Here is a 114,132-nt window from a genome sequence, read left to right as displayed (position 1 = left end):
TGAGGGCGAGCGTGTGCAGCGGGACGAACAAGACCATCTTAGCGTTGTCGGGCACGGTGTCGGGGTGCGCGGTTCGGTTCGGTTGCGGTGGTGACAGCCTCGCCCTCGACGTCCTCGGAGAACCCGAGGGGAGCCCGACGCCGAACCGCTGATGAAAAGGCTCACTGATCACTGGACCGGAGACAGGGACGAGCGCTTGGTCGGCACCGGATCGTCGCCGCTTCCTCGTGAACCGCAATCAGGCGGGTAACGCCGATTCGCGTAGTCGCGACGCGATCCTCGGTCGAGGATCGACAGGTCGGGAACTTCGAAGTCGTGTGCCCTGGCGTGCGGTTCACGTGCCGCCGGAGCAATCCCGACGTGGAGTTGTGCGTAATGCGCCAAGGGGAAATCGCGGGTTGCTCGCGGAGGGGACGACCGTGGGGCTGTTGAGCGGATTCGGGGGACGGCGCCCCGATTGGTACCGAGGGACCGAGCAGACACGTGGGTTGCACTTCCAGGGCGCGGTCGAGCTGGTGCGGTTGCTCGACCGGCTGACCCGGCGCCCCCGCTGGCCCAGGCGCGACCTGCCGCTGCCGATCGTCCACCTGAAGCACCCGGCCGGTGTGGCGAGCCCGGTGGACGCACTCGCCAACCGGCCCGCCACCACGCGCGGCAGCCGCGTCGCGTTCGCACGGGTCGACGGCGGGGGGAACGACCCGCGCGGTCTGCGCCCGGTGCTCGACGACGCCGTGGCCCAGCTCGCGGGCAAGGTCCGGGGCGTGTCCCCGCTCCGATTCCCGCACTACGCGCTGGTGGTCTGGCTGCTGGAGCTGAGGGTTCCGGCCGAGGTCGGGGCCGACGACGAGGAGCGGGCCATCGCCCACGAGTTCCGCAACCACCTGCGACACCGCATTCGGCTCGGTTCCGGTCCGACCGGCCAGGAGGTCCGGGCAACCGGCTGGGACATCGCTCAGGACTTCCCGTGGTGGATCCGGCTGGTGATCGCCCTGACGCCCAGGATCGGCCTCGCGTTGACCGCGATGCTGTGGCGACCGGCGACGTGGGTCGGGCAACAGCCGGTCGCCGGTCGTTCCGGGCTCGGGCTCTACCGGCTGGCGCGCGCCTTCGTGAAGGAGGAACCGGCCGACGCGCACCCGGACGACGTCCGCCACCTCCTCGTCCAGGCGTTCCTGGAGGACCTGCGCCGCTCCCACCGCCGGTGGACGCCGTGGGGAACCGGCAGGCGGCGGACCGGGCACCCGTGGCTGCTCGTCGAGGGTGTCGGCGACGCGACAGCGGGCGAGGAGCTGGTCGAGGCGATCGGTCGCGCTCGCAACACCGCGGCCGAGACCGTGTCGGGCAGGCGGTGGTGGCGGGTGGACCACCTGAGCCGACTGGACCCGCTCCTGGTGGTCACGGCGGGGGAGTGGAGCGGGCCGGAGGACGTCCGAGGGGTGCACCCGGCCGACGCACCCGCCGGTTACCGCGACTGGCTGGCCCTGCTGGCGCGCTCGGGGAACTGGGTGCTGCGGTTCGACGTGGACCCCCGCGTCCCCGCCCCCGGCGTCGCGGGCGCGCTCTCCCAGGTCGAGCCGCTGCGGCTGCGGCGGGCGGTGACCGCGCCGCTGGTGCTCACCCTGTTCGCGGCGTCCCTGGCGGGTGTCCCGTTGCTCAACCACGCCCGCTGCGACGTGTGGTGGTCGCCGTCGATGCGGTCGCCGCTGGTGCGCGTCGGCGCGGATTGCGTCGGGGTGTCGGCCGACCCCCTGCGTGACTTCGTCCCGGACGGCCTGCCCGCCGAGATCCGCGCCGACCTCGGCGACGTCTACGGCAGGATCATGGCGACCAACGCGAAGGCGGCCGCGAAACCCGACGTCGTCACCGTCGTCTTCCTCAGCATCCTGACACCCAGCACCGCCAACAGCTACCAGGCGCTGGTCGAGGAGCTGCGCGGCGTGTGGGTCGCCCAGAACACCAGCTCCATCCCGATCAAGGTGCTGCTGGCCAACGGCGGCGAAGGCCCCGGCGGGCAGGGGTTGGAGTTCGGCGGCATCGCCGCCGACAAGATCATCGCCCTGGCGGCGGACGATCCCAGCGTGGTGGCGGTGACCGGCCTGACGATCAGCACCAACAGCGCCAAGACCGCGATCAGGCGGCTCGGGGGCAACGCCCTGCCGGTCGTCGGGATACTGACCTCCGCCGACGACATGGCCGAGGTCAACGAGTACTATTACCAGGTCGGACCGAACAACCGCCGGGAAGCGCGCGTCGCGGCCTTCTACGCCGATCGCCACCTCGGGATCGGCAAGGTGTCGATCTTCTACTCGGGAGACCCGTCCGACCGGTACAGCCAGAACCTGGCCGAGGACGCCAACACCGCTTTCGCCGAACGCGGCATCGAGGTCACCCGATACGAGAAGTACCGGGTCACCACCGAGGACGGGGTGCCACCTTTCACCCTGGGGCAGAGCGCCTGCTCCGACGAACCGGGGCACGCGGTCTTCTACGCCGGGCGCGCCCAGTACCTGCCGGACTTCCTCCACGGCATGAACAGCAAGTGCCAGAGCAGCACGCCTCCGGTCATCTCCGGTGACTCCGGCAGCCGCTTCGTCCTCGACGGCAGGATGGCCGAGTTCCCCAACGTGCGACTGGACTACATGTCCTTCGCCAACCCGAGCGCGTGGACCGACTGCGCCAAGGTCCCGTTCTACAAGTACTACCTCGACGTGTTCGGTGGAACCTGCGCGACGATGCGCGATGGCCGCTCGGCCGCGGGCCACGACGCGGTGCAGGTCATCGCCGAAGGCGTGCGGCAGGTCCGGCGAACCGATCCGGAAGCGCCGGTGCGCCCCGGACTCCTGGCGGAGATCAGCAACATCCGCGCGGAGAACGCCATCCAGGGCGCGACGGGCGTCATCGGCTTCGGCACCAACTCCCGCGTTCCGGTCGACAAGGCCATCCTGGTGCTGCGTGGCAACGCGGACAGGAGTTCGACGCCGCTGCTGCTGTGCGGGGAACTGCCGTTCAGGACCGAGCTGATCGCAAGTCTCGTCCAGCCCTCCGACTGCCCGGAGGATCGCTGACGAATCCGGACAGCCGAAGCGCTGAGGTCCCCGGACCCCGCCCGCGAATCCGGCGACATCGGCGGCCACCCGCCGCCAGGATGGCCGGTGTGGAAGAGGTCGAAGTGGTCGTCGCCCACAGCCGGCGGGCGACGCTGCGCGTCGGTGACGTGTTCCTGAAGGTCGACGGCGACCCGGCGCACGCCGACGTCGAGGTGCGGGCGATGGCCATGGCGCCGGTGCCGACCCCGCCGATCCTCTGGCACGAACCGCCCGTGCTCGCGATCGCCGCCGTGCCCGGTGAGGCGCTCGGCGTACTCGGCGAGCCGTCGACCGCGTCGTGGGCGGCGTGGGCCGCGGCGGGTGCCGCCACGCGCAGGCTGCACGAGGCACCGTTGCCGCCGTGGCCGGGGCCCCGGCTGGAGGACGTGGCGGCGGAGCTCGACAGAGAGTGCGCGTGGCTGCTCGCCAACGACGTTCTGCCCGCTGAGGTGATCCGGCGCAACCGCGAGATCGCGCAGGCCGCGCTCCGGCCGTGGGAACCGGTGTTCATCCACGGCGGCCTGCAGATCACCCACGTGTTCGTCGACGGCGACGAGGTCACCGGCGTCATCGACTGGTCCGAGGCCGCTCCCGGCGACGCCATGTACGACCTCGCCGTCCTGACGCTCGGGCACGAGGAACGCCTGGACGACCTGCTCGCGGGCTACGGCGCGGGCGCGGACAGGGATGTGATCCGCGCCTGGTGGTCGTTGCGCGGCCTGGTGGCGTCGCGCTGGCTGATCGAGCACGGTTTCGACCCGGACGCGCCGGGGTGCGAGTTCGACGTGCTCAGGTCCCGGATGCGGGAGCCCTAGCCGGGACGGTGGGCGGCGGGCCCGCGGCACTTCGGTGGGCATCCGCTGTTAGCGCTAACGGGAGTTGGGTACTCACCCGGCAAGTCTTGTCGGTGGCGGAATACGTGCGCTACGGTGCCTGGGAGCGCTCCCAGTCGTGCTGACCCGGCACCTGGTGGCGCGCACCGGCACCCTGCTCGCAAGGAGGCGGAGCATGGCTTCACGTGCGCAGAAGCGGTCCGGGTCGCCATTCTTCCGGGCAAGACGCCACTCGGCCGCCGCGACGGCCGCCGACCTGCGCGTCTAGGAGCACCTCCGCTCGACTACTTCGGCGCACGTCGAACGCCATCGACGGGGCGCGATGCCGCATGGCTGTTGTTAGCGATAACAGGCGATTTCGCACCGCATCCCCCGTGAGAGGAACCCCATGCGAGAGCCCTTCGCGGCCAGGAAGAGCGCTTTCACCCGCTTACGGCGCCGAGCCGTCTGGGTGGTGCTGTTCTTGGGTCTTGGCACCGCGCTTCCGGCGCCTGCCGCGTCCACGGCCACCGTGGACGCCAACACCTCCCGCGTCATGGTCGAGCACGGCAGCGACGCCGACACCACGCCACCGACCGCGCCGTCGGACCCCCGCACCTCCAACCTGACGTGCACCGGGGTGACGCTGTCGTGGTCGGCGTCGACCGACAACGTCGCGGTGACCTCCTACGACGTCTACCACGACGGCCAGCACATGACCTCGGTGCCGGGCACGGCGCTGTCGGCCGACCTCACCGTCGTGCCGGGCGCCACCTGGGGCCTGTACGTCAACGCCCGCGACGCCGCGGGCAACGTCTCCCAGGCCAGCCCCACGGTGACCATCACCGTGCCGCAGTGCCAGGACGACACCGAGCCGCCCTCCACGCCCACCGATGTCACGGCGACCGCGTCGGGCACCACCGTCGCCCTGCGCTGGGCGCAGGCCACCGACAACATCGGCGTCGCGGGCTACGAGGTCCTGCGCGACGGCGTCCAGGTCGGCTCGACCAGCGGCGCCGCCGCGACCTCGTTCACCGACAGCGGCCTGGCCGCGAACACCCGTTACGAGTACCAGGTGCGGGCGCTTGACGCGCAGGCCAACCGCTCGGCCCCCAGCGAGGCGGTCGCGGTCACCACCGGCGACTCCTGCGCCACGGCGCTGTGCTCGGTCAGCACGGTCGCCACCGAGACCGACCTGCCGTGGGGCCTGGCCACCCTGCCCGACGGGCAGGTGCTCTACGGCCGCCGCGACACCTTCGAGATCGTCCGCCTCGACCCCGCGACCGGCACGCAGACCGTCATCGGGTCGGTGCCCGACGCGGCGGGCACCGACGGCGAGGGCGGGGTCCTGGGCATCGCCGTGGCCGAGGACTTCACCGCCGACCCCTGGCTGTACGTCATGCACACCACCGAGACCGACAACCGGGTGGTGCGCATCCACTACACCAATGACGCGCTCAGGGGCACCCCGGAGGTGCTGCTCACCGGCATCCCGCGCAACAAGTACCACAACGGCGGCCGACTGCGCTTCGGGCCCGACGGCAAGCTCTACATCGCCACCGGCGACGGCCAGAACGGCGACTACGCCCAGGACCTGGACAACCTGGCGGGCAAGGTCCTGCGCATCGACCGCGACGGCGCCATCCCCCCGGACAACCCCTTCGGCAACCCGGTGTGGAGCTACGGCCACCGCAACCCGCAGGGCCTGGCCTTCGACTCCCAGGGGCGGCTGTGGGAGCAGGAGTTCGGCAACTACCGCGTGGACGAGACCAACCTGATCGTCCGCGGCGGCAACTACGGCTGGCCCCTCTGCGAGGGCACCACCGGCAGCTGCGACGAACCCGGCTTCATCGCGCCCAAGCGCACCTACCCCGTCGCCGAGGGCTCGTGCAGCGGCATCGCCGTGGTGCGCGACGCCCTCTACATCGCCTGCCTGCGCGGGGCGCGGCTGTACCGGGTCGAGATCTCCGGTGACGAGCTGGGCGACGCCGAGCAGTACCTCAACGGCACCTACGGGCGGCTGCGCACCGTGGAGCCCTCCGCCGACGGTGGCCTGTGGTTGACCACCAGCACCCGCGGCGACAAGGACAGCATCGCGAACAACAGCAGGGAACGCATCCTCAAGGTCGAACTCGGACCGTGAACCGGTCGCGGGGCGGGCGACCGCCCCGCGACCTCCCCGACCACGGGAGGGAGCCGTCATGGCTGACCGCAGGACACGGCGTCGCCGCCGCGCGCGGGCGTTGACGGCGGTGGCGATCGTCATCGCGGGCGCCGCGCCCCCGGCGCCCGGCGCGCTCGCCGCCGCCGCGACGGCTTCGCCGTGCGCACCCGGAGCGGTCTACGGCCCGCCGCTGCCGACGCCGACGGTGGCTGCCGAGCTCGTCCGAGGCGGGTTCACCTTCCTCGAAGGCCCCGCGTGGGACCGGCGAACGGGCACCCTGCTGCTGTCCGACATGCAGAAACCCGCGGGCCCCCAAGGCGTTCAACCGTCGGCGGTGCTCCGGTACACCCCACCGGACACCTTCGAGACGCTCATCGCCCAGTCCGGCAGCAACGGCCTGGCGGTCACCGACGACGGCGCGCGCCTGCTCGCCGCCACCCACGACAACCGCACCGTCTCCTCCTACAGCCTGACCGACCGCACGCGCACGACCGTCGCGGCCGACCACCTCGGGCGCGCGTTCAACTCCCCGAACGACCTGACCATCGGCCCCGACGGCACCACCTACTTCACCGACCCGTCCTTCCAGCGCGGCAACCGCGCCGACGAGCAGGGCGGGCGGACCGGCGTGTTCCGCGTCCGCGACGGCTCGGTCGACCTCGTCGACGACACCCTGCGGCAGCCCAACGGCATCGTCCTGTCGCCCGACGGCACGACGCTCTACGTGGGGGCCTTCGGCAGCAACGCGATCGTGAAGTACACCGTCTCCCCGGACGGAACCCCCGGCAACCGCACGGCGTTCGCGAGCATCCGCACACCCGACGGCGCCACCACCGACTGCGCGGGCAACGTGTACTGGGCCTCCCACGACGAGGGACTGATCCACGTCTTCGCCCCGTCGGGGGAGCGGCTGGGCACCATCTCCGCGGGCCGCAACACCACCAACGCGGCCTTCGGCGGCCCTGACGGGCGGACCCTGTACATCACCTCCAGCGTCCCCGGTGGCGGGTTCGGCCTCTACCAGACGCGCCTCAACGTGCCGGGGAACCCCCACTGACGCAGCGACCACCGAGGCGATCCGAGGGCGGGTCGCCCGTGAGTCGAGCGTCGACCACGCGGGCATGAGGGCAACGCGCTGCCCCCGGTGCTGCCCGTCGGTCCCTGGTTCCTGCGACCGGGCACCGGTAGGCACTGGGGAGCTACCCGAGTGCGGCTCCAGGGAGGCCCCATGCACGCGCACGAGACCGAACGCGGCCGTCCCGAGCGTCCGGCCGCCGGACTGACCGCGAACGCGCGCTCCGGCCCGGAAGCCCGCCAGGACCAGGGCTCGTCCCAGCCGTCCGACCTGCTCGCCCTCCAGCGCCTGGTCGGCAACGCCGCCGTGGCCAGGATGATGACCGGGCACACCGAGCACCCGGTCCAGCGGTCGGCGGTGCACGACGTGGTGGGGTCCGGCGGCAGGCCGCTGGACGCGCCGGTGCGGGCCGAGATGGAGGCCAGGCTGGGCGCCGACTTCTCCGACGTCCGCGTGCACACCGACGCCGCCGCCCGGCGCTCCGCCTCCGAGCTGGGCGCGCACGCCTACACCTCGGGCAACCACGTGGTCATCGGCTCCGGCGGTGGCGACCGGCACACCCTGGCCCACGAGCTGACCCACGTCATCCAGCAGCGCAGCGGCCCGGTCCCGGCCACCCCGCAGAGCAGCGGCATCGCGGTGTCCGATCCCGGCGACCCGTTCGAGCGCGCCGCCGAGGCCAACGCCCGCCGCGTCATGGCGGGTGCCCCGCCCGAGGTGCGCCAGGCCGAGGAGTCGCACGTCGGGCACGGCCACCCGACCGTCCAGCGGCTGGCGATGACCGAGTTCGACGGGTTGCTGACCCAGCACGACCTGGCGGACGACCCGGACTTCATCGCGTTCTTCGAACTGCAACGCGGCCGGGCGAACCCCGACGCCGTCGTCAACTCCTTCGACCCCGCCGCGACGCCCCGGTTGCGGCAACTCGTGGAGGACCCCGCGGTCACGCGGGAGATGGTGGAGAGCTACATCCAGGACTACGCGAACCTCCCGGCCGGTCAACGGCAGCAGCCCGCGACCCTCGACAACGCCAACCTCACCGGCCTGGAGATGGAGATGGGCAACACGGTGCTGAGGGTGGAGTCCTGGATGGCCAACGGCGTCGAGATCGCCCGTTCCGTGCGCGACACCGCTGTCGGTCTGCCGGTGTTCAAGCTGGAGATCGAGGGCATGGACCGCGATCCCGACCGGCCGTCGCTCGAACTGATCTACGGCCCGCTGCCGACCGCCGACTACCGGAGCCCGGCGCTCATCGCCGCCAGGAACAAACTCCGGACCGCGTTGAGCAGGTCGGGCACGGTCAAGGAGATGATCGACCGCTACAACCAGTCGCTGGCCGGCCTCGCGGAACGGCGGTACCGGCTGAACGACAACCCGCCGCACTCCACGGCGCGGAAAGGGGTCACATCGCCCGCCAACTTCGTCACCCAGACCAACGTCTCGACCCCCTACGCCAAGGTGGGGCGCGAACCCGCGGCCAACCAGACTCCGCAGCAACAGCAGCGGGACTTCGTCAACTTCTTCGAGAACCCCGCCAACAACAACGACGCGCGGATGTACCGCCAAGCCAGGACCAGGGCGGCGGCGCTGGTCAACGACATCAACGACAACTGGCGGACCGCGCACCAGGCCGCCGGGCAGCTGCGGGCCGGGCCGAACCTGAACTCGATGCTCACCCACGTGCTGTTCCAGGAGGCCAAGTACCTCGTGCACGAGGTCAGCCGGACCGCGGTGGACCCGGCGAAGAAGCACCACTTCCACGTGATGCTGAAGTTGAGCCCCCAGGACGCGGCGATGACGATCATCTCCGACGACGACGCGAAACTGCTGCTGGCCTGGCTGGTCGCCACGCGGGCGACCCCCCTGGGGACCGCCGTGGAGACCACGTTCGCGGCGTCCAGGAGCCAGCAGCAGCCGACGGTGGACGCCCAGCCGATCTACGACTACCTGGTCGACGTGCTGGTGGCCCGGCTCGTGGCGGGGCGGCAGCTGCTGGACGACAGCCCGGACGCCACCATGGCCTCCCCGGTCTACGGCGCCAACCGGAAGCTGGGCGACGTGCGCCACGTCCACCCGCGGCCCAGCAACCGGGTGAAGGCCACGATGATCACGGTCAACGCCACCACGGGCACCCGCCGGTACTACTTCGTCGTCGAGCAGCGCTCGATGGCGCACCCCATCAACTCGAACGCGGCCACCAACCCCACCACGGCGGTGAGCCAGATCACCGACCTCCAAGCGATCTGACGGTCCCGTTCTCCGGACCACGGGGTTCTGCCCGAGCGGGCCGACCCCGTGGTCGCGGGGGCGTCAGTCGTCCGGGTAGCGCGCCGTCCACGCCTCGGTGGTCGGCGGGGTGGGGCCGAACTCGGCCGCCGCGTCGTCGGCCAGCCGCTCCACCACGTCGCGCAGTTCGAGCTGCGCCAACCACGTCGGGTCGATCGCCGCCTCCCCGTAGAGGGCGCCGACGATGTTGCCGCACACCGCGCCCGTGGAGTCGCTGTCGCCGTCGTGGTTCACCGACGCCAGCAGGGCCGCGCTCAGCGTGTCGGTCGTCAGCGCCGAGTACACCGCGATGGCCAGCGCCGACTCGCCCACCGCCCCGTCGCCCAGCGACGCGACGCGCTCCGGCGTGGGCGGACCCGCCAGCGCCTCCGCCGCGTCCAGCGCCGCGGAGGTCTCCTCGTGGTGCTCCCAGCGGACGAGCTGGGCCCGGCCGTCCGCCAGCGCCGAGCGGAGGTCCGCCCCGTGCAGGAGGCTGCGCACCATCACCGCCAGCACACCCGCCGGCAGGTAGCCGCTCGGGTGGCCGTGGGTGATGGCGGCCGACGCGGCGGCCACCGCGAAGACCTCGGCCGGGTCGTCGGACCACAGCGCGACTGGGGCCGCGCGCATCACGCCGCCGCAGCCCTTGGAGTTGTTCACCGGGTTCGCGACGGTCCCCGTCCGCCCCGTCGTGCCGTAGTCCTGGAGGGCGAAGAAGCACGTGGCGCCCGGTGCGCGACGCTTGAACAGCCCGCGCACGCCGATCAGCCAGCCGGTGGGGGAGTCGGTGGTGTCCCGAGGGCCGCGGGCCTTGGCCCACGGCGTGCCCTGGGTGTGCAGCCACCGCTGGTAGGCCATCTGCAGCGCGTGGACCACATCGCCCTTGCCGCCGCGCCGGGTCCGGGCGTGCGCCCGGATCAGCCCTTCCATCGTGAACAGGGTCATCTGGGTGTCGTCGGTGATCCGCCCGACGCCGTCCGACGCCGGGATCATGCCGGTGATCCCGGCGGGCCCCGCCAGCTCGCGGACCTGGTCCATCGGCTTGGACTCGATCGGCGCGCCCAGCGCGTCCGCGACCGCGCCCGCCAGCAGGCAACCGCGCCACCGGTTCCGGTCCAGCCACCGGTTCCCACCCTCGTGGCCCCCGGTCACCCGTTCCCGGCCGGGACCGGCCAGCAGCGCTTCCGGGGCGGCGGACGCGGGCGAGCGGGTGAGGAACTTCCGCCCCGCCGCGTCCACCCCGATGTGCAGCTCCACGCGCAGGGTGCGCACCGGGGGTGTTCCGGTCTCCCGCGCGTCGGCGGCGCGCTGGCGGCGCAGCAGCGCGGCCAGCGCCGCCAGGTCGGTGTCGTCGAGGAACTCGGTCACGACGTGGGGTACCTCTCCGTCCAGTAGCCCATGTTCAGCGGTGAAGACCGGTTGAAGTGCCGGTACGCGTCGGTCGCCACGTTCTCCACCAGGTACCGCAGCTCCAGCCGCTCCACCCACGGCAGGCCGGGGATGCCGTTGCGCGAGCCGATCAGCGCGCCGGCCAGCGCCCCGGTGAGCGCGGTGCGCCCGGAGTGGCCGACCGCGCGCCGCAGGGCGACCTCCGGCTGGTTCTCGTACCCGGCGATCGCGCTGAACGCGTGGCGCAGCACGGTCAGCGAGTCGTGCCCGGAGCCGAAGTCCTTGGGGTCGAGCACCTCCGGCAGGCCGAAGCGGGCGTAGTCGGGCAGCGCGTCCCGCACGCCGAGGTCCTTCAGGCCCGGCTCGGTCCCCGCCACCCACACCGTGGGCGGCAGGCGGAGCTTGGTCAGCATCCGGTCGAACACCTCGGCCAGGTACTCGGCCGCGTCGAGGTCCACGCCCGGCTGGTGGGTGACTCCGGCGATCAGCCGCGCGGTGGCCCCGGCGTTGTGCTCCACCGCGGGCACGCCCGTGGTCACCGCGGCGGGCAGGGCGGCCAGCAGCGCGGCCGAACCGGACCCGGTGCCCGGCCTGCCCATCGCCAGCTCGCGGATCGCGGCCAGCTCGTCGGGGTCGGGCAGGCTGTCGGCGTAGAGGTCGGGGACCTTCACCAGCCACCCGTCGACCTCCCCCGGCACGGTGTCGCCCTGCGTGTGCAGCCAGCGCAGCAGACCTCCGGTCGCGCCGGCCGCCAGGTCGGACCGGCCGCGGATCACGCCCTCGGTGAGGAACAGCAGCCGCTGGGTCAGCGGACCGATCCGCAGCGGCCCGTCGCCGCCGCCGCTGATGGCAAGCGCTTCCCCCAGCGCGAACCCCACGTACGCGCCGCTGATCCGCCGGAAGCCGTGGCGGTAGCCCTTCGGCGCGTCCGAGCAGTACTTGCCGCACCCGTCGACGATCGGCTCGATCCGGCCGTCGTCGCCGTACGCCGGTTGCAGGCCGTTCGAGGCGAGGTCGGTCGGCCAGCGGCTCGGGTCGCCGGTCTCGAACACCAACTTCTCCCACGACTGGCCGATGACGAGTCGCCGGATCTCGTCGTCGGTCAGCTCGAAACCGTTGATCCGCGCGTACAGAGCCGCGTGCGTGGGCGGCTCGGCGGGAGAACGCAGGCCCAGCTCCGCGGCGGTCTCCTCCACCAGCCGGGCAACCTCGGGACTGATCTCGAAGCGGGACTCCAGGACGTCCACGGGCGGCCGGACGCGGGGGAACTTCCGCAGCGCCGCCACCACGTCGGACACCAGGAACGGGTAGTGCTGCCCCGGTCCGTAGAAGCGCAGCGTCAGCTGCTGGGGCAGCTCGGCGACCAGCGTCGCGAGGTCGACCCGGCGCCACGCCGTGGTCATCGGGTCGAGCCAGCCCGTGGACGAGTACACCTCCAGCGACGGCGTGTCCGGTCCGACCCGCTGCCCGTGGTGCGGCACCAGCACCTCGACCTGCGTCAACCCGGTGAGCAGCCGCTCGCGGTCGAACCAGTCGACGTCGGCGAACAGCAGCATCCACTCCAGCTCGTTGACCGGCCTGCCGTAGCCGATGCGCAGCGGACCGCTGCGGTACCGCGGGTTCTCCCGCTCCGCGCCGCGGGTGCCGTCCGGCCCGACCCACCGCCACCCGCCGATCGCCAGCTCCGGCACGCCGAGGTGGCCCAGGCCGGACGCGGTGAACTCCGGGTCGATGAGCTCCTCCCAGTAGCCCTGGCCGGGCGTGCGGGCCGGGATGCTCACCCCGCCGGGACGGGGGCTCGGCTCGCGCAGCGCGCCGTCCGGCTCGCGCACCACCAGCCGGGGCGGGGGGAAGATCTGCTTGCCCGCGTCGCCGCCGTCCAGGAACGCCACCGAGTTGTACGGCACCGACCAGCCCTCGGGGACGCGGCGCACCTTCTCCCGCTCCACCCGCAGACGCGGCTCCCGCGCCCCCTGCACCGCGCTCAGCCACTGCTCGACCTTGGCGACCGCCTCCGCGGCTTCCACCCGGCTCAACCCTTCCCCGTCATGACCGCGCCACGGTGAACGACGGCGGTTCGCCCGCCGCCCGACGCGCCGCTTCGTCTTCCCACATCTTGAAGGTCCGCCTTCGGATCGACCGGACCAGTGCCAGCTCATCGTCGTCGATCGAGCGGCGGCCCTCGGCGCGCGCCCGCGCGTAGATCGCGTCGACCGTCTCGTACAGGGCGAAGACGGCGCCCTCACCGCGCAGCCTGCCGCGCTCCCGCTCGGTCTGCCAGATGAACTCCTCGCGGTCGAGCGGGGAGATCTCACCGGACGACGTGGCGAGCAGGACCTCGGCGACGGGCCGGTTGTCTGGCTCGAACTCGCCGGTCTCGGTGTTCAACCGGAAGCCGACCCAGTTGCCCGCCGGATCGGTGTCGAGGAGGAAGGGCGACCCGTAGTACTCGTAGTAGGCCGGGGTCCGCGCCATCACCGATCACCGCCCCCGGCGGTTCCTCGCGCCCGTGCGAAGGCTTCGCCGAACAGCCGCCTCTCGCGTGCCAGGATCGATCCGATCAAAGCCCGTTCCTCCCCGGTCATCGTACGACCGCGATCGTCGGCCAACGCCTGGAAGTCCCGGCGCACCTCGTACAGCGCGTGCTCGAAGTCCGCCACCTCGTCCATCGCGACGACGTGCAGGCGCAGCTCGGCGACGTGGGACGTGCCGTCGTCCAGCTCCAGCCGCACGCTGAGCTGCAGGTCGCGGTAGCCGCTGTCCTGGGGGTTGAGGAACCGGTCCCGGAACTTCACCACGCTCACGCCGGAGCCCTCCCGCGCGATCCGGTCGAGCAGCGCACCGAGGCCCGCGTAGGCGTCGGCGACCGTCTCGTACTGGATCTTCGAGCCCACCAGGTCGGTCAGCTTGGCGGCGTCACCCCGGTACTCGGCGATCTTGTCCGCCGCGCGCACCCGGCTCTTCTCGGTCTGCCGGGAGAAGGCGACGCCGCCACTGGCCTCCGCGACGGCGTGCGCGAGCGCGTGCAGCCTGTCCTGCTTGGTCCGCCAGTCCCGGTACAGCTCGTCCAAGTACTCCCGCTGGTACTCCGGGTCGTCCTTCCGCGCCGCGTCGAAGCCGTCCTGCACCAGCTCGGCCGGGTCGACCCGCCGAGCGAGGTCGCGGGCGCGATCGGACAGGGCCCGCTGCTCGGGTGTGAGCAGCGCCTGCTCGGGGGCGGGCTCGCCGTCGGACTCGTCGGCGGGCGCCCCCTGGTCGTTCTCCGGGGCTTCCCCGTGGTCGCGGACCTCGTCGACGCAGTCCAGCAGGACGTCGATCGCCTCCGGGTGCCGCAGCAGGTTCGCCAGCGTCTGCGGCCTGGCGAGCAGCGAGTCCTCCAGGAACGGCGTGTCCCGCAGGAGCCGGGCCAGCTCCGGGTGGCGCGGCAGCAGCGCGGCGATGGCCTCGCCGAGGTGCGCCTCCTCGCCGTCCACCGCGATCCTGGCGTCCGGGTCGCGGTGGCTGATGGCGTCGGCCACCCGCATCGCTTCTTGGACCCTCGGCTCGTGGAGGTAGCGGTTGACGTCCTCGCGGGTCGGGAGCGGTCGCTCGTCCGGTGCCGCCGTGCCGTAGCCGCTGTCGCCGGTGACACCGCCGGTGCTCTCGGTCCTCGCGTGCCGTTCGGCGACCTCGTCCAGGTCGTAGGGCAGCAGGTCGAGTTGGAGCGGCGGATGCGGAAGCCGCATCAGCGAACCGGTCTGCGGGTCGACGAACGCCACGCCCTCACCGGTGTGCACGACCTCCGCGACGTGGCCGTACTCCGCGCCGTCCGGCCCCCGGTACTTCACCGCGATCACGGCGCGGGAGTCCAGCGGCCGCTCGCGCATCGCGCGGATCACCTCGTCGTACCCGGCGTGGGACTGCCACTCGCCGCCCAGCCGGTCCCGCACGTAGTCCAGCGTGCCCATCTCGGCCATGTCCTCGGGACGCAGCGGCCCCGCCTCGACGTCCACCCCGGCCCGCCGCAGGGCGCTGGCGACGACACCGCGCGTGCAGTTGGTCTGGTAGCCCCGCTCGAACGCGTCCGCGTCGTGGAAGCGCGGGTTCACGCCCGCCAGGTGCGGGTGCCGCTCGGCGACGTACCCGGCTGCCTGGTTGGCGTTGGCCGTGTCGGCGTGGATCGCGGCTTCGGCGGGCGGGTTGGTGGCCCGTGCCAGCGGCGACCAGTCGTGGCCGCCGGTGGGCGCGGTGTGGGGGAGCGGACCGCCGGAGGCGTCCGCGCCCGCGTAGCCCTTGCCGCTGAGCCGGTCGGTGATGGCGCTGCTCTGGGACTGCGCTTCGCTGTCCTGTTGCTCGGTTCTGTCCGGCTGCGCGGTCTTGTCGGGTGCATCCGGCGTTTCCGGCGCCACCGGTCCGCCCAGGCGTTCGCGCAGCGACTTCTCGTAGGCCGCGTCGAACAGCGGCTTGGTGGCCCGGTTGGCGGCCCGCCGGTCGGCCATCTCGCGCTCGGCGGCGTCCCGGTCGAGGTAGCGGGGATCGCCGGGCAGGACCTCTTCGACGCGGATGACCACCTTCTGCCGGAGCGTCCCGCCGTGTTCGACCCGGACGACCTCCTTCTCGTGGGTGTACCACTGGGTGGCGGGCTTGGAGACCGCCTCGCGCTCGCCGTCGTTCTGGGACAGCTCGTGGATGTCGCGGGCGGTCTTGGCCTGGATGTGGATCTCGACGTCCTCGCCGAACCTCGACACGAAGTCCGGCGACTCCTTGATCGAAGCGCTGACCACGGTCGGCTCGACGGTCGTGCGGCCGGGCACGTACTGGTCGGCGATGAGCTTCGCGAGCGCGGGGTTCCCACCCACGTTGATGCCCCGCACCAGGTCGAGTTCGGCGGGCGGGAGCTCGTTGATCGCCGACACGATCGCCCGGATCTGGAGCTGGGCGGCGGCGAAGTTCCCGTCCTTGGCCTCCGGTCCGAGGCGGTGCGCGGTGTTCGCGGCGTCGAAGATGTCGTGCCCGGTGTAGGTGTACAGCGCGATCGCGCCCTCGTCGGAGAGTCCGCTGAGGGAGTCCGAGGCGTCGCGGTTGGCCAGCGCGTTGGACTGGATCTGCCTGCGTCGCTCGTCGCTCTTGATGGCCGCGAGCAGGGCGGCGTTGTCGGCGGCGGTGGCGCGGTGGTCCGGGTCGAACAGGTAGTCCTCGTCGGGCCCGGCCGTCCCGCTCTCAACCGGGTCCGGCTGCGGTCCGTCAGGCCCGGTGTCCTGCGGTGTCCGGTCGGCCTCGGGGTCGGGCACGGGGTCGGGCACGGGGTCGGGCAGGGCTTCCGGGGTGGCCTGCTCGGCCGCGTCCACCGGGCGCTGCTCGGCGTCCTGCGGGCGCTGCTCGGCGTCCTGCGGGCGCTGGTCGGCGTCCTGCGGGCGCGAGTTGGTGGCCTGCGCGTCATCCGTGGTCGGGCCACCGGCGGGCGCCGGGGGCTCCGTCGCGGGGCGGTCGGGGTGCGGTGGGTTGGTCGCGTGCGCCACCGTGTCGCCCGGCGCCACCCTCGCGGTCGGCGACCGGTCCGTGCGGGGCGGGCCATCGGTGGGTGCCGGTGACCGGCCCGCCACCGGCTGGTCGGTGCGCGGCGCACCACTGGCGGGCGCGACGGGGCGAGCCGTCGGTGGCCGATCCGCCGCGTTGCCCGCAGGGGGTGGGGCGACGCGCTGCGGGGGTTCCAGCGGCCCCCGCGTGCCGGGGACGGGGCGCTGCGGCTGCGGACCTCGCGGCGGCGGCGTCACCGGGCCGACCGGTCGGGCCGGGGGCTGCTGAGGTGCGTGGTGTCGCGGCGGCATTCCCTGCGGTCGGCCGGGTGGCGGCGCGGTGGGGAAGGCCGCGGGGGCGTTGGGCGGCGGGCCTTGCTGGGGGCGGGCCTGCGGAGTGCCGTGCGGTGGCGCCGCTTGGGGTGCGTGGTGTGGCGGCGGAGCGGTGAAGGGCCTTGGCGGCGCGTTGTGGAAGCCGCCGGGGTATGGGCGCTGCTGGGGCATGCCTTGCGGCGGAAGTGGTGGTGCGCCGGGGAAGTTGCCCTGGGCAGGCGGAGCGTGGAAGGGCGCGTTGTGCGCACCCTGCGGACGCGGGACGGCCTCGAAACCGCCGGGACGGGGTGCCTGCGGCGGCGCGGACTGGGGATTGGTGTGCTGGGGACCGCCGTGCTGTGGACCGCCGTGCTGTGGACCGCCGTACTGGGAGCCGCCGTACTGGGAGCCGCCGTGCTGAGGTGGCGTGCTCTGGAGTGGCGTGTTCTGGGGCGGCGTGTTCTGGGGCGGCGGCAGGTACGCCTGTGGTGGCGCGCCCATCGGGCCGCTCATCGGGCCACGCGGCGGAGGGGCCTGGTCGAAGCGCGGCGGCGGCCCGCCCGCCTGGTTCGAGGGCAGGCCGCCGTGCTGCGCGGGCGGACCGTCCTGGCGTGGCGGTGGCGCGGACTGCTCGAAGCGCGGCGGCGCGTACTGGCCCGACGTGCCCGCTGCCGAGAGGTTGCCCGCGCGTCCGGCGTCGGAGTGGTGGCCCTGCGGGCCGAAGCCGCCGTGCTGCGCGGGTGCGGGGGCCATCCCGTAACCCCCACCCTGGGGTGCCGCGGGCGCGCGTCCGTAACCACCGGACGAACCCGTTCCCGAGGACGCCGGGGCCGAACCGCCGGACGGAGCCGATGCGCCCGGCCCGGAGAACGCGGCCTGCGCGGTGGACGACGGGCTGGGGGAAGCCGGTGCTGCGGTCGCCTGCGCGGTGGAGGCCGGTGTGGTCGAAGTGGTGGACGCGGGTGCGTCCTGGTCGGCGGGCCGGTCCAGCGCGGGGGCGAGCGCCGAAGCCTGCGTCGTGGAGTCCGAAGTGGACCGGGACGCGGGTCGGTCCGGCACTTCCGGTGCGCTCGGCGCGTCCGCGTCGCCTGCCCCGCTCACGTCGTCCGAGGACGGTGTGCTGATGCGGTTCGGCGGGTCCGTCGTGCCACCCGTCGCACGATCGACCGCACCGCTGGACGCGCCCATCAGCACGTCCTTCGCGGACAGCTGGTCGAGGTTCCCGGTCGCGGCCGCCTCGCCGACAGTGGTGACCGCGCCCTCCACCGCGCCACGGGTGGCGGCGCGCACGGCGCTGTCGACGGCCTCCCCGCCCACGCTGCCGGACAGCCCGCGGGTCGCGCCCCCCGGCACGGCGTTGGACGCCGCGCCGACCACCCCTTCGACGGCGCCGCCCACGGCGGCGTCCTTGGTCTTGTCCCAGTCCCACGACTTGCGGTCGCCGCTGGCCACCTGCAGGGCCTGGATGCCCGCGTCCAGCGCGACACCGGCCGCGACGTTGGTCGCCACCTCGCGCAGCACCCGCTGGAGGACCTGCTGCGCGACCTTCTTGAAGCCCTGCTGCGCGAGCTTCTGCAGCAGCTGCCGGAAGATCATCTGCACGGTCATCCGGGTCGCGATCTGCGCCGGGACGATGCCCGCGGTCGACGCGCCGAACGTCACCGCCGCGGACGCGATCATCGCCGCGATCGAGATCGCCAGCATGATCAGCGACGCGATGATCAGGTACTTGGTGTACTCGACGTCGAGCGCGGTCGCGTCGCAGGCGTCACCCAGCGCCCGGCACGCCTCGGTGAGCGAGGTGAAGTACGCCTCGTCGCCGTCGACGTACCCGCGCCACGCCCGCTCGAACGCCGCCGCGCTCTCGCCGGTCCACACGCCGATGACGGACGACGCGCCCTGGTCCGCCGTCGAGCTGACGTCCGGGATCGCCTCCGCCGCGCGGTGCCAGGCGTCCCGCAGGTCGCGCAGCAGGTCCTCGTCGCCTTCCGGCCAGCTCTCGCCGACGACGATGGGCAGCAGCCACTTGACCTCGTCGGGTATCTCCATCCCCACGGGCTCAGACCTCGCGGGTGAAGCTGTCGGCGTTGGCGTCCTCGACGGCCTGGTAGGTCGTCATCGCGTCCACGACGCTGCCGCGCATCCCGCGCAGGCCTTCGACCAGGGAGCCGAACGCCTCCACCGCGCCGTCCGCGCCGGGCACGTAGTCCTTGGCGAACTCCTGGCCGGACTCGTCACCGCCCCAGCACGCGCCGCAGGCGGCGAGCGCGTCGACCAGCGCCCGGCGGGCCGCTTCGAGCTGGTCGGCCGCCGAGCCGAGCCGCGCGGCGGAGTCCTCGGCGACGTCCGGCTCGATGCTGAAGCCGGTCATCAGTAGCCGCCCTTGAGCCAGGACTGCGGTGCCTCGTCGTCATCTGCTGGAGCGGCGGTGCCGCGGGGCGGAGGCGGGGGCGGGGGCGTCGCCTCCCGGGGCAGGCTGAGCACGCTCCGGTCCTCGAAGGACCCGTCGTCGGCCGGGGACGGGGGCGCGGGCGGCGCCTCGAACTTCGGGATCAGCGCCGACAGCGACGGCGCGCCCTCGACCAGGTCCGCCAGGTCGGGCAGGTCCTCGGTCAGCGGCGACATCAGCTCCGCGACCTGCTGCCTGACCTGCGCCGCGCCTTCGCGGGCGAGCCGCACCACGGTCCGCGCGAGCGCCTCCGGTGTCGACCGGTCGAACGCGGACGGGGTGATCTCCAGGTTCGTGAGCACACCGCCGGAGTCCACGGTGGCCCGCACCAGTCCGTCCTCGGACGTCAACGAGGCGGTCGTCAGCGCGGCCGCCGCCTGGGCGTCGCGCAGCATCTCCGTCTGCCTGGTGAAGGTGTCCAGCAGGCTGTGCACCTGCTCCTTCATGGCGGCGTTGCGCGCCTCGAGGCGCGCGCGGTCATCGCCCGACATGGCCAGGTCCCCCCTGAGTGCGCGTCGGTGTGAGCATGGACCTTATCGGCACCGCCGGGACGACGTGCGCGAGCCCACGGATCAGCGGGCGGACTTCGCGGAACTCACCACGCCGCTGTCGAACGGCCCGTCACCGACAGGGAGGTTTCTCGACCGGCGCGTGGACCAGGCGCGCTCGTCCGGCGCTCGGTCGGCCGGCTGTCGAGCAGCCGCACCGCCCAGCGGTTGCGCGCCACGTTCGACGAGCGCCTACCCGTGATCCAGCCCGTCACGTGCCCGACGACTTCACTCGGTCGGGGGAATCGCGCCACACCTCCGTGAAGACCCGCGTGCGAGCGCACTGGCCGGGTGATTCCATCCAAGGGGAATCGGGAGGTCAGTCCGCGCGGTCGAGTTCCGGCGTGCCGCACGACTTCTCCAGCACCTGCGTGAACGCGCGGGACCACAGGGGCAGGTCGGGCCAGCCCCGGCAGGACACCATCACGCCGTCCACGACGTCGGGCCCGTCCACGAAGGTGGCGCCCGCCTGCTCCACGTCGAACTTCAGAGGCGGGTAGGCGGCCGTGGTGCGGCCGCGCAGGAGTCCCAGCGCGGCGGGCACCTGAGGGCCGTGGCAGATCGTGCCGACCGGGAGCCCGCGGTCGAAGAAGTGCCCGACGACGCGGGCCACGTCCGGGTCCGTCCGGATGTACTCCGGCGCCCGGCCGCCGGGGATCACCAGTGCGTCGTAGTCCTCGGGGGCCACCTCGGCGAACGCCAGGTCCACCGGCAGCAGGTGTCCCGGTTTCTCGGTGTAGGCGTCCCAGCCCGGCTCGAAGTCGTGGACCACGAGCTTCACCGGGCGCGTCGTCGGCGCGGCCACGATCGCCTCGTGTCCCCCCTCGCGCAGGCGGAACACCGGGTACATCGTGTCGAGTTCCTCGGCGGCGTCGGCGGTCAGGACCAGCACTCGCGCCATGGTCACCCCCTTCTTCCGCTCGACGCCCCACCGGGCACCGGGACGGGCCGGACGGTCAGTCCACATGGGACGGTCGGCGGTGTGCGGTTCCACTGGCAATCCGCCCCAGCCTGGCACGGGGACGTTCGCACCCACAAGAGCGGTAACCCATCGGCTGTACCGCACCGCCGAACGGCTCCGCCCCCTGGGCCGCGCGGTGGACAGGGGGGACGCCCAGCCGTGGGCGACGGGTCGTCCGAGCGCCCGGCGCGAAGCGGAACGCAAGGTAAGCGTCAGGTTCCGCGCCGCCCTCCGGTGGCACGATCGGAGGTGGCCGCGCAACGGCGCGCGGCCGCCAAGTCTCGCGGAGGAGGAAGGGCTCGGATGTCCTGGACAACGCGCCGGGCGGGGCCCCGTAGCGACACCGCGGCCCAGCCCGCGCCCATCACGCCCGCGATCGCGCGCGGCGCGGCCGTGGCGAGCTTCCTGGCGGGCCTGTGGCTGGTCATGGCCCCCTTCGCGCTGCGCTACCAGAGCGCTGAGGACGGCTTCGACCGGCACTGGACCTCCGTGCTCGCGGGCTCCGTGGTCCTGGTGTGCTCGCTGGTCCACGCCATGGCGCCTCGGGAGACGCCGTGGCTGCTCCCGGTGCTGTTCGCGGTCGGGGCCTGGCTGGTGGTCGCTCCGCTGGTGACCCGCTACCCGGTAGCGGGTCATGCCGCCGCCAACGACTCCGTCACCGGTGCTGTCGTGGTGCTCGCGACGCTGAGCTCGGCGGCCGCGGCGCTGCGGCGCGGGCCACGCCTCCGGTTGCGCGATCGGCCCTGAGCGGGCGGCCGGGTCTCACCTCAGGTGGCGGGCGAAGAACCGGTTCGCGTCGTCCCCCTCGAAGGGCGGGACGCCGGTGTGCCCGCCCGTGTTGGCGTGCAGCGTCTTCTCCTCGGAGCCGAAGGCGTCGAACAGGTCCAGCGCCTGCTGCCGGTCGTTCCCCTCGTCGTCCCACTGCAGCAGGACCAGCAGCGGGATGGTGACCTGCCGGGCCTGCTCGATCAGGGCGCGGGGCACGAAACTGCCCGCGAACAGCAGGGCGGCCGAGATGCGCGGCTCGACCACCGCCAGCCGGACGCCGATGCCGATCACCCCTCCCGAGTACCCGACCGGACCGCCGATCTCCGGCAGCGGGAGCAGGGCGTCCAGGGCCGCCCGCCACTCCGGGACCGCCTGGTCGACCAGGGGCAGGACCAGCCGGTCGATGATCCCGTCGTCGACCGGCCCGCCCGCGTCCAGCGCCCGGCGCAGGTCGGCGCGAGCCCGTTCGGCGGTCGCGGAACGGGGCCGCTCACCGCCGCCGGGCAGTTCGATGGTGGCCGCGGCGAAGCCCTCCGCCGCGCAGTGCCGGGCCCTGGCCGCGAGCCGGGGGTACATCCCGCGCAGTCCGCCGGGGTGGCCGAGCAGGATCAGCGGGGCCGGGGCGGAGGCGGGCGTCCACAGGAGGCCGGGGATCTCGCCGAGGGTGAAGTCGCGTTCGAGGACACCGTCATCGAGACGGCGTTGGGAACCGAAGCGCATGGTCGTGCCTTTCGGGAGTGCTCGTGAACGGCGCTCCCGGACGACCTATCGTCCGACCGTGACCCCGGAGGGGAGCACCCGCGTCGGTACAGCGTTCACGGGTACCACCTCCCTCGTTCCTCGCACGGCCTCCGCGAGGCTAGCGGTGGTCACCCTGCGTCCACCAACGGGTTTCCGCCGAGCTCAGCGCAGGCTGTCGAGCACCGCGTCCACCGCCGCGGCGGAACGGGCCGGGTCGTCGGTCGCGCGCGAGATGACCTGGAGTCCTTGTTGGACCGCCATCAGCATCCGCGCTTGCGTCGCGGCGTCGCGCGGGGGCAGCTCGCCGGACCGGTGCGCCCGCTCCAGCGCCAGCCGCAGTGCCCGTTCCAGCGCTGCGAAGTTGTCGCGGACGGCGGCGTGGATGTCCTCGTCCTGGCCCGAGACCTCGACCGTGGTATTGCCGAGCAGGCAGCCGTTGAGGGCGCGCGACGGGTCCAGCGGGAAGGTCAGGAAGTGGCGCAGGGCGGGCAGCACCGGTGCTTCCCGCTGCAGGCGCTCCAGCACTTCCGTCACCTGAGCGCGGTACTGCGCCAGCGCGACCAGCAGCAGCGCCTTCTTGTTGCCGAAGACGCCGTAGAGGCTGTTGCGCTGCACCCCGGTGGCGTCGACGAGGTCCTGGATCGACGTCGTGTGGTAGCCCTTCTCCCAGAACACGCGGGTCAGCTCGCGTGCGGCCACGCTCTCGTCGAACTCCCGTGGGCGACCGGTCCGGGCCATGCGCCCATCCTACCGACTTCTTGACCTCCGGTTCTCGAAGTGGCTAGCCTGAATTCAGGAACACTGGTTCCCAAAATTACTCCAGGCCACAACCGGTGATCGCGCTGCAGAGACCTCCCGGCAGTGCTCGAACCACCCAGATGACGACTCCCTGAAGGGCGGCGCGATGCAATCCCTCACGGCGATCCGCACCCGCGTCGAGGACCGCGTGCTGTTCGCGACCCTCGACCACCCGCCGTTGAACCTGATCGGCCCTGAGCTGGCCCGCGACCTGGTGAGCATCGTGCGCCACCTGGAGTCCGCCCCGGACGAGATCCGCGTGGTGGTCTTCGACAGCGCGGTGCCCCGCTACTTCTCCGCCCACTTGGACGTGACCCGGATCAAGGAGTTGAACGCGGAGCTCGCCCGGCTCGCACCGGGCACCACGACGGCGGACCTGTACAGCCGCATCAGCGGCCTGAGCCAGGTCTCGATCGCCGTCATCGCCGGGCACGTCGGAGGGGCGGGCAGCGAGTTCGCCCTGGCGTGCGACATGCGCTTCGCCTCCAGGGAGAGGGCGGTCTTCACCCAGATGGAGGTCGGCGTCGGCCTCCTCGCGGGCGCGGGCGCGATCCAGCACCTGACCCGGCTCATGGGGCGCTCCCGCGCCCTGGAAGTCCTGCTCAGCGCTGACGACCACACCGCCGACCTGGCCGAGCGGTACGGCTGGGTCAACCGCGCGCTGCCCGACGCCGACCTCTGGCCGTTCGTGGACGCGCTGGCCCGCCGCATCGCCAAGTTCCCGCTCGAAGGCATCACCCAGACGCGACGCCGGGTGAACCGGATAGCTCTCCCGGAAGCCTCCGCCGTCAACGAGGACCTGCGCATCTTCGCCCGGCTGCTGAAGCTGCCCGAGACGCGCGCCCGGATCGCGGCGCTGCTCGCCGCGGGGATGCAAACGGACTCCGCGCTCGAAGCGGCGTTCGGGGCCGCGGTCGGTCAGCTGGAAAGCGCGCACGCGGGCGACGCCCCGAGCCCGGCGGCGACCCCGTGACCCGCCGTCCCGACTCCGCCCCGCCGGACCCCACGAGCATGAGCGGGCTGGAGCTGCTGCGGTCCTACTCGACCATGGAACAGCCGCCGCCCTCGATCGTGCGGTTGCTCGGGATGGAGCTCACGCGCGTGGCGTTCGGTGAAGCGGACTTCGAGCTGACGACCCGACCGCTGTTCGCCAATCCGCTCGGAGCGGTGCACGGCGGCATCGCGGCCACCCTGCTCGACTCGGCGATGGGCTGCGCCGTGCACTCCACCCTGGAAGCCGGGGCCTGGTACACGACGCTGGAGCTCAACGTCAACTACGTGCGGACGGTGCGGACCGACGGGCAGAAGCTCATCGCTGAGGGCCGCACCGTGCACGTCGGCAGGTCCACCGCGACCGCCGAAGCGCGAATCCACGACAGGTTCGGCCATCTCGTGGCGCACGGCACGACGACGTGCTTGATCAGGCGCGCGAACGACCGTCCCGCCCGGAGCGCGGCACCCGAGGAGGAGAGCTGATCTTCTCACCCCCGGAGAACAGCCGGGGGTAAGCGGGGTTGACCTTCAGGTTGCTCGAAGGCCGATGATGGGCCGGTGTCGAACTCCGAGCTGCTCACCATCGGCGCCTTCGCCCGCGCCAGCGGGTTGACGGCCAGCGCGCTGCGGTTCTACGCCGACGTGGGCCTGCTGCGACCGGCCACTGTGGACGATTCCTCCGGCTACCGCTACTACGCGCCCGAGCAGGTCGATCGCGCCGTGCTGGTCCGCAGGCTGCGCGAGATCGACATGCCGCTGGAGTCCATCGCCGAAGTGCTCGACGGCCGCGACGCCGCCCGGATCATCGACGACCACGTGGTGCGGCTGGCGCACCGGGTGCGGCAAGCGCGGGAAACCGCGGTGCTGGTCAAGGCCGCGCTGGGGATCGGGACCTCATCGCTGTCCGTGCGCGTCAACGGGGTGGTGTTCACAGCCGCGGTCGAGCAGATCCTCACCGCGACAACGCACGAGCCGGACCTGCCCGTGCTCAACGGGGTGCACGTCGAGGTGTCCGCCGACAGCGTTGTGCTCACGGCGACCGACCGGTACCGGCTGTCCACCCGCACCCTGGTGCCGACCGCGCCCAGCGAGGCGGAGTGGTCGCGGACCGTGGACGCGGACGACCTGCGGCTGGTGCTGCCGTGGACGCGCCGCCAGCACGAGCTGCGGGTGAGCGCCCGAGCCGGGCGGGTCGGTTTCCAGGGCGACGGCGCGGATGCTCGTGACTGCCGGAGCCTGGCGGAGCCCTTCCCCGACCACCGGTTGCTGCTGGCCTCCCTGCCCGACGTGCGCACCCGCGTGGTGGTCTCCCGCAACGCGCTGGTGCGGGCCGTGGAGGAGCAGCGGGACCACCGGGTCCGGCTCGACGTCCTCGGCGCCGCGGTGGCCGTTTCCGCGCGGGGGACGCCCGGTGCCCCGATCCCCGCCGCGGTCACCGGCCCGGCGGTCGGGGTCGAGTTCGCCCTCACCACCCTGCACCCCGCGCTCAGCACCGCGGTCGGCCCGGACGTGGTGCTCGATCTCGCGGGGCCGCGCGAACCGGTCGTCGTCCGCTCGGCCGACAACGGCGACCTCACCACCCTGATCATGCCCGTCCACCCGGAACCGCCCGCCCAGTGAGGAATTGCGGATGACCGCGCAGACCCCCGACCCCACCATGGCCGAGATCACCGAGGCCGTCGCCCTCGGTCACGAGGGCGACACCACCACCGCGCGCACGCGATTGCGGCGCCTGTGGGACCGCATCGGTCCGGCGGGTGATCCCTTCCACCGCTGCGTTCTCGCGCACTACATGGCCGACCTGCACGACCACCCGGCGCAGGCCCTGGTCTGGGACGTGCGCGCGCTCGACGCCGCGCAGACCCTCACCGACGAGCGCGTCCAGCACCACCACGACAGCCTGCGCATCGCGGGGTTCTACCCGTCCTTGCACCTCAACCTCGCCGACAACTTCCGCAGGCTGGGGTCGTTCGACGCCGCGAGCGAGCACATCCGCGCGGCGCGTCGCCACGAGGACGCCCTCGGCGAGGACGGGTACGGCACGATGATCCGCCGAGCGATCAGCGAAGTCGCCGAGGCCGTCGAGCGGCGCCGCACCGACAAGCGGGCGAGCGCGCCCGCTCCCTGACCGCCGGAACGGGTGCGTCGTGGCCCGTCGTGCTCGCGTCCCGCCTGTTCCGCCGGGAACCGCGCCGATGAACGCCGGGACTCCCGCCCCTGCCCGGTCGGCGGCACCGGACGACGCCCTCCCCGGCGGGTCCGTCACGAGCTCGGCGGTGTCCGCGCGGCGGCGTGCTGGGGGCCGATCACGGAGAGCAGCCGCAGCTTCTCGTGGGTCTCGCTGCCGGGGGCGGCGGTGTAGACGAGGAGGATGTGCGACTGGTCGGGGTCGAGGAGCGTCTGGCAGGTCAGCTCCAGCACGCCGACTTCCGGGTGCACGTAGCGCTTGACGTCGTTGTAGTGCACGCCGATCTCGTGCTCGCCCCAGACGGCGCGGAACTCCTCGCTGTTGGCGAGCAGGAGCTCCAGGAGGTGGGCGGCCCGTGAGCCGGGGCCGCGCAGCGTGACCAGCTTGCGCAGCCCGGAGGCGAAGACGCGGGAGTGCAGCGGGTGGTCGTCGGGGTGGTAGAGGGCGCGGGTGGCCGGGTCGGTGAACCACCGGTAGCCGATGCTGCGCGCCGGGCCGGTGTACCGGGTGGTGTCACCGGTGATCGCGACGCCGAGCGGGGTCTGCCGGAGCGTCTCGCCGAGCTCGGTGACGATCTCGGCGGGGGTGTCGGCGAGCCGGTCGAGGATGCGCAGCAGGCCGGGGCTGACGTGCTCGCTCATCGCGCCCCTGGCGGGCGGGTGGTGCCCGGCGAGGCGGAACAGGTGGTCGCGCTCGTCGAGGGACAGGTGCAGGCCCTGCGCGATCGAGGCGATCATGCTCTCGGACGGGTGCGGTCCGCGTTCCCGCTCCAGCCTGCTGTAGTAGTCGGCGGAGATGTGGCAGAGCGCGGCGACCTCCTCGCGGCGCAGACCGGCGGTCCTGCGCCGCTGCCCGCGGGGCAGGCCGACGTCCTCGGGTTGCAGCGACTCCCGACGGCGGCGCAGGAACTCGGCGAGCCCGGCTCGATCGATCACGGCTGTTCCCTCCCCGGTTCCGGTGCTGCTCCAGTCTGCCCGTGTCGAGCGAGGGGTTGCCCGGGATCGTCGGTCCCCCCATGACGAGCGCGTGGGGGGACCGGTCCGCCTGGGATCGGGAGTCCGTGGATGTGCCCTTGGCGCGGGCGCAACCTGGGACCAGGACACCCACCGCCCACGAGGAGCAGCACATGGCACGCACCCGACCGGACATCACCGTTGCCGACCTGTCCGGGAAGCTCGCCGTCGTCACCGGCGCCAGCGACGGCGTCGGACTGGGCCTGGCGGCCCGCCTGGCCGCCGCGGGCGCCGAGGTCGTCATGCCCGTCCGCAACCCCCGCAAGGGCGAGGCGGCGATCGCGCGGATCAAGCGGCGGCACCCGGAGGCCACCCTGTCCTTGCGGGATCTCGACCTGTCGTCGCTGGACTCGGTCGCCGCGCTGGGCGCCGCGCTGCGCGGCGAGGGCCGCCCGGTGCACATCCTGATCAACAACGCGGGCGTGATGACCCCGCCGGAGCGGCAGAGCACCGCCGACGGGTTCGAGCTGCAGTTCGGCAGCAACCACCTGGGGCACTTCGCCCTGGTCGCCCACCTGCTGCCGCTGCTGCGCGCGGGCCAGGCGCGGGTGACCTCGCAGATCAGCATCGCCGCGAACCAGAACGCCATCAACTGGGAGGACCTGAACTGGGAGCGGTCCTACCACGGCGGCCGCGCGTACAGCCAGTCCAAGATCGCGCTCGGCTTGTTCGGGCTCGAACTGGACCGGCGCAGCCGGGCCGGGGGCTGGGGGATCACCAGCAACCTCGCCCACCCCGGTGTCGCCCCCACCAGCCTGCTGGCCGCGCGCCCCGAGGTCGGCCGGGCGCGGGACACCGCCGCCGTGCGCGTCATCCGCGCCCTCTCCCGCCGCGGCCTGCTCGTCGGCACGGTCGAGACCGCGCTGCTCCCGGCGCTGCTGGCCGCCACCTCGCCGGACGCCCGCGGCGCCCGCCTGTACGGCCCAGGCGGCTTCGGGCACCTGGCGGGCGCGCCCGCCGAGCAGGCCCTCTACTCCCGGCTGCGCGGCGAGGACGACGCCGAGCGCGTCTGGCGGATCTCCGAGGAGCTCACCGGCACCTCCTTCCCGGCAGGCGAGGACGCCCGGCCCAACACGCCGGTCAACGACCTCGGCCATCGCCTGGGTGGATTGCCGGCTTCGGCGCGGGTGCGGTGACCATGGGTTGTGCGCGCCCGCGCGGGTCGTCGGCTCGCGCGGGCGGCATCTGTCCTTTGTGGAGCGTCCTCGCCGCTTGCGCGATCGGGCGAGCGGATCGGCGGTGCGGTGATGAGGGGGTGGTGGCAGGGGAGAAGGCGCGGTGCGCGGATTACCCGTGCCTCTGATGGGGGACAGGACGAGTGCGAGCGGTCGAGCCGGGTACTACCGGGCCATGACCGTCAATCCGATCCAAGTCCAGAAGTTCCTCTCCGGTGTCGACTACCCCGCGACCAAGGACGACATCGTCGACACCGCCCAGGCCCAGGGGGCCGACGACGACCTGCTGGAGGCCCTGCGCAACCTGCCCATGGACCAGTTCGACTCGCCCAACGACGTCAGCGAGGCCATCGGCAAGCTGAACGACCAGTAGACCGGAGGTGACGATGTCCGCGTACACCACTCGCGAACGGTTGAGGGCGAGCCTGAACGAGGTCGACTTCCCGGCGGGCAAGGACGAACTGGTCCGCGCGGCGCAGGAGCGCGGGGACGAGGACACGGCTCGGGCGCTGCGCGCGATCCCACCGGTCGACTACGCCAACCTGGCCGAGGTGGAGGCGTCCGTCCGGTTCGACGACGACACCACGCGCGCCGATCCGAGCGGCCGTTGACACCCCGCCTCGCGGGAGACACCCCGGAAGGGGGGACCGTCGCGCTCGGGCAGCCGAGTCGGCCACTGTGGTCCGTCGTCGGTCATCCCATCGGGTGGGCTGGGCGCGTCGCGCGCCTGGTCGGTCCGCGACCGCCGTGCGCGGCCCGGCGCGACGGCACAGAATCCCCCCATGGGCGAGCAGGAGTTCGACAAGGGCGACGAGGTCACCTGGTCCAGCCACGGCAAGACGGTGCACGGCGAGGTGGTCGAGGAGATCACCGAGGACACCGAGGCCGCCGGGCGGACGGTCCGCGCGTCGGAGGACGACCCGCAGTACCGCGTGCGCAGCGACAAGAGCGGCAAGGACGCGGTGCACAAGCCGTCCGCGCTGGAGGAGGACTCGTGAGCGGCGAGTTCGACCAGGCCGTGAACATGACGGCGGCCGAGCTGGAGAAGTGGTTGGGCACCGACGAGTCGAAGTCGGTGGGCCAGTCCGAAGGCGGTGAGTCGGTCGGGCACGAGTCCGGCAGGCGGATCGTGGAACTGCTGCGCAAGAAGAAGGGCGAGCTGACCGACGACGACCAGGCGCACATGCGCAAGGTGGTCGGATACGTGCACCGCCACCTCGCCCAGCGCCCGGACGGGGACGTGGAGCACACCAAGTGGCGCTACTCGCTGATGAATTGGGGGCACGACCCCCTCAAGGACTGACGCCGCGACGCGAGCCTCGGAGCCGCCCCGGACGTTCCACCACCGCCGTGCTCGACGATCCGCAGGCATCACCGACCTCCTCAGCCACCACGCGCACACGCGCCGCAACCACGGCGTCGACCGCGCCGAACACCTGATCGGTCCGCAACCGGAATTCGCGGACCAGGGGCTTCACGCGCCGTCCGCCGGTGAGACACTGCTTCGCCGGATGCGCGGCCGGTCCTGCCGCTCCGAGCGCCGGGACGAGGGACGTGGCAAGGCGGGAGAAGGCAGTGGCAGGCGTGGGCGTCGACCTGATCGGACTGGTCGGCAGGGACGGCGAGCTCGCCGAGCTGGCGGCGTTCCTGGACGCGATCGGCACCGGCGGGGCGGCCCTGCTGCTCACCGGCGATCCGGGCGTGGGCAAGACGGCGCTGCTGGACGCGGCCGCCGAGCTGGCGGTCGCGAAGGGGATCAGGGTCATCCGCGGCAGCGGTGTCGAGTACGAGACCGACATCGGCTTCGCGGGGCTGCACCAGCTCGCCGCCCCGCTCTCGCGCGAGCTGGAGCGCCTGCCGCCTGCCCAGCGAGAGGCCATCGAGGTCGCGCTCGGCCTCGGCGCGGGGCCCCCGCCGAGCCGGATCGCCGTGCTGAACGCGGCGCTGTCGCTGTTCGCCATGGCCGCCGAGGAACAGCCGCTGCTGCTGGTGGTCGACGACTTCCACGTCGTCGACGAAGCCAGCCGATCCGCGATGGGGTTCGTCGCCAGGCGACTGGCCGGTCACCGGATCGGGCTGCTCGGCGCGCGGCGGGGGGAGTTCGGCGGGGCGTTCCAGCCCGCGGGCATGGCGGAGTTCGAGGTCGCGCCGCTCAACGAGGCGAGCGCGCTGCGCCTGCTGTCCCGGCGCTTCGCCCACCTCCCGCGCCGCGTGCTGCGGACGGTGGCGCGTGACGCGCAGGGGAACCCGCTGGCCCTGCTCGAGTTCGCCGGGGCCACCGCCGCCCACGACGATCGGCGCGGCAGCGGCACGGGGTGGGGAAGCGGCCCAGGGCGGGACGTCCGCGCGCTGTACGCCGCCCGCGTCGAACGACTCCCGCAGGCGACCCGCGACCTGCTGCTGCTCGCGGCCCTGGAGGGCTTCGGCGACATCGCCGTCATCGAGGCGGCGGGCGGACCGGGCGTGCTCGACGGGCTCGCTCCAGCGGAGCGCGATCACCTGGTCATGGTCGCGCAGGACGGCCACACCGTGCGCTTCCGGCACCCGCTGGTCAGGTCCGCGGTGGTCGACGGCTCCACCGGCGAGCAGCGGCGCGGCGCCCACCGCCGGTTGGCCGACGCGCTGGTCGACCAGCCGGAACGTCGCGGCGACCACCTGGCCAGAGCCACCACGGCGCCTGACGAGGAGGTCGCCGCCCTCGTCGAGTTGGCGGCCAGGAGCAGCCTGCGGCGCGGCGACGCGGCCGGTGCGATCACCAGGCTGCGCCGCGCGGCCGGGCTGAGCCCCGATCACGCGGTCCGCCGTCGCCGCCTGTCCCTGGCCGCCTACGTCGCCGCGTGGGTGGCGGGCCACCTGGAGATCTCGCACGAGATCATGCGCGAGGTGCGGGACGGCGAGCCCGCGGACCTCTCGCCCGCGGCGGCAGCGGCCGCCGGGTTCCTCGTGCTCGTGACGGAGGGCGACGCCGACACGGCGCACGCGCTCGTGATGAAGGCGATCGAGCGGGACCCCACCGCCTCCGGCCCGCCACCCGCCGAGACGGAGGTCGCGCTGTTCACCCTCACCCTCGCGGGCCAGTACTCGGGCAGGCCGGAGCACTGGCGGCCCCTGGTCGACCTGCTCGCGCGGTTCCCCGACGCCTCGCCCGCCGGGGCGGTGTCGCTGGGGCGGGTCCACCACGCCCCCGGCGCCACCACCGACGACGCGCTGCGCGCCCTGGACGAGGAGATCGCGCGGCTGAAGGACCAGGCCGAGGCCGACGTGGTCGTCCGCACCGCACTGGTCGCCTCCTACCTCGACCGGCTCCCCGGCTGCCGCGAGGCCGTGTCCCGCGTGATCCGCGACGGCCGGGACGGCGGCGCGGTGGGTTCGAGCATGCCCGCCCTGATCTTCGTCGCCCTGGACCACCTGCACGCCGGTCGGTGGCAGTCGTCGGCGCAGGCCGCGGCCGAGCTCATCGCGCTGTGCGAGGAGACGGGGTACCACCTGTTCGCCCAGGTGGGGCACTACGTCGCCGCCATGGTCGCGGCTCAGCGCGGCGACCTCGACCAGTGCCGCGCCCACTGCGAGCGGATCTGGGACTGGTCGAGGCCGAGGGGCCTGCGGCGGATGGAGAACTGCGCTCACCAGGCGGCGGCTCGGGCGGCGCTCGGCGCGGCCGACTTCGAGACGGCGTTCCGGCACGCCACGGCCATCTGCGCCCCCGGTGAGCTGCCACCCTTCAACCCCGAGGCGCTGTGGTCCGCGCCGGACCTGGTCGAGGCGGCCGTGCGCTCCGGGCGCCCGGACCAGGCGCGGCGGCACGCGGAGGCGGTGCGCGCCGCCGGGGTCGAGCGCCTCTCGTCGCGGTTCGCGCTGAGCTCGGCCACGATCACGGCGATGACGGCGCGGCCCGAGGACGCGGTCGCCCGCTTCGAGGCGGCGCTCGCGGTGCCGGACACCGAGCAGTGGCCCTTCGAGGTCGCCCGAGCCCACCTGGCCTTTGGCGAAACGCTGCGCCGCCAGGGGCTCAACCGGGACGCCCGCGTGCGCCTGGCCGCCGCCCGCGACCGCTTCGAGCGGCTCGGGGCGGCCTCGTGGCAGGCCCGCGCCGAGGCCGAGCTGCGGGCCACCGGGATGACGCGCACCGCCCGCGGCACCTCCGGCACGCCGCTGACCCCCCAGGAGCTGGAGGTCGCCCGGCTCGCGGCGGCGGGCCTGTCGAACCCGGAGATCGCGGTGCGCCTGTTCCTGTCGCCCCGAACCGTCTCCTCGCACCTGTACCGGGTGTTCCCGAAGCTGGGGATCACCTCGCGCGCGGCGCTGCGCGACGCCCTCGACGCGCTCGCGCCCGAACCGCCATCCGCCCGGCCGTGAGGCGGTGTCAGCACCGCGCCGCGCGGATGTCAGTCAGCTGACTGAGGCTGTGTGACAGTCGGCTCGGGCACGCTCTTCCAGGTCAGCCGAGATCGCCCCGCCGGGGCGGCGCCAGGGAGAGGAGCCCGCCATGCCCACCGCCACCACCGGCGACGGAGTGGAGATCTTCTACAAGGACTGGGGCTCGGGCAGGCCGGTCATGTTCCACCACGGCTGGCCGTTGAGCTCCGACGACTGGGACGCCCAGCTGCTGTTCTTCGCGCGGCGGGGGTACCGGGTCATCGCCCACGACCGCCGGGGGCACGGCCGCTCCGCCCAGGTCGGCGACGGGCACGACGTGGACCACTACGCCGCCGACGTCGCGGCCGTCGTCGAGCACCTCGGCCTGCGCGACGTCGTCCACGTCGGCCACTGCGCGGGCGGCGGCGAGGTGGTCCGCTACGTCGCCCGGCACGGCGCGGGCCGCGTCGCCAAGGCGGTGCTCATCGGCGCGGTCCCGCCCCTGCTGCTCAAGACGCGGACCAACCCGGCCGGTCTGCCGATGGAGGTCTTCGACGGCTTCCGCGAGGGCGTGGCGGGCGACCGCTCCGAGTTCTACCTCAACGTAGCCGCCGGACCGTTCTACGGGTTCAACCGACCCGGCGCCGAGGCGTCCCAGGGCGTCATCTGGAACTGGTGGCGCCAGGGGATGGCAGGCAGCGCCAGGGCGCACCACGAGGGCATCAAGGCGTTCTCGGAGACCGACTTCACCGCCGACCTGCGGGCGATCGACGTGCCCACCCTCGTCATGCACGGCGGCGACGACCAGGTCGTCCCCGCCGCTGCCTCGGCCGAGCTGTCGGTCGGGCTGCTCGGCGACGGCACGCTGAAGGTCTACCCCGGCCTGTCGCACGGCATGTGCACCGTGAACGCCGAAACCGTCAACGCCGACCTCCTCGCCTTCATCGAGGGCTGACGCCCGCGAACCCAGCCGTGCCACGACCAGCGGGCACGGCACCGACAACCGAGCACCGCGAGAGGATCACCATGACCGCCACGCCGAACGGCTACGTCACCGTCATCTGGGACGCGAAGGCCAAGCAGGGCAGGGAAGCCGACCTCAAGGCGTTCATCACCGCCGCCATCACCCCTTCCCGCGACGACCCCGGCAACATCGACTACGAGGCCCACGAGGTGGAGGGGCAGCCCGGCTCGTTCGTCATCTACGAGCGCTGGGAGAGCAGGGAACTGCTGGACGCCCACCTCAACGCGCCCCGCATGGCACGGCTCGTCCCGCAGATGCTGGAGCTGATCGAGGGCTCCATCGAGGACGGCATCCGCCTGCTGCGCCCGTTCCGCCCCGCCAACTAGATCCGCGGGCACCCGCCCCACCGCACATCGGAGGAGAACACCATGACCACCACCCTGATCACGGGCGCGAACCGGGGACTCGGCTACGAGGTGGCGCGCCGACTGGTCCAAGAAGGACAGACGGTCTGGATCGGCGCGCGGGACGCGGAGCGCGGTCAAGCGGCCGCCTCCCGGATCGGCGCGGAGTTCGTCCAGCTCGACGTGACCGACGACGCCTCTGTGGACGCCGCGGCGAAGACCCTGCGCGAGCGGGTGGGTCACCTGGACATCCTCGTCAACAACGCGGGGATCCTCGGCGAGATCCCCCCGGCCGAGGACATGACGGCCGATCAGATCCGCCACGTCTACGAGACCAACGTCTTCGGGATCGTGCGGGTGACGCACGCCTTCCTGCCGCTCCTGCGGGCCGCGAGCGCCCCGTCGGTCATCAACGTGACCAGCGGTCTCGGGTCGTTCACGCTGGTCAACGACCCGGATCGGGTCGAGTCGCGGTACCCGCTGCTCGCGTACTGCTCGTCCAAGAGCGCGGTGACCATGCTGACCGTGCAGTACGCCAAGTCGATCCCCGACGTCCGCTTCAACGCGGTCGACCCCGGCCAGACCGCTACCGCGTTCACCGGCGAGGTGGGGCACAGCGTCGAGGAGGGCGCCGAGGCCGCGGTGCGCGTGGCCACCCTGGGGGACCGGACGCCCACCGGCACGGTGACCGATCGCGTCGGTGTCCTCCCGTGGTGACGCCGACCACAGCACCTCGCGACCGGCGCGACGGGTGCCTAACGCACCTTGAAGTGCCTACTTCCCACCGGGGAGCCGCCGCGTCAGGGTGAAGTGGCAACCGGCCGGGCGGTGCGCGCGCGAGCGGCGCCGCCCGGCCCACCACGAGAACAGAGGTAGGAGCATGTCGTCTCTCCCCCTGCCCGGCGGAACCTGGAAGCTGGGCGACCTGACCGTCACCCGGTTCGGGTACGGCGCCATGCAGCTCGCGGGCCCCTGGGTCATGGGGCCGCCCGCCGACCGGGAGGGCGCCCTGGCCGTCCTGCGCGAGGCGGTCGAACTCGGCATCACCCACATCGACACCGCCGACGCCTACGGCCCGCGCGTCACCAACGAGCTGATCAGGGAAGCGCTGCACCCGTACCCCGAGACGCTGCACATCGCCACCAAGGTCGGCGCGCTGCGCGACGAGCAGGGCGGCTGGCCGCCCGCGCGCCGCCCCGACCAGCTCCGCCGCGCCGTGACCGACAACCTGGAAGCGCTCGGGCTGGACACGCTGGACCTGGTCAACCTGCGCCTGGGCAACGCCGAGGGGCCGCAGCCCGAGTCGGTCGCCGAAGCGTTCGAAACGCTGGTCGACCTCCAGCGGCAGGGCCTCATCCGGCACCTCGGCGTCAGCAACGCGACCGCCGAGCAGGTCGCCGAGGCGCAGTCCATCGCGCCGATCGTGTGCGTGCAGAACATGTACAACCTCGCCCACCGCCACGACGACGAGCTCATCGACCGGCTCGCGGACGAGGGCGTCGCGTACGTGCCCTTCTTCCCGCTGGGCGGTTTCACCCCGCTGCAGTCCGACGCGCTCTCCTCCGTCGCGGCTCGACTGGGCAGCACCCCGATGTCCGTGGCACTGGCCTGGCTGCTGCGGCGCTCGCCGAACATCCTGCTGATCGCGGGCACCTCCTCGGTGGCCCACCTGCGCGAGAACATCGCGGGAGCCGCTGTCCAGCTCTCCGACGAGGACATCGCCGAGCTGGATCGGATCGGGCGATGACCGGCCTCGTCCTCAGGCTGGCCTCCGCCGCGACGGCCATCGCCCTCGCGGCGGCCTTCGCCCCCACACCCGCCGCGGCGCACGCGCGGCCGTGGCACCACAGCACGATGGACGTGCGGGTGGCGGTGGGCGTCGACGGGGTGTCGACCGCAGGCATCCACGCCGAGCGGTACACGCCTCACCGGCGTCCCCGCGGTGTGCAGGTGTTCATCCCCGGAGCCACCTACGACCACCACTACTTCGACCTCGAAACCGAAGCGGGGGTCGTCTCCCAGGCCCGCCAGGCCGCCCGCGACGGGTGGGTGGCCATCGTCCTGGACCGCGTCGGGACCGGCCGGTCGTCCAAGCCCGCGGCCGAATCCGTCACCACCGCTGTGCACGTCGCGTCGATCGACCACTTCATCGACGCCATCAGCGACCGGTACGCGCGGCTCCCGATCGTCGTCGTGGGCCACTCGTACGGCAGTGTCGTCGCCGAGGGGGTCGCGGCGCGGTCGGACGAGGTCGACGCGCTCGTGGTCACCGGGTTCCTGTACCGCGCGACGCTGCCGTCGTTCGAGGGCTTCCCGGAGCTGACGCCCGCCGCCGCCGATCCGGTGCTCGGACGCAGGAATCTCCCCGCGAACTACTTGACGACACCACCGGGTTCGCGTGACTTCTTCTACCACCTGCCGGGAACCCACCCGGCGACGCGGGCGGCGGACGAAGCCACCAAGGCCACGACGACCGCCGCCGAGGTCCCCGGCTTCGCCGCCGAACTGACCACGGGAACCTTCGCGGCCTCGGTTCGCGTTCCCGTCATTGTCGTCGTCGGCGAGCACGACTACCTGTACGCGGGCAACGACCCGAAAGCGTTCGCACCCGATCAGGAGCGGGCTTTCGGCGCGGCTCCCCGCGTCGACGCCGTTGTCGTCGAGGACGCGGCGCACAACCTGGCGCTGCACCGCAACGCCACGCGGACCAACGACCTGATCAACAGGTGGGCCGCGGCCCACTCCTGACCGACCCCAGGGACGAGCGGCGCACCGGTCACGGGCGCCGCTCGTCCTCGGGCGGGTGATCGCCAGGGTGCGGAACTCCTCGGACAGGACCACCCTGGTTGGCCTCCGGTCCGCCGAACAGGATCGGTCCCATGACCGACAACCTCTCGCGCAACGCCACCGCCCCCGTCGTGCCCGCAGGGCTGCTCACCGGTCGGGTCGCGGTGGTCACCGGGGCCAGCGCCGGAATCGGCGCCGCGACCGCGCGGCGCTTCGCCGCCGCCGGAGCGGCGGTCGCCCTGCTCGGCAGGCGATCCGGGCTGCTGGACGACCTCGCCACCACCCTGCGGGCGGAAGGCGCCACCGATGTCCTGCCGCTCGCCGTCGACATCGCCGACCCCGCCGCGCTGACCGCCGCCGCGGCGGAGATCCGCGGCTGCCTGGGCAGGCCCGACCTGGTCGTCGCCAACGCGGGGGTGATGCTGGGCGCCCCCTTCGAGGAGGCGGACACCGCCGAGTGGGACCAGATGATCGACGTGAACCTGCGGGGCCTGCTGGCGACCGGTCGGGCCTTCGTCGAGGACCTGCTCGACGCGGCGGCGGCCGGACGGGCCGCGGACCTGGTGCACCTGGGCTCGATCGCGGCGGAAGTCGTCTTCGCCGACTACCCGGTCTACGGGGCGACCAAGGCTGCGGTCACCCAGCTGACCCGCAACCTGCGCGCCTCGCTCGGTCCCCGTGGCGTCCGCGTGCGCTCCGTTGACCCCGGCTTCGCCGTCACCGAACTCGGCACGGGGATGGCGCACGAGGCCACCAGGGCCGGACTGGAGCAGATGCGGTCGGCCATCGCGACCATCACCGCGGAGGACGTGGCCGACGCCATCACCTACTCGGTGGCGGCCCCGGCCAGGGTCAACATCGCCGAGCTGACGGTCATCCCCACCGAGCTCGGCTGAGGACGCGGGTGCCCCCTGGCGACGGAAGCCGACCGTCTCACTGACGGGATCGGCGTGGGAGGGCCCGGTGAGCACCGGGCCCTCCCACGGTGGATCAGGCGACCCGGCAGGAGATGCTGGGCCAGTTCCAGTTGCCGCCGTGCTGGATGGTGAAGCCGAACGTGTTGCCGTTGCCGTTGGGGCGGGCGGTCATCACGTTGGCCGTTTCCCACGTCGGGCTGGTGTTCCAGGTGGCGATGATCCGCTGCGGCGAGCCGACGGTGACGGTGACGACCCAGTTGTCCGTGCCCGAGACGGTGACCTGGCCGTTGAAGCGGTCACTCCACTTCTCGCCCTCGGAGTACGTCGCGGTGCAGCTCTCCGGGTTCTGCGGGTCCGTGGTCGGGTCCGTCGGAGTGGTCGGAACCGTCGTCGTGCCGCCCGCGTTCAGAGCGTCGAGGACGGCGTTGTAGGCGGCCTTCTTGTTGCCGTTGCGGTCGAACAGCAGCGGGGTGCCCGAGGCGCGCCAGGAGTCGCTGTCGCGGATGCCCCACACGGTGATGCCGGTGCAGCGCGCCACGGCCAGGCAGGCCTGGGTGACGCCCTTGAACTGCTCGGCCTGGCTGGACCCCGAGCCCTCGATGTCCAGCTCGGTGATCTGCACGTCCACACCGAGGTTGGCGAAGTTCTGCAGCGTGGTGTGGTAGTTGCTCGGCACCGGGTTGCCGCTGTTGAAGTGCGCCTGGAAGCCCACGCAGTCGATCGGCACACCGCGGGACTTGAAGTCCTGCACCATCCGGTACACGCCCTGGGTCTTGGCGTGCGACCAGTTGTCGGTGTTGTAGTCGTTGTAGCACAGCTTGGCGCCCGGATCGGCGGCCCGCGCGGCGCGGAAGGCGGCCTCGATCCAGTCGTTGCCCGTGCGCTGCAGGTTGGAGTCCCGGCGCCCGCCGCTGCTGCCGTCGGCGAAGGCCTCGTTGACCACGTCCCAGGCGTAGATCTTGCCCCGGTAGTAGGAGGCGACCTGGGTGACGTGGTTGAGCATCGCCTGCCGCAGCGCCGAACCCTCCATGCGCTGCATCCACCCCGGCTGCTGGGAGTGCCAGGCCAGCGCGTGCCCGCGCACCCGCTTGCCCTGACTCCGCGCCTGGTTGACGATCCGGTCGGCGTTGCCGTAGCTGAACTGGCCCTGGTTGGGCTCGGTCGCGTCCATCTTCATCTCGTTCTCGGCCGTGACCATGTCGAACTCACGGTTGAGAATGCCGACGTAGGTGGAGTCCGAGAGCTTGTTCGCCGCGACGGCGGTCCCGAAGTAGCGGCCGCTCTGCTGGGCTGCCGCGGCGAGCGTTGAGGCGGCACCACTGGCGGGTGAGGCGACCAGGACCGCCGCGCCCGCCGCGGCGGCGACCAGGGTCGACACGAGTGCGACTCGTGCGACTGACTTCGTTGTCAACGTCATGTTCGGCGCTTTCTGAGAAGTACCCGCGGGGGTGCGGGTGGGGACGGGTTGAATTGGGTTGGAGCGGTCGGTGCTCCGCTCGGTGCGGGTGACGGAACCCCCCTCGTCACGCGCTGTTCGGCTCGAAACATTAAGCAGTATTAACCGAAACAGTTCGGCCGATCAAGACCCCTCTGGAGCCACTCTCGCGCCACGGGTTTACATCCATGAACAACGTGAACCGTTTAAGAGTGATCTTGAAGTTGTGGCAAAACCGCAGCTCAAGCCCTCTTTCCTGGCAGGTTGGGTGCCCTGTGTCCGGAGGGTGTGGCAGTGGGTGCGCCAGTGCATTATTGCGCAATAATTCGAAACTACTTTCGAGGGTTTCGGGGTCGACAAGGCTGAGGGCAGCCCGAAGGGGCGGCGGTCCCGGTGATTTCGTGATACCGGGGCCGTCGCCTCAGATGTCATTCGCGCGGTCAGGCGGTGTTCAAGTCGAATTCGCGCACGGTCACGGAGCCGCCCCTACCGAGTACCGACTGGTGTCGGGGCCGTGGTTCCACTCCCAGTGCGGGCCGGGGGTAGCCCGCCCCGTGTGGAACGCCGTGGTTGTCCATTCGGAATGGATATGGCTGCTCCTCACCCGCCGCGCCGGCGGCGTCGCGGAACCGGAGCCCCGCGCTGGATGCGGGGGCTCCGGCGGGTCAACAGGCGGAGTTGGTCTGGGTCGGCAGACCCATGCGGTAGGGCAGTTGGCTGTAGTCACCGCCCGCGTCCGGGTCCGGCCCCTGGTAGAGGAACTGCAGCAGGCACGGGTTGATGGGCAGCGTCTGGTCGTTGCCGGAGCGGACCAACTCGCCGTGGCTGATGTCCCTGGTCCACCGCCCGGCGGGGAAGGTGGAGTTGCTGATGCCCGCGAACGGGGTGGACTCACCGGTCAGGTGCGGGCTCCAGGGTCCTGCGATCCGGTTGGAGGTGAAGGACTTGTAGTAGCGGCCGTTGGCGCCGATGGCCTCCTGGAGCAGCAGGTACTGGCTGCCGGTGCCGACCTTGTAGACCGCGGTGCCCTCGAACAGGGCGTTGCGGTTGGAGTCCTGCAACGCGATCACGGTGTTGTCGAAGCCGTTGGGGAAGTTGGCCACGCTGGTCTGGGCGCGGTAGACGTAACCGTTGTCGTCGCTGGAGAACAGGTGGCAGTTGGCCGTGTCGCAGATGCCCCAGAAGTCGAGCCGGTTGCCGTTGCCGATGTTCCCGCGCTCGATGTCGGGCATGGCGGACCGGAAGTCGCGCGGGGCGGACCAGGAGCGGGGGCCGCTGGGATCGCTGCTGGTGGAGTACGGCGGCAGCCCAGTCCGGTGGACCAGGTACCACAGGTTCGTGGCGTAGACCTGCCACTGGTTGTTGTGCCGCACCACCGTGTAGTCCTTGATGGACACGATGTCGTGGCTCGCGTCCGACTTCGGCCCGGCCAGGACCGCGCTGGAGCTCCACCGCAGCGACGAGGGCAGGCTCGCGCCCGGCTGCTGCGGGGTCGTGGTGGTGGGGTCGGCCCCGCCGACGCGGACGAGTTGCCACTGCTGGTTGGTCCCGCCCCGGTCGCTGTACTGGACGATGTTGCCGCCGTCGGAGTCGGCCAGGCGGAACTGCTGGTTGCCGCCGTTGCGGGTCCACTGGGTGATCCGCGCGCCGTCGCTGGTGGCCAGGTTGTAGACGTCCAGCGCCTTGCCGCTGTTGCGGTTGACCAGCGTGTACCACGCGCTGGTGTCCACGGTCGCCGCCGACGCGGTGGCCGCGCTGAGCGTGGTCACCAGGCCACTGAGCAGCACGGTGACGGTCGCGGCGGCGATACCGGCCAGACGACGGCTTCGGCGGACTCGCGCGGCTGTGGCGGGGGGAGGTTGGCCTGACCCGGCCATAGGCGTGCTCCTCGTCTTCGGAACGGGGATGGGTGGGCGGGCGCCCGACGCGGGGCGGGTGTGGAACCGGATCAGCCGACGCGCGGGAGCCGCTGCTGGATGACGTCGCTCCAGTCGCCGTGTTCGGCGACTCCGTCGGGAGTGCTGACCGGCACCTGCTGTTCGACCGAAGGTCCGACGCGAGTGTTAGCGCTAACAACTTGGCGGCTGCTGTGCTCCTGTCGAATTGGATCGCGGTGGGGGCGGCAATCGTCACGGTGGGTGCTTGTCGTGCCTCAGACTGTGAACGATGTCCCACGACGGGTCAAGATGTTACGCAAATGTTTCGCACAGGCGGGAGGTGGAATCAGGTCGAACGACGTCCGACAACGCACTTCCGCGCGACAGGAGTTAACGTAAACATTTTAGCTCGCCCGAGGTGTTGACCGGCGTCGTCCTGGCGGCTATCGCGCCGAGTGGTGGAACGACCCGCCCGAGCCGATCAGGCGGTCGGAGGCGGCCCAGCACCTCGGACTCCCAGCCGAATCCGCCGTGGACACTGCCCCTCTGGTCGAACCCGGTTCTGGTCACCGCGCCGCGCGGCGAGGCTGTCGCTAGAGCGCTGGACTTCGTGCAAGAGGCCGATCGGGGTAACGCCTACTGCTGCGTTGTCCAACTGCGCTAATAGCGGCAGCTTCGGCTGCCACCCCACAACACCACTAAAGTTAGCGCTCACAGTTTTAGCCCTGTCCCGCTTGAGGGTCCCGACGGCCTGTTGGAGATTTCCAGGATGTAACCCCGTGGCGGCTGCCGAGGGGACGGTGCGGAACGAGGAGTTCGAGGACGTCCGGATCTGGCGGCGCCGCCTTGGTTTCCGTCGTGCACAACAGGTTTCCCCGGGCCACCCGGCGAGGTGCGGACGGTGGCCAGCTCGGCTCGCGGCAGCCGCCTCGGTCGGCTCAGCCTCGGCCTCGCGGCCGAGTGCGGGGAACCCCCGCTTCGGGGAACCCCCGCTTCGGGGACGCCTGGCGGCACGTCCCAGGCGCAACCGCGAGAGGCGCGCCTTCGGCCGGAAGGTCTCCCGAGCGATGCGAACAGCTTCGACTGAGGATGCGGATCGAGCACTGGTTCCTCGGCCTCCGAGGTGGGGATCGACGACCAGGCGGTGGGGGGAGTGGGTACCGATGCGAGCCGAAGTACGACTCACGTCTGCGCAACCGCCTCCCGTCACGGTTCGGCGGGTGTGGTCGTGGCAGGTGCTGTGAACCACCCCGCACCGCTGCCCTGATCATCATGACGTGTCGGTCGTCACGGTGGCGTTCAGGGCTGCGCCGAGGCTGGGTTGAGCTCCGATCTCGTCCGGTCCGCACCTTCGTGATCTGTGCCACGCGCAGGACATGGTTGACGGTGGCACCGTCCGGAGGCTCGTCAGCCCAAGCGGCTGGACCATCGGAGGCAGCATGTGCGAGACATCTACTCAGATGTGATTCAGATCATGACGAGTTCAATGCGCCTGGCGCTGCGCCGGCGGCAGTCGCGGACCTCACCATCGGGGAGTGGTGATCACGCACAGTGTCACTGATCACATCATGATCCGATGCTCTCGACTGCTCCCGTAGACGCAGAACGACCCGCTGGTGGTGATCACCAGCGGGCCGTCTGACCTGCGTGTATTCCTTGTGGACGATACTGGGATTGAACCAGTGACCCCTACCGTGTCAAGGTAGTGCTCTCCCGCTGAGCTAATCGTCCGAGGCGGAGACGGGAATCGAACCCGTGTACAGGGCTTTGCAGGCCCTTGCCTAAGCCACTCGGCCACTCCGCCAAGGTTCCTGAAGGCTAGCACCAGGAACCTGGCCTGAGCCCAAGGGGCCCTCTGCCGAGCGGATGACGAGACTCGAACTCGCGACCCTCACCTTGGCAAGGTGATGCGCTACCAACTGCGCTACATCCGCACGCCCCGTGGAATTCTTCGAAGTTCGCCCTTTTGGGGCTGGTGTTCGTGTCTTCCGCGGTGCAGGAGGAACTTTATTACATGCCTGCCGCTGGGATCAAATCGGGGGTCCCTCAGCGCTCCTACCTGGGCTTTCAGGTCAGGTCGTTGGAGATCAGGTAGGTCAGGGCCTCGTCCACGTCGACCCACAGGTGCTCGTTGCCCGGCACCACGACGTCGTACGTGCGGTCGAGGAAGTCCGCCAGCTCCTGGGCCGAGGCCTCGAACATGGCGTGGCCCGACGGGCTGCTCAGCTCGATCACCACGACTTCGGGGTCGTCCGCGGCGGGGCGGATGCGGACGTCGCCGTCCCCGGCGTCCGCGATCAGGCCGTCGGCGAGCAGGTCGCGGGCGAACACCCACTCCACCCACCCGGCGCGGCCGGTTCGGAACGCGGCCACCACCGCGTACGGGTCTTTCGTGTCATAACGGAGCTCCACCTGCACCGGGACCGCAGGGGTCCTGGGTGCCAGCAAGTCGAAGACTGCTGTCGAGCGGAGCGTGACATGGTCATTGCGCATCGTCGCTACCCTCTTCTCCCTTCCCGGCCAAGGAAACGACCGAGTTCTCTAGTTGTGACGTGTCTGTGGCGAGGAACGCTCGACATGGCGGCCGATATCACCCGTCTGGGTCAGTGGAACTCCACTGGGCGACCATGTCGGTGCTCTCCGTGTCCAGAGCCGTCCGCTGTTCCATCTTGCTGGGTTTAACCTGAACCCGGTACCCGCCGTTGCGCGAATGTTGGACGTGAGGACCCCTCTGGTGGCTGATCCACCCGCTTCCCCGCGCCGCGAACCAGCGCCCGAGCCCCGCCCGTCGGACGTCGAACTGGTCGACCGGATCGGGTCCGGCGACCAGAACGCCTTCAGCGCGCTCTACGACCGCTACGGGCGACCCGCGTACTCCCTGGCCCGGCGCATCTGCGTGGACCCCGGCCTCGCCGAGGACGTGGTCCAGGAGTCCTTCCTCAGCCTGTGGCGCAACCCCGCCGGCTACGACCCGAGCCGGGGCGGTTTCGGCACCTGGCTGATGACCGTGGTCCACCACCGCGCCGTCGACGCGGTCCGCAAGGAGAACACCCAGCGGCGTCGGAACGCGCCGCTCACCGACGAGGCGTCCGAACGCGCCTCCTCCGCCCACGGCGCCGACCACGACGCTCTGACCGCGGTGCTCGGCGCGCAGGTGCGCCAAGCGCTGCAACGGCTGCCGGCCGACCAGCGGCAGGTGCTCGCCCTGGCCTACCTCGGCGGTTACACCCAGGTCGAGGTCGCGACGCTGACCGGCATCCCGCTGGGGACTGTGAAGTCCCGCACCTTCACCGCGATCCGCAGGTTGCGCACCGCACTGCAATCGGTGTGGGCTGGTGAAACCGGCGACACGCCGGGCACGACGACGGGAGCGCAGCGGTGACCGGGGAGCGGAGGGACCACCGGTGCCCTCAGGAAGAGCTCGCGGTCGGCTGGGCGCTGCACGCCCTGGAACCGGACGAGCAGGCGCGGCTGGCGGCCCACCTGCCCGGCTGCGCCCACTGCGCGCAGGTCGTGCGGTCCACCCAGGAGGCGACCGCGGTGCTCGCAGGCGCCCTGCCGCAGCACGAGCCGCCGCCTCGGCTCAAGACGCGGCTGATGGCGGCGGTGGCGGAGACACCGCAAGTGCGGCAGGCGGACCCGGCCGCGGCGACCGGACCTGTTCGACTGGACGAGCGCAGGCGACGCGCGGGCAGGACGCCCAAACTGCTGGCCGCCGCGGCGGCGCTCGTCGTGATCGCGGGTGCCACCGCGGCAGGAGTGCGGCTAGTCCAACTCGGCGACCAGATCACCGCCCAGCAGGCACGAGCCGACCGCCTGGAAACCGCGCTGGCGCTGGCAGCGGACCCCGCGGCCAAGCGAGTGGTGCTGCGCTCCCCGTCGAGGGAGCCGGTAGCGGTCCTGCTCTCCGCTGACGACACCGCGGCGGTCATGCCGGTCGACCTCGAGCCCAACGACGCGAACTCCCAGACCTACGTCCTCTGGGGAATCACCGGAACGGCTCCGGTGGCGTTGGCCACGTTCGACGTCGGAACGGGCGATTCGCCGACGGAAGTGCTGCACTGGTCCCAGGAGGCGTACCGGCACGACGGCTACGCCATCTCCCTGGAACCGGGCCGCGAGATGCCGGACGAGCCCACGAATGTGCTGGGTTCGGGCCAAGCCGCGAGCGCATGAGTGATGATGGGCACATGACGACCGACCAGCACGAGAAGAGCGTCGAGGTGCACGAGCACGGACCCCGGCAGTGGTTCCGCCGCCACCCGGCGATGCGCCTGGCCTACCGCGTCGGTGTAGGCGTGGTCGGCGGCTTGGTCCTGGTCGCGGGCGTGCTGATGATCCCTTATCCCGGCCCTGGCTGGCTGGTGGTCTTCGCGGGCCTGGCGATCCTGGCCTCGGAGTTCGAGTGGGCCGGGCGGGTGCTGCGCTTCGCCAAGCGCTACTACGACGCCTGGGTGGAGTGGCTCAAGCGCCAAGCGCTGCCGGTGAGGCTCCTCGTGCTGGCCGCCACGGGGCTCGTCGTCATGGCGACCTGCTGGGCGCTCGGAGCGTTTTCCCTGGTCGGAGGCTGGTTCGGCGTCGAGCACCCGTGGTTGGAGAGCCCGATTTTTGGTTCTCGGGGTTGATGTTGTACGGTATGCACACACCGCGAGAGCGGGGCTAGGAAAACCGAATACGGGCGATTAGCTCAGCGGGAGAGCGCTTCGTTCACACCGAAGAGGTCACTGGTTCGATCCCAGTATCGCCCACAGTGTGTTTTTGCAGGTCAGCGGCTCGTAGACGATCTTCGTCTGCGGGCCGCTGATCGTTGCGGGGAGCAAACGGGGAGCAGATGATCTTGACCACCTCCGTATTTACGAAGGTGGTCACGGGGTCGTGCTCCCCGTTTGCTCCCAGCGGTGTTGGAGTCCGGCGAGCATGGCGTCGATCATGGGCTCGGTGACGTGGGAGTAGACGCCCATGACGCCGTGGAACTTGTGGCCGATGCGCTTGTGCTGGAGGACTTCGGGGACGCCGTCCTCGATGAGCCGGGTCTTGTGGGTGTGGCGCAGGTCGTGGAAGTGCATCTCGGCGTTGATGCGCGGTTGGCCGGTGTCGCCGCGCAGGGCTGTGGGGTTCCAGAACTTTGCACTTAGGCGCTGAGCTGCGGTGATCGCACAGAATCAGCCGTAGGAGCATGATCGTGGGGCGTGGCGCTACGACTGCTTTACCTGATCTTCGTCCGGGTCGTTGGCTGGTTGGTTCTGCTGGGTCGGTCGTCGGCGGCCAAGGACGTGGAGTTGCTGGTGTGGGGTTTCAGAAGTCTGCACTGAGGCGCTGAACTGCGGTGATCGCGCACCACGAGCGGTAGGAGCATGATCGTGAGGCGTGGCGCTACGACTGCTGTACCTGCTCTTCGTCCGGGTCGTCGACTGCTTGGTTCTGCTCGGCCGGTCGTCGGCGGCCAAGGACGTCGAGTTGCTGGTACTGCGGCACGAAGTCGCCGTGCTGCGCCGGACCAACCCCCGCCCGCGACTGGATTGGGCCGATCGTGCGGTGCTCGCCGCGTTGGTGCGACGCCTACCCGACTGGTTACGACACCACCGGCTGGTGACGCCGGGCACCGTCCTGCGATGGCACCGGCGCCTGGTCGCGAAGAAGTGGACCTACCCGAACCGGAGCGGGCGACCTCCGATGGACGATGCCGTGGTGGCGTTGATCGAGCGGATGGCCCGAGAGAACGCCGGGTGGGGCTACCGCCGGATCCAGGGCGAGCTGCACAAGCTCGGCCACCGGGTAGCCGCCTCAACCGTGCGCCGTGTGCTCAAGCACCTACTGATACCGCCGGCGCCCCAGCGCGACAGCGACACCTCCTGGCGACGGTTCCTGCATGCCCAGGCCGCGAGCCTGCTGGCCTGCGACTTCTTCCACGTCGACTGCGCCGTCACCCTCAAGCGGGTCTACGTGTTCTTCGTGATGGAGGTCGCCACCCGCTACGTCCACATCCTCGGCGCCACCACCAACCCCGACGGGGCATGGACCACCCAACATGCCCGCAACCTGCTGATGGACATCAGAGACCGGGCAGACCACCTCCGGTTCCTCATCCGCGACCGGGCCGGCCAATTCACCGCCTCGTTCGACGCGGTCCTCTCCGGCGCGGGCATCCAGGTCGTGAAGATCCCACCACGGTGCCCGCGAGCCAACGCCTACGCCGAGCGGTTCGTCGGCACCGTCCGACGCGAGGTCACCGACCGCCTGCTCATCATCAACGAACACCACCTGCGGACCGTGCTGGACCGTTACGCGACCCACTACAACCACCGACGACCCTGTGGGGTGCCAGAACTCTGAGCTGAGGCGTTGAGCTGCGGCTTCGCGCCCCACGTGCTGCAGGAGCATGATCGTGAGGCGTGGCGCTACGACTGCTATACCCGGTCGTCGTCCGGGTCGTCGGCTGGTTGGTTCTGCTCGGTCGGTCATCGGCGGCCAAGGACGTGGAGTTCGGTTTCCCGGTGTGGAGTCGGTATCCCGCAGTCGTCGCGCCTGGCGCGATCGACGTCGCTCAGTCGAGTGTGCTGCCTGGAGGGCGACTTGCTGTGTCCGACGGTCCGGCACTGCGGCTGGTGTGTTTGCCTGCGAGGACCTCGGCGTACGGCACCTGGGTTGCGGTGGTGTCCCGATGCCTGGTGGCGGCGGTTGGGGCTACTATCCGGTGTGTGAGTTCTCCGGCTGCCCGTTCGTCCGAGCCTGACCGGCCTGTTGGTCGGGCGGCGGACGTGGATGGTCTGGAGTCGGCGCCCGAGTGGGTGGGCGATGGCAGGGCGGCGGAGTTGTTCGGTTCGCCGGAGTTGATCCGTGCCGCGTTGCTGCCGGAGCATGCCGGCGAGTTCGATGCGGCTTTCGATGCCGCGTTGACCTCGGCTCGGCGGACTCTGCGTCTGGACCAGTTGCGGTCGACGCTGCAGGTGTGGCGGCGGGTCGCGCTGCTGACCCGCGAGGATCCGGAGGCGGCTCGTCGGCTGGTGGACACCACAGTCGAGGTTCGTCGTGCGGGTGTTTCCCGGCCGGGCAGTGTGTCGTGGGACGAGTTGCGGGCGGAGTTGGGTCTGTAGTCGCCGGTGGTTCGGGCGGCGGTCGACGACGATCATGGCGTACATCCTCGACATCGATCCTGACGCGCAGGAGCAGATCCGTGCGCTTCCGCCCGAGGCGCTTCTTGCGCTCGGTGAGGCGTTCGAGGTCCTGACCCTGGTGCCCGAGCGGGGCAGCCCGCTCAATCCGGACAATCCGGATGGCGGACTGTTCCAGCTTACGTTCGGTCAGGGGCTCGGATTGATTACCTACCTGCTCTTGACCTCCCAGGACCGGGTGGACGTGCTGCTGGTGACTTGGGTGTCCTTCGATCGCGACCACGGTTCCTGATCCGATTGGCGGTTCGGGGTCTTGAGGAGCATGTAGGAGCGGGCGATGGGAGCAAAACGGGAGCCGTCGGACGCGTTCAACAGCACTGAACCGCATTCAGCGGCTCCCGATAGTCGCATTTTTCCTGCAATAATTCTGTTTCCGCCGGTGGGGGCATTGTTCCGGCTTCATTCACACCGAAGAGGTCACTGGTTCGATCCCAGTATCGCCCACAGTGTGTTTTTGCAGGTCAACGGCTCGTAGACGATCTTCGTCTGCGGGCCGTTGATCGTTGCGGGGAGCAAACGGGGAGCAGATGATCTTGATCACCTCCGTATTTACGAAGGTGGTCACGGGGTCGTGCTCCCTGTTTGCTCCCAGCGGTGTTGGAGTCCGGCGAGCATGGCGTCGATCATGGGCTCGGTGACGTGGGAGTAGACGCCCATGACGCCATGGAACTTGTGGCCGATGCGCTTGTGTTGCAGGACTTCGGGGACGCCGTCCTCGATGAGCCAGGTCTTGTGGGTGTGGCGCAGGTCGTGGAAGTGCATCTCGGGGTTGATCCGCGGTCGGTCGGTGGCGGTGTCGCCGCGCAGGGCGGGTAGCCGGACACTGTTCACCGCCTCGCGCGGACCGCAGCCCTGTGACGGGGGAGAACACACCGTCCGCGGCAAGTCTTTTCTCGGTCAGACGGTGGCGAGCGGCTGTGCGTCGTGCAGTTGGAGGCTTCTGGCGGACGAGTAGCGCTGGCAATCGGCGATCAGGATCGACACGAGGGTGCCGACCACGAGTCACGCGGCCGGCTGGGCGATCCCGGTCGTGAGGCCGGTGCCGTTGGTGGTCGCATCCCGATCTCGGGCCGCCTTTGACACGTGCATTGAAGTCCTGGGCTGCTGACCTTTGCCCAGGTCGGGCCGCCGATGTCGTCGTGTGCCAGCCTTCCGGCGGCGATGTCCGTCGAGACGCCGATCCACATCGTCGTGCATGACAGCGGCCCGTCCGGCGATGAACTCGCGCCCGGCGGCCAACCGGCCTGAGCGTCGTTCTAACAGTCGTCTCAGGTTCGCTCGGTATGAAATGGGCATCGCCGAGCAACGCGGTCTCGGCCTCGGCAGCACGGCCGAACTCGCCGCGCTACGGGGCACGGTCAGCGCCGGCCCCGCAGGGGACGGCGGTGGAACCGTCCACGCGACCTGGAAGGCAGCCGTTCATGATCTCTGTGCTCGTGGTGGACCCCCAGCCGCTGCAGCGCTTCGGGTTCCGCATGCTGCTGGAGAGCTCTCCCGACACCGAGATCGTCGGCGAGGCCGAGAACGGCGCCGAGGCCGTTCGGTGGACCACCGAGTTGCATCCCGACGTGGTGCTGATGAACATCCGCATGCCGGGTGTCGACGGTATCGAGGCCACCCGGCGCATCGCCGCCGCCAGTGGGCGTTCGCGGATCCTTGTGCTGACGACGTTCGACGTGGACCGGTACGCGTTCGCCGTGCTGCGGGCCGGGGCGAGCGGTTGCCTGCTCAAGGACACCCGCCCGGAAGAACTGCTCGCAGGTATCCGGGCTGTCGCCGCCGGGGACGCGGTGATCGCGCCGGCGCTGACTCGGCGGCTGCTCGACATGGCCGCCGACCGGCTCGGCGATGACTTCTGCGGGGCCGTGAGGAGGGATTCCCGGCTGGACTCCCTGACCGGCCGCGAACGCGAGATCCTCGTCGCCATCGGCCACGGCCTCACCAACGGCGAGATCGCGCAACGGTTCACGCTGTCGGAGTCCACGGTGAAGACCCACGTCGGGCGGGTCCTCGCCAAGATCGGCGCACGGGACCGGATCCAGGCCGTCATCCTCGCCTACGACCTGAGACTCACCCGGCCGGTTTAGCGCTTCCTCTCGCGGGTTCGAGATTCTGCTGGACCTCGAAGACGTCATCACCGTTGTGGGCGAATCGATACCGACGACAACGTCTCCGAGGCCGAGCTGTTCCTCAGGCGAGCACGACCTGACCCTCGACGATTTTGACCGGGACTTTGACCAGCGGTTTGGGTGCCGGCCCTCCGGTCACCTCTCCGTTCCCGTCGTAGGTGGCGCCGTGGCAGGGGCACCGGAATCCAGGGCCGACGTAGGAGACCGGGCAGCCCTGATGGCTGCAGGTGGCGTTGAACGCCAGGAAGGTGTCGGGCGCCGGGCGCAGGAGATAGGCGGGCGTCCCGTTCGGCATCGTGAAGCTCTTCGACGAGCCGACGACGACGTCGTCGACCGCGGCGATCACCGGGCCGTGGCTCACCGGGTCCGCCGGCGAGCGGGCAGGGCGCCGGGCGAGCGCCAGCACGCTGCCAGCGGTGACTCCGGCAGCGGTCGCCGCCCCCGCGATCAGACCGCTCCGCAGCACGGTGCGCCGCTCGACGTCGTCCTGCACCGTCCGGTCTTCCTCCGGTGTGGGGTGCACCGGCAGGCCGAGCCGCTGCCGCACCCCCGCACGCAGCCGGGCGCTCAGTGACAACACCCCGGCGTCGCCCGCGATCAGCAACGGGGTCCAAGCGACGGCGAACACGATGTCGGCCCCGACGTAGTAAGGCCGAGTCGTCCAGCTCACCGTCAGGAAGAAGCTGAGCGAGAGGAGGACACCGCCGAGTGCGGCGAGCCGGGTGAACAGCCCGAGCAGGGTGGCGAGCCCGACCGCGATCTCCCCGAAAGCGATCGCCAGCCCGGCGATGGTCGCGTGGTCGGCGGCCAGCGAGACCAGCGGGCCGATCGGGGAGGTCTCGGCGGCGTTCACCATCTGCGCGCGGACACCGAGTGGCGAGGTGTCATCCAAGTAGTGCGTGTCGAGGAGCTTGGAGAGGCCGGCGTAGGAGAAGGTGCCACCGAGAAATGCACGTAGCGGCAGCAACACCCAGACCGGCGACCGCCTCGGGGAATCCAAACGTAACCGGGTCATGTCGCGGCCGAGCACACCGTCGTCGGCCGCGACACCTCGGTGAGTTCACGCATGTTCGACCCTCACGTCAGGACTTGCGGGGGGAGACCGTCATGATGCCCGTGCACATCTCGTCGCTGGTGCCGTCGCCCCACACCACGTAGCGCGGCGGCAGCTTGCTCAGCTGTGGCAGCTGTTTGCGCAGTTTCGCGTCGTGCGTGCACGTCACCCGCAGCGTGTCCCCCGGACCGATTTCCACCGGCGACGGCAGCTTCAGCAGCCGCTGGTTGTCGAAGTCGAACTGCGGCACGTCCAGCACGACCTTGGCGTTCGGCGTGCCCGGGTTGAGTTCGACCTTGAGGGCCCGCCCGAGCATGTGCATGTGGCCGAAACCGGCGAACAGCGTCATCGGCGCCTCCACCTTGTGGTCGCAGGTCTGGGTGTCGCCGGGCTTCGGCACGCCGCCCTGGTTGCACTCCTGCACCTGGCGGTCCGCCATCTCGCCGGTGTCCGCCCCGAACCGCTTCGTCACGTCCGCGACCGAGGCCGCCCGGTCACAGAGCGGACCCGACTCGCCGGCGGCGCAGGGCAGGTCGGTCGGCGCGGAGAGCGGCCACGTCTCGAGTTCCCTGGTCTGCGGCGTGCCGTCCGTCAGCCGCAGTCGCACCGCCGAGCGGTCCGACCCAGCCGGCTTGCCGTCGCTCTCGAGCAGGTTGTAGTGGATCTGCAGGACGATCAGGCTGCCCGGCTCCAGCCTGTAGCCAGCGTCCTGGTCGAGCAGCGTTTCCGTGGCGCCCGGCGCCCAGGTGTCCACCCACGCCGCGTCCCCGTCATCCTCCTCGGCACCGGCCACGCCGGTCCCGCCGAAACACTGCCAGCCGAGGCCGGAGGTCTTCGCGTCCTGCTCCCGCACCGCGGCAGCGCCGCCCGGCGGCACCGCGTACACGATGGCGTGGTGCGCGAGGGCGACGTTCTCCGGCGTGAACTGGGTCCCGGTCAGGAACTCCGTCTTGGTCAGGCCCGGATCGATCACCTGGCACCGGTAATCGTCCGTGTCGCCCTCCGGCGGCGTGGGCGTGTAGGCCTGGGCCATCGTCACGTCGAGGAACCGCTCGCCGGCGCGCAGCGGCAGCGGTGCGGCCGGTGACTTGCCCGTGTGCCCGTTGTGCTGGCCGGCCGAGGTGGGAGCCGCACCGTTGTTCGCGCTCGACCCGCAGGCGACGACGGTGAACGCCGTCGCCAGCGCCACCGTGGCGGCGCCCAGCCTCCACAGTGGACTATCAGTTTTCGTCATGACCTGAACGCTAGAACCGAATCCATGCCGTTTCGTCCTACCGCGGTCGTCATTCTCGGGAGGTAGGCGGTACGACGGTACTACTCCGCGGCGTCCTCGCAGGACTGCCGCCATCCCCTGCGTGCTGCACGCCCTGTCCCATCAACCGGTCTGAGCACCGCATTAACGGTCTTCTCAGATTCGGCCAGTAGGAAGTCGGCGCCAGACAGGTGAAGCAACACCTACGTAGGAGGCTCGTGAATGGCAGTCAACGCAGCACCATCCGGGGAAGCACCGCCCGGCCGGTCGGCAGGCCGGTGGGTGCCGTGGCTGGTGATCGGCTTGTGGCTGGTGCTGACGGTGGTCATGGTGCCGTTGAGCGGAAAGCTGAGTTCGGTCACCACCGACAAGGCCGCGGACACCCTGCCTGCCGGTGCCGAGTCCACCAAGGTCGCGGTGCTGGAGGACAGTTTCCCCGGCGGGGAGGACAACACGTTCGTCTTCGTGTACCACCGCGACAGCGGCATGACCGACACCGACCGCGCGACGGTCGAGCGCCACTACGACACCCTTGCCAAGCGGTACCCGCCCAAGGTGGCGGCCCCGGCCGGCGAGGACGACGAGGGCCCACAGATGAGCCCTTCCACCGACGGCAAGGCGATGATGTTCACCCTCGATGTGAGCACGACCTACGGTGAACCGGAGGCCATCGTCGGCCCATTGCGTGACGCCGCGAAGGACCGCCCCGCCGGCCTCGCACTCGAGGTGACCGGCCCGGCCGCGGTCGAGGGCGACATGGACGCCGTCTTCGACGGCATCGACCTGCAGGTCCTGCTCACCACCATCGTCGTCGTCACGCTGCTGCTCATCATCACCTACCGCAGCCCGGTGCTGTGGCTCATCCCGCTGGTGGCGGTCGGCGCGGCCGCAGTGACCTCGATGGCCACCGTCTACCTGCTCGTCAAGGGCTTCGGCATCGTGGTCAACGACCAGAACTCGGCGCTGCTGACGATCCTGGTGTTCGGCGTCGGCACGGACTACGCGCTGTTGCTCATCGCCCGGTACCGAGAAGCGTTGCACCACCACGAGAACGTCCGGGTCGCGATGGTCCACGCGCTGCGCGGCGCGGCGCCTGCCATCGTCGCGTCCGCGGCCACCGTGATCGCCGGCTTGCTCTGCCTGCTCGTCGCGGACCTGAACAGCACCAGCGGGCTGGGCCCGGTCGGCGCGGCAGGCATCCTGTGCGCGCTGGTGGCCATGCTGACGCTGTTCCCGGCGCTGCTGGTGGTGCTCGGCAGGCGGATCTTCTGGCCTGCCATCCCGCGGTTCAGCACGGCCGTGGAGGAGAAGCCGGGGCTGTGGGTGCGGCTCGGCGCCGCGATCAGCCGCCGCCGGTGGGTGGCGACGCTCGGCTCGCTCGCAGTCCTGGGTGTTCTCGCCCTCGGGCTGACGAGCAACACCGGCGCTCTGCGAGAGCAGGACCAGTTCGTGTCCGCGCCGGAGTCGGTCACCGGCTTCACCGTTCTGCGCCAGCACTTCCCGGAGCTCGGCGGCCAGCCGATGACGGTCTTCACGCGGCCGGCGCACCAAGAGCGGGTGCTCGACGTCGTCAAGGGCACTCGCGGTGTGGCAGCGGCCATCCCCGGTGAGACCAGCGGTGGCTGGACCGACATCTCGGTGTTCCCGACGGACGCGCCGGACACCGTCGCGGAGTACGACACGATCAAGCGGGTGCGCACCGCCGTGCACGCGGTGAGCGGGGCGGAGGCGATCGTCGGCGGGCCGAGTGCGGAACACCTCGACACCGAGGTGACCACCAGCCGCGACGAGAAGCTGGTGATCCCGCTGGTGCTCGTGGTCGTCCTGATCGTTCTCGCGCTGCTGCTCCGAGCGGTCGTGGCCCCGCTGTTGCTGATGGCCACCGTGGTCGTCTCGTTCGCGGCGGCCTTCGGCGGCAGCGTGTTCGTCTTCGACAAGATCCTCGGGTTCAAGGGCGTCGACTACTCGGTGCCGCTGCTGGCGTTCCTGTTCCTGGTGGCGCTCGGCGTCGACTACAACATCTTCCTGGCCAGCCGGGCACGGGAGGAGACAGCGCGTCTGGGCACCAGGGAGGGCATGCTCAAGGCCCTCTCCGCCACCGGTGGCGTGATCACCTCGGCGGGTCTCGTCCTGGCGGCCACGTTCGGTGTCCTCGTCTCGCTCCCGCTGGTGATGCTGATCGAGGTCGGGTTCCTGGTCGCCTTCGGCGTACTGCTCGACGCCCTGCTGGTGCGGTCGATCCTGGTGCCCGCTCTCACCCTGCTGATCGGCAGGCGGATGTGGTGGCCGAGCCGGCTGTCCCGGCCGGTGGAGCTGCCGCCCGGCCAACGGCCGCTCGCCGACGACGAGGAGTCCGCGCTGCAACGGTGAGCGCGGTGGCGCGGACGAGATCCGGGACGGGCACGCGAGCCCGTCCCGGATCAGCGCACCACGGTGTTCTCCCCGGCGGTGAGCGGCGTGATCGGGACGGCCGGGAGGTCGACCCGGAGCAGCGCGCCACCGCGTGTGGAGCGGGCGACGGTCGCCCGGCCGCCGTGGGCGTTGACGACCCGCTGCACGATCGACAGTCCCAGACCGGAACCCGGCAACGACCGGGCGCTGTCGGCGCGGTAGAACCGGTCGAACACCCGCGGGACGTCGGCGGCGTCGATACCCGGCCCGGCGTCGTCGACCTCGAGCACCGCCGACGCGCCCTGGGCGCGGAGCCGGACCTGGACGGGCTGGTCCGCGGGGGACCACTTGCCTGCGTTGTCGATGAGGTTGAGCACCGCCCGCCGGAGCGCGGCGGGACGCCCGCTCACCCGGACGGAGGCCACGTCGAGCGCGACCTCGACGTCGGGCATGCGAGAACACGCGTGTGCCGCGGCGGCCGCCACCACGTCGGCGAGGTCGAGCAGTTCGGCGCTCTCGTCGCTGACGTCACCGCGCGCCAAGTCGGTCAGCTCGGCGACAAGGGTGCTCAACTCGGCCACCTGGGCACCGAGATCGTTGAGCAGCCGGGTCCGGCTCTCCGAGGGCAGTGCGCTGTCCAGGGCGCCGCGCTGATCGAGCCGGATCAGCAGCTCGATGTTGAGGCGCAGACTGGTGAGCGGGGTCTTGAGCTCGTGGGCGGCGTCCTCGGCGAGCAGCCGCTGGGCCTGCCGGGAGTCCCGGAGCGCGGCGAGCATGTCGTTGATCGACTGGATCAGCTGGCGGATCTCCCCACCACCCTCATCCGGGATGTCGGCGTCGAGATCCCTGGTGTGCGCGACACGTACCGCGGCGGCGGTCAGCCGGTCGATCGGTGCCAGCCCGGTCCGCGCCACGGCCCGCCCGACGAGGGCGCCACAGGCCACGCAGAGCAACCCGATCAGCAGCATGCCGAACCCGAACTGGTTGATCGGGGTGTCGTCGGCGGCGCGGGCCACCTGGATCGCGCCATCGCCCGCCCGCAGCGTGTAGACGAAGTAGCCGTCGTCGTCGCTGTCGCCCGACTCCATCAGGTCGGCTGACGCACCCTGCGCCACGCGCCCGGCGTGCTCGCTGACCGGGGGCAGCGCGGGTTGGCCGACCGGCGTCCGGATCGAGCCGTCGGGCAGGATGACCCGCACCAGCCGACCGGATCCGGGATACGGCGGTAGCTGGACCTGCGCCAGGCCGTCGCGCTCCGCGTTCGCTGCCAGGACGCGGGAGTCGGCGCGCAGCTGATCCTCCGCGGTAGCCCGCAGCTCCCACTCCATCAGCTCGCTGGCCACCTGGAAGGACATGAACACGCTGGCCGCGATGGCCGCCGCCGCGATCACCGTCAGCCTGGTCCGCAGGGACCGCCTGCGCCACCAGCGGGTCAGCCGGCGCGAGCCCCGGCCGGTGGGCCTGCTCACGGGGGAGTCTCCCGCAAGGTGTACCCCAGGCCACGCCGCGTGTAGATCAGTCGCGGCTCACCCTCGGCCTCCATCTTGCGGCGCAGGTAGCTCACGTACACCTGGAGGTTGTTGGAGGTGGCGCTCATGTCGAAGCCCCAGATCGCCCCGAACAGCTCGCCTCGGGTCAGCACCCTGGTCGCGTTGCGCACGAGAACCTCCAGCAGGAAGAACTCGGTCCGGGTCAGGCGGAGCGGCCGCCCGCCCCGCCACGCCTCGAACCTGTCGGGATCGACCCGGACGTCGGCGAACGTCAGGACCTGCGACTCCTCGCCGCCCGGCGCGCGGCGGCGCAGCAGGGCTCGGACCCTGGCCAGCAACTCCTCGGTGGCGAACGGCTTGGGCAGGTAGTCGTCGGCGCCGGCGTCCAGCCCCGCGACCCGGTCGGAGACCTGATCACGGGCGGTCAGCATCAGCACCGGCAGATCCCGGCCCGCTGCCCGCAACCGCCTGCAGGTCTCCACCCCGCCGAGGCGGGGCATCATCACGTCGAGGATCAGCAGGTCCGGCTCGTCGCCATCGATCCCGTCGAGCACGGCGAGACCGTTGGCGACGGTGCTGGTGTCGTAACCCTCGACCTGGAGCACCCGCTCCAGCGACTCACGGATGGCCGCCTCGTCATCCGCGATCATGATCCGCACGCTGGCCCGCTCCCTCCAGTCGGTGCTTTGCCGCTCATCGTCTCCGATCAACCTGAGGCCAGGATTAGAGCGTCGCCGCCGTGGTGCCCGCGGGCCGTGCTCTCACGGATGCCCAAGTAATCAGTTCAGAATGACTTCGCGCGAAGGCAGATGATCGAGCAGGCGGGGTTGAGCATGGCCTGATGGGTAGGCGTCGCACCAACGCGGCGAGCACCGCACGATCGGCCCAGTCCCACTGCGGGCGGGGTTGGTCCGGCGCGGCACAGCGACCTCGTGCCGCAGCACCAGCGACTCCACGTCCTTGGCCGCCGACGACCGGCCGAGCAGAACCAACCACCCGACGAGCCTGAGGAAGATCAGGTACACCAGTCGTAACGCCATGCCTGGCGATCACGCCTCCACGGCTCGTGGTGCGCGATCGCCGCAGCTCGTCGCCCCAGCGCAGAGTTCTGGCACCTCACAGGGCCACTTCGGTGAACACCCCACTCCGCAGATCAACCGTCACGTACTTCACAGCGGAACCCGTGCGCCGAACGGAGACGAACGCGGCAGCACACCCGCCAAATCGGCTTTCGCCCACGGCGACTCCGGGATCAGCGCTTGATCAGGTGGACAGCCTCCTCAAGGTCGGCGTTGCGCATCAGGGATGCTCTGCCGTTCACACCGACCAACCGCTGCACCGTGCCGGCCAGCGGTGAGCGCGCCAGGCGCAGCATCGCCGATCGGAGTACCGTCTCCGGCCGGTTGGCCGGAGTGAAGACCAATCGACCGCGCGATGCGAAGCTCTGGAAGTACTCCATGTAGGGACGCGTCGTCTTCTCCCATTCGATCAGCGCCCTCTCTGGATCTTCCGGGTAGCGGGTGAGCATCGTCCCGAGGAGCTCCGCGCCGGCGATCCCGTTGGACACGCCCATGCCCGCGTAGAGGGTGACGCACCACGCCGAGTCGCCGACGAGCACGACGCGGCCGCGATGCCAGGAGTCGAGGTGTACTTGTTCGACCGAGTCGAACAAGTACTGGTCGGTGTCCTCCAAGAACCGCACGGCCTGTTCCAGTGTCGGCCCCAGGGGCTCTGGCCCGTAGACCTCGCGGATGCGTTGAGCCGCCGGGATCGCGAACTCCGCGTCGACGTTGGTGGTCCGGTAGGAGAAGAGCACGGCAGGCGGCTGGTCCGCGAACGGGAACAGCCAGAAGGAGCGGCCAGGCTCGGCCAAGATTGCCCCTTCACCCTGCGCGAGACCAGGAAGATCCCCTGGAAGCTGGTAGGCCGCGATCATGTAGTTCAGCCGGCGCAGGTAGTTCTCATCCGGCCCGAACACCAGCTTGCGCACGGTGGAGCGCAGGCCGTCCGCCCCGATCACGAGCTCGAAGCGCTCGGTGCGCTCCGTCCCGTCCACCGCGTTGCGCGTGGTGACCTCGACACCGCGGGCATGCTGGTGGATCGCGACGGGGACGGTCGAGTAGCGGACTTCGATGTCCGGATCCAGCGCGGCGAACGCCGCCTGCTCCACATCGCCTCGCAGCAGGAGCGCAGGGCCTCCCGGCTGGTCCGAGAACCCCGTGGTCGGCCGCTTGTTGCCCTTCCGGTCCAGCTGGTAGGTGATCAGGTTCGCCGGGGTGCGGTCTTCGAGCCCGTGCGAGATTCCCAACCGTTGCGCCGCGTTGCGCCCCACACCGAACAGGCCGATGCAGTAACCGCCCCGCCTCCGACCCGGCGCCTTCTCGATCACGACTGGAGTCCAGCCCGCCTTCCTCAGCGCGATGGCTGCGGAGATGCCGCTGATCCCGAGGCCGACGACGAGGGCCTTGCGGGTGCCGTGGGAGGAAGTCATGCCACGATCGTATGACCAACTGACCAAATTCGTCATCTGGTCAGTATGTGACGCGGATTACTTGCTGGATCTCGTGGCTGGTTCGTCGGGGTGTGCCTGCCCGCAGGGCGGGGACGCCCGCTCGGATCGCGGGACGAGGCGCCGCGCTGCGAGTGTGGTATGACGTGCCACGCCAGGGCGTCGCTTGCGTGGAGCGTCCAGCATGGGGTGGAATCGGAGTTGACGGCACATGGTGACGCGTACGGGACGAAGTGCGGACAAAGTCACGCGTATTCTCGCTTCCGCCGAGGAGCTCCTTTTGAAGCGCGGCTTCCGCGGAGTGACCATCGCCGATATCGCGGAACGCGCGCACGTGGGCAAGGGAACGGTTTACCTGTACTGGAGCACGAAGGAAGACGTCTTCCTCGAACTGCTCACCCGCGACGTCCTCACGCTCATCAACGGCTTCCGCGAGGCGGCGACGCGGAACCTCGAGCTCACCCTGCCGCACCGGCTCTGCCCGTACCTCGTCCGGTCCGCGCTCGAAAGGCCCCTGGTCCGGGCTCTTCAAGCAAACGACGCCGACGTGCTCGGCCTCGTCATCGACCATCCCCGCAGTCAGAACCTGATCAAGCAGCACGGGGCGCCTGCCCTGATCAAGGCTCTTCTGCCGATCTGGCGCAGGCACGGCTTGGTTCGCACGGACTGGGAGCTGGACGACCAGGCATACGCGTTGCAGAGCCTCACCCTCGGGCATTTGGAGATCCAGGTGCGCAAGCACGTCAGCCCGAGCACCACCATGCCGCCCGAGGACGTCCTCGCGGCCGCCGTGACGGCACTGCTGGGTGTCGAGAGCGAAGCCACGACGGACCTCAACGCTGTCGCGGCCGAGGTCCTTCAGGTGTTCACGACCTCCGCCGCAATCCTCGAAGCGGCCAACGCCTGAGCCGCGATGGAGACCATCAAGCTTGGATGATGAGGAGTTATGGCACCACCGAAGAAATAGCCTGACGAGCTGCGTGAGCGGGCGACACGGATGGTTCTGGATGTCAGGCGGGGGCGAGTTCAGGCGGTGGAAGCATCTGCTTCGAGGAGTTCGGTGAGTTCCTGCCCAAGGGCGTCGACATCCCGACCGACCCCCGCTACCTCGCCGCCATCGCCACCGAGATCAACGACCGACCCCGTAAGATCCACAACTGGAGGAAACCCAGCGAGGAACTCGCGGACGATGCGGTTGAGGTTGTCGTTGCTGCCGCGTTCCCGGGGCGGGTGCGGGTGGGCGAGGAAGACCGGCAGTCCGGTGGCGGTCACCTGCTGGTGCAGGGCCATCTCGGAGCCGCAGTCCCAGGTCGGGGAGCGTGTGATCGAGGCCGGAGGTCGCCGACGGCGGCGATGATCGCATCGGTGACGGTCAGCGAGTCGCGTCCGCGCAGCGGGACCGGGACCAGGAAGCGGCTGGTGCGCTTGAGCAGGGTGGCCACCGCGCTGCGACCGCCCTTGCCGATCACCAGATCCCCCTCCCGGTGGCCGGGCATGGCCCGGTCGGTCGGCCTCGGCGGGGCGCTCGTCGAGGTAGCGGGGTTCGCGGATGCGCGGCGCCGGTGCCGGGCGCGGTCCGTGGCGGGGCGTGCGGCCGGTGCGCAGCGCGAGCAGCTCCCGGTTCAGCGTGGCGACAGGTTGGGCGTGGACCCACTGGTAGACGGCCTCGTGGCTCACCCGCACAGCGTCCTCGCCGTCCTGGTCCCGTGCCAACCGGCCCGCGATCGACGCCGGCGACCAGCTCGCCCGCAACAGCCCGACGACACGTGCCCGCACCACGGGGTCCCGGTCCACCGCCAAGGATTTCGGTCGCGACCGGGCCGTCCCCGCCGCCCGGTCGGCCACCACGGCCCGATACCCGGCGCGACCGCCATGCCGGGCCACCTCACGCGAGACGACCGAGGGATCACGCCCTATCAGAACGGCGATTTCCTTGTACTCCAACGACTCGGCCAGCCCGCGGGAGATCTCCTCCCTCTCGGCCAAGGTCAACATTCGACGCACGGCGGCCAATCCTTCCCCACCGAACACCACGATCAGATGCTACGACCGCCTGAACCTGCCGGAATCAGGGTGTCGGCGGGGTAATTCTTCGAGCGGAGCCATGCGTGCCACCGCTCGCGGACCAGTTTCTCCACTTGATGGCAATTCCGGTCAACTTCGATGAACAGCCTGTAGTCGAGCACCTGTCCTCCTCTTCGGTCTGCTTCGACCGGTCGCGCAGCGTGCATCGACGGTCACGCCGAGAGTCGGGTCCGGTCGAGTTGGAGCGAACAGCCATCACCGTTGCGGTCCACGAGCTGCACGCGGCGATTGCCTTGGGCCCTTCATCGCTCTTCGGTGTGAGGTGTCAAAAGTCGGCCACGTGGCCTGACCTGCGGTTAGGCTGCTACGGGTTCGTACTCATTGATCAGGCCGCCGAGGACTGGTCGACGGCGTATTGAGGTGTAGTCCGCCTCTGCGATCGGCCAGTCCGGTCGTGGTGGTGCGAGCTGTAGGGCTTGATGGGGTCGGCGATGGTTGTAGTGGGTCGCGTAGCAGTCGAGTACCGACCGCAGGTGGTGTTCGTTGATGATGAGCAGGCGGTCGGTGGCTTCGCGTCTGGTGGTGCCGACGAACCGCTCGGCGTAGGCGTTGGCTCGCGGACACCGTGGCGGGATCTTCACGACCTGGATGCTTGCGTCGGAGAAGACTGCGTCGAACGAGGCGGTGAACTGGCCGGCCCGGTCGCGGATGAGGAGTCGGAAGTCGTCGGCCCGTCGGCTAGGTCCATCAGCAGGTTGCGGGCCTGCTGGGTAGTCCAAGGGCCGTCGGGGTTGGTGGTGGTGCCGAGGATGTGGACGTAGCGGGTGGCTACTTCGATCACGAAGAACACGTACACGCGTTTGAGGGTGACCGCGCAGTCGACGTGGAAGAAGTCGCAGGCCAACATGCTCGCGGCCTGCGCGCGGAGGAACTGTCGCCACGAGGTGTCGGTGTCACGCCGGGGTGCCGGCGGTATCCGCAGGCGCTTGAGCACGCGGCGGATGGTCGAGGCGGCGGCCCGGTGGCCGAGCTTGAGCAGCTCGCCTTGGATCCGGCGGTAGCCCCGGCTGGTGTTCTCCAGGGCCATGCGTTTGATCAACGCCACGACGGTGTCGTCGACCGGTGGGCGGCCGGTGCGGTAGGGGGAGGTCCACTTCTTCGCGACCAGGCGCCGGTGCCATCGAAGAAGGCTGCCCGGCGTCACTGCTCGGTGCTCGCGCAGCATCCGGGGGAGGCGGCGCACCAACGCGGCGGGCACAGCGCGATCGGCCCACTCCAGTCGTGGGCGGGGGTTGGTGCGGCGCAGTACGGCGACTTCGTGCCGCAGTACCAGCAGCTCTACGTCTTTGGCCGCCGATGACCGACCGAGCAGAACCAACCAGCCAACGAGCCGGACGAAGATCGGGTACAGCAGTCGTAGCGCCACGCCCCACGATCGTGCTCCTACAGCTACTTCTGCGCGATCACCGCAGCTCAGCGCCTCAGTGCAGAGTTCTGGAATTCCACAGGCAACAGGTCCGGGCAGCGCCTCCCAGCGCTTCAGCTCGACCACGCCGGAGTGAGTACGGTCGGCCGGGGTCAGGGTCATGCCGTCCATGCCGGTCCCGAGGTGAGTCGATGAAGATCTGCGTGGCCTCCTCTCGGCAGTCCACCCTGGCTCTCTGGGGCAGACTGCTTCCCGCCTCGGCGGCGATCTGGTTCGTCAATGGGGGCAGCCGGTCGGTCCAGGCCGATGTGCTCATGATGTCCGGTGTCTGGGCCTTCGACCGCTACGGTGGCCGCCCGGGCAGGGAGGCGGCGCAAATCCTGCCGAACACGCGGGGCGACGGTTTGCCGGAGTGGATCGTCGTCCCGCCGTTCCGCCCGGTCGTCGAACGGGACGGGGAGTTCGTCACCAGGGAGGACTTCGCAGAGGTCAGTCCTGCCCACTACGCGGTCCTCCGGTCTCTCCAGGCGGTGAGGGAGGAGTTCGGGGACTCGGTCACTGTGGTGCTCGACCTGTCGTTGCTCGGGATGGACGATCCGAACGACGAGTCGACCCCGGCTTCGGTGGCCCAGGCGATCCAGGAGTTCCTGGCCGGGTGAGGGCCGGCACCACGCCGGAACGCCCGCGTCCGTAGTTCGGCCGATGCTGTGCCGCTCGGAAAGTCGTCGCTGCTGGTCAAGCGGCGTGTCTGTACTCGTTGACAAGTCCGTCGAGGGGGCGGGTGCGGCGCGGTCTGTGAGGGTCGAGGTCGTGTACTGCAGCGGGGTGTTGGTGGTCCTCGGGTGGTAGTTGGTTGCGGACCTGGTGGGGCGGTGGCGGTTGTAGTGGTCTTGGTAGGCCCTGAGGACTTGGTGTGCGCGGCTCTCGCCCGTAATCAGGGTTCTCGTGCCGCGGCACGAGCAGTTTTCGACGTCCTTCGCCGCCTGGCTGCGCAGCAGCACCGACGGCACGGACAGCGGCTTCCGGCTCACCTCGTACAGCAGGGACACGATCTGCCGGACATGCTCTCAACATGGCGATCCCCTCGCCCTACCAGCGGTGTTGACTTTTCGAGCGGCCCAGAATCCACGGCGGCTCGCGCCGTGGATTTGCCGAACTTGCGCAGTCTCACCAACGGTTTCGTGGTCGATCGGTCCGCTGTGGACGCCGCCACGACCTTGCCCCATCACGACGGTCGCACCGAAGGGGGTAACGCCCGTACCAAACGGACCCTGCCCGTGGTCAGTTCTCGGCCGGTAGTGCTTTGTCCGGGTTGTCGAGGGGGAGGGTGATCGACAGACCGGATGTCGAGGTCGCGGTCAGGGTCGATGCCTCGACGGTGAGTTCACCGAACGGGTTGGACTCGGACAGGTAGCAGACCCAGATCAGCGAGCGGTCCTCGTCCAGCCGGGCGAAGAAGCCCTCCGAGCCGTGCGAGCCCTCACCTGCGCAGGCGTAGCCGCCGGGGACGCGGATCTCTCTGGTGATGTCGATCGAGGTCAGCCACTCGGGGTCTTCAGCCAGCAGTTCGCCCAGGTCGAAGGCTTCGATGAGGCGCAGGCCGCGCTCGTCGGCCTCGACCGCGTAGGAGCGGCCGTCGGCGAAGTAGAGGCCGTCCTCGATGGGCAGGCGGGCGGAGGACCAGAGGGTGGTGATGTCGCTCATCTGCGTCTCCTGCGCCGTCCTCCGCCGCAGCCCGGTGGCAGGGAGGTCGGTCGTTCGTTCAGGCCGGTGTTGGGAACCGGCTCGCCGTTGAGCCTGTTGCGCGGGTCGCGGAAGCGTTCCTGGAACTTCTCGGCCCACGTCTTGCCGGTGGTCGACTCGGGGTGCGGGGCGTTGGGATCGACTCGCTGGACACCTACCGGCACGCCTGCCTCCCGTGCGGCGTCGAGGCGGCGATTATCATAGCTGACGAGCTGACCGTCGATCTCTATGACGTGCACCGGCGAGCGGTTCCAGTCCCACTGGCCGTTGCGCATCGCCTCCGCGTAATCGTTCTGGGTGATGCTGCGCTGGGAGAAGTTGATGTCGTTGGGGTCGAGGAATTCGATGTCGCTGGTCTCGGTGAGGCCGAGCGCGTCGCTCCACCCGGTGGGGTTGTGCACGTACCCGTGCGGTGACGGTCCGCCGAACAGGCCCAGCGGGTCGGGGCTGGTGTAGCGGGCGGCGAGCGGGTCGTAGTAGCGCAGGTAGTTGTAGTGCAGCCCGGTTTCGGCGTCGTAGTACTGGCCGGGAAAGCGCAGCGGCGTGTCCGCGGCCCCGACGCGGGCGGCGGGCAGACCCCACAGCGTCGATTCCTGCCGCCAGGCGGGTATCCCGCGTTCGTCGACCAGTTCGGTGGGTGTGCCCACGATGTCGGTGATGATGGCGTAGAAGCGCTGGTCGACCCATGCCTGGCCGGTGCGCGCACGTTCGGTCTGGGTGAGGGGCCGGAAGCTGTCCGGGGCGAACTCCCAGGTTGTGGCACGTCCGGCCGAGTGGGTCTGCTCGGCCAGGACTGAGCCGTCCCACGTGAAGGCGACGCTTTCGGCCACTGTTCCGTCGAGGGCGAGGCGCAGCTTGGCGATACGACGGCCCAGCGGATCGTACTGGTAGGACCACCTCGTGCCGTCCGGTGTGGTGACCGCGACGAGGCGGTCGTCGGCGTCCCACTGGTAGTGCCAGGTGTCGGGTTTGCGGGACAGCCGCTTGCGTTGTCGCAGCACGACGCGGCCCTGCGCGTCGTGCTCGTAGCGCGTGTCACCCGACGTGCGCACCAGGGTGCCTGCATAGCTGGTGTCGGACGCGGTGACGTTGCCCGCCGCGTCGTAGGCGTACCGCTCGCGCCATCCGGGCCCGTCGACACCGGTGACCCGTCCAAGGGGGTCGACGCGGTAGTTCCGCGACGGACCGGACGAGTCGCGGACCGCGACGAGGTTGTCGTCGGCCTGGTAGTGGTATCGGCGGTGCGCCACTTCCCGTCCGCCTGCGAGCAGCGCCTGCCCGGTCGGCCGGTGGTTGGCGTCCCACGACTGGCTGAGCACCAGGTCGCCGGTCGAACGGCTGACTTCGTGGCCTGCCGCGTCGTAGTCGAAAGCCACGACGCGGCCGCCTGCGGTGAGCCGGATGGGCCGGGAGGTGGCGTCGTACTCCCAGGTGGTGGCGGCACCGGTCGGGGTGTGCCTGCGCACACGCCTGCCGAGCGCGTCGTACGCGGAAACGACGGTGCGCCCGTTGACCGTCTCGGCGAGCACGCGGCCCAGCGGGTCGCGGGTGTAGGACAGTTGCGCGTCGGCGTTGCGAGCGCGGGTGACCCGACCGAGTTCGTCATACTCGATGGTGGTCACGGCGTCGCCGCAACGCCGTTCGACGATGTTGCCCAAGGGGTCGCGGATGAACGTGGCGGTCTGGCCCGCGCCGTTGACTCGTTGGACGAGTCTGCCCATCGCGTCGTGCCGGTAGGTCAGCACGCGGCCGTTGAAGTCGGTCTCCCGGACCAGGTTGCCCGCCGGGTCGTACTCGTAGCGCCAGACCAGACCTTGGGCGTTGGTGACAGTGGTCAGCCGCAGGGTCCGGTCGTAGCCGAACTCGAACCGGCTTCCGTCGGGGCGGATCTCGGCCGCGGGCAGGTTGAAGTGCGTGGTGATGACCCTGTGCACCCGTCCCAGGAGATCGACGTGCTCGACTTCGTTGCCTTCGGCGTCGTAGCGCCACCGCTCGGTGGCCCCATCAGGTCGGGTGCGGGTCAGCGGTTTGCCCTCGACGGTCCAGGTGTACTCGGTGCGTTCACCGAGAGGGTCGACCACTGCGGCGGCACGGCCGAACGCGTCGCGGACGTACCGGGTCGTCGCGCCCGCCGCGTCGGTGACCGCGATCGGGATGCCCGCGCCGTTGGTCTCGATGCGCCGCACCGCGCCGAGGGCGTCGGTGACGGCGCGTCGGTGACCGCGGCCGTCGTAGGTGTAGCTGGTGACCGCCCCTGCCGGGTCGGTCTCGGCGAGCAGGTTGCCGCGCTCGTCGAAGAGCTGCCGCCACACCCCGCCGTCGGGGGCGATGAACGTGGTGACCATGCCGTGCTCGTCGTACTCGGCGATGGCCTGGGTGCCGTCGGGGCGGGTGGTGGTGACCAGGTTGCCCGCGTCGTCGTAGGTGAAGCGGGTGATGTGCCCGAGCTCGTCCGTGCGGGCGACCAACCGGTCGGACTCGTCCCACTCCTGGACGACGGTGTTGCCCAGCGGATCGGTCCTAGCCGTCAGGCGCCGTCGGGCGTCGAACCGGTACGTCGTGATGGCACCGAGTGCGTCGGTGAACCGGGTCGTGCCCTCGCCGTATTCGAACGTGCCGTCGAGGAATCCGCCTGAGCCCTCGTTGCCGACACATCGGCCGTGCGCGTCGTAGTGGTAGCGGTACCACTCGCCGTTGCGGTCGGTCCACTGCGTGATGCGGCCCGCGTGGTCGTAGTCGAACCGCATCGGTCTGCCGGAGGAGTTGACGACCTCGGTGAGCCGGGTGCTGTCGTAGCCGAACCGGACGACAGTGACGTCAGCGCCGCGCAGTCGCAGTTCGGTCACCAGCCCCTGGTCGCTGTGCACGTCGACGTGGTAGCCGCCGCTGTGCCGCAGGGCCGTGACCGTTCCCGCCGCGTCGCGGTCGAGGTCGATGCGGTTGCCGTTGCGATCGGTCACCGCCACGAGCGGGCCGTTGACGGCGAACCACAGCGTGCGGCCGGTTCCCCGCTGGGTGATCGCATAGCCTTCTCCGACCCGTGACAGCGGCCACCGCGGTCCCACCTCGGGCAGCACGGGGTGCTCGGCGGGCTCCGGGTAGACCAGCACCATGCCGTCGTCTGCGAGGAACAACGCGCCGCGCGCGTCGAACTCCAACCTCTGGTCCAATGTGGACGCCCAGGACGGTCCGAACGAGCGGCCCGCGCGGTAGGACGACACGTGCGTCCGGCCCAGCACCAGCGGCAGCACACCCGGCAGGTCGAGATCGGTGTGGGCAAGGATCACCTCGCCGCTGACGACGTCGATCGGGTCGTTCTCGCAGACGCGGTCGGGCTCCGGTGTCCTGGTGCCGTTCGGGTCGGCGGGTCGGTTGGGGCTGGTATCGGTCGAGGTTCCGCTCGAGGATGTCGTTCCGGAGGGTGATGTGGTGGTGCCCGATGGGGATGTGACGTCGGTGGAGGCGCTCGACGGCGTGGTGGGGGAGTCGACATCGCCGATCGTCGGGACGTCGGTCCTGGGGGTGTGCGGGGCACTGGACGGGCTGGTGGTGCCGGGACCGCCGTCGGCGCGTCGGCTGAGTGCGCCCAGCTTGTCCATGATTTCGCCGAGTTTGTCGAGGACTTTGCGGATGCGGGGGGGTGACGTTGCCGATGGTCTTGACGAGTTTGCGGACCAGGTCGGCGATGCGGTTGCAGACGCGGGCGATGGTGGAAGTGGCCTGGGCGATGATCACGGGGGTGGCCAGACCGAGGGTGGCCACGGCTTCCAGGGCCCAGGTGATGAGTTTGCCGACGACTTCGGCGACGAGGTCGCGGATGGTCTCGCGGACGGCGGCGACGACCTCGCCCATGATCATCACACCGGCTCCGACGCCCTCGGCCAGCGACCCCACGCCGGCGATGGCGTCGGCGGTCTGCGTGGCGTGCCCGCGGTAGGCGTCGGCGGCCTGCCCCTGCCACCCCGGTGCGTCCTGCGTGCCCAGTTCCTCGGCGATGCCACTGACCTCGGCGGCGACGTTGGACCAGGTTTCGCTGAAGGAGCGGATGACCGGCGGGTCGCCGGCGAACCAGTCCAGTGCTTCCTTGAGCGGCTGGACGTGTTCGATCAGCCACCCCACGCCGTAGGAGGCGACGGTGCCGATGGGGTCGATGACCATCGACAGCACTTCCAGGCCGACGCCGACGCCGCCGAGTCCGGCTTCCACCCAGCTGCCGCTTGAGAGACCCTGCGCCAGGTCGTTGGCCGATTCGGCGATGCCGATGCCGGTGACCGCGGTGGTGTCGCTCTGCGGCGTGGCGACGAGGGGGTTGTTCATGTGTTGATCCCGTGGAAGCGCGCCGATTCGCCGGTTTCCTGGGTGTCGTAGTCGCGGGAGGTCGCGCGCAGGTTCGCGGCGTTGTCCGACACCGTCTGCGCCGCCTTGGTCAGCGCTTGGACTCCCATGTCCTCGAACGGTTGCAGCAGCATCGCGAACGGTTGGCAGACCACGCCGTAGGCGGAGTCGTTCATCGCCACCGTCCGCGCCGCGTCGGCGGCCGTGCGCAGCCGCTCGGCCAGACCTTCGACCCGACCGGCCAACGCGCCGATCTCCCCGGTGAGGACCTCGTAGCCGGTCATCGCCTCACCTCAGGTAGCTCTCGTCGGTGAAGTCACCGTCATCGCCCTGCCGAGGGGGTTGCGCGGGAGGTGGCGCGTCCGGCTCGGGTTGGGGGAAGTTGTGCTCGGCCACGGCGACGATGTGCTGCCCGGAGGGGGTCTGGCCCACGGTCTCGCCGACGATGCGTGCCAGCTCGGCCGGGTAGGCGGCCTGGGCCTTGCGCATCGCCTCCATCACCGCCGCGGCGATCTGCTCCGGTCGCAACCGCGACACCGCCTCGGTCATGCTCACCGCGCTGGGAATGCCGTTGGGGCCGACGGTCACGCTCACCGCACCATTCGCGGCCGAGGCGGTGAGGGAGATCCGCTCGACCTCCTGCCGCATCGACTCGTACCGGGCGGCCTTCTCCTCCGCGTTGCGCTCCCAGTCGTCCACCAAGCGCCGCACGTTGGCCAACGGGTCGGTCATCGGCTCCCCCTCCGGTGACGAGATCGAGCCAAGCTACAGCGCCTGGGACGACGCACCGGACCGATTCGCTCCCAAGATGACCGGATCGGCCCAACCGCTTGCCCTAACCGGCGGCCTCGGCCCTTGATCAGTCGTTGGCGTGAGCAGACGTCAGTGAGATGCTTTTCGTCGTGACGTCGCAGGTCACGGCGCAGGCTGAGCAATGGGGGTGCTGTGGGCGAGGCTCCCGGTGAGACAGCAGTCGACCAAGATCCGATGCCCCAACCGGGAGCCTCGCCGTGCTGTCTTACCCTGCCGCGATTCCGCTGTCCAACCACACCCTCGTCCGCTTGGCCGATCTCATCCGCGCGGAGCGAGCACGACGCCGGTCCCGATGGCGGCGGCTCGATCCCGGCCGCCAAGCGCTGCTCGTGCTCGCCCACCTGAGCAGGCGGCGACACCCACACCCGTCTCGCCGCCGGGTTCGGCATCTCCTCCAGCACCACCTGGCGCTACGTCAGGGAAGCAGTCGATCTGCTCGCCGCCCTGGCCGACGACCTGAACGCCGCCGGCGAACGCGCCGCACGACTGGCCTACGCGATCCTCGGCGGCACCCTGGTCCCGATCGACCGCGTCGCCGACCCAGAAGCCCTACTACTCGGGCAAACACCATCGCCACGGCGTCAACGTCCAGATCCTCGCCGACCCCGCGGGCCGGGTGGTATGGGCCTCGGCGGCACTGCCCGGAGCCGTCCACGACCTCACCGCGGCCCGAACCCACGGCGTGATCGACATGCTGACCGCCCACGACGTCACCACCTTCGCCGACAAGGCCTACCAAGGCGCCGGCGGCACAGTGCGCACCCCGTTCATGCGCCACGCCACACGACCGCGGCTGTCATGCGGTCAGAAGGCGGTCAACCGGGCACACGCCCGCATCCGTGGCCTCGGCGAACGCGCCGTCTCGCTGCTCAAGGGCTGGAAAGTGCTGATCAAGCTGCGCTGCTGTCCGAGCAGGGCCACCGCGATCGTCGCGGCCATCCTCGTTCTGCACCACGTCGAGATCCGCCGTCAACCACGATGAAAAGCATCTCAATGCTTGGCGTCCGAGATCGAGCCTGCGCCACCTGCTGCCGATCCGGCGCCGGTGTGCGGTCAGTTCCCGCGCCAGGAACTGCAGGTGTGAACTGGACAGGTCGATCGCGGATGGGTAGACAAGCACACGAAGCTCCTGGCGATGGCCTTGCTCTTGGTCGAGAAGTCATCTACTAGGAGCTTCGCCACGTCTCCACCACGGCCACAGACCACTCCACCAAGTTGGAAAGGGCTCCTCGTCCCGGTCGCTCAGGGGCGGCAGGCGCAGCAACGCGAACGCGTTGGTCACGCCGAGGTAGGCCAGTCGGAGCGGCACAGCCGGTCATCATGCCGCGCTGGTCGATGCTGCGGCGGATGACAGCCGTGCCCGTGAGTGCTTCGACGTATCGGGCTTCATACGTTTACCTGTATGGATGAGGTTTCCGGCAGGCAGAGGTCCACTTCTTCGCGACCAGGCGCCGGTGCCGTCGAAGAAGGGTGCCCGGTGTCACTGCTCGGTGCTCGCGCAGCATCTGGGGTAGTTGGCGCACCAACGCGGCGGGCACAGCGCGATCGGCCCACTCCAGTCGTGGGCGGGGGTTGGTGCGGCGCAGTACGGCGACTTCGTGCCGCAGTACCAGCAGCTCTACGTCCTTGGCCGCCGATGACCGGCCGAGCAGAACCAACCAGCCGACGACCCGGACGAGAACCAGGTACAGCAGTCGTAGCGCCACGCCTCGCGATCATGCCCCTGCAGCCCACAGTGCGCGATCGCCGCAGGTCGGCGCCTCAGCGCAAAGTTCTGGCACCTCACAGGTGTCGGTGGCCGGGCGTCACTCGATGTCAGCCATCGACGGTTCTGCCCCTCCTGTAGATGGTGGTCACGGGCACACGGGTTGTCGGTCGATGTCCGGCAGGTGCTCCTGCCACTGGTCGTCGGGGAGGCGGAGGTCCGGGTCGCCGCAGATTCGTGCGGTGACCCGAACCATGTCCAGGTCGATGCGCCACAGTTCCTGTCCGTCGGACACGAGGTAGTCGTCGAACTGCGGTCGGTGGATCGCCGAGGTCGCGATGGGGAACGGGTTGCGCACCGATGCCAGCAGTTCGGGACGTGTCGGGTCCGCGAGGCCCCAGAAGTGCAGTTCGCGGTCGTTGTGCAGCAACAGGACGCGGGTGTCGTCCACGAACGAGAAGGACGACGAGTCGCTGTCGAAGACCACTTCGGCCCACGGGCGTGGCTGTTCCCGGTCTCTGATGTCCCATATCCGCGCCCGATGGTCCTCCCCGTCGATGGCGACGAGGAACCCGCCGTCCGTGCTGAACTCGACCCTGTGCTCGCCGGGTTCGTCCAAGGGGATGGTTGTCAGGGGTTGCGGTGTCGTCTCCGCGGTGATGTGCCACAGGTCGATCGACGAGGCGCGACCGCCTGTCGGGCACGTGGTGGCCAGCATCCGTCCGTCAGGGTGGATCTGTGTGGATTCGCCGCTGGTGCAGGGGAGGGCGATCCGCCGCGGTCGAGTCGGGTCGGACACGTCCCACAGGACCTTGACCGTGTTGGTCTCTCCGGAGGACAGCCTCGCGGCGTGATCGTAGCCGACGAGCATCCGGCCGTCGTCGGAAGCCGATTGCACCTGGAACCCTGGGGGAAGTGTGGTGAGCAGACGCGGTGCGTCCGGGGCGGCGATGTCCCAGACCTCGGTGCTGGACAAGTCGCCGAACGTGATGACAGAGCCATTAAGGAAGGACGGGTGGGGGTTGTCGAGGGTCGAACGAAACCGGCCGGAGGGGGTGGCGTGGTCGGCGTCGAGCCTCCATGAGCGGAGCTCGCCGTCCCAGTTCCTGCTGATCGCGGTGGTGCCGTTCTTCCCGATGTGGATGGATGGACCCGAGTGGGGCTGGTGGTCGCCGTAGGGGAGCCTCCTCAGTGCCGTGTAGGCGTTGAGGAGGGCGTCCCGCGTCGTCGGTGACGGCGCGACGCGGTAGGCGGCGTGGGCCAGTTCGACCGCCAGGTCCGGCTGAGGGCCGATCATGTATCCCGACCGGAGTGCGGCCTCCTGTGCCACGGACCGGGTGCGCGCGTGGACCGCACGTCGTTCCGCGAGCACCGCGTAGGTGGTCGTGGCCGCCAGTACCAGCACGAGGGCGGTCAAGGCCGCGACGAACTGCTTGAGGCGCCGGGTGCGCCGCCGGGCAGCTGCGTGCTGTTCGTGCTCCAGGTCCAGGCAGGCGTCGAGGAAGGCACGTTCCCGGTCGTTCAGGACCGCCTCGGCCCGGCCTTCGGCCACAAGCACGCGTGCCACCTGGAACCGGTTGCCCCGCCACAGCAGCGCAGGATCGCGGTCGTCGCGGTCCCACGCGAGTGCGGCTTCCTCCAGTTTCTGCCGCAGCAGGTTGCCCGCGCGGTCCTCCTCGATCCAGTCCCTCATGCGCGGCCAGGCCCGGATCAGGGTCTCGTGCGTGATCGTGACCGTGTCCCGTTCCTGGGTGAGCAGGCGGGCGTCGGTGAACGCGTCGAGCACGGCCGTGTCGCACGACAGGTCCGCGCGTAGCACGGTGCGGCGGGTGTCGTCGGCGCCCTCACCGATCTTCACCAGCCGCAGGAACAACGTGTGCGTGCTGTCGCGGCCGGCGTCGTCCAGGCCGCTGTAGACGCGTTCGGCCGTGGTGGTCACGGCGTTGCGGATGCCGCCTGCCACCCGGTAGCCGGCGACGGTCAGCACGTGGCCGTGTCGCTCGCGCCAGACCGCCCGGAGCGCGTGTGCGAGCAGCGGCAACCGGCCCACCTCGTAGGGGGCGTCATCCGCCGCCCCGAGATCGCGCAGCAGGAGGTCGACCAGCCCCGGTTCGACCTCCAGGCCGACTTCGCGGGCCGGGAGCACCACGGCCTGCCGCAGTTCCTCTACGGTCATCGGGCCGACGAGGACCTGGCCGTCCTGCAGCGCCCGCCGCAGCGGCGGGTGCTCGACGCAGTGCGCGTAGGCGTCGATGCGCAACCCGTAGACCACCAGGCCGCACGAACCTGTGGCCGCGACCCCGTCCAGCAGTCCGAGGAACACCCGGCGCACGCCCACATCCGGGCACAGTGTGAACAGCTCTTCGAGCTGGTCCACCACGACGACCACCCGTTGCCCGTGGAGACGGGTGCGCAGCGCGTCGACGAACGCGGCGGGTGAGGTGGTCCATTCGACCACCTCACCTGGGTTCAGACCGAAGACCGCGGCGATCCCGCGCGCGAGCGAGTCCACCGGCCGGTCGGTCGGTGTGATCACCACCTGCGGCCAGCGCGCCGACCCGGTCACCGGCAGCGCGCCCCGATCCCCGATCGCGGCAAGCAGCCCGGCTCTCAGCAGTGACGACTTGCCCGCCCCCGAGGGCGCGACCACGATCAGCGGGCCACCCTCGTCGAGCCGCTCAGCCGCCCGCTCCACCAGGTGCGCGGTCAACACCTCACGACCGAAGAACCACCGCGACTGCTCGGCATTGAACGCGGCCAGGCCGGGGTAGGGGCACTGCGCGTCCGGGTTCGGGGACGCCCGCCGCACAGCGCCGCCGTCATGGTGGACGTGGACGTCCCGTCCGGCGATGGCGGCCCGCGCGTGCCCGGACACGGTGGCACGCACCCACGCCCCGTCGCCGCTCACGACCCGGTGATGTGCACGTCCCGGCCGGCCATCGTGACGCGGCTGTGCCCGGACGCCTTGGCGCTCATCCTCACCGGCCCGATCACGGTGCGCTCGGCGCTCGGCTCCCGCGTCCAGGCGGCGAGCAGGCGGCGCAGTTGCACCTCAACGTCCGGATCCTTCGCAGCCAAACGCCGCAATCTGTCGCCCCACTCGGCGACGAGGCCGGCCACAGTGCCGTCGTCACCGGCCTCGCGCGCGGCCAGCACCGCGGCGCGGGTGTCGACTACCTCCGCCTCGACCGTGTCACCACGCTCCGGGTGGACCATGCGCCACAATCCTCCGATCGCGGCCAAGACACCCTGCCACGCCTCGGTGGTCAGTTTCTCCACGACGGCCGCCGCGACCCTCGTCATGAGGTCGGTTTCCACACCCCTCCCTCCGATCAGCCTCTTGCGATACTGGCAGAGCGGTGGAGTCCCTCGGCACCTCGCGGCACCGGAGTTCACCTCATTGCAGCAGGCAGAACTGCCCCGAGATCGAGATTGCCGGGACCGCGGACCGGCGGGCGACTACAACCGGTTACTGACACCCAGAAGACGCATGATCACTGACATTCCGGTGGTGCCCCGCACTTGACGACGGGACTCTCGACGACCGGCGCGGACAGGGTGAAAACGCCGGGCCCCCTTGGAGCAGGGCGCGGGCGCGTTTCCTCACCCTCGACGCTTACCCGCCGTCCTTCCGCGACGAGCAGGGCACCCTGGTGCAGCCCACGCCGTCAACGCGCCTTACCGCCATCAACCGGCAGGCAGGACTCATCGCGGTCAGCGACGGCCTGGCGGAGGCCGTGGCCATGCTGGCCGACATCGTGGACGTGGAATTCGCGGTCGACCAGGTGCGCGTCGACCCGCTGGCCGGCCCGGAGCAGGTCCTGGCGCCGCGCGGGATGGTGAACGGCGTGGACGCCGTGCTCCCCGTCCGCCCCCGGCGAACTGGTCCTGCGGACCTACCCCGTCCCGGAGCCGGAGACGACGACCGAGCCGACCGGCGAGCCGTCGCTGCAGTTCGACGTGCCAGTCGAGGCGCGTGAGGAGGACGGCTGGGTGCCCGCCGCAGCGATCGTCAGGCAGTTGGTCACCGCGCTCGCGCCGACGGCGCGTGGTCCTGCTGCTCGGAGGCGATCACGATCAGCGGTACGGTGGACGCATGAGCCCACGCGAGGACCACGAGTCGACCGGCGCGCAGCCGAGCGCGACCGTCGTGCCCGCCCAGTCGACGACCGATGATTGGATCGGCAGCGCCCAGGCACGTCGGGACGCCCGGATGGCGGCGGGGTTCACCGCGCTGGAGCAGCTCGGCCCGCGCCCGCCCGCCGACCTCATGCAGCAGGTCCGCGAGGATCTCCACGGCAGGTCCGCTCCACGGGTCGCCGGCTGAGCCTTGGTCACCGGTCTGAGCGGCTGGGTGCTCGACACCCCGGCCGTCACGCTCTTCGCCCAGGGCCACCCCTATGCCCGTGCCGTGGTCTGGGCCAGCATGGAGGACGGCAACTCGCTGGCCATCCCCGGCGCCGCGCTGGCGCAGGCCTACGCCGCGACGCCGAAGCACGACCTTGACGCGCTGCGGGTGCTCGTCGAGCCGCCGATCACCGTGGTCGACCCGCTCGACGCCGTGCGAGCGCGGGACGTCGGCGAACTCCTGGCGGCCGACCAACCCGACGAACTCGTCCACGAGCCGACCGCACTGGCCGCGGCGCACACCGTGCTGCTCTACCGCCTCCGGGACTGGCCGGTGGTCACCGACCGGACGATCCTGCTGCACGCCATCCATCCGCGCGTCGAGGTCCGGCTGATCCGCGACGCCTGACGCGCCATTTGGTTGATTTGCAAAATACCGCCACACGGGCTTGGCGGTTGTCGGAACCACCGCCCACTTGTGTGTAAGGTGGAATGCACGGAACTCACTTCGCCCACGACCTATCACTCCAACTCGACGGATGCCCGGCTCACCTACTTGCCGGAGACCCGTTCGGCCCATTCTCGGGCCCGCTCCGGCAGGAGTTGGAAGCAGGTCGTGAGTGAACCTTTTTCATCCTGCGGCGGCTTCGTAGTTCTGTAGCACGTGGATGGCCTTGGCCAGGCGACCGGCGCGGTAGGGGCAGCAGCGGAGCTTGCGCAGGACGCGCCAGGTCTTGAGTTGGGCGCCTGCGCGTTCGCCCGGTCCGCGCAGTCGGGCGTGGGCGCGGTTGGCGTCCTTCTGCGACTCGGGCTTGTTCCGCCCCTTGTACGGGGTGATCACGTGGTCGCCGGTCTGGTCGTAGCCGTGGTAGCCCTTGTCGCCCAGGGCGATCAGGCCTGCCTCGCGCAGCGCGGCGAGGATCTGCCAGATCCGGGCCGCGGCGGTGTCGTGGGTCTTGCCCGGCAACTGGCCGGACACCCACAGGATCGTGCCGTCCGGCGAGGCGATCACCTGCAGGTTCACCCCGTGCATCCGGTGCTTGCCCGAGTAGAGGGGCCGGTCGGCGGCGACGCGGTCGATCGGGATCAGCGTGCCGTCGACGATCACGTAGGCCAGGCCCCGCCCCTTCGCCGAGCGCAGCGCCTGGCGCAGCTTCGGGGCCCGCGCCGCCAGGAGTTCGACGGTCTCGTTGACATAGCGCCAGGCCGTCGCGGTGGAGACGCCGAACCCGGCGCCGACCTCGGCGAAGGTCTCGCCCTTGCGCGAGTACACCAGCACCAGCAGGGCCTGCTGCCCCGGATTGAGCCTGCGCCACACCGAACCGGACCGTCGGCGGTGGGCGCGGACCACGCCGGAGACGAAGGTCAGGGTCCGATGTGACAACGGCAGCGCGGCACGGTAGAACAGCACGTGAAGCCCCTGGATGCTGGACGATCTTGGTCGAGAGTTCCGCTACCAGGGGCTTCGCCATGCCCAGACGCCGACACGTCGACCATCGCCAGCTTGTGATCGACCTCCCTTGCGCGCCAACACATCCAGATCAGGATGAAAAACGCTCAATGTCCGACACCGGAGTCACGTGTTCGGCGGCGCGTTCGGGTCGACTGTCGATATGGTGCCGAGTGAGATGCCGGGAGCCCACGCGGCCCGGCAGTGCGGGGGCGTGCCACCGAACGGGGGTTGTCGTGGCTGACCAGCAGCGACGGCTGCAGGACATGATGAAGTCGTTCCAGGAGCAGGCGGCGAAGGCCGGTCAGCTGCAGGAGGCGATGAAGGACCTGAGGGGCGTCGGCCGCAGCCGGGACGGGGCGGTGGTCGTGACCGCGGCACCGTCCGGCGCCGTGCTGGGCCTGCGGCTCTCCCCGGCCGCGATGGGCCGCTCGCACGTGGCGTTGCAGCAGGAGATCCTGGACGCGATCCGGGCCGCCACCCAGGACGCCGCCCGCCAGCTCGACGCGGCCGTCGCCCCGATCCTCGGTGACCGGCTGGAGCAGTTCAAGCAGGGCATGGCGGCCTCCGGTGTCGAGCCGATCATGCCGTCCGCTCCGCCGCCGCCCGGCCCGGCTTTCACCCCGCCTCCGCCCGCGCCACCGCGAACCGGTCCGCCGCCCGCGTCCGCCGGTGGTCCGCCGTTCGCACCGCCGCCCGGCCAACCCCAGCGGAACCGTCCGGCCGCCGCGCCAGTCGAAGACGACGAACCACCGAGCACGTACCTGCGTTGAGGGGGAGCAGCGGATGACGTTCAGCATCGTGCCGGAGGCGTTGACCGCCTTCGCGGCAGGCAGCGAGAGCCTCGCAGGCAAGTTCGGGCAACTCGCCGACCTGCTGGAGCAGGCACGCGTGGACGACCAGTGCTTCGGCCCGATCGGCGACGCCGTCGGCCTGAGCAGCGGCTACTTCTCCAGCCTGGACGAGTGCAGGCAGCTGGCCAACGACGCCAAGGGCTTCCTGGAGCAGACCGCTGAGCAGCTGCGCGGCAGCTTCGAGGTCTACCGCGGCGTGGACGACGGCATCTCGCAGGCCCTGACGCAGATCGGCGACGGCCTGGGCGGCGGCCGGTGAACGCCGGGCCGGGCACCTTCGCCGACCTCAACGGCGGCGACCAGAAGAACTGGTTCGAGCAGGCCGCCGGGCGCGGCAGCTCGGGCATCGGGGCGCTGCAGGACCTCGCCGACGCCACCAGCCCGCCGCAGATGGCCGCCGCCGCGATCTCCGGGCGCATGGAACTGCTGCAGACGATGGCCAGCCCCGGTCAGGCGCTGCTGGACAACGGCCTGGGCTTCCTGGTCTCCATCGTGCTCAGCCCGCTGATCGAGCTCGCCGAGTGGGCGGTCGGCGACCCGGAGCAGATGCGCGCCACCGGCAACGGCTGGGAACAGGTCGCCGGGTGGCTGGACGAGGTCGCCGAGGCCGAGAAGAAGCGCGCCGAGGCCACCACCGGTGTCTGGGAGGGAGAGGCAGGCGACGCGTTCCGCGGTCAGATCACCGAGTTCGGCGACGGCGTTTCGGCCATGGCGGAGGACGTGCGAGGGCTCAAGCAGACCCTGGACATGATCGCCGACCTGTTCGACATGTTCGTCGAGTTCGTGATCCAGATCCTCACCGAGCTGATCATCGGTCTGATCGTGCAGTGGCTCGCCGCGCTGGCCGCGTCCTGGATCACCGCGGGCGGCTCGGTCGCCGCCGCCGGGGCGACCACCACGGTGCAGGTCGGCAGCACCGGCGTGCGGATCACCATGCGCGTCTCCAAGCTCCAGATGGAGCTGTTCAAGATCGTGAAGCGGCTGGAGGACCTGCTCACCCGGCTGCGCGGTCCGCTGCGCCAGGTCATCCAGCGCATGAACGGCCTGCGCGGCGGCAACATGGCACAGCAGTTCGCCGGCCGTCATCTCGGCTCGAACCCGCTGGTCAACGTCGTCACCCGCGCCGACGACGTGTCCCTGGCCTCCACCACGGGCAACCGGTTCATGCAGGGCGTCACCGGCGAGGGCGCGCTGGCGGGCAACATCGCCCAGACCGTGCTCACCGGCATGCTCGGCGGCCAGACCAGGGTGGGCGGCGCGGCCTTCAACGCCGGCGTGGACGCTGCCGTCGACGGCGCCATCAAGTTCGGCACCCAGGAAGCCTACGACCAAGCGCGCAACGCACCGTCCGAAGAGGAGCGCCGCGAGACCCAGGAACGCGGGTTCAACTGGTGAAGCTCGACGGCGTCCTGGCGATCAGGGAGCACTGGGCGGCGCCGGACGAGCCCGTGTTGTTGTGCGCGGGTGCTGCCGGCGCGTCCATGCGGTTCGACGTGCCCGGCTTGGACTGGTCCGGCAGTCCCGCGCCTGGGTTCGCGGGCAAGGCTCTGCGTGGTGTGGCGGGCTTCGCCGGAGGTGTCGTGTCGGCGGTCGGCGATGACGACCTCGGTGCCAGGGAGCTGCCGGGTGTTGTCGTGTTCGGCGGCGGACCCGAGGCACTCGCGCCCGGTGCGGCGCTGGCGTGCAGGCGAGCGGCCGTCGCCTGGCTGGTCCTCACGCCGCACCGGTTGGCCTGGGTGTCGGCTGTGCCCGATCCGGTCGAGCCAGAGGCGGAGAAGTCGCTGTTCGACCGGGTCGGTGACTTTGCCCGCGGTGCCAGGGAGGCGTTCGCAGGCAAGAACCCGTACCCGCCGCACCAACCCGTGCCGACCGTCGGGATCACCACGGTCGCCGAGCTGCCCCGGCCACGCATCACCGGTGCCGCGCTCGCCGAGCGCAAGCTGCCTCGTGGCTCTGTGCCGAGCTCCGCGACCGTGCTGCGCGTGTCCCTGGTCGACGGCTCCGGTGTCGACGTCCTGGCCAAGGGCCGACCCGAAGCCGCACAACGGCTGCTCGCCCTCGTCAACGCCTAGGACGGCAACGTGCCCAAGAACCGGACGAAGATCGGTGAGATCGCCCAGCGGCACTGGGTCGCAGCCGGCGAGCAGGTCGTGTGGCTGGCCAACCCGCAGGGGCACGTCGGCAGCACCGTCGCGGCCACGCGCACCGCGCCTCACCGCACCACCTCGCCCCTGTTGGCGACACCGGCCCCGGACTGGCCGCTGCCCACCGCCGCCGTGAGCCAGAGCCGCTTCCACCACGACGAGTGGGCGCACGACCCGGCCGTCTGGGGTTGGGCCCACGCCCAGCGGCCGGACCAGCTCGCGGTCCGCTTCGCCGACCTGTTCACCGCAGGCCGTGACGAGTGCTGGCTGCTCATCACCAACCGGCGCGTCGCCCTGATAGTCGAGGGTGAGGTCGCCACCCCCGAGGAACCGGCCTCCGGCGGCTTGTTGGGCCGCGTGCGCTCACTGGGCCAGTCCCGTGACGCACCACCGCTGGTCACCTGGTGGGAGGGGCCGGTCGCCACCGTCCGCGCGTTCGTCCCGGTGCCTTTGGGCAGACACGTCACCCCGGAGTGGTTCCTGCGCTTGGAATTCGGCGACGGCTCGGCGTTCGACCTGCGTGACGACCAGGCCGAGCAGACGGTGCGCACGGTGCACGCCAACCTGTGACGCGGGTCAGTCAGCGGCTGGGGGCACGCTGCCTGGGGTCATTTCGGCGAGCATGGGGCGGACGACGCCGTCGTCACCAGCGGAGTCGGCGAAGTGTTCCCAGTCCACGTTGGCCAGTGACAGGTTGGTTTCGATCTCCGGGATGGCCGACGGTGTCGCGCGGAAGGATCGGCCGCGGTTGTCGAGGTCGTCATCGTCGAGGTCGACGACCAGGACGTGGTGTTCGGCCGATTCCGTGGTCGCGTTGTCGGCGACCAGCAGGATCGCGTACTCCGCGTCAGCGGGGACCAGCGTGACGAGGTGTGCGGCGGTCAATCCCGCGTACGCGGCGTTGTCCGCGGGTTCCACGGTCGCGATGCGGATGTCGCCTTCGGAGAAGTGCCGCGGCAAGGCCACTTGGGCGCAGGTGGTGGCCCAGGCGTCGTCGGAGAAGTCGGTGCGCACCAACGGCACCGTCTCGTCGGCGTCCAGCATCTCCAGCTCGCCGGTGTCGCGGACCACGAGCTGCTTGGGGTGGGAACGGGAACCTGTCGGGTGCCAAAAGTCGGCTACGGGGTTTGACCTGCGGTTAGGCGAGTGCGGGTCCGTACTCGTTGATCAGGCCGCCGAGGACTGGTCGACGGCGTATTGAGATGTAGTCCGCCTCTGCGATCGGCCAGTCCGGCCGTGGTGGTGAGAGTTGTAGGGCTTGATGGGGTCGGCGATGGTTGTAGTGGGTCGCGTAGCGGTCGAGTACCGACCGCAGGTGGTGTTCGTTGATGATGAGCAGGCGGTCGGTGACCTCGCGTCGGACGGTGCCGACGAACCGCTCGGCGTAGGCGTTGGCTCGCGGACACCGTGGCGGGATCTTCACGACGTGGACGTCTACGCCGGAGAGGACCGCGTCGAACGAGACGGTGAACTGGCCGGCCCGGTCCCGGATGAGGAATCGGAAGTCGTCTGCCCAGTCGTCCACGTCCATGAGCAGGTTGCGGGCTTGTTGGTGGTCCATGCCCCGTCGGGGTTGGTGGTGATGCCGAGGATGTGGACGTAGCGGGTGGCTACTTCGATCACGAAGAACACGCACACGCGTTTGAGGGTGACCGCGCAGTCGGCGTGGAAGAAGTCGCAGGCCAACAGGCTTGTCGCCTGGGCACGCAGGAATCGCTGCCACGAGGTGTCGGTGTCGCGCTGGGGCGCGGGCGGGAGTCGCAGGCGCTGGAGCACGCGGCGAACCGTTGACGCGGCTACCCGGTGGCCGAGCTTGAGCGGCTCGCCCTGGATCCGGCGGTAGCCCCGGCTGGTGTTCTCCAGGGCCATGCGTTTGATCAACACCGTGATGGTGTCGTCGACCGGTGGGCGGTCGGTGCGGTAGGGGGAGGTCCACTTCTTCGCGACCAGGCGCCGGTGCCGTCGAAGAAGGGTGCCCGGTGTCACTGCTCGGTGCTCGCGCAGCATCTGGGGTAGTTGGCGCACCAACGCGGCGGGCACAGCGCGATCGGCCCACTCCAGTCGTGGGCGGGGGTTGGTGCGGCGCAGTACGGCGACTTCGTGCCGCAGTACCAGCAGCTCTACGTCCTTGGCCGCCGATGACCGGCCGAGCAGAACCAACCAGCCGACGACCCGGACGAAGATCAGGTACAGCAGTCGTAGCGCCACGCCTCGCGATCATGCCCCTGCAGCCCACAGTGCGCGATCGCCGCAGGCCGGCGCCTCAGCGCAAAGTTCTGGCACCCCACAGATGCAGGGCCTACAACATCAGCAACAACGTTCGGAGTGGTTACCTTGATCGCGGGTGACGCAGGTGACCCTTCTGTATCTGCGGCCGTCACTTCCCGGTGGTTGTCTGAGGTTCGTTCCCTATTCCGATCGTGGGCCGCATCAGAGGCCGTGGTGCACGTGGGAGGCCCATTGCGTCGGCAGGGCGGGATGACGGGCGCGGTGGGCGCGGACGGCGTGATGCAGGGCCGTCGCCGCGGCGGCGGGATCCAGGTGGGCGGTGTCCGGCCGGAGGAGGCACCGGTAGAAGTCCTCGGTGATCATCGCAGCGGCACGGTCGTTGACCGGCCACAGAGTGCCGACGACCGCCCGATATCCGGCGAGTTGGAAGGCGGCGGTCAGATGCGCCGTCTCATCGGTGTGGAACGCCGTGGTGTTGGTGACGCTGCACGCGGACAGGTACGCGAGTTCGCCGTGCTCGAGGTGCAGGTCGCTGATGGCGGTCACTGTCAACGGCCTTTCCAGATGGTCGTGTAACAGCAGGCGATTCTCTGTGGACGTGAGCAGGTCGGCGACTCCATGGCAGGCGAAGTGCGTGATCTCGTGGTGCGGCAGGGCCTCGATGACGGCGGCGTAGCCGGGTGAGCGCAGGATCGTCGTGGTCGGCAGCAACCTCTCCAGCATGCGGGCTTCGACGGCCGCACCGGGCAGCGACGGGGCGCCGGGAGCGTCGGGGACGGACACGACCAGGACAGACGCCGCCTGACGCGTGCCGGACCGGGCTCGGCGGGCGTGGGCGAGCGCGCGGATCGTAGGTGTGTAGGACGAGATCACCCGGTCCAGCACGGTGTCGTGCCCGCCGTCGGCATGGTGGCCCGCAGCGTGCAGCGGAAGCAGCGCACACAAGCCGACCGGGCACCACCAGATCCGCGGCCACGGCTGACCGTCGCCCAGAGAACCGGTGTGGCCGAGGGCGTCGAGGACGGGCGCCGCGGCGGCGTCCCAGAGCCACGCGAGGATCGCCAGAACGTCCTGCTGAGCCCGCCGCCGCCCGGCGACGGCGCCGGGCTCCGTCGCGACCTGCTGGGCCTGCCGCAGGGCCGTGACCCGCTGGTTGACCGCCTGCCGGGTGAACAGCGGCAGGTCCACGACGGCGGGCTCGCCGGAGTCGCTGGTGACGATCAGCGCGCTGCCGTGGTCGCGATGGGCGACGACACAGATGATCGGCCCTTGGCTCGCGTGTTGGCGGAGTTGCTCGATGGTCGCGGCGCGATCGCCTCGCAGATCGAGAATCTTGCCCATGGTGATGCCCCGCACCTGCTCCAGCAGTTCCACGGCCCGCCCCGGTGTGCCCGCGCGTATCGCGGCTTCCGCCACCGTGGAGGCCAGATCCACTACACCGATAGAACGGTTGACGCTGTCGTCGAAGCCCAGCTGCCGCTGCGTGATCTGGCGGAGTCGCTGCACCGCTGACTCCGCCATCGCGAAGGCGGCGTTGGCGTCACCCGCGCGCAGGTACATTTCGGCGGCCTTCTGCGCACTCCCCACTCCCGTGTGTCCCGACGTGGACGGGCTGTTCGCGGCCTCGGCGTAGGCGTCGCAGGAGGAACCCAACGCGGCAGGGTCGCCGTAATATTCGTAGCGCGTCTCCAGGGCTCGCCCCAGACGAAACAACGCCATCCCGCGCTGCGGATCGGACTTGGACAAGCGGGCGACAGCTTCCCGCCCCACTCGTATCGCCGCGGCCAAATCATCCGGCCGCCGGTGCACGGTGAACGACGTCACCAGGGCGCCACAGAGGTTCTCCAGGTGCCCGCCATGGTTCTCCAGGTGCTTGCCATGCGTAGCCGCCTCACGCAAAGCCTTCACGGCCTCATCGGCGAGGTCCGGCCGGTCGTCGTATTCGGCTGCCGCCCATAACGCCGTGCCGAGCACGCCGACGAACTGCACCCGCGCCGGGTCGTCGGGTGGGCGTGCGGCGACAACACCACGCGCCAGCTCGATGGCCTCGTCGAGCAGGGCGCTGTGCCGGGATCTCATGAACAACATGGTGAGGGCAGTGGCGAGGGCCGCCCGGAAATCGTCGATCTCGGGCGAATCGGGTCGAGCGGTGGCCACCGCTCGTCGGCTCAGCTGGACGGCTTCCTCCAGCGCCGCCAGCTCGCCGGTTGCGATGTAGTGAAGTATCAGCTCGGAGCTGTGGTTGGCGATGAGAACGGGCGCGACGGCCGGCGAGTCGAGGACCCGCCGCAGCAAAGATCTGAACCCGAACTTCGCGACGAGAACCATGAGTGGCAGCGTCATCCACCACGTCCACCAGATGGGGTAGATCAGCACGCCCGTCGCTGCGATGGCGAGAGCGCCGGGCAGCGCGACGATGGCCAGGCAGCCCAGCGGAAGCCACCACGGACCTCCGAAGGCACCGACGGCCACCGCACCGGCGATCGCCAGCGACGACAAGGCACATCCACCGGGGACCTGGAAGGTCATCTTGGGCTCTTCCACATCGAGTATTGTCACTCAGAGATATCGGGAGGTTACGTGTCGATGAGCAGAGTGGCAGCCCTGTGCGAGCAACTCGATCTCGATGCGCAGGTGCGGGAAGCGCTCGTGGAAGGCGGCCTGAGCGCCGCGCAGTGGGACGAGCTCATGGACGCTGTCCGAGCCGGTGCGGCTTCTGACGAGCTTCTGGACACCGTTGAGGAGGCGGCTCAGGCTGCCGGGCTGGACGGCATCACCACCGGAACGCGCCAGTTCGAGCCGCTGCCTGGTGGCACGGCGGGGTTCCGCGCGGTGCACGGGTGGCGCTGCCCCCATCCGCACCCCTGCGGCCGGGGGGTGGCACGTCGCGGGCAGGACGCACCCGCCTGTGCGCTGACCGGGGATCCGCTTTCACCTGTGCGGGTCGTCAGCGGGTGACCGGTTTCCTCGAGGCACTGGGCAAGAAGGCCGCCGAACGCTGGCTGACGCTACTCGTCCTCCCCGGCGTGCTGTGGCTGGCGACCGCGGTGGTGGCCACGCGTCTCGGCCACCACGACGCGCTGCATGCCCGCGCCGTCGCCGACTGGGTCACCCAGTGGAGCAGAGGTCCGCACACCTCCGGCCTGCTCCTGGCGATCCTCGCCGCCGCATTGCTCGGCAGCGCGGCGGCCGGGCTGCTGGCTGCCGGCGTCGGCTGGATGCTGCGGCGGTTCTGGCTGACCCGTGGCCGGCGCTTGCCTGCGCGCTGGCTGGTCCAGGAGCGCAGACGGCGGTGGCAGCGCGAGTCCCGACGGGTCGATGCCCTGGTGGCCGAGGCCATCGCCACGGCGGGCGACACGCCAGAGGTCGTGGCCGGGCCCGCGATCGCCGAGGCCCTGGCACGCCGCGACGCCATCGCCCTGGAGATCCCCGACCGCCCGACCTGGATCGGGGACCGATGGCGCGTCGGCATCGTGCGCGTCCACCGTGCGTACGGCCTCGACCTGACCGTCGTCTGGCCCCGTCTGTGGACCGTCCTGCCGGAACATCTACGCACCGACGTTTCCACCGCCCAACTCGCCTACACGTCCGCGTCCACGCTGACCGGCTGGGCCGTGCTCTACGGTGCCTTGGGCGCGTTGTGGTGGCCCGCTCTGCTCATGGGCGTCGTACTGGCCGGTGTCGGTGTGCTGCGGGCACGGACGGCCAGCGCAACCGTGTGTGATCTCGTCGAGACCGCGGCCGACCTCTACGGTCCAGTGCTCGCCGAGCAACTCCGCATCCCTGCGTCCGGCCCCCTGACCACCGCTCTCGGTCACGAGATCAGCGACCGGCTCCGCAAAGACCCTGCTTGAGTCAGGGCCGATGCCGCAGTGGCTGAGCAGGTCGTTGATCTTATCTCCTCCGCCTCCCCGGTTACGTGCTGATGGTGGGCTTCAGCCTCGTCTCGCTCAGCCTTGAGGCATCGCAAGGCGGCGTCAGGTCCTGGTGATCACCGGAATGCCCAGGGGCACTGGACTCAGCCGGGCATCGCGGTCGGCCAGGAGGTCGAGCGCGGCGAGCTTGCGGGCTGCCTCGTCGAGGCTGGTCCGGAGCCCTCGGCCTTCGCCGAGCCAGCCGTTGAGCCGGGCCTCCTGGATGCGGTCGCGCAGGTTGACGACGATTTGGACAAGTCGCGGTCGGGCGCGGGGGTTCAGGCGCAGGCTCGGGCAGCGGATGCAGGCTTCTCCGAACTAGTTGTGGAACGCAGGAGTGGCCGGTTCAGACGGCCTCGGGCAGCAGTTGGAGCACCGAGTTACATGCAAAGCTACTCGTGGCGTTACGTCGCGTCCCGAGCCATGATCATAAGGACTTTCAGCATTTGGTCATGGTCTTCAACTTCATCCGCATTCCCAACCTTTGAAAGGCGTGAGCACTTCGTGCCAATGTCCTTAAGTGAACCCCGCAGTGCCACCACGTCCCATCGACAAGGATCCAACGATCGTGGATGCCCTTAACTTTCAGCACCTGTACGCCGATGTTGAGAGATTTAAGTTAAGCAACCTCGCCGAAGGTGTCTGGATAGGACTTAATCCCGATGAAAGTCAGGCTGACATCCGGTTGAATCCAGACGGTCAAGAGAACTGTTTGCAAGTCAATAGAGGGGCAATCGCCACGATTTCACTATTCGCGGGCGTGGATATCTCCGTAAGTGCGGACAGTGTCCCAGTTGCCGTCCCTGGCGTGACAAGACCGCCGATCGGAAGATTCAGAACGTTGTGCTTGTCGAAAATGTCGTCCGTGCAGGTCAGGCGGTGTGGTGGTATTCGTTGAGGATGCCGCCCAGTCGTTGTTGTCGGCGGATGTCGAGTCGGGTGGCGGCTGCTTGGTGGGTGGCTGACGGTGGCAGCGGTTGTAGCGGTCTGGCGTTGGCGATGCCTTGATGCGGTCTGTGGGTGTTGTAGAAGTGCTTGTACTCGCGCAGGGCGTGGAGCAGGTGCCGTTGGTTCCAGATCAGCATGCGGTCGAGCAGTTCGCGACGGCAGGTCCGGATCCAGCGCTCCATGATGGCGTTCATCCGCGAGATGTGGACTCCGCTGAGGACGACCTGGATGCCAGCGTCGGCGAGGACGGTGTCCGACAGGGTGGGGAACTTGCCGTCGCGGTCCCGGATTAGGAATCGCGCGTGTCGGCCTGTGAGGGGAGGAAGGCCGCCCCAGGTCGTCGTGGTGCGCTGGGTGCCGGGTCGATTCCGGCGTCCTTGAGGATCTGCCAGACGGTGGAGGCTGCGACCTTGATGCCGAGCACGAGGAGTTCGCCGTGGACGCGGCGGTAGCCCAGGCGGGGTTCTCTCGTGCCAGGCGCAGCACCGCAGGACTGTCTCCGGGTGTACCAGTAGTTGGAGTCTACGAAGCGTGGCGGCCGGAAGTCGGTGCAGCAGTGCCGCGAGGAATGCCCGGTCGTTGGGGAGGACCGCGGGCGGCTCTTGCCCGGTTCGCGTTCCGGGATCGTGATTTGGTGGCGCAGCGCCAGGATCTCCGTGTCCTTGTCCCGGTCGCTCATGGGCAGCAGGCGCAGCAGCGCGACGGCGTTGGTCACGCCGAGGTAGGCCAGTCGGAGCAGCACAGTCGGTCATCATGCGACGGCACTGCGGATGGCAGCCGTCCCCGTGAGCGCTTGACGTCTCTTGGGCTTATACGTCCTCTGCCTGCGTGGATGAGGTTCTCGGCAGGCACAGCGTCAGGCCGGTGGAGGTCACGCCGAGATCGGCGGCGATGACCTCGAACGCACCAACCGCCAGTGACCCTCCCCGAACCGGGGGCAGCACGGCTGTCCCCGGTTCGGGGAGGTGGTGGCATGGGTCAGCCAGCCTCAGGCAGAAGATGGTGCGCGTCTTCGTCGACCTGCGCGCGTTTCTCCCCTGGGTGGACGACCACCTCGCAGTAGCCGGATGCCCAGAACAGCCCGACCTCGCTCGGTTGACCGCAGACGACCTCGCCGATACCGCCGCAGGCTGGCTGGGCCTGCCCATCGCTGGTGCGCGCAACCACACGCGCCGTACGGTCCGCCTGCTTGGCGGTGCCGATCTGGCCTGACCGGTCCGCTGGATGTACCCGAATCAAGTGGAGAGCCGGCCGAGCCGGAAGCGCCTCAGGGAGAACGCAACCGACCGCATCCCCGAACTGTCCTGGAACTGCTGCTGGGCTGGGCGCTGTGGTTTCGTCGACGAGTTCGCGCCCTATGTCCTCGACGCCCACGAGCGCATGGCGGACTACCAGTCCCACTTCCTTGCCATGATTGGCGACTGGACTTGCTAGGCGGCCGCAGCGGAGTCGTGCGCGATGTCGAAGTCCCTGGCTCGGAAGCTTTTGCTGTTGGCCCGCAGGGACCGCAACGCACCGCCGAGCAGGGGAAGGCGGAGGCTGCGGGCGACGATCGGCCGGAGGGCGATTCGCCGTTGGCTGTCGGGCGTGAAGAAGAACCGCTCGTTCACGCCGATCTGCTGATAGTTGGTGAGATGAGGACGTAGCTGAGCTTCCCAGGACCTGAGTGCGACGGGGATGTCACCGGGATGGCGCTGCAGCATGGTGCCGAGCAGGTCGGCTCCGGCGAGTCCGGCGGAGACGCCCATGCCGGCGTAGAGGCTGACGCACCAGGCCGAGTCGCCGACGAGGACCACCCGGCCGCAGGACCAGGAGCCCATCCGCGTCTGTTCCACGGTGTCGTACAGGAAGCTGTCGGTGTTGTCGAGTGCGTCCAGTGCTGGTCCGAGAAGGGGGCCGGCCGGTTCCGGGCCGAACGCGGCGCGGACTCGGTCGGCGGGACGTCCGGTGAATTGGTTGTCGACATCGTCGGTGCGATAGGAGAAGAGCAGGCTCTGCGGCCGGTCGTCGAAGGCGAAGAGCCACATCGAGCGGCCCGGTTCGAAGAGGCAGATCCCGTCGCGCGGGGAGATCCCGTCGAGCGGGGCCGGCAGGGCGAAGGCGGCGATCATGTAGCCGAGCCGGTGGAGGTGCTTCTCGTGGGGGCCGAAGACGAGCTGCCGGACGGTGGAGCGCAGGCCGTCGGCGCCCACGACGAGGTCGAACCGTTCCGTGGTGAGCGTGCCGTTGTGGTCGAGGATGACGTCCACACCGGACTCGTCCTGAACGATTCTGGTGGGCTGCGTGGAGAAACGGATCTCGACGTCACGGGGAAGTGCCTCGAACGCGGCGGCCTCGACGTCGCCGCGCAGCATCAGGCGCCGCTCGCCTGGGAGGTCTCCGAATCCCATACCGGGCTTGCGGTCGCCGGTTCGGTTGGCGATGTAGGTCCTTCCGTTGGGCACGGACCGGTCGGGGACGGCGTGGTCGAAGCCGAGTCGTCGCGCGGCTGCGCGGCCGGCGCCGAAGAAGATGACGAAGTAGCCGCCCGATCGGCGGTCCGGTGCTTTTTCCACGATCACCGGTTCCCAGCCGATCTGGTGCAGGCGGATCGCGGTGGCGAGACCGCTGATGCCGAGGCCGACGACTAGACAACGCTTGCGGGTGTTGGCGGACATGGGCTCTCTCCTGGATGTGTGGGGAGTAGTGGGCCGGTTCCTCACGGGAGGTGGACGATGCGCTCGTCCGTCCCTCGCTCCACGTGTCGGTGACCTGGGTGAGGTGCACCGGGCGTGCACACACGTCGATCTCCGGTGTGCACCCCCACGGCGAGTTCTGGCAGCGCGAACCAGCCGCGAGAACGTCCTCGGTCCATCTCGCGTTGACTGTCAGAGGAGTCTGGATGCCGGCACGACGGACCGCAGAGCTGATCTGCCCGAGGGGATGACGGGCCATGGGTAGCTGCTCGCGGCACGGAATCGGCTTCTCTGGCCGCGCGAGCGGCTGGGTTGGGTCAGCCGCGTGAAGTGACGGCCGGTCGTGTGGGGATCGTGTCGAGTGCGGCGAGGGTCTCGTCGTCGAGGGTTACCTCGCCTGCTTCCAGGTTCGCCTCGAGATGGCTGATGGTGGCGGTACCTGGAATGAGGAGTGTCTGGGAGTTGTGGTGCAGCAGCCAGGCCAGGCCGATCTGGGCTGGTGTACACCCCAGGCGCTCAGCGGCGGCGAGGACAGCCGGTTCGTCGGTCACCTTCGCCATTCCGGGGATCGCACCGCCGAGGGGAAAGTAGGGCACCCAAGCGATCTGCTCGCTGGCGCAGAACTCGAGCAGATTCTGGTCGTCGCGGGCCACTAGGCTGTAAGCGTTTTGCACGCAGGCGATGCCCGCTGGCAGGGCATGGCGCACCACGTCGATGGAGACACTGCTCAGTCCGATGGCGCCGATTTTGCCCGCGTCGCGGAGTGCGGTCAGTTCCGCGAGCTGGTCGTCGAGGTCGACCTTCTGGTCGTCCGGGAAGGGAATCGTCATCCCGGCGTCCATACGGCGGAGGTTGACCACCGGGATCTGCTCCACCCCCAACGAGATGAGTTCGTTTTCGATGCTGGCCCTCAGTTCTTCGGGACGCTGAGCCACGCGCATCGGGAACGGACCGCCCGGGTCGGAGACGGCGCCGACCTTTGTGACGATCAGTACGTCGTCCTGTGGGCGCAGTGCGTCGCGGATGAGCCCGTTGACGAAACCGTTGCCGTAGAAGTGTGCGGTGTCCACGTGATCAACGCCGAGGTCGAACGCGTGACGCAGCAGTGCGATGGCTTCGGAGCGGTGGTCGTGCAGGCGTTCCAGTTGCATAGCGCCATACCCGATGCGGGACACCGTCCGGCCAGCCAGGTTGCCGATGCCTCCAGGACGCCGAGCGGAGGTGGGTGTGGTGGTTTCGGTCATCATGACTTCCTGTTCTCGTGGGAAACTGAACATGAGCGGAGGGTGTGGGTTGTTTCACAACCGTTGGAACCCGGCAGTTTCCAGCTTGCTGGTCGGTGCCCTGCTCGGAAGTGCCGACACCAATCGCGGCAACCGGAGGCGCGTCACGCGAGAGCTGTGCCCGTCGGCGCAGCCGATCGCTCCTCGGCCGGTCGGTGGAAGATCGCCAGCAAAGCGAACCAGATCAGGATCAAGATGCTGGCTGGACGCAGGAATGGCTCTGCAAGCACGTCCCCGACGAAGGAGTAGCCACCAAGCCAGAGACCTGTGATCACGCCAACCACGGTGACCGGCCAGGCCTTGCTCACCAGCGAGCTCGACACGATCCAGACTCCGGCGAGGACGTGCCCGCCGAGCCGGATCGCCCAGCCGATGTCGTGCGGAATGTCATTGATCATCAGAATTCCGGTGAGCACGTCCAGCGCCACCCAGCCGTAGCCGGCGGCCTTGGCCCACGGCGCCGCCTCGAGGCGCGAAACGAGGAAGAGGATGGAAAGGTGGAAGAAGACTCCCAGGTACTCCCCCCAGGGCACATGTGGATTCACGAAGAAGGCGATCACGGCCGGTGAGAACAGCACGAGAGGGAGAAGTGCAAGCAGGCGCAGGCTGACATAGTGCCGCTGGCTGTTGAGCATGAGGAAGTCCTTACGGGCGGCTGGCTTGTTAAGCGAACACTAGGAGCATCGTGTTGACATGTCAACAGCGGGGTCCGGGGAGGCAACCGAGCTGCGGCTGTTGTGGAAGCGCGCGTACGGGACGGTTCGCGCCGCGGTCATCGCCGACATGACGACGACGTACGGTCTCTCCGAGGCGGAGCTGAGTGCCTTGGTGTGCCTGTACGAAGCTTGGGGTCTTGCGGCAGAACGCCATCGCCGCGGCCCTGTCCCGGGACCGGACGCGCCTTCCGCACCAGCTGACCAGGATGGAGAAACGTGCCTACGTCGCGCGAAGCAAAGTCGAGAACGAGGTGGAGGTAAGCCTGCGACCGGAAGGCCGAAGCACGATTGACGCATCGACGCCCAACCTGGCCGACTCGACTCGGCGTCATCTCCTTGATCGGCTCGGCCCTGACGACGTGAAAGCCCTCAAGGACATCGCCGAGCGTTTGCTGACGCGTGATGACGGCCGCTGAGACCCAGCCGACCCGAGGAAGGGGCGTCGTCACCGTTGTGCCCTCGCAGGTCACCGCCATCGCCACGAAGCTCGGTCGATTGGCTGCCTAACCGTCGCGCACCTTCACGTGGTCGCGCCGATGAAGACCACCGGATGGACGACGTCCAGCGGACCTGTGCTTGCCGAAAATGTCGTCCGTGCAGGTCAGGCGGCGTGGTGGTACTCATTGAGGATGCCACCCAGCCGTTGCCATCGGCGGATGTGCATATGGGTGAGCGCTGCTTGATCGGCGGCTGGCTGTGGTAACGCTTGTAGTGGTCCGGCGTTTGAGATGCCCTGGTGGGGTCGGTGGGTGTTGTAGAACCGTTCGTACTCGCGCAGGGCGTGGAGCAGGTGCTGTCGGTTCCGGATCAGCGTTCGGTCGAGGAGTTCGCGACGGCAGCTGCGGATTCAGCGCTTCATGATGGCGTTCATCCGCGGGATGCGGACTGCGCTGGGGACGGCCTGGATGCCGGCGTCGGCGAGGACGGCGTCGAACAACGCCGGGAACTTGCCGTCCCGGTCACGGATCAGGAACCGTGCGGTGCTGCCCGCGTCTTCGAGGTCCATGACGAGGTTCCTGGCGGCCTGGGTGACCCAGGAGGCGGTCGGATGCGCGGTGGCGCCGAGGGCGCGGATCCGGCGGTTGGCGTGCTCGATGACAGCGAGCACGTGCAGGCGGGTGCCGTTCAGGGTGGAGGTGTCGAACAAGTCGCAGGCCGGGAGTGCGTCGACCTGGGAGCGGCGGAAGGCCGGCCAGGTCGTCGTGGTGCGTTCGGGGGGCCAGGTCGATCCCGGCGTCCTCGAGGATCTGCTAGACGGTGAAGGCTGCGATCTTGATGCCGAGGACGGTAATTCACCGTGGATGCGGCGGTAGCCCCAGGTAGGTTTCTCCCGTGCCAGGCGTAGGGCCAGGAGTCGGATCGAGCTGCCGGGACGCGGGGGACGGGACCTGGCAGCGTGACGGCGCGTGAGGAGGTCGCGGTGCCACCGCAGTGCCGTCTCCGGGCGCACCAGCAGTCGGAGCCGACGAAGCGCATCGACCGGGAGTCGGTGCAGCAGCGTCGCGAGGTACGCCCGGTCGCCGGGCGAGAACCGCGGACGCTTTCTACCCAGTTGGCGTTCCAGGGTCGAGATCCGGTGGCGCAGCGCCAAAATCTCCGTGTCCTTGTCCCGGTCGCTCATGGGCAGCAGGCGCAGCAGCGCGAACGTGTTGGTCACGCTCAGATAGGCCAGCCGGAGCAGCACCGCCGATCATCATGCCGTGCTGGCCGACACCACGGCGGATGGCAGCCGTGACCCTGGGCGCCTCGGGCCCCTGGGCGCCGTGCGTCCTCTACTTGCATGGATGAGGTTGTCGGCAGGCACGGCGTCCCGGAGAGCTGTTGTGTTGTGCCGGCACCACCACGTCCGCCGCCGGGACCGTGGGCACAGCTCAGCCAGCGGCGGCGACGAGGTCGTCTCCGGGGAGTTCGATGCTCAACCGGCTGCCTGGGTTGACGATCAGCGTGACGCCGGCCAGGGCGGGGACCAGTTCGCGGCTGGTGGTCTGCATTGGGGCGGCGGCGTCGGGCGGCAGGTGGTCCGGGGCGGAGTAGACGGCGATGAAGCGCCGGCCGGACTGGTCCACGCCCAGGCGCAGGCCGCCGGTGCCGTCCGTCTCCAGGACCAGCGGGCTGTCCAGGACGGCCCGCAGGATCCGGTTCTGGGGCAGCCAGCCCGCCGCGATGAAGCCCAGGACCGTGTCGATCTCCGACTTCGGCTCCGGGAACCCGCGCCTGCGCGGGCCGGGGCGGTAGTCGGGGTTGAGGAAGGTCTCGCCGGTCAGCCTGCCGTCCGGGCCGACCTTGTACGCGCCGAGCAGCGTGGGGGTCGGTGCGCCCTCGATGTAGCGCGGGTCGATGTCCGGGTCGGCGCACCACACCCAGCCGTCCGGGTTCCGCCGCGCCTCTTGGCGCATCGCGTCGGTGACCGGCGGCAGGCCGGGGTGCCCGCTCAGGTCGTCGACCTGGCCTGTGGCCAGGTAGTCCTGGACCGGTTGCGGCAGCACGTAGACGCGGTCGCCGGTCGGAGTCACCGCTGTCACGACGTTCCACGTGCCCTTGAGCCGGTAGCGGTGGAACTCGCGGTCCGACGCCACCTCCTCGGCGTGCACCAGGTTGCCGTCCGGAGCGCCGTAGCGGTGCACGACCAGGTCGGTCACCTGGGTCAGCATGATGCCCGTGAACCGGTGCAGCGGCGGGTCCTGCTCGGAGATCACCTGGTACGGCGACTGCCACGCGGGCAGCTCCTCGTCCAGTTCGTAGCGCAGCGCGTCCTGGTTCACCACCAGTTGGCCGGTGAGGTAGGCGACGGCGTTGCGGACGTCGCCGAAGCGCTCCCGCTTCTGGGTCGACCCGCCCTCGGCCCAGTAGACCTCGTACCAGTCGCCGTCCCGGACCAGGCACCACGCCTGGTCGCGGTGGCCTTCGAGGCTGTAGAAGCGCGGGCTGGTCTGGCAGCGCACGATCACGTCGACGAGCGGGGCGAGCGCCTTGCGCAACGCCGCCTCGACCTGGTCCCGGCCGTACGGCATCCCGCCCATCGCCAGCGCGGCGGCCCGGCCCTTGGCGATCTCGGGCACCACCTCGGGCAGCCGGTAGCGGTTCTGCCGGATGTGGTCGACCAGGGCGAGCGCGGGCGGCACCTGGTGCTCACGCAGGTAGTAGGCCACGGAGGCGGACCACACGAACTGCCCGTCGGTGTGGTGGGTGAGCGGGACGACCTGGTCCTCGCTGTCGCTCAGCAGGTCGCGGACCGAGCCGCGCGAGGACAGCACGACCGGCGCGTTCTCCAGGTAGTGCAGGAGGAGTTCGCGTTCACGGCCGCCGACCATCGGTCGGTACCAGACGCCCTTGCCGTCCTCGATGGCGTCGAACGCGCGCACGATCCGGGTCGTCGTCTCCGACTCCCGCGGCTCCAGGGCGTGGACCCGGCCGCGCTGCTGGACCGCGCCCGCCGCGTGCCACATCCAATCGGGTACGGCCTCGGGTCGCCGGGGCAGCAGGCGCAGTTCGTCGGCGTAGTGCTGGAGCTCGTCCGCGTGGCCAGGGGGGACCTGCCAGTCGGGCTTCCCGTCGATCCAGAACCGTCGCGTGGTCTTGCCTCCCGCGACGAACTCCAACCGCGCGGTGTGCCAGGTGCCCAGAGTGTTGCGGAACTCGCGCAGCCGCAGCCGGTGCAGCCACTGGCCCACCATGACCGGCGCCGCCCACGTCCGGGGCACGTCGTCGTCCAGCGTGACGGTGGCCTCGACCTCCATGCGCCGCGCCACGGCCCGGCACTGCACCGTCAGCCGTCGCCAGCCCTCGGGTGCGAGACCGGCGATCTCCGCCTCGACCCGGTCCCGGATCGGTGCGTGGTCGCGCGGCATCGGGTCGCCGGGCGGCAGCGACGGGTACTGCGGCCACGCGTGGGGCAGCTCCGGCAGTTCCCGCACGGCGACGACGCGGTCGGCGACCAGGTGGCCGTCGAGCGGGTCGAGGTCCAGCCGCTCCGGTTCACCCGCCAGTCGCCACACCCGCGCGTCCAGGACCGTCTCGAACTGCGTGGTCCGGACCTGCTTGACCTGGCGGCCGTCCCGGTCGAGCAGCGGGCCGCGCACGCCCGGCGCGTGGTCGGGCGGCACGAACGCGGTCCCGTCGGGCCCTGGCTCGAACCGGAACGCATCGTTCCCGTCGATCGCGATGTCGAACAGCACGCGGGTCACTCCTGACGTCACCGTGACTCGATGTCCTGGGCCCAGGTCGGGAGGCTCTTGCCCATCTCCTGCATCACTTCCAGCACGTCGCGCAGATCCGCCACGTCCGGCGCGGTCGCGGCGAACCACCGGGACACGCTGTCCCACGACTTCGTGACGGCCTCGCCCTCCACGACGCTCCACACCGGAGGGTCGTCCTGGTCCAGGTCCGCGCCGTCCACAACCTGGTAGGCGTAGCCCTGGTGCGCGGTCAGCGCGAGCAGGCCGTCCGGGTCGGCGAGGTCGTGGTCGAGGCCGCCGAGCGAGGCGATCGCGTGCCGCTTGCGCTCGCCGGTCATCGCGTCGACGCCGAAGGCGGTACCCGCCAGCCACAGACCCGACCGGACCCCGACCAGCCGCAGCACCTCGCGGACGGCCTCGGGGACGCGGGCGACACCCTGCTCGGCGGCCATGCGGTCGATCTGCTCGTCGGACGCGCCCCGCACCGAATCGCGGTGCAGGCCGTCGGCGACCACTCGGTCGAACACGGCGCGGACGCGGTCGTTCGCGCTGGGACTGGGCTGGTTCACAGCGGGTGGAGCCTTTCTCCGGCGCGGTTCACGACTTCCAGGCGCATACCCGGGAAGGCGCGTTCATAGGCTAGCATGACTTTTTTGCACGACAAGCAGACCTGGAAGTCCGGCGGAGTTCCGTCGCGCTTCGCGGACGGCAGGTCGACGACCATTCGCAGATCACCCGAGATATCTCCGGCAGTGAACGGGGTGTAGGTCGCCCCATTCGCTCGGGCTTGTTCCTCGGCGCGTCTGTTGAGTTCCGAGATGGCAAGGTCGACGCGGTCCCGCGTGCGTTCCACTTCGCCCTTGAAACCGTTCTTGTAGTGGTTCTCGTCCACCCTGGCCAGTTCGTCCACCGGCGAACGTGCGCCATTCGCCGTTCGGCGGCCAGCCAGGGTTTTCCCCGTCCGCAGTGTTGCTGGCGAACAGGTTGCCGTTGTAATCCACCCACGCGTGCGTGTTCGGCGCGGTGACCGGAACCCCGAGTTCCTGCACGAGCCGCGCGGCGAAACCGTCGTCGCACCTGCCGGTCTCGCAGCCGACCAGCGTGACGAGGGCGCCGTCCCCACGACGAACTGGCCGGGGATCCGAGGCAACGCCTGGGAGGTGTAGGACTCCCCGAACACCTCCGCCGCCTGCCGGTAACCCTCGACCTGCCCGGACTCCAGCGCCGCGACCACCCGCAGGCGCAGCACCTCCTGCTCGGCAGGCGACAACCGGTGCGCACCCTCGATCTCGACCACCCCCCAGCCTGCGGGCAACCGATCACTTCGATTCAATACGACCAACAGGAGGATGCCGGTCTTGGAAGGGCGGCCGTCCTATCGCACCACGATTGGCCGGATGCGTTCGGGTGCGCTTTCGTCGACGCCAACCGCACATCTTCTGCGGCTACTTCCAGGCTCCGCGCTTCCGCCACGCATCACGTAGGCGACCGGTCGTTTCGCAGAGGTCAGGTGGCGGCTTCCAGTGCGGCGAGGAACGAATCCGTGGAGGCGTTCCAGTCCATGGACGACGCCGTGCGTATTCCTGCTTCGACCAGTCGGTCGCGCAGTCCAGGGTCTCGTATGAGTCTGGTCAACGCCTCGGCCATGGCTCGAGAATCACCTACGTCGACGAGCAGTGAGTTCTGTTCGTGGACGCAGAAATCTTCCACTCCGCCGTTGCGGGTGCTCACGACCGCTGTTCCGCACGCCATGGCCTCGGCGACCGGGAAGCCCCATCCTTCGTGCACGGAACTGCACAGGTGGATCGCACTCGCCCGGTACGCCTGGCTCGCTTGCTCCGGGCCGTTGCGGGCACGCGTGTATCGAATCCAGCCAGGTAGTCGGGAGGGCCGTTTTTCCGGGCCGAAGGCGTTCACCACGAGTTCAGGGTGCTGCTCGCGCACCTGTTCGAGGGCGGCGACGGCGGCGGACGACCCCTTCTGGGGGCCCGTGCCCACCAGGATGCTGACGCTCGTGCCGCGAGGTCGGTCGTGCGTCGGAAGACGGTACGTGGAGTGGTCCAGGCCGTTCTGGACTACCGATAACCTTGCGCGGGGCACGCCCAGTCCTCGGAGGAGGTCGGCGAGGTGGTTCGACACCACGATCTTCGGCACATCGGACCGCAGGACGTCATCGACCAGGGTGGGGTCTTCGACTCCCCAGATTTCGTAACCTTGGACGAGGTGCACCGGACGGCCGTGTCGTTCGGCGAGCCGCGATAACAGACGTGCGGTGGTCCAGTAGGTGGCAATGACCACGTCGGCGTCCGGTAGCCGATCGGGCTCCAGTTTCGGAACCATGGTCATCCGTACGCCGCAGTCGATCGGCATCCACCGCAGCCACTCGGACAACGCGCCTGGGCGTCTGCTGTGCCATCGGTCCCGTGCGATCTCGTACACGTGCCTCAGCGGCTTGTGCCAACCTTCGTACCACTGCTCGTGCACCACCGTGACTTGGTGGCCCCGTTTGGCCAGCCGGTTGGCGTGCTCGTAGACGACCCGGAAGCCGCCGCTCGGCAGTCGTGAGAAAACGGGGAGGATGAATGTGATCCGCATGGCGCAGGTTTCCGCTGTGCTTTCGTTTACGGGGTCAGTTTGATGTTGGGGCCTACTTCGACGTCTGCGCTGTCACTGTCGAAGGCGGCGCCGGTGCTGAGGGTTGGTCCGGCGATGTTGCGGATGGCTTTGGCGCGTTGCAGGGCGATGCGGCGGCCTGTGTCCTCGAGACCGGCGTAGAGGGAGTTCTGCGTGGTCTGGGCGCGGTGTTTGCGGTAGAGCCAGGTGACGGTGCGGTCGTTCCAGCCGTCGGCCAGTTCGGAGATCGCCGCGAGGGCGGCGAGGTCGTCGTCCACCGGGATGCCGGTCCAGCCGCCGATGGCGCGCAGGGTGTCGGTGCGCATCATGAGTCCGCCGCCGTGGACCGGCCAGTTGCCGCCGTGCTGCTCGGCCCACTGGTTGACGTGGCCTGCAGGAATGAGGCCGAAGGGCAACGCGGAGTCCCAGGACTGGCGGGTGCCGTCCTCGAGGAGGTCGTCGGCCGCCCCGACAGCCCAGTGGATGGGGTGCTGTTCGAAGCGGGCGATGAGCGTGGCCAAGGCGTGGGGGAGCAGCACGTCGTCGTGGTCGAGGTTCTGGACGAGCGCGCCGGTGGCACGGGCCAACGCGAGGTTGCGGGTAGCGGCGATGCCCAGTCGTGTGCCGTTGCGGTCGTAGTGGGCGTGGGCGCCGAGCATGTTGGCCAGAACCGGGTTGTCGCCGTCCTCTTGGACGACCCACTCCAGTGACCACCCTGGTGGAAGTTGCTGCGCCTGGACGCTTCGGGCCGCCTCGGCCAGGTGGTGGGCACTGGGACCGTATGCGGCTGTGATCACGGAGATCTTGGGCATGGGATGCCTTCCTCGCGCGGGTGTTGCGATGGTTGGGGCGGACTCAGCGGCACGGCGGTTCGAAGGTGAACTGTGGAATGTGCTGTACCAACGTCTCCTCAGTGAGAACTCCTCGACTGGTGGCGCAGATCCGGTTGGCGGCTGCTCGTGGTCGAGGTTCCACAACCGGGTGACGCCGTCACCGGAACCGGTCGCGACCCAGTGCCCCCTTGGATCGAACACGAACTGGTCCACAGCCAGAGCCAGTCGAGCGGCGTCACCACCGCCCCCTCGGCGTGTGTCGTCACGGCCCGGCGTACCGCGTCGTCGAACTGTTCGGCGCTCTTGCCCACCGGGAGGACTTCCGCCAACTCAGGGACGTTCCGGTTCAGCTGCGCAGGCGGAGAAGAGCCCGGCGTCATGGTTTTCACCAGCCGATCGACCGTGCCGCTCCATCCCGGCGGTCGATCGGTCAGGGCCGTTGCCAAGCCTGCTCGGAGCAGTGATGACTTCCCGACACCGGACGCTCCGGTAACCGCGACAAGACCCCCGCTTCTCATCGCTCGGCGTCGTGGTGTCCGATGCGGCCTCGGCACCATAGTCGCTCACCGGCGCCTTGGGGCTCGCGGAGGCTTCCCGCCACCAGAGCCGCCAGGTCCGCAGGCCGTGCAGCCCTTCCACTGGAGCGCCAGGCGCAGTCCTGCGTGCCCTGTGGATGAGTGGTTTCAGCACGGCGGCCAGCGGGCTGAAGGACGCCGGGACGTCGCGGCCCCTGCGCCAGTCGCTGATCCGCTGCGCCGGCACGGTGATCGGACGTCCGCGGTCATCGGTCTTCCGGGTGGCGCTGATCCATTGGGCTATTCGTCTCAACGGCGGACCGCCCGCTTGCGCGAGCGGCAACGTGAAGCGCTCGGCGAAGAGCCCACGCGCCGGATGCCGCAGGTCCAACTCGTCCACCCAGCCTTCCCCTGTTCCTCGGGTTCCCGTGCTTCAGCTGTCCGGTCCGAACAGCTGCATCCGTTACCTGAGCAGCGCAAACGCGCTTCTGGACGCGATACGCGGTGATCTCCTTGTGATCACAGCATTACATTCTGCATCCAGGCCGGAGAGCCATGGGCGGACCCTCGGTCCGGCCATGACCGCTGCGGTGGAGGTCGGGAGCCTCCACCGCAGGTGGATCCAGGGAGCGTGACCAGTGAGAGGAACTCGACGCCGTGGCGAGGACGGGTGACCGATCAGGCGTCGATGTCGGAAGAAGGGCAGGTGCGGATCATCCCGATCAGCGCCTTGTCGGAAGGGGATTCACCAAGGTCGAAGGGCGTCGACCCTGGGCACGTAAGGACGCTCGCGGAGTCGGAGGACGTCCTTCCACCCATCGTCGTGCACCGCGCCACGATGCGGGTGATCGACGGGATGCACCGGCTTGGGGTGTGGCTGTCGCGCGGGGTGAGACGACGATCCGCGTCAAGTTCTCCGACGGGGATCCTGCGGATGCGTTCGTGCTCGGTGTGCGAGCGAACATCACTCACGGTCTGCCCTTGCCGCTGTCCGCCCGGCACGTCACGAGCGGCCAACCGCAGGTCGCAATTCGAACATTCCGATCACGCGAGACCGTCAATCCGTGGAAGTTGCAAAAAGGGCGCGGAACGATTTCTTCGGAGTTCTTGGACGTCATTCGCCTTGGTTGGTCATCCGGAATAACGCTTCGAGTAGCCGGTGAACTCCCACCGTTCGGGTGAGTGCACCTACCTCCGGGGATTTACTAGTCTGACCCGGTGCGCAGCGGGGAAGTCATAGCCGGTCGGTACCAGCTCGGGGACGTCGTCGGCGCAGGCGGTATGGGAAAGGTCTGGCAGGCCACCGACCTCGAACTCCGCCGGACGGTGGCTCTCAAAGAAACCAGCACCGGCGACGACGAGGAGATCCGCCGTGAAGCCAAGATCGGAGCGGGCCTGCACCACCCCAACGTGATCTCGGTCTTCGACGTGGTCGAGGAGGGCGACCAGCGGTGGCTGGTCATGGAATACCTGCCCGCGCGCAGCCTCGCCGAGATGATCCGGGAGGACGGCCCGATTCCCGCGATCCGCGCGGCTCGAGTCGGCGCGCAGATCGCCACAGCGCTGTCCGCGATGCACGCCAAGGGCATGGTGCACCGGGATGTCACGCCGAGCAACATCCTCGTCGCCGACGACGGCACGGCGAAGCTGATCGACCTGGGCATCACGACGTGGGACCAGGTCACGCGGACCGGAACGCAGCAGAACGCCGGAACTCCCGCCTACATGGCCCCGGAATTGCTCGACGGCCACCACGTCACGCCGGCTGCCGACGTGTACTCGCTGGGGGCCACGCTGCGGACCGCCGTCAGGGGGCACGACGAGGTGAACGGGCGCTTCGCGAACCTCCTGGCGAGGCTGACCGATCCGAGCCCGTCCGGCAGGCCCACCGCGGACGAGGCGGCGAAGCTCCTCACGAGATCCGGGGCGCGGCGACCCTCCCGAGGCGTGCTCGTGGGCGCGGGCGTCGGGATGGTCGCGGTGCTGCTCGCCGCCGTCGTGGTCCTCGTACGCGATTCGGACAGCCCAGACGCCGTGGCCAACGCGCCGGGCTCGTCCCCCCGCGCCGTGCCGCCCGGCGACGACGGCAAGCTGCTGTACGGCGTTGGCGACCAGCTCAACTCCGTCCTGGCGAGCGAACTGGTGCGGGAAACCCCGGTGCGCATGTTGACCACCAATTACCACAAACCCAGCGATCTGTCGAAATTGGCGCCCTGGGGCGACACCGCAGTACCCGAGGCTTATGCGGAGGGCTACGCACTGCACCTGATCGTGTCGGACTGGGAGGTCAACGATCCGGAGATCAGCGTCACCACCTCGTACGGCGTCGGCTGCGGCCGGGCCTACGTGCTCAGTTCCGAATTCCCCCGGCACATGCGCACCCTCGCGCGCATCTTCGCCGGGCAGCCTGACGATCCACCCCTCTACGTCACCGTTTTCCAGGACGTCAACAAGATGGGGTGCAAGGACGGCTACTACGCCGACGAAGCGTCGAGCACGGCGTACTACGAGGCGTTGAAGGATCGCTACCTCGAGGTTTTGCGGATCTTCCACGAGGAGGCGCCCAACTCGCGGGTGGCGCTGGGCTGGGACGCCTGGCAAGCCGGGAGCGACGACCCGAAAACGGGTTACGGCCGATCCATGTTCGGGCACTTCGCCGACGTGCTGGCGGCGTCGGACTTCCAGTCCGTCATCGCCAAGCAACGACTGGGCAATGTGGACGACGTGCGCCAGTCCGTCCGCATCCTCGGCGAGTACGGGCCGGTCATGGTAGCCGCCTACGGCAATGAGAGAACGGACGACATCGTTGACGGGGAGGTCCGGGCGCTGCTGTCCGACACGTCGATCGCCGAACTCATCGGACATCGCCTGTTCGCCTGGAACTTCAACTCCGAGGGGGTGGTGTCCAGGGCGGGCAAAGCTACCCTCGACTTCGTCAAGGACGTCGTGCGCCGCACCGGCAGGGGACCGCAGTAGATTCCGGTACTGCGCTTGCCGAGAATGTCGCCCGTGCAGGTCAGGCGGCGTGGTAGTACTCGTTGAGGATGCTGCCAAGTCGTTGTCGTCGGCGGGTGTCGTGGTGCGTGTCAGACGATGTGGCGCAGGCCGTCGACGAGCAGGTCGATCATGCGGTCGGTGTAGGCGTGGTCGTCCGGTGCGGCGATGCCGCTGAGGACGCGCATCAGGTCCTCCGGGGTGATGTCGGCCCTGATCTCTCCGGCTGCGGCAGCGGTGTTCAGGAACTGCGCGAGCACTGGGGTGAAGCTCTCCAGGAAGTACGCGGGCAGGCCTCGGTAGGCGGGGTCGCCGGAGTGCATGGCGGGTTTGAGCCCGTACTTGTCGGAGATGAATCGTGCGACCTGCCGCATCCATCGGGTCAGCGCCTCGACCGGGTCGTACTGGTCGGCCAAGGAGGCGGCGGTCTCGACGCAGGCGTCGACGTCGTGCCGGAAGACGGCGGTGATCAGGGCCGAGCGATCGGGGAAATGGCGGTAGAAGGTGCCCGCCCCGACGCCGGCCGCGGCGATGATCCGTCGTACGGAGGCGTCCACGCCTTCTGTCGCGAAGACCTCGGTAGCGGCCGCCAGCAAGGCGTCGAGGTTGCGCTGGACGTCCTGCTGCCGACGGGTGCGCGGCGTCTCGGTGGGGTCGGTCGCGATCGGAGGACTCCTTGAACTGCTGAACGATGTTCCGATCCGAATCTACCAGCGGCGGGAACGCTGGTCGTGGATGCGGGCCGACCTCGCGCTCCCACCTCCCTGATCATCTGTCCGTGACCTGATCGGCGTGCTCAGAGCAGCTTGTCGAGCGTGATGGGCAGTTGGCGGACGCGTTTGCCGGTGGCGTTGTAGATCGCGTTCGCGATGGCGGCAGCCGTTCCGTTCATGCTGAGCTCGCCGATACCGCGGGCGCCCAGGGGAGCATGCGGATCGGGGATGCCGGTCCAGATGACGTCGATCTTCGGTACGTCCGCGTGTACGGGGATGTGGTATTCGGCCAGGCTGGGGTTCATGATGCGGGCGGTGCGTTCGTCGTACAGCGTTTCCTCGGTCAGCGCCAGGCCCATCGCCATGATCATGCCGCCGCGGAACTGGCCTGCGGCGGTCCTGGCGTTCATGACCCGCCCGCAGTCCATCGAGCCGAGCAGGCGGCTGACCCTGGTCTCCCCGGTGACGGCGTTGACCCGGACCTCGCAGAACATCGCCCCGTAGGAGTACATCGAGTACCGCTCCGACTCGGTCGGGTTGCCGCCGCTCGCGTCGATGGTGAGTTCGTCACGTCCGGCCCTGGTGAGGATCGAGGCGTAGCTCTCGTGACGTCCGGGGTCGTCGATCTTGGCCAGGCCGCCGTCGCGGGGCGTGACGTCGTCGGCGGTGAGTCCCGCCAGCGGTGAATCCCCACGCACGAGCTTGAGCAACTCGGCCACCACCTCGTGCGTGGCCGCGACCATGGTCGCGGCGACGGTGGTGGTCTGACTTGACCCGACGCCCGGCACCAGACCGGGGAGCGCCGAGTCGGCGAGACGGAGCTCGACCTGCTCCGGGCGGAGCGCCAGCTGCTCGGCGATGATCTGGGTCTGCACGGTGGCGGTACCCATGCCCGCGTCGTGCGCGGCGATGGCGACCTCGACGGTGCCGTCGCCTGCCAGTGTGAGTCGCGCCGATCCACCGGGCTCGCGAGCGTACATGTGCGAACCGGCCCCGCAGCCCATGCCGATCAGCCAGTCACCCTCGCGAACCGCGCGGGGGGTGGGGTTGCGTCGTTCCCAGCCGAACCGCTTGGCGCCTGCCCGCCATGCCTTGACGATGTTGCGCGAGGAGAACGGCAGGCCGCTGAGCGGATCGGTCGCGGGTTCGTTGCGGATCCGCAGCTCGATCGGATCCATGCCGAGGGCGACGGCCACCTCGTCCACCGCGCTCTCGAGCGCGAAACTGCCGACCGCTTCTCCCGGCGCGCGCATGGCGGCGTTGGCGACCATGTCCAGGTACGCCCACTGGAGGTCGATCTTCAAGGTGTCCGTCGCGTAGGAGCTGTAGCTGACGAACTGGGCCAGTTCCGGATGTGGGCTGCCGGGGATGTGGGTGGAGGTGCCGGTGTGGATCAGTGCGACGAAGCGGCCGTCGCGCGCGGCGCCGATGGCCAACCGCTGCTCGGTGAGCGCACGTCCGCCGACCAGCCGGTACACACCCGCGCGGGAGAGCGCGAGCCGCACCGGCCTGCCTGCCAGCCGGGACGCCGCCGCGGCCAGCACCTGGTGCGTCCCCATGAACTTCCCGCCGAACGCGCCACCGACGTACGGCGAGGTCACGTGGACCTGGTGCTCGTCGATCCCCAGCATGGTGGCGAGCGACCAGGCGTTGTGCGCCACGGACTGCGACGCGTCGTGCACCTCGAGTTCGTCGCCGTGCCAGGCCACGGTAACCGCATGCGGCTCGATGGCGTTGTGGTTCTGGTACGGCGTGTGGAAGGTGGCGTCCACGGACACCGCCGCCGTCGCCAGCGCGGCTTCCGCGTCGCCGATCTCGATGTGCACCGGTTGGCCGCCGAGCATGGCGGTCTCGGTTCCGTTCGCCTTCGCTTGGGCGAACGAGGTGGTCGCGGCTTCCGCTTCACAGGTCGCTCGGACCAGCGAGGCGGCGTAGTCGGCCTGCTCCTGCGTCTCGGCCAGTACGACAGCGATCGGCTGACCGTTCCAGCGGATCCGGTCGTCCTGCATGATCGGCAGGGCGTCGTTGCCCGCTGCCTTCTCGCTCGATGCCCACGGCATCATCGGCTTCATCCGGGGTGCGTTGTAGTGGGACATCACGTGCACGAAGCCGGGTGCGGACTCCGCCGCGCTCGTGTCGATCGCGACGATGCGGCCCTTGGCGATGGTGCTGAACACCAGTGCGGCGTAAACCATGCCGTGGAATGCGAACTCGGCGGCGTAGGGCGCCGCGCCGCGCACCTTCAGCGGCCCTTCGGTCCGGGGGAGTGGGGCTCCGATCCACTCTTGGCTCGGCGGTCCGGACCGAGTCCGCGCGGGTGCGCTCGGACGGGCGGCACTGGCGATGCCGGATGGACCGGAGAGCGCCGACACGACGACACCCATGCCTGCGGCGCCGAGCACCCTGCGTCGCGTCAGCGACGGACCACCGCGTTCAGGTGAAGTCCATCCGCCCTGGCGAGCGTGTAGTTGGTCGGAGACGTTCTCGTCTGTCACGTCATCAGGCGTCTGGCTGCTCATCGCGTTCCTCCTGCCAGCTCGCTGAGCACGGCGGTGATGGTCCGCGTGGCGAGCTCGATCTTGAATCCGTTGTCGCGCAACGGTTTGGCAGCCATCAGTTCGGCCTCAGCCGCGGCGCGGAAGGCCCGTGTGGTGGCTGGACCTCCGGTGAGTGCGGCCTCGGCCTCATGGGCGCGCCATGGCTTGTGCGCGACCCCGCCCAGCGCGATTCGCACGTTCCTGACTTCGCCGCCTCGCACGTCGAGGGCAGCGGCGACCGACACCAGCGCGAAGGCGTAGCTCGCCCGGTCGCGTACCTTGCGGTACGTCGAGCGCCTCGCCCAGGGCAGCGGCGGTAGTTCGACCGCCGTGATCAATTCGCCCCGACCGAGAACAGTCTCGACCTCGGGGTGGTCGCCCGGCAGCCGGTGCAGTTCGGTCAGCGGCACTTTGCGGGCACCAGCGGGCCCGTCCAGGTGCACCACCGCATCGAGGGCAGCGAGTGCTACACACATGTCCGACGGATGCGTCGCGACGCACGCCGACGAGGCGCCGAGGATCGCATGCGTGCGGTTGAACCCCTCGATCGCATCGCAGCCCTGCCCTGGGTTTCGCTTGTTGCAGCGCGAACCCCCGGCGTCGTAGAAGTAGGCGCATCGCGTGCGCTGCAGCATGTTGCCGCCCACAGTCGCCATGTTGCGGATCTGTCCCGAGGCACCCGCCACTACCGCCCGAGACAGCACGGGACTTTGCGTGCGGACCTCGCGATGCGTGGCCAGTTCGGTGTTGCGCACCGCGGCGCCGATCAGCAGGCCGCCGTCGCGGAGCCGTTTGATGTCCGAGGACAGGCCGGTCACGTCGACCAATGCCGTCGGTTGCTCGATGGTCTCGCGCATCAGGTCGACGAGGTTCGTGCCACCGCCGATGTACTTGGCACCCGGCGCCGCGCCCGCTCGCAGTGCCTCTGCCACATCGCCTGCTCGCGCGTAGGTGAACGGTTTCATCGCGCGACCCTCCGGGCCTTCGTGCTGCTCCGAGGCGAGAGCTGGCCCGCCCGATGCGTTTGCGCGATCGCCGAGACGATTCCGTTGTGCGCGCCGCAGCGGCACAGGTTGCCGCTCATCCGCTCGCGCAGCTCGTCATCGGTGAGCTCGATCCGCTTCGCCGACAGATCGCCGGTGACGTGGCTGGGTACGCCGCGTTCGAGCTCGCCTGCCATTCCGATCGCCGAGCAGATCTGGCCGGGCGTGCAGTATCCGCACTGGAATCCGTCGTGCTCGATGAACGCCTGCTGCAACGGGTGCAGCCCGTCCTCGCCGGCCAAGGCGTCGATGGTGACGACATCTCGTCCTGTGTACTGGACTGCAAGAGCGAGGCACGAGACGATGCGCTCGTCGTCGACGAGCACGGTGCACGCGCCACACCCGCCCTGGTTGCACCCCTTCTTCGTGCCGTGGAGGCCGAGCGTCTCACGGAGGAGGTCGAGGAGGGAGACACGTGGGTCGTCGGGTGGTGGGACCGGGGTGCCGTTGATGCGGATCGCTCCGCTTTTCGCGTACATCTTCGTTCCCTGAATCCTTTGTTCGGATGGGTGCCGATGTCGGTGCCGGGCGGGACCATCTCGTCGATCCGGTCGAGGATGTCGTCGGAGAGGACGACGCCCATCCCCGCGAGCGGGTCGTCCAGGTGCTCCGTGGTGCGAACGCCGAGCAGCGCGCTCGTCACCGCCGGGTGCGAGATCGCGAAGGCCATCGCGAGGTGGGGCGTCGAGTCGGCGGAGTCGACCAGGTTGATCCCGGCATCGAGCGCCCTGGGGTGATCTTGAGCGAATCCTCGGGATCAGGGTTGCCGACCTGAGTGGCGAACATCAGCGTGCCAAGCCCGCAAGGGTCGACCTTGATGCCGGTCCGGCCGAGGTCGCGATGGCGCACGGGACTCCCCAGAGGCAGCTGAACGGTGTTCCGGCGGAACACTGTTCAGGAACGTACTGAACGGTGTTCCGCGTGTCAACGGAAGGGCCGCACCTCCCAGCCGCGACCATGGACCACTGCGCCACCGGCCCCCTGCTCCGGTGTCCACATCCCACCCGCCGACTCGCCGCCCCCCCACAGCCCGGGAACGGCGCTCCAACGGCCAGCAGAACAGGATGAACCCAGTAGCGGATGAACAGAGCGACCCCGATGCACGCGAACGGCGGCCTCGGCCCGGCTGTTCGGCCCCACTCCCTGACGAAGCGGACTGGTGCGCTCCCTCCCGCGTAATGTGCGGCGCTCCCACCACGACAACCACCGAGAGCGTTCGAATCGCGGTCAACGGAACTGATCGGGTGATCGGATGACGGAGACGCCCCATCCCGGCGAAGTCGGCTCGTCCGGGAAGCCGGTGACCATCGCCGACCTCGCGCGGCGGATCGTGGCGGAGGTGGAACCGGAGCAGGTGGACTACCTGGCACTGGTGACCGCCTCGTGGGAACGCGGCGCCCCGCCGCGCGGGTCGAGGTCGTGGACCGGTGGCACGGTTGGCTCCGGGGTGCAGCCCTGGGTGTTGGCCGACCTCGTGTACCCGTTGCTGGCCGGGACCCTCGCGCAGGTGCTGGGCGCGAGCGCGTTCGCCCGGCTCCAGCGCAGGCGGTGGTGGCGCAAGCGCGCGGTGGTGCCGTCGGCGCAGATCACCCTCACCCCGGAGCAGGTCGAACGCGCGCGGGCCGCCTGCATCGCGCACGGGATGACGCTGGGTCTGTCGGAGTCCGAGGCGACCATGCTGGCCGACGCCGTGCACGGTGCCTTGCACAGGACCGACGACGGATGACCGCACCCGTCGCGGACGGGGAACCTCGGCTGGTGCGCGCCGCCGCACCGGCCCGCCCAGGGTGGGTCCACGTGCTGGTGTGGGGGGCGTTGGCGGTGCTCGGGGCGGGCGCGGGCCAGGCGTTGTCCACCACCTTCGACCTGGGGACATCGCCGGCGCGCAAGCCTGCCTGGTGCGCAACGGGATCTCCGTGGACGGCACCGATCCGGTGGCGCTCGACCAGGCCGCGTACCGGCAGTGCATGGAGGACAACCTCCGCGTGCAGGCCACCGCCGTCCTCGCCGGTGCCGTCGCCCTGCCCGCCGCCGCGTGGCTGCTGGTGCTGCTGGGCGGCCTCGCCGAGCGGTGGCGGCTGCGGCCCGGTCGGATCACCGGGATACCCGCGGCCTCGCAGCGGTTGACCGAGCGGTTCGCCGTGCTGTGCGACAGCCAGGGCCTGACCAGGCGGGACCGGCCGCACCTGGTGCTCGCGCCGCCGGGAACCGGCGTAACGCAGGCGTTCACCACCGGTCTGCCGGGGACGCGCCCTTGGGTGGTGATCCCGCTGGCCTACGCCTACGCCGAGCCGATCGCGTTCGACGCGGTGGCCGCGCACGAGGTGGGGCACGTCCGGGCGCGCGACGTGCTGTGGGCCTCGGCCGTGTGGTGGGCGGGGTGGCTGGCCGTGCCCGCCCTGCTGCTCGCCCTGGTCCCGTTGGCGGCCGCGCCCGAGGTGGTGTGGGAGTTCTACGGCCTCTCGCTGCTCGTCTCGCTGGTCGTGGCGGTGGCGATGTTCGTGCTGCGCGCCGGGCTGCTGCGCCGCCGCGAGCTGGCCGCCGACCGCCACGCGCTGGAGGTGACCGCCGACCCGAACGCGCTGGCGCGCGTGGTCAAGCCCGCGAAGAAGCGCAGGACGGGTGTGTTCGCCATCCACCCGGCGGCCGTCGACCGGCTCGCCCTCGACGTGGACGCGCCTGATCGGGAAGGCGGCTTCGTCTTCACCGCCACGGCCGGCGTCGTGGCCATGGCCACCTACCACGCCACCTACCTCGTCCTGGGCAGCCTGCTGCCGTTCAACGGCACCGCGATCAGCTCGGCTTCGGTGGTCGCGGCCCTGCTGTGGGCCTCGGTGGTGGTGCCGTCGTGGACCAGGCAGGCGGCGTCCGACCCGTCCGGGTGGACGGGTCGGCTGGCAGGCGCGGTGGTGGGCCTGGTCGTCGGGTACTGCCTCCAACCGCCCGGTTTGAGCACCATCACCGCCCCCGGCCCGGAACGGGACCTGCTGCCGCTGCCGTCGCTGCTGCTGGTGCTGGTGCCCGGTCTGGTGGTCGCCGCCTTCGCGGTCGCCCTGCTCACCGCCGGATTGGTCGCCCGCCTCGCCGCGCACCCCGGCCACCGACGCCCAGGCGGGCTCGGTGCCGCACTCGCCGTGACGGCCGTCCTCGCCGCCGCCGTGGGCACGCTCACCGGGACCGCGACGGTCCACGTGGCGACCGGCGGCACCGCGTCGTTCCGGTCGTTCCTGGTGACCAACGGCTACGACCAGGTCTGGCGCCACACGGCGGCGCTGCTCCTCGTCGCGCTGGCGCTCGTCGTCCGACGCCCTGGACGACCAGCCGCGGTGGTGAGCGGGGTGACCGCCGTGGTCGGCGCCGTGGCGGCGGCGCTGTCCTGGCAGCTCCGCCTGGACGACCAGCTCTCCGACGCCAGGAGCGCCTTCCTGGCCTACCAGACGTGGTGGATCTGCGCGCTCGCCGGGCTGGTCGCCGCCGTGGCGGTGGTGATCGTCAATGGCGGCGCGCTGCCCGAACTGCCCTCTGGTGTCCTCTGTGGACTACTGGTCGCGGCGTCGGCCGGTGGCGCCCAGTACTTGATCCGGCGGGTCCGGCACGGCGGCGACTCGAACGTCTTCCAGGAAACCCTGCAAGCACCGGGATGGCTGCTGGTGCTGGCCCTGGTCGGCACGGCTCCGCTGACGGCTTCGCTCGTGGTCATGCTGCGACGCCGGGAACCCCGACACGGTGCGGTTCGCTGGGCCGCAGGCGGTGTCACCGCGCTGCTGGCCCTGCTGCTCGTGGCGGGTGGCCTGTCCGGCGTCACGACCGCGGAATCCGACTTCGCCCAACCCGACACCCGGTCGCAACTCGCCGAACAGGCCTCGCCCCGACCTGATCCGCCGGTGGAGGCCGAGAAGCCTTTGGACCAGGCCGCCGCCACCGCTGCCCTGGCCGACGTGCCCGGCGTGCTCCCACCCGGTGCGAGAAGCGTGCCCAACATCCCGGACGACTCGTCGTCGGTCCAGACCCCCGCCACCTGCGACGCCGCCCTTGACCGGTCGATCGCGAACGAGAAGGCCCTTCCGCGCGCCGCCGAGGTCGAGCAGCGGTTCACCTTTCCGCTGGGGGGCAGACCGGACGGCGGATCCATCTCGGTGTCGATCACCTCGTACTCGACGCCTCCGCCGGGTTTCTCCGACATCGACGCGGAGAACCAGGCGTGCGCCGATTTCAGGCAACTCGTCTCACCCGAGGAGAACCGCTACTACGACTTCCACATCACCCCGCGGCCCGCGCTCGACTTCCCCCTGGCGCGTCGGCGGTCCATCACCGGACAAGGGCAGTTGAAGGGGATCGCCACGCTCTTCGCCTTCGAGCACTACACGGCGATCTTCGGCCTGAACCGGGTGGACGTCGCCCTCGACTGGTTCCACCTCGGCACCAGTCCGCCGCAGGCTTTCCTCGACGAGGTCGAACGGCTTGTGACGAACGCGATGAACGCGATCGTCGCGAAGCTGTGACGGGAGCCGAACCCGACTGGTGGAACACCGAGGCGGGGCGAGGCCGAGCTGCGGCGCTTCGCGGACGGCCTCGACCAGATCGTGGAGTGCCCGATCGTGGCGGAGTCGTCGGGCAAGCGGATGGTGGCCGTGGAGGCCGATGACAGCACCGCTTGGTATGTCACGGTGCCCGCTGAGTGGGAGCAGGCCATTCAACTGTTGAACGCGTTGCGGTGACGGTCCGGATGAGTTCGCGGAGGAGGGCAGGTGGTGGTGTGACGTAGTGCTCTCCAGTGGCCGATCAGCAGGGCGAAGACGCGTTCGTCGGAGACGCGCAAGCAGCGCAGCAGCAGGTTGCGGGGTCTGTCCTGGGCTCGGCGGGTTCCCACTTGCGCGGGGTGCGGGGGTGTGGATGCGGGTTTTCGGGTTGAAGTGGATGGCGAAGCGACGGTCGAGCTGGTGATCGGTCCCCGCCGGGACACCGGGCGGGACGACCTCGCCGATGCCGTGGGTCGGGAGGCATGCGCGGGGAGGTGGAAGTCGCATTCCGCGCGGCGATCCGGGCGAACGGAGTCAGCGCTCCGCGAGTGAACCAGTTGCTGGTGGGCCGGCCACTGCCAGCGAGCCTGTGGTGACTGCGCAACGACACCCGGACCGACGCGACGACCGCACTCGGTCTGGTGGTGGACATGGCCGCGGAAAGGGGCCTTGCCGCGGGTTGACCGCTGGACGGCTCCGGGGCGAGTCGGGCTGGGATGGAGCCGTGCGCCTGACCATGCCGCAGGAGGTGGCCGACCTCGGCGGCGACGCGGCGAACGTTGTGCTTGCCGAAAACATCGTTCGTGCAGGTCGGGCGGCCCATGCGTAGCTCAGTGCCCAGTGCGCTGTTCTGGTGCCTTGTGGGGCGGTGACGGCAGGGCGGCGGCGTTGTTCGGCTCGCCGGAGTCGATCCGTGCCGCGTTGCTTCCTGAGCACACCGACGGGTTCGACGCCGCTTTCGATGCCGCGTTGACCGCGCCCGGCGGACTCTGCGCCTGGATCAGTTGCGGTCGACCCTGCGGGTGTGACGGCGGCTCGCGTTGCTCACCCGTGAGGACCCGGAGGCGGCCCGTCGGCTGGTGGCCACCACCGCCGAGGTTCGTCGTACGGGTGCCCCGGCCGGGTAGTGTGTCGTGGGACGAGTTGCGGGCGGAGTTGGGCTGTAGTCGCCGGTGGCCCGGACGGCGGTCAACGACGATCATGGCGTACACCCTCGATGTCGATCCTGACGCGCAGGAGCAGATCCGGGCACTTCCACCCGAGGCGCTTGTCGCGCTCGGTGAGGCATTCGAGGGCTTGACCTTGGTATCTGAGCGGGACAGCCCGCTCAACCCGGACAATCCGGATGGCGGGCTGTTCCACCTGACGTTCGGCCAGGGGCGTGGATTGATCACCTACCTGCTGCTGACCACCCAGGACCGGGTGGACGTGCTGCTGGTGACCTGGGTGTCGTTCGACCACAGCCATGGTTCCTGATCCGGTGGGCGGTCCGGTCCGGTGCGTTGAGGGGCCCGTGGGAGCAGAACTCCTCGGGGAACCGTCGCTTTGTGGTCAGCTGGTCTGGCTCCGGCGATGAAGCTGCTGGTCGTGACCTTGTGGTCCTGATCCACTCCCCGAGTGTCATCGTGACCACTTCGTGCGGCACCGAAGAGGTCACCACTGGCCAGCCTTGATCTTGACCTGGTTGGTGCGCTTACGAGGGGCGCAGAGTCACTGGCGCTGGATCCTGTGGCCCGCAGGACCTGCGGAACCGCACCTGATCATGATTGGTCGGTGGTGTTCAGCATCACTCGGAGGTCGGCCGGGTGACTTCATGGGTGAGTCGCGTCGATGCTCTGTTCGAGGGCGGGGAGGCCAACTCGCTGGCTCGGCGCACTGTTCGGTGAACGCGGCGCGTCCCCTTCGCCAGGCCTCGTGGCGGTCACTGCGCTACCGGTGAGTGGCCGGGGTGACCCTGAGCATGGCGAAGTTGCTCCGTTCGGCAGGCAACCTGATGCCTGTTGAGGCGTCATAGTCTCTCTTCGGGTCGGGAATTGATCACTAACTCGCGGAGGGTGCTCCGCGGGCGGGGGGCTTCACACATGCGATCGCGCATCCGTGCGCGGGGCTTTGCCCTGCGCACACTCGGTTGTGGAATCGTTCTCGCGATGGTGGGCGCCGGGCTGGTGCCCGTGGCCGCGGTTGCCGCGCCGCAGCCGGTTCCGGACGTGGCCGCCGACGAGGCGACCGCCAAGCGGTATGCCGCGTTGGGGGACAAGCCGGTGCGGGTGGCGTTGGCGACCTCGGAGTCGGAGGAGCTGTACGCCAACCCGGACGGCACGATGACCTACACCCAGCACGTGCAGCCGGTGCGCGCCAAACGCGACGGGGTGTGGGTGCCGATCGATCTGACGTTGGAGCACAAGCCCGACGGCACGATCGCGCCGAAGGCGGCGCCGGTGGCCATGGAGTTCTCGTCGGGGGGCGTCGGCTCGGCGCGGCGGGGGCCGGTGGCCAAGCTGGCCGACGGGGACCGCGAAGTGGGGTTCAGCTGGCCGGAGGACCTGCCCGAGCCGACGCTCTCCGAGACGACGGTGACCTACCCGGAGGTCTTTCCCGGTGTTGACCTGAAGG

At 70.1% G+C, this 114,132-nt stretch carries 106 protein-coding genes, 4 tRNA genes and 4 pseudogenes (2 of these 114 only partly in view); 55 read left to right on the top strand and 59 right to left on the bottom strand.

The window, feature by feature from the left end; all coding sequences use genetic code 11:
• Positions 1-55, bottom strand: partial view of a nucleotide disphospho-sugar-binding domain-containing protein gene (locus JOF41_RS18250; protein ID WP_209620639.1) — the 5' portion only. Its footprint begins 215 nt before the window's first position; 55 of the gene's 270 nt are visible here — the first part of the coding sequence; the start codon lies at positions 53-55; its stop codon lies beyond the left edge, outside the window.
• Positions 56-488: 433 nt separating this feature from the next.
• On the opposite strand from JOF41_RS18250, the gene JOF41_RS18245 reads away from it, so the two are divergent.
• From JOF41_RS18245 to JOF41_RS18225, 5 genes are all read left to right on the top strand, one after another.
• The gene (locus JOF41_RS18245) at positions 489-3,065 is read left to right on the top strand and encodes an ABC transporter substrate-binding protein (RefSeq protein ID WP_209620636.1); all 2,577 of its coding nucleotides are present in this window, start codon (positions 489-491) and stop codon (positions 3,063-3,065) included.
• Positions 3,066-3,145: 80 nt separating this feature from the next.
• Positions 3,146-3,901: a phosphotransferase family protein gene (locus JOF41_RS18240; protein ID WP_372448486.1), complete on the top strand. Its 756-nt coding sequence runs from the start codon at positions 3,146-3,148 to the stop codon at positions 3,899-3,901.
• Positions 3,902-4,307: 406 nt separating this feature from the next.
• Positions 4,308-6,041: a PQQ-dependent sugar dehydrogenase gene (locus JOF41_RS18235; protein WP_209620630.1), complete on the top strand. Its 1,734-nt coding sequence runs from the start codon at positions 4,308-4,310 to the stop codon at positions 6,039-6,041.
• Between the two features lie 58 nt (positions 6,042-6,099).
• Entirely contained in the window at positions 6,100-7,119 is a 1,020-nt protein-coding gene (locus tag JOF41_RS18230; protein WP_209620627.1) for an SMP-30/gluconolactonase/LRE family protein, read from the top strand.
• Between the two features lie 171 nt (positions 7,120-7,290).
• Positions 7,291-9,384 (top strand): eCIS core domain-containing protein, encoded by a 2,094-nt coding sequence (locus tag JOF41_RS18225; protein WP_209620625.1) that lies wholly within the window; start codon positions 7,291-7,293, stop codon positions 9,382-9,384.
• 63 nt (positions 9,385-9,447) lie between these two features.
• Here JOF41_RS18225 and JOF41_RS18220 read toward each other — a convergent pair whose 3' ends face one another.
• The 7 genes from JOF41_RS18220 to JOF41_RS18190 form a co-directional block, all read right to left on the bottom strand.
• Complete coding sequence (locus JOF41_RS18220; protein ID WP_209624667.1) at positions 9,448-10,770, bottom strand: ADP-ribosylglycohydrolase family protein; 1,323 nt, start codon at positions 10,768-10,770, stop codon at positions 9,448-9,450.
• The gene (locus tag JOF41_RS18215; RefSeq protein ID WP_209620622.1) at positions 10,767-12,818 is read right to left on the bottom strand and encodes a YrhB domain-containing protein; all 2,052 of its coding nucleotides are present in this window, start codon (positions 12,816-12,818) and stop codon (positions 10,767-10,769) included. The genes JOF41_RS18220 and JOF41_RS18215 overlap by 4 nt, the downstream gene beginning before the upstream one ends.
• Before the next feature lie 19 nt (positions 12,819-12,837).
• Positions 12,838-13,266, bottom strand: coding sequence for a hypothetical protein (locus JOF41_RS18210; RefSeq protein ID WP_189225057.1), 429 nt, complete (start codon positions 13,264-13,266; stop codon positions 12,838-12,840).
• A complete protein-coding gene (locus tag JOF41_RS18205; protein WP_244991284.1) occupies positions 13,266-18,647 on the bottom strand; it encodes a WXG100-like domain-containing protein in 5,382 nt (1,793 codons plus the stop codon). Before JOF41_RS18205 ends, JOF41_RS18210 begins: the two co-directional genes overlap by 1 nt.
• Before the next feature lie 10 nt (positions 18,648-18,657).
• Positions 18,658-18,969 (bottom strand): WXG100 family type VII secretion target, encoded by a 312-nt coding sequence (locus tag JOF41_RS18200; protein ID WP_189225059.1) that lies wholly within the window; start codon positions 18,967-18,969, stop codon positions 18,658-18,660.
• Positions 18,969-19,538 (bottom strand): YbaB/EbfC family nucleoid-associated protein, encoded by a 570-nt coding sequence (locus tag JOF41_RS18195; protein ID WP_306344690.1) that lies wholly within the window; start codon positions 19,536-19,538, stop codon positions 18,969-18,971. The genes JOF41_RS18200 and JOF41_RS18195 overlap by 1 nt, the downstream gene beginning before the upstream one ends.
• 376 nt (positions 19,539-19,914) lie before the next feature.
• On the bottom strand, positions 19,915-20,496 hold the full coding sequence (locus tag JOF41_RS18190) for a DJ-1/PfpI family protein (RefSeq protein WP_189225060.1): 582 nt from the start codon (positions 20,494-20,496) through the stop codon (positions 19,915-19,917).
• 363 nt (positions 20,497-20,859) lie between these two features.
• On the opposite strand from JOF41_RS18190, the gene JOF41_RS18185 reads away from it, so the two are divergent.
• Positions 20,860-21,303 carry an SPW repeat domain-containing protein gene (locus JOF41_RS18185; RefSeq protein ID WP_209620616.1) on the top strand — a complete coding sequence of 148 codons (444 nt, stop codon included), beginning with the start codon at positions 20,860-20,862 and terminating at the stop codon, positions 21,301-21,303.
• Between the two features lie 15 nt (positions 21,304-21,318).
• Here JOF41_RS18185 and JOF41_RS18180 read toward each other — a convergent pair whose 3' ends face one another.
• Positions 21,319-22,044 carry a dienelactone hydrolase family protein gene (locus tag JOF41_RS18180; protein ID WP_209620608.1) on the bottom strand — a complete coding sequence of 242 codons (726 nt, stop codon included), beginning with the start codon at positions 22,042-22,044 and terminating at the stop codon, positions 21,319-21,321.
• 183 nt (positions 22,045-22,227) lie between these two features.
• Positions 22,228-22,803, bottom strand: a complete 576-nt coding sequence (locus JOF41_RS18175; RefSeq protein ID WP_209620606.1) for a TetR/AcrR family transcriptional regulator — start codon at positions 22,801-22,803, stop codon at positions 22,228-22,230.
• A gap of 166 nt (positions 22,804-22,969) precedes the next feature.
• On the opposite strand from JOF41_RS18175, the gene JOF41_RS18170 reads away from it, so the two are divergent.
• The 4 genes from JOF41_RS18170 to JOF41_RS18155 all read left to right on the top strand — a co-directional run bounded on the left by JOF41_RS18170 (position 22,970) and on the right by JOF41_RS18155 (position 25,984).
• The gene (locus tag JOF41_RS18170; RefSeq protein ID WP_209620603.1) at positions 22,970-23,836 is read left to right on the top strand and encodes an enoyl-CoA hydratase/isomerase family protein; all 867 of its coding nucleotides are present in this window, start codon (positions 22,970-22,972) and stop codon (positions 23,834-23,836) included.
• Positions 23,837-23,874: 38 nt separating this feature from the next.
• Positions 23,875-24,339, top strand: coding sequence for a PaaI family thioesterase (locus JOF41_RS18165; protein WP_209620598.1), 465 nt, complete (start codon positions 23,875-23,877; stop codon positions 24,337-24,339).
• 75 nt (positions 24,340-24,414) lie between these two features.
• Positions 24,415-25,476 (top strand): DNA polymerase III subunit beta family protein, encoded by a 1,062-nt coding sequence (locus tag JOF41_RS18160; RefSeq protein ID WP_209620595.1) that lies wholly within the window; start codon positions 24,415-24,417, stop codon positions 25,474-25,476.
• Between the two features lie 10 nt (positions 25,477-25,486).
• Positions 25,487-25,984 carry a hypothetical protein gene (locus JOF41_RS18155; RefSeq protein ID WP_189225065.1) on the top strand — a complete coding sequence of 166 codons (498 nt, stop codon included), beginning with the start codon at positions 25,487-25,489 and terminating at the stop codon, positions 25,982-25,984.
• Positions 25,985-26,118: 134 nt separating this feature from the next.
• On the opposite strand, the gene JOF41_RS18150 is transcribed toward JOF41_RS18155, so the two are convergent.
• Positions 26,119-26,979 carry a helix-turn-helix transcriptional regulator gene (locus JOF41_RS18150; RefSeq protein WP_189225066.1) on the bottom strand — a complete coding sequence of 287 codons (861 nt, stop codon included), beginning with the start codon at positions 26,977-26,979 and terminating at the stop codon, positions 26,119-26,121.
• 191 nt (positions 26,980-27,170) lie between these two features.
• Between JOF41_RS18150 and JOF41_RS18145 the strand changes: the two genes are divergently transcribed.
• From JOF41_RS18145 to JOF41_RS18125, 5 genes are all read left to right on the top strand, one after another.
• Positions 27,171-28,193 (top strand): SDR family oxidoreductase, encoded by a 1,023-nt coding sequence (locus JOF41_RS18145; RefSeq protein ID WP_209620592.1) that lies wholly within the window; start codon positions 27,171-27,173, stop codon positions 28,191-28,193.
• 214 nt (positions 28,194-28,407) lie between these two features.
• The gene (locus JOF41_RS18140; protein ID WP_209620589.1) at positions 28,408-28,605 is read left to right on the top strand and encodes a DUF2795 domain-containing protein; all 198 of its coding nucleotides are present in this window, start codon (positions 28,408-28,410) and stop codon (positions 28,603-28,605) included.
• A 13-nt stretch (positions 28,606-28,618) separates the two neighbouring features.
• A complete protein-coding gene (locus JOF41_RS18135) occupies positions 28,619-28,843 on the top strand; it encodes a DUF2795 domain-containing protein (RefSeq protein WP_189225069.1) in 225 nt (74 codons plus the stop codon).
• A gap of 171 nt (positions 28,844-29,014) precedes the next feature.
• On the top strand, positions 29,015-29,230 hold the full coding sequence (locus JOF41_RS18130) for a hypervirulence associated TUDOR domain-containing protein (protein ID WP_189225070.1): 216 nt from the start codon (positions 29,015-29,017) through the stop codon (positions 29,228-29,230).
• Positions 29,227-29,535, top strand: coding sequence for a DUF3140 domain-containing protein (locus tag JOF41_RS18125; RefSeq protein WP_209620587.1), 309 nt, complete (start codon positions 29,227-29,229; stop codon positions 29,533-29,535). The genes JOF41_RS18130 and JOF41_RS18125 overlap by 4 nt, the downstream gene beginning before the upstream one ends.
• On the opposite strand, the gene JOF41_RS18120 is transcribed toward JOF41_RS18125, so the two are convergent.
• Positions 29,525-29,710 carry a hypothetical protein gene (locus JOF41_RS18120; RefSeq protein ID WP_189225072.1) on the bottom strand — a complete coding sequence of 62 codons (186 nt, stop codon included), beginning with the start codon at positions 29,708-29,710 and terminating at the stop codon, positions 29,525-29,527. The genes JOF41_RS18125 and JOF41_RS18120 overlap by 11 nt on opposite strands.
• Before the next feature lie 76 nt (positions 29,711-29,786).
• On the opposite strand from JOF41_RS18120, the gene JOF41_RS18115 reads away from it, so the two are divergent.
• The 7 genes from JOF41_RS18115 to JOF41_RS18085 all read left to right on the top strand — a co-directional run bounded on the left by JOF41_RS18115 (position 29,787) and on the right by JOF41_RS18085 (position 37,639).
• Positions 29,787-32,588, top strand: coding sequence for an AAA family ATPase (locus JOF41_RS18115; RefSeq protein ID WP_209620584.1), 2,802 nt, complete (start codon positions 29,787-29,789; stop codon positions 32,586-32,588).
• Positions 32,589-32,718: 130 nt separating this feature from the next.
• On the top strand, positions 32,719-33,543 hold the full coding sequence (locus tag JOF41_RS18110) for an alpha/beta fold hydrolase (protein WP_209620582.1): 825 nt from the start codon (positions 32,719-32,721) through the stop codon (positions 33,541-33,543).
• Positions 33,544-33,614: 71 nt separating this feature from the next.
• Positions 33,615-33,938: a putative quinol monooxygenase gene (locus tag JOF41_RS18105; protein WP_189225074.1), complete on the top strand. Its 324-nt coding sequence runs from the start codon at positions 33,615-33,617 to the stop codon at positions 33,936-33,938.
• Between the two features lie 42 nt (positions 33,939-33,980).
• Positions 33,981-34,673, top strand: coding sequence for an SDR family NAD(P)-dependent oxidoreductase (locus JOF41_RS18100; protein ID WP_209620579.1), 693 nt, complete (start codon positions 33,981-33,983; stop codon positions 34,671-34,673).
• A gap of 163 nt (positions 34,674-34,836) precedes the next feature.
• Positions 34,837-35,703: an aldo/keto reductase family oxidoreductase gene (locus tag JOF41_RS18095; RefSeq protein WP_276515699.1), complete on the top strand. Its 867-nt coding sequence runs from the start codon at positions 34,837-34,839 to the stop codon at positions 35,701-35,703.
• Positions 35,700-36,704, top strand: coding sequence for an alpha/beta hydrolase (locus tag JOF41_RS18090; protein WP_189225076.1), 1,005 nt, complete (start codon positions 35,700-35,702; stop codon positions 36,702-36,704). The genes JOF41_RS18095 and JOF41_RS18090 overlap by 4 nt, the downstream gene beginning before the upstream one ends.
• Before the next feature lie 131 nt (positions 36,705-36,835).
• Positions 36,836-37,639, top strand: coding sequence for an SDR family oxidoreductase (locus JOF41_RS18085; protein ID WP_189225077.1), 804 nt, complete (start codon positions 36,836-36,838; stop codon positions 37,637-37,639).
• A gap of 94 nt (positions 37,640-37,733) precedes the next feature.
• Here JOF41_RS18085 and JOF41_RS18080 read toward each other — a convergent pair whose 3' ends face one another.
• From JOF41_RS18080 to JOF41_RS18055, 6 genes are all read right to left on the bottom strand, one after another.
• On the bottom strand, positions 37,734-39,077 hold the full coding sequence (locus JOF41_RS18080; RefSeq protein ID WP_209620577.1) for a glycoside hydrolase family 10 protein: 1,344 nt from the start codon (positions 39,075-39,077) through the stop codon (positions 37,734-37,736).
• Between the two features lie 683 nt (positions 39,078-39,760).
• Positions 39,761-40,864, bottom strand: a complete 1,104-nt coding sequence (locus tag JOF41_RS18075; protein ID WP_307867458.1) for a non-reducing end alpha-L-arabinofuranosidase family hydrolase — start codon at positions 40,862-40,864, stop codon at positions 39,761-39,763.
• A gap of 1,767 nt (positions 40,865-42,631) precedes the next feature.
• Positions 42,632-42,703, bottom strand: a tRNA-Val gene (locus JOF41_RS18070).
• A gap of 1 nt (position 42,704) precedes the next feature.
• Positions 42,705-42,776 (bottom strand) — tRNA-Cys (locus JOF41_RS18065).
• Positions 42,777-42,833: 57 nt separating this feature from the next.
• Positions 42,834-42,906 (bottom strand) — tRNA-Gly (locus JOF41_RS18060).
• A 133-nt stretch (positions 42,907-43,039) separates the two neighbouring features.
• Positions 43,040-43,465 (bottom strand): SsgA family sporulation/cell division regulator, encoded by a 426-nt coding sequence (locus JOF41_RS18055; RefSeq protein WP_189227720.1) that lies wholly within the window; start codon positions 43,463-43,465, stop codon positions 43,040-43,042.
• 241 nt (positions 43,466-43,706) lie between these two features.
• Here JOF41_RS18055 and JOF41_RS18050 point away from each other — a divergent pair, with 241 nt between their 5' ends.
• From JOF41_RS18050 to JOF41_RS18035, 4 genes are all read left to right on the top strand, one after another.
• The gene (locus JOF41_RS18050; protein WP_307867457.1) at positions 43,707-44,354 is read left to right on the top strand and encodes an RNA polymerase sigma factor; all 648 of its coding nucleotides are present in this window, start codon (positions 43,707-43,709) and stop codon (positions 44,352-44,354) included.
• Positions 44,351-45,148: an anti-sigma factor gene (locus tag JOF41_RS18045; RefSeq protein WP_209620553.1), complete on the top strand. Its 798-nt coding sequence runs from the start codon at positions 44,351-44,353 to the stop codon at positions 45,146-45,148. Before JOF41_RS18050 ends, JOF41_RS18045 begins: the two co-directional genes overlap by 4 nt.
• A 14-nt stretch (positions 45,149-45,162) precedes the next feature.
• Entirely contained in the window at positions 45,163-45,597 is a 435-nt protein-coding gene (locus JOF41_RS18040; RefSeq protein ID WP_244989622.1) for a TIGR02611 family protein, read from the top strand.
• A gap of 51 nt (positions 45,598-45,648) precedes the next feature.
• Positions 45,649-45,720, top strand: a tRNA-Val gene (locus tag JOF41_RS18035).
• Positions 45,721-45,837: 117 nt separating this feature from the next.
• Here JOF41_RS18035 and JOF41_RS18030 read toward each other — a convergent pair.
• Positions 45,838-46,038 (bottom strand): site-specific integrase, encoded by a 201-nt coding sequence (locus tag JOF41_RS18030; RefSeq protein WP_209620546.1) that lies wholly within the window; start codon positions 46,036-46,038, stop codon positions 45,838-45,840.
• 123 nt (positions 46,039-46,161) lie between these two features.
• Between JOF41_RS18030 and JOF41_RS37845 the strand changes: the two genes are divergently transcribed.
• The 4 genes from JOF41_RS37845 (at position 46,162) to JOF41_RS18010 (ending at position 48,376) form a co-directional block, all read left to right on the top strand.
• Positions 46,162-46,284, top strand: coding sequence for a hypothetical protein (locus JOF41_RS37845; RefSeq protein ID WP_276515698.1), 123 nt, complete (start codon positions 46,162-46,164; stop codon positions 46,282-46,284).
• Positions 46,285-46,339: 55 nt separating this feature from the next.
• A complete protein-coding gene (locus JOF41_RS18020) occupies positions 46,340-47,305 on the top strand; it encodes an integrase core domain-containing protein (RefSeq protein ID WP_307867456.1) in 966 nt (321 codons plus the stop codon).
• A 425-nt stretch (positions 47,306-47,730) separates the two neighbouring features.
• Positions 47,731-48,066 carry a DUF6247 family protein gene (locus JOF41_RS18015; RefSeq protein ID WP_209620543.1) on the top strand — a complete coding sequence of 112 codons (336 nt, stop codon included), beginning with the start codon at positions 47,731-47,733 and terminating at the stop codon, positions 48,064-48,066.
• A gap of 34 nt (positions 48,067-48,100) precedes the next feature.
• Positions 48,101-48,376 carry a hypothetical protein gene (locus tag JOF41_RS18010; protein WP_209620541.1) on the top strand — a complete coding sequence of 92 codons (276 nt, stop codon included), beginning with the start codon at positions 48,101-48,103 and terminating at the stop codon, positions 48,374-48,376.
• A gap of 329 nt (positions 48,377-48,705) precedes the next feature.
• Here the strand turns inward: JOF41_RS18010 and JOF41_RS37840 are convergent, their stop codons facing one another.
• Complete coding sequence (locus JOF41_RS37840; RefSeq protein WP_209620538.1) at positions 48,706-48,975, bottom strand: tyrosine-type recombinase/integrase; 270 nt, start codon at positions 48,973-48,975, stop codon at positions 48,706-48,708.
• A gap of 590 nt (positions 48,976-49,565) precedes the next feature.
• Between JOF41_RS37840 and JOF41_RS18000 the strand changes: the two genes are divergently transcribed.
• On the top strand, positions 49,566-50,231 hold the full coding sequence (locus JOF41_RS18000; protein WP_209620535.1) for a response regulator: 666 nt from the start codon (positions 49,566-49,568) through the stop codon (positions 50,229-50,231).
• A gap of 103 nt (positions 50,232-50,334) precedes the next feature.
• On the opposite strand, the gene JOF41_RS17995 is transcribed toward JOF41_RS18000, so the two are convergent.
• Positions 50,335-51,243 carry a Rieske 2Fe-2S domain-containing protein gene (locus tag JOF41_RS17995; RefSeq protein ID WP_209620532.1) on the bottom strand — a complete coding sequence of 303 codons (909 nt, stop codon included), beginning with the start codon at positions 51,241-51,243 and terminating at the stop codon, positions 50,335-50,337.
• Between the two features lie 112 nt (positions 51,244-51,355).
• Positions 51,356-52,561, bottom strand: coding sequence for a monooxygenase (locus JOF41_RS17990; protein ID WP_209620529.1), 1,206 nt, complete (start codon positions 52,559-52,561; stop codon positions 51,356-51,358).
• 240 nt (positions 52,562-52,801) lie between these two features.
• On the opposite strand from JOF41_RS17990, the gene JOF41_RS17985 reads away from it, so the two are divergent.
• Entirely contained in the window at positions 52,802-54,949 is a 2,148-nt protein-coding gene (locus JOF41_RS17985; protein ID WP_209620526.1) for an MMPL family transporter, read from the top strand.
• Between the two features lie 50 nt (positions 54,950-54,999).
• On the opposite strand, the gene JOF41_RS17980 is transcribed toward JOF41_RS17985, so the two are convergent.
• The 4 genes from JOF41_RS17980 to JOF41_RS17965 form a co-directional block, all read right to left on the bottom strand.
• Positions 55,000-56,439: a HAMP domain-containing sensor histidine kinase gene (locus JOF41_RS17980; protein WP_209620523.1), complete on the bottom strand. Its 1,440-nt coding sequence runs from the start codon at positions 56,437-56,439 to the stop codon at positions 55,000-55,002.
• The gene (locus tag JOF41_RS17975; protein WP_307867455.1) at positions 56,436-57,119 is read right to left on the bottom strand and encodes a response regulator transcription factor; all 684 of its coding nucleotides are present in this window, start codon (positions 57,117-57,119) and stop codon (positions 56,436-56,438) included. The genes JOF41_RS17980 and JOF41_RS17975 overlap by 4 nt, the downstream gene beginning before the upstream one ends.
• A 120-nt stretch (positions 57,120-57,239) precedes the next feature.
• Positions 57,240-57,485: a hypothetical protein gene (locus JOF41_RS17970; protein WP_229796436.1), complete on the bottom strand. Its 246-nt coding sequence runs from the start codon at positions 57,483-57,485 to the stop codon at positions 57,240-57,242.
• 227 nt (positions 57,486-57,712) lie between these two features.
• Complete coding sequence (locus tag JOF41_RS17965) at positions 57,713-58,951, bottom strand: FAD-dependent monooxygenase (RefSeq protein ID WP_229796437.1); 1,239 nt, start codon at positions 58,949-58,951, stop codon at positions 57,713-57,715.
• Positions 58,952-59,180: 229 nt separating this feature from the next.
• Between JOF41_RS17965 and JOF41_RS17960 the strand changes: the two genes are divergently transcribed.
• Complete coding sequence (locus JOF41_RS17960; protein WP_268248887.1) at positions 59,181-59,876, top strand: TetR/AcrR family transcriptional regulator; 696 nt, start codon at positions 59,181-59,183, stop codon at positions 59,874-59,876.
• 155 nt (positions 59,877-60,031) lie between these two features.
• Positions 60,032-60,145 (top strand): annotated as a pseudogene (locus JOF41_RS38750) (IS30 family transposase); the annotation flags it as partial.
• Positions 60,146-60,378: 233 nt separating this feature from the next.
• On the opposite strand, the pseudogene JOF41_RS38745 reads toward JOF41_RS38750, so the two are convergent.
• The 4 genes and pseudogenes from JOF41_RS38745 to JOF41_RS38320 form a co-directional block, all read right to left on the bottom strand.
• Positions 60,379-60,964: pseudogene (locus tag JOF41_RS38745) on the bottom strand (IS30 family transposase); the annotation flags it as partial.
• 41 nt (positions 60,965-61,005) lie between these two features.
• On the bottom strand, positions 61,006-61,155 hold the full coding sequence (locus JOF41_RS17950) for a hypothetical protein (protein WP_209620515.1): 150 nt from the start codon (positions 61,153-61,155) through the stop codon (positions 61,006-61,008).
• Between the two features lie 195 nt (positions 61,156-61,350).
• Positions 61,351-61,635: an integrase core domain-containing protein gene (locus JOF41_RS17945; RefSeq protein WP_307867454.1), complete on the bottom strand. Its 285-nt coding sequence runs from the start codon at positions 61,633-61,635 to the stop codon at positions 61,351-61,353.
• On the bottom strand, positions 61,632-62,420 hold the full coding sequence (locus JOF41_RS38320) for a hypothetical protein (protein ID WP_307867453.1): 789 nt from the start codon (positions 62,418-62,420) through the stop codon (positions 61,632-61,634). The genes JOF41_RS17945 and JOF41_RS38320 overlap by 4 nt, the downstream gene beginning before the upstream one ends.
• Positions 62,421-62,611: 191 nt before the next feature.
• Here JOF41_RS38320 and JOF41_RS17935 point away from each other — a divergent pair, with 191 nt between their 5' ends.
• Positions 62,612-63,079 (top strand): hypothetical protein, encoded by a 468-nt coding sequence (locus tag JOF41_RS17935; protein WP_209620512.1) that lies wholly within the window; start codon positions 62,612-62,614, stop codon positions 63,077-63,079.
• 622 nt (positions 63,080-63,701) lie between these two features.
• Here JOF41_RS17935 and JOF41_RS17930 read toward each other — a convergent pair.
• The gene (locus tag JOF41_RS17930; RefSeq protein WP_189225971.1) at positions 63,702-64,124 is read right to left on the bottom strand and encodes a hypothetical protein; all 423 of its coding nucleotides are present in this window, start codon (positions 64,122-64,124) and stop codon (positions 63,702-63,704) included.
• A complete protein-coding gene (locus JOF41_RS17925) occupies positions 64,121-67,450 on the bottom strand; it encodes an RHS repeat-associated core domain-containing protein (protein WP_307867452.1) in 3,330 nt (1,109 codons plus the stop codon). Before JOF41_RS17925 ends, JOF41_RS17930 begins: the two co-directional genes overlap by 4 nt.
• Here JOF41_RS17925 and JOF41_RS38315 point away from each other — a divergent pair.
• Entirely contained in the window at positions 67,434-68,384 is a 951-nt protein-coding gene (locus tag JOF41_RS38315; RefSeq protein ID WP_307867451.1) for a hypothetical protein, read from the top strand. The two genes, JOF41_RS17925 and JOF41_RS38315, sit on opposite strands and share 17 nt — an antisense overlap.
• Positions 68,385-68,476: 92 nt before the next feature.
• On the opposite strand, the gene JOF41_RS17915 is transcribed toward JOF41_RS38315, so the two are convergent.
• The gene (locus JOF41_RS17915; RefSeq protein ID WP_209620504.1) at positions 68,477-68,782 is read right to left on the bottom strand and encodes a type VII secretion target; all 306 of its coding nucleotides are present in this window, start codon (positions 68,780-68,782) and stop codon (positions 68,477-68,479) included.
• A gap of 4 nt (positions 68,783-68,786) precedes the next feature.
• Positions 68,787-69,230 (bottom strand): YbaB/EbfC family nucleoid-associated protein, encoded by a 444-nt coding sequence (locus tag JOF41_RS17910; protein ID WP_209620501.1) that lies wholly within the window; start codon positions 69,228-69,230, stop codon positions 68,787-68,789.
• Positions 69,231-69,508: 278 nt separating this feature from the next.
• Here JOF41_RS17910 and JOF41_RS17905 point away from each other — a divergent pair.
• Positions 69,509-70,293 (top strand): annotated as a pseudogene (locus tag JOF41_RS17905) (transposase family protein).
• 9 nt (positions 70,294-70,302) lie between these two features.
• Here JOF41_RS17905 and JOF41_RS37180 read toward each other — a convergent pair.
• The 3 genes and pseudogenes from JOF41_RS37180 to JOF41_RS17895 all read right to left on the bottom strand — a co-directional run.
• Positions 70,303-70,431 (bottom strand): annotated as a pseudogene (locus tag JOF41_RS37180) (IS5/IS1182 family transposase); the annotation flags it as partial.
• Positions 70,432-71,164: 733 nt separating this feature from the next.
• Positions 71,165-73,924, bottom strand: a complete 2,760-nt coding sequence (locus tag JOF41_RS17900) for an nSTAND1 domain-containing NTPase (RefSeq protein ID WP_209620499.1) — start codon at positions 73,922-73,924, stop codon at positions 71,165-71,167.
• Positions 73,921-74,334 carry a hypothetical protein gene (locus tag JOF41_RS17895; protein WP_209620496.1) on the bottom strand — a complete coding sequence of 138 codons (414 nt, stop codon included), beginning with the start codon at positions 74,332-74,334 and terminating at the stop codon, positions 73,921-73,923. The genes JOF41_RS17900 and JOF41_RS17895 overlap by 4 nt, the downstream gene beginning before the upstream one ends.
• Positions 74,335-74,669: 335 nt before the next feature.
• On the opposite strand from JOF41_RS17895, the gene JOF41_RS17890 reads away from it, so the two are divergent.
• From JOF41_RS17890 to JOF41_RS17880, 3 genes are all read left to right on the top strand, one after another.
• The gene (locus JOF41_RS17890; protein ID WP_209620493.1) at positions 74,670-74,996 is read left to right on the top strand and encodes a hypothetical protein; all 327 of its coding nucleotides are present in this window, start codon (positions 74,670-74,672) and stop codon (positions 74,994-74,996) included.
• A 116-nt stretch (positions 74,997-75,112) separates the two neighbouring features.
• On the top strand, positions 75,113-75,343 hold the full coding sequence (locus JOF41_RS17885) for a hypothetical protein (RefSeq protein WP_209620490.1): 231 nt from the start codon (positions 75,113-75,115) through the stop codon (positions 75,341-75,343).
• 3 nt (positions 75,344-75,346) lie between these two features.
• Positions 75,347-75,772, top strand: a complete 426-nt coding sequence (locus tag JOF41_RS17880; protein ID WP_209620487.1) for a hypothetical protein — start codon at positions 75,347-75,349, stop codon at positions 75,770-75,772.
• Between the two features lie 222 nt (positions 75,773-75,994).
• Here the strand turns inward: JOF41_RS17880 and JOF41_RS17875 are convergent, their stop codons facing one another.
• Positions 75,995-76,774, bottom strand: a complete 780-nt coding sequence (locus JOF41_RS17875; RefSeq protein WP_209620484.1) for a transposase family protein — start codon at positions 76,772-76,774, stop codon at positions 75,995-75,997.
• 275 nt (positions 76,775-77,049) lie between these two features.
• Between JOF41_RS17875 and JOF41_RS17870 the strand changes: the two genes are divergently transcribed.
• Genes JOF41_RS17870 through JOF41_RS17855 form a run of 5 tightly spaced genes read left to right on the top strand, consistent with a single transcriptional unit; the run spans position 77,050 to position 80,381 of the window.
• The gene (locus JOF41_RS17870; protein ID WP_209620481.1) at positions 77,050-77,586 is read left to right on the top strand and encodes a YbaB/EbfC family nucleoid-associated protein; all 537 of its coding nucleotides are present in this window, start codon (positions 77,050-77,052) and stop codon (positions 77,584-77,586) included.
• Between the two features lie 13 nt (positions 77,587-77,599).
• Entirely contained in the window at positions 77,600-77,926 is a 327-nt protein-coding gene (locus JOF41_RS37175; protein ID WP_244989620.1) for a hypothetical protein, read from the top strand.
• Positions 77,923-79,062, top strand: coding sequence for a WXG100 family type VII secretion target (locus tag JOF41_RS17865; protein ID WP_244989619.1), 1,140 nt, complete (start codon positions 77,923-77,925; stop codon positions 79,060-79,062). The genes JOF41_RS37175 and JOF41_RS17865 overlap by 4 nt, the downstream gene beginning before the upstream one ends.
• A complete protein-coding gene (locus tag JOF41_RS17860) occupies positions 79,059-79,739 on the top strand; it encodes a hypothetical protein (RefSeq protein ID WP_209620477.1) in 681 nt (226 codons plus the stop codon). The genes JOF41_RS17865 and JOF41_RS17860 overlap by 4 nt, the downstream gene beginning before the upstream one ends.
• Positions 79,740-79,748: 9 nt before the next feature.
• Positions 79,749-80,381 carry a hypothetical protein gene (locus tag JOF41_RS17855; protein WP_209620474.1) on the top strand — a complete coding sequence of 211 codons (633 nt, stop codon included), beginning with the start codon at positions 79,749-79,751 and terminating at the stop codon, positions 80,379-80,381.
• A gap of 6 nt (positions 80,382-80,387) precedes the next feature.
• Here JOF41_RS17855 and JOF41_RS17850 read toward each other — a convergent pair whose 3' ends face one another.
• From JOF41_RS17850 to JOF41_RS38310, 4 genes are all read right to left on the bottom strand, one after another.
• On the bottom strand, positions 80,388-80,855 hold the full coding sequence (locus JOF41_RS17850) for a DUF6924 domain-containing protein (RefSeq protein ID WP_209620471.1): 468 nt from the start codon (positions 80,853-80,855) through the stop codon (positions 80,388-80,390).
• A gap of 94 nt (positions 80,856-80,949) precedes the next feature.
• Positions 80,950-81,336 (bottom strand): integrase core domain-containing protein, encoded by a 387-nt coding sequence (locus tag JOF41_RS17845; RefSeq protein ID WP_307867450.1) that lies wholly within the window; start codon positions 81,334-81,336, stop codon positions 80,950-80,952.
• The gene (locus tag JOF41_RS37170) at positions 81,246-82,019 is read right to left on the bottom strand and encodes a hypothetical protein (RefSeq protein WP_244989617.1); all 774 of its coding nucleotides are present in this window, start codon (positions 82,017-82,019) and stop codon (positions 81,246-81,248) included. Before JOF41_RS37170 ends, JOF41_RS17845 begins: the two co-directional genes overlap by 91 nt.
• 222 nt (positions 82,020-82,241) lie before the next feature.
• Entirely contained in the window at positions 82,242-84,584 is a 2,343-nt protein-coding gene (locus tag JOF41_RS38310) for a CHAT domain-containing protein (RefSeq protein WP_209620468.1), read from the bottom strand.
• A gap of 42 nt (positions 84,585-84,626) precedes the next feature.
• On the opposite strand from JOF41_RS38310, the gene JOF41_RS17830 reads away from it, so the two are divergent.
• Both JOF41_RS17830 and JOF41_RS17825 read left to right on the top strand, forming a co-directional pair.
• The gene (locus JOF41_RS17830) at positions 84,627-84,998 is read left to right on the top strand and encodes a hypothetical protein (protein WP_209620465.1); all 372 of its coding nucleotides are present in this window, start codon (positions 84,627-84,629) and stop codon (positions 84,996-84,998) included.
• The gene (locus JOF41_RS17825) at positions 84,995-85,894 is read left to right on the top strand and encodes a hypothetical protein (RefSeq protein WP_209620463.1); all 900 of its coding nucleotides are present in this window, start codon (positions 84,995-84,997) and stop codon (positions 85,892-85,894) included. The genes JOF41_RS17830 and JOF41_RS17825 overlap by 4 nt, the downstream gene beginning before the upstream one ends.
• Positions 85,895-86,826: 932 nt before the next feature.
• Here JOF41_RS17825 and JOF41_RS37160 read toward each other — a convergent pair.
• Positions 86,827-87,096 (bottom strand): integrase core domain-containing protein, encoded by a 270-nt coding sequence (locus tag JOF41_RS37160; protein ID WP_244989616.1) that lies wholly within the window; start codon positions 87,094-87,096, stop codon positions 86,827-86,829.
• Positions 87,097-87,191: 95 nt separating this feature from the next.
• A complete protein-coding gene (locus JOF41_RS37155) occupies positions 87,192-87,644 on the bottom strand; it encodes a hypothetical protein (RefSeq protein WP_307867449.1) in 453 nt (150 codons plus the stop codon).
• 257 nt (positions 87,645-87,901) lie between these two features.
• Between JOF41_RS37155 and JOF41_RS17810 the strand changes: the two genes are divergently transcribed.
• Positions 87,902-88,114 carry a hypothetical protein gene (locus JOF41_RS17810; protein ID WP_209620459.1) on the top strand — a complete coding sequence of 71 codons (213 nt, stop codon included), beginning with the start codon at positions 87,902-87,904 and terminating at the stop codon, positions 88,112-88,114.
• Positions 88,115-88,332: 218 nt separating this feature from the next.
• Here JOF41_RS17810 and JOF41_RS17805 read toward each other — a convergent pair whose 3' ends face one another.
• The 3 genes from JOF41_RS17805 to JOF41_RS17795 form a co-directional block, all read right to left on the bottom strand.
• Positions 88,333-89,559, bottom strand: a complete 1,227-nt coding sequence (locus JOF41_RS17805; protein ID WP_209620456.1) for an FAD-dependent monooxygenase — start codon at positions 89,557-89,559, stop codon at positions 88,333-88,335.
• A 335-nt stretch (positions 89,560-89,894) separates the two neighbouring features.
• The gene (locus JOF41_RS17800) at positions 89,895-90,821 is read right to left on the bottom strand and encodes an aldo/keto reductase (protein ID WP_209624287.1); all 927 of its coding nucleotides are present in this window, start codon (positions 90,819-90,821) and stop codon (positions 89,895-89,897) included.
• A 143-nt stretch (positions 90,822-90,964) separates the two neighbouring features.
• Entirely contained in the window at positions 90,965-91,495 is a 531-nt protein-coding gene (locus JOF41_RS17795; RefSeq protein WP_209620453.1) for a hypothetical protein, read from the bottom strand.
• A gap of 218 nt (positions 91,496-91,713) precedes the next feature.
• On the opposite strand from JOF41_RS17795, the gene JOF41_RS37150 reads away from it, so the two are divergent.
• On the top strand, positions 91,714-91,992 hold the full coding sequence (locus JOF41_RS37150) for a winged helix DNA-binding protein (protein WP_244989615.1): 279 nt from the start codon (positions 91,714-91,716) through the stop codon (positions 91,990-91,992).
• Between the two features lie 185 nt (positions 91,993-92,177).
• Here JOF41_RS37150 and JOF41_RS37145 read toward each other — a convergent pair whose 3' ends face one another.
• The 8 genes from JOF41_RS37145 to JOF41_RS38630 all read right to left on the bottom strand — a co-directional run bounded on the left by JOF41_RS37145 (position 92,178) and on the right by JOF41_RS38630 (position 99,715).
• Entirely contained in the window at positions 92,178-92,366 is a 189-nt protein-coding gene (locus tag JOF41_RS37145; RefSeq protein ID WP_244991264.1) for a hypothetical protein, read from the bottom strand.
• 57 nt (positions 92,367-92,423) lie between these two features.
• Positions 92,424-93,260: an integrase gene (locus tag JOF41_RS37140; RefSeq protein ID WP_244989614.1), complete on the bottom strand. Its 837-nt coding sequence runs from the start codon at positions 93,258-93,260 to the stop codon at positions 92,424-92,426.
• Between the two features lie 187 nt (positions 93,261-93,447).
• Positions 93,448-95,751, bottom strand: coding sequence for an SseB family protein (locus JOF41_RS17775; RefSeq protein WP_209620450.1), 2,304 nt, complete (start codon positions 95,749-95,751; stop codon positions 93,448-93,450).
• Between the two features lie 17 nt (positions 95,752-95,768).
• Complete coding sequence (locus JOF41_RS17770) at positions 95,769-96,278, bottom strand: hypothetical protein (protein ID WP_307867448.1); 510 nt, start codon at positions 96,276-96,278, stop codon at positions 95,769-95,771.
• A gap of 204 nt (positions 96,279-96,482) precedes the next feature.
• Positions 96,483-96,851, bottom strand: a complete 369-nt coding sequence (locus JOF41_RS38800; protein ID WP_504739849.1) for a DUF8616 domain-containing protein — start codon at positions 96,849-96,851, stop codon at positions 96,483-96,485.
• Positions 96,852-97,257: 406 nt separating this feature from the next.
• The gene (locus JOF41_RS17760) at positions 97,258-98,346 is read right to left on the bottom strand and encodes a glycosyltransferase family 4 protein (RefSeq protein WP_209620441.1); all 1,089 of its coding nucleotides are present in this window, start codon (positions 98,344-98,346) and stop codon (positions 97,258-97,260) included.
• A 26-nt stretch (positions 98,347-98,372) separates the two neighbouring features.
• Positions 98,373-99,176: a glycosyltransferase family 2 protein gene (locus JOF41_RS17755; protein WP_209620439.1), complete on the bottom strand. Its 804-nt coding sequence runs from the start codon at positions 99,174-99,176 to the stop codon at positions 98,373-98,375.
• Between the two features lie 98 nt (positions 99,177-99,274).
• On the bottom strand, positions 99,275-99,715 hold the full coding sequence (locus JOF41_RS38630; RefSeq protein WP_372448485.1) for an nSTAND1 domain-containing NTPase: 441 nt from the start codon (positions 99,713-99,715) through the stop codon (positions 99,275-99,277).
• 1,215 nt (positions 99,716-100,930) lie between these two features.
• On the opposite strand from JOF41_RS38630, the gene JOF41_RS17745 reads away from it, so the two are divergent.
• Positions 100,931-102,688: a serine/threonine-protein kinase gene (locus JOF41_RS17745; protein WP_209620433.1), complete on the top strand. Its 1,758-nt coding sequence runs from the start codon at positions 100,931-100,933 to the stop codon at positions 102,686-102,688.
• 110 nt (positions 102,689-102,798) lie between these two features.
• Here the strand turns inward: JOF41_RS17745 and JOF41_RS17740 are convergent, their stop codons facing one another.
• From JOF41_RS17740 to JOF41_RS17725, 4 genes are all read right to left on the bottom strand, one after another.
• Positions 102,799-103,302, bottom strand: a complete 504-nt coding sequence (locus tag JOF41_RS17740; protein ID WP_189225962.1) for a TetR/AcrR family transcriptional regulator — start codon at positions 103,300-103,302, stop codon at positions 102,799-102,801.
• 200 nt (positions 103,303-103,502) lie between these two features.
• Positions 103,503-105,938, bottom strand: a complete 2,436-nt coding sequence (locus JOF41_RS17735; protein WP_209620430.1) for a xanthine dehydrogenase family protein molybdopterin-binding subunit — start codon at positions 105,936-105,938, stop codon at positions 103,503-103,505.
• Positions 105,935-106,921 carry an FAD binding domain-containing protein gene (locus JOF41_RS17730; RefSeq protein ID WP_209620427.1) on the bottom strand — a complete coding sequence of 329 codons (987 nt, stop codon included), beginning with the start codon at positions 106,919-106,921 and terminating at the stop codon, positions 105,935-105,937. The genes JOF41_RS17735 and JOF41_RS17730 overlap by 4 nt, the downstream gene beginning before the upstream one ends.
• Positions 106,918-107,478, bottom strand: coding sequence for a 2Fe-2S iron-sulfur cluster-binding protein (locus JOF41_RS17725; RefSeq protein WP_209620425.1), 561 nt, complete (start codon positions 107,476-107,478; stop codon positions 106,918-106,920). The genes JOF41_RS17730 and JOF41_RS17725 overlap by 4 nt, the downstream gene beginning before the upstream one ends.
• Before the next feature lie 26 nt (positions 107,479-107,504).
• On the opposite strand from JOF41_RS17725, the gene JOF41_RS38625 reads away from it, so the two are divergent.
• From JOF41_RS38625 to JOF41_RS17700, 5 genes are all read left to right on the top strand, one after another.
• Positions 107,505-107,774, top strand: a complete 270-nt coding sequence (locus tag JOF41_RS38625) for a hypothetical protein (protein ID WP_209620422.1) — start codon at positions 107,505-107,507, stop codon at positions 107,772-107,774.
• Positions 107,775-108,251: 477 nt separating this feature from the next.
• Positions 108,252-108,725, top strand: coding sequence for a hypothetical protein (locus JOF41_RS17715; RefSeq protein ID WP_209620419.1), 474 nt, complete (start codon positions 108,252-108,254; stop codon positions 108,723-108,725).
• A gap of 172 nt (positions 108,726-108,897) precedes the next feature.
• A complete protein-coding gene (locus JOF41_RS17710) occupies positions 108,898-111,501 on the top strand; it encodes a M48 family metalloprotease (protein WP_209620403.1) in 2,604 nt (867 codons plus the stop codon).
• 1,218 nt (positions 111,502-112,719) lie between these two features.
• The gene (locus JOF41_RS17705; RefSeq protein WP_209620399.1) at positions 112,720-112,995 is read left to right on the top strand and encodes a hypothetical protein; all 276 of its coding nucleotides are present in this window, start codon (positions 112,720-112,722) and stop codon (positions 112,993-112,995) included.
• Positions 112,996-113,600: 605 nt separating this feature from the next.
• On the top strand, positions 113,601-114,132 hold the 5' portion of the coding sequence (locus JOF41_RS17700) for a LamG-like jellyroll fold domain-containing protein (protein WP_209620396.1). Its footprint extends 2,924 nt past the window's final position; 532 of the gene's 3,456 nt are visible here — the first part of the coding sequence; its start codon is at positions 113,601-113,603; the stop codon falls past the right edge of the window.

Origin of the sequence: Saccharothrix coeruleofusca (genome assembly GCF_017876325.1) — a bacterium.
Taxonomy (GTDB): domain Bacteria; phylum Actinomycetota; class Actinomycetes; order Mycobacteriales; family Pseudonocardiaceae; genus Actinosynnema; species Actinosynnema coeruleofuscum.
The sequence above is the reverse complement of the archived record's forward strand: the minus strand, read 5'-3'. Positions and strand labels throughout refer to the sequence as shown.

Coding starts and splice junctions, on each gene's coding strand:
- JOF41_RS18240 (WP_372448486.1), top strand. CDS start 3,146: ATGGCCGGTGTGGAAGAGGTCGAAGTGGTCGTCGCCCACAGCCGGCGG.
- JOF41_RS18235 (WP_209620630.1), top strand. CDS start 4,308: ATGCGAGAGCCCTTCGCGGCCAGGAAGAGCGCTTTCACCCGCTTACGG.
- JOF41_RS18230 (WP_209620627.1), top strand. CDS start 6,100: ATGGCTGACCGCAGGACACGGCGTCGCCGCCGCGCGCGGGCGTTGACG.
- JOF41_RS18225 (WP_209620625.1), top strand. CDS start 7,291: ATGCACGCGCACGAGACCGAACGCGGCCGTCCCGAGCGTCCGGCCGCC.
- JOF41_RS18210 (WP_189225057.1), bottom strand. CDS start 13,266: ATGGCGCGGACCCCGGCCTACTACGAGTACTACGGGTCGCCCTTCCTC.
- JOF41_RS18205 (WP_244991284.1), bottom strand. CDS start 18,647: ATGGAGATACCCGACGAGGTCAAGTGGCTGCTGCCCATCGTCGTCGGC.
- JOF41_RS18200 (WP_189225059.1), bottom strand. CDS start 18,969: ATGACCGGCTTCAGCATCGAGCCGGACGTCGCCGAGGACTCCGCCGCG.
- JOF41_RS18195 (WP_306344690.1), bottom strand. CDS start 19,538: ATGTCGGGCGATGACCGCGCGCGCCTCGAGGCGCGCAACGCCGCCATG.
- JOF41_RS18190 (WP_189225060.1), bottom strand. CDS start 20,496: ATGGCGCGAGTGCTGGTCCTGACCGCCGACGCCGCCGAGGAACTCGAC.
- JOF41_RS18185 (WP_209620616.1), top strand. CDS start 20,860: ATGTCCTGGACAACGCGCCGGGCGGGGCCCCGTAGCGACACCGCGGCC.
- JOF41_RS18180 (WP_209620608.1), bottom strand. CDS start 22,044: ATGCGCTTCGGTTCCCAACGCCGTCTCGATGACGGTGTCCTCGAACGC.
- JOF41_RS18175 (WP_209620606.1), bottom strand. CDS start 22,803: ATGGCCCGGACCGGTCGCCCACGGGAGTTCGACGAGAGCGTGGCCGCA.
- JOF41_RS18170 (WP_209620603.1), top strand. CDS start 22,970: ATGCAATCCCTCACGGCGATCCGCACCCGCGTCGAGGACCGCGTGCTG.
- JOF41_RS18165 (WP_209620598.1), top strand. CDS start 23,875: ATGAGCGGGCTGGAGCTGCTGCGGTCCTACTCGACCATGGAACAGCCG.
- JOF41_RS18155 (WP_189225065.1), top strand. CDS start 25,487: ATGACCGCGCAGACCCCCGACCCCACCATGGCCGAGATCACCGAGGCC.
- JOF41_RS18145 (WP_209620592.1), top strand. CDS start 27,171: ATGGCACGCACCCGACCGGACATCACCGTTGCCGACCTGTCCGGGAAG.
- JOF41_RS18140 (WP_209620589.1), top strand. CDS start 28,408: ATGACCGTCAATCCGATCCAAGTCCAGAAGTTCCTCTCCGGTGTCGAC.
- JOF41_RS18135 (WP_189225069.1), top strand. CDS start 28,619: ATGTCCGCGTACACCACTCGCGAACGGTTGAGGGCGAGCCTGAACGAG.
- JOF41_RS18130 (WP_189225070.1), top strand. CDS start 29,015: ATGGGCGAGCAGGAGTTCGACAAGGGCGACGAGGTCACCTGGTCCAGC.
- JOF41_RS18110 (WP_209620582.1), top strand. CDS start 32,719: ATGCCCACCGCCACCACCGGCGACGGAGTGGAGATCTTCTACAAGGAC.
- JOF41_RS18105 (WP_189225074.1), top strand. CDS start 33,615: ATGACCGCCACGCCGAACGGCTACGTCACCGTCATCTGGGACGCGAAG.
- JOF41_RS18100 (WP_209620579.1), top strand. CDS start 33,981: ATGACCACCACCCTGATCACGGGCGCGAACCGGGGACTCGGCTACGAG.
- JOF41_RS18095 (WP_276515699.1), top strand. CDS start 34,837: ATGTCGTCTCTCCCCCTGCCCGGCGGAACCTGGAAGCTGGGCGACCTG.
- JOF41_RS18090 (WP_189225076.1), top strand. CDS start 35,700: ATGACCGGCCTCGTCCTCAGGCTGGCCTCCGCCGCGACGGCCATCGCC.
- JOF41_RS18085 (WP_189225077.1), top strand. CDS start 36,836: ATGACCGACAACCTCTCGCGCAACGCCACCGCCCCCGTCGTGCCCGCA.
- JOF41_RS18080 (WP_209620577.1), bottom strand. CDS start 39,077: ATGACGTTGACAACGAAGTCAGTCGCACGAGTCGCACTCGTGTCGACC.
- JOF41_RS18055 (WP_189227720.1), bottom strand. CDS start 43,465: ATGCGCAATGACCATGTCACGCTCCGCTCGACAGCAGTCTTCGACTTG.
- JOF41_RS18040 (WP_244989622.1), top strand. CDS start 45,163: ATGACGACCGACCAGCACGAGAAGAGCGTCGAGGTGCACGAGCACGGA.
- JOF41_RS18030 (WP_209620546.1), bottom strand. CDS start 46,038: ATGCACTTCCACGACCTGCGCCACACCCACAAGACCCGGCTCATCGAG.
- JOF41_RS18010 (WP_209620541.1), top strand. CDS start 48,101: ATGGCGTACATCCTCGACATCGATCCTGACGCGCAGGAGCAGATCCGT.
- JOF41_RS18000 (WP_209620535.1), top strand. CDS start 49,566: ATGATCTCTGTGCTCGTGGTGGACCCCCAGCCGCTGCAGCGCTTCGGG.
- JOF41_RS17990 (WP_209620529.1), bottom strand. CDS start 52,561: ATGACGAAAACTGATAGTCCACTGTGGAGGCTGGGCGCCGCCACGGTG.
- JOF41_RS17985 (WP_209620526.1), top strand. CDS start 52,802: ATGGCAGTCAACGCAGCACCATCCGGGGAAGCACCGCCCGGCCGGTCG.
- JOF41_RS17965 (WP_229796437.1), bottom strand. CDS start 58,951: ATGACTTCCTCCCACGGCACCCGCAAGGCCCTCGTCGTCGGCCTCGGG.
- JOF41_RS17960 (WP_268248887.1), top strand. CDS start 59,181: ATGGTGACGCGTACGGGACGAAGTGCGGACAAAGTCACGCGTATTCTC.
- JOF41_RS17935 (WP_209620512.1), top strand. CDS start 62,612: ATGAAGATCTGCGTGGCCTCCTCTCGGCAGTCCACCCTGGCTCTCTGG.
- JOF41_RS17930 (WP_189225971.1), bottom strand. CDS start 64,124: ATGAGCGACATCACCACCCTCTGGTCCTCCGCCCGCCTGCCCATCGAG.
- JOF41_RS17915 (WP_209620504.1), bottom strand. CDS start 68,782: ATGACCGGCTACGAGGTCCTCACCGGGGAGATCGGCGCGTTGGCCGGT.
- JOF41_RS17910 (WP_209620501.1), bottom strand. CDS start 69,230: ATGACCGACCCGTTGGCCAACGTGCGGCGCTTGGTGGACGACTGGGAG.
- JOF41_RS17885 (WP_209620490.1), top strand. CDS start 75,113: ATGAGCCCACGCGAGGACCACGAGTCGACCGGCGCGCAGCCGAGCGCG.
- JOF41_RS37175 (WP_244989620.1), top strand. CDS start 77,600: ATGACGTTCAGCATCGTGCCGGAGGCGTTGACCGCCTTCGCGGCAGGC.
- JOF41_RS17850 (WP_209620471.1), bottom strand. CDS start 80,855: ATGCTGGACGCCGACGAGACGGTGCCGTTGGTGCGCACCGACTTCTCC.
- JOF41_RS17830 (WP_209620465.1), top strand. CDS start 84,627: ATGAGCAGAGTGGCAGCCCTGTGCGAGCAACTCGATCTCGATGCGCAG.
- JOF41_RS37160 (WP_244989616.1), bottom strand. CDS start 87,096: ATGAACGCCATCATGGAGCGCTGGATCCGGACCTGCCGTCGCGAACTG.
- JOF41_RS17810 (WP_209620459.1), top strand. CDS start 87,902: ATGGTGCGCGTCTTCGTCGACCTGCGCGCGTTTCTCCCCTGGGTGGAC.
- JOF41_RS17805 (WP_209620456.1), bottom strand. CDS start 89,559: ATGTCCGCCAACACCCGCAAGCGTTGTCTAGTCGTCGGCCTCGGCATC.
- JOF41_RS17800 (WP_209624287.1), bottom strand. CDS start 90,821: ATGACCGAAACCACCACACCCACCTCCGCTCGGCGTCCTGGAGGCATC.
- JOF41_RS17795 (WP_209620453.1), bottom strand. CDS start 91,495: ATGCTCAACAGCCAGCGGCACTATGTCAGCCTGCGCCTGCTTGCACTT.
- JOF41_RS17760 (WP_209620441.1), bottom strand. CDS start 98,346: ATGCGGATCACATTCATCCTCCCCGTTTTCTCACGACTGCCGAGCGGC.
- JOF41_RS17755 (WP_209620439.1), bottom strand. CDS start 99,176: ATGCCCAAGATCTCCGTGATCACAGCCGCATACGGTCCCAGTGCCCAC.
- JOF41_RS38630 (WP_372448485.1), bottom strand. CDS start 99,715: ATGAGAAGCGGGGGTCTTGTCGCGGTTACCGGAGCGTCCGGTGTCGGG.
- JOF41_RS17735 (WP_209620430.1), bottom strand. CDS start 105,938: ATGAGCAGCCAGACGCCTGATGACGTGACAGACGAGAACGTCTCCGAC.
- JOF41_RS17730 (WP_209620427.1), bottom strand. CDS start 106,921: ATGAAACCGTTCACCTACGCGCGAGCAGGCGATGTGGCAGAGGCACTG.
- JOF41_RS17725 (WP_209620425.1), bottom strand. CDS start 107,478: ATGTACGCGAAAAGCGGAGCGATCCGCATCAACGGCACCCCGGTCCCA.
- JOF41_RS38625 (WP_209620422.1), top strand. CDS start 107,505: ATGGGTGCCGATGTCGGTGCCGGGCGGGACCATCTCGTCGATCCGGTC.
- JOF41_RS17715 (WP_209620419.1), top strand. CDS start 108,252: ATGACGGAGACGCCCCATCCCGGCGAAGTCGGCTCGTCCGGGAAGCCG.
- JOF41_RS17705 (WP_209620399.1), top strand. CDS start 112,720: ATGGCGTACACCCTCGATGTCGATCCTGACGCGCAGGAGCAGATCCGG.